At 65.9% G+C, this 110,866-nt stretch carries 110 protein-coding genes, 7 tRNA genes, 3 rRNA genes and 1 pseudogene (2 of these 121 only partly in view); 79 read left to right on the top strand and 42 right to left on the bottom strand.

Features of this window, described 5'->3' with window-relative positions:
- Both AC5WJ1_RS16320 and AC5WJ1_RS16315 read left to right on the top strand, forming a co-directional pair.
- A protein-coding gene (locus AC5WJ1_RS16320; RefSeq protein ID WP_133097788.1) for a LysR family transcriptional regulator crosses the window boundary here: on the top strand, nt 1-910 show its 3' portion. 11 nt of this gene lie to the left of the window's left edge; only the last 910 of its 921 coding nucleotides appear in the window; its start codon lies off the left edge, out of view; it ends in the stop codon at nt 908-910.
- Between the two features lie 15 nt (nt 911-925).
- On the top strand, nt 926-1,294 hold the full coding sequence (locus tag AC5WJ1_RS16315) for a DUF2784 domain-containing protein (RefSeq protein ID WP_195427166.1): 369 nt from the start codon (nt 926-928) through the stop codon (nt 1,292-1,294).
- 10 nt (nt 1,295-1,304) lie between these two features.
- Here AC5WJ1_RS16315 and AC5WJ1_RS16310 read toward each other — a convergent pair whose 3' ends face one another.
- The 5 genes from AC5WJ1_RS16310 to AC5WJ1_RS16290 form a co-directional block, all read right to left on the bottom strand.
- Nucleotides 1,305-2,138, bottom strand: coding sequence for a crotonase/enoyl-CoA hydratase family protein (locus AC5WJ1_RS16310; RefSeq protein WP_195427165.1), 834 nt, complete (start codon nt 2,136-2,138; stop codon nt 1,305-1,307).
- Nucleotides 2,139-2,202: 64 nt separating this feature from the next.
- A complete protein-coding gene (locus AC5WJ1_RS16305; RefSeq protein WP_135706112.1) occupies nt 2,203-2,988 on the bottom strand; it encodes an enoyl-CoA hydratase-related protein in 786 nt (261 codons plus the stop codon).
- 53 nt (nt 2,989-3,041) lie between these two features.
- Complete coding sequence (locus tag AC5WJ1_RS16300) at nt 3,042-3,845, bottom strand: SDR family oxidoreductase (protein WP_195427164.1); 804 nt, start codon at nt 3,843-3,845, stop codon at nt 3,042-3,044.
- 602 nt (nt 3,846-4,447) lie between these two features.
- Entirely contained in the window at nt 4,448-5,140 is a 693-nt protein-coding gene (locus tag AC5WJ1_RS16295) for a GntR family transcriptional regulator (RefSeq protein WP_133097783.1), read from the bottom strand.
- A gap of 47 nt (nt 5,141-5,187) precedes the next feature.
- Complete coding sequence (locus AC5WJ1_RS16290; RefSeq protein ID WP_133097782.1) at nt 5,188-6,594, bottom strand: C4-dicarboxylate transporter DctA; 1,407 nt, start codon at nt 6,592-6,594, stop codon at nt 5,188-5,190.
- Between the two features lie 394 nt (nt 6,595-6,988).
- Between AC5WJ1_RS16290 and AC5WJ1_RS16285 the strand changes: the two genes are divergently transcribed.
- From AC5WJ1_RS16285 to arsC, 4 genes and pseudogenes are all read left to right on the top strand, one after another.
- Nucleotides 6,989-8,254, top strand: coding sequence for an allantoate amidohydrolase (locus AC5WJ1_RS16285; RefSeq protein ID WP_133097781.1), 1,266 nt, complete (start codon nt 6,989-6,991; stop codon nt 8,252-8,254).
- A gap of 53 nt (nt 8,255-8,307) precedes the next feature.
- Entirely contained in the window at nt 8,308-9,576 is a 1,269-nt protein-coding gene (locus AC5WJ1_RS16280) for a M20/M25/M40 family metallo-hydrolase (protein ID WP_135706110.1), read from the top strand.
- 161 nt (nt 9,577-9,737) lie between these two features.
- Nucleotides 9,738-9,824: pseudogene (locus AC5WJ1_RS16275) on the top strand (GNAT family N-acetyltransferase); the annotation flags it as partial.
- Between the two features lie 154 nt (nt 9,825-9,978).
- Complete coding sequence (arsC, locus tag AC5WJ1_RS16270; protein WP_133097779.1) at nt 9,979-10,338, top strand: arsenate reductase (glutaredoxin); 360 nt, start codon at nt 9,979-9,981, stop codon at nt 10,336-10,338.
- 82 nt (nt 10,339-10,420) lie between these two features.
- Here arsC and AC5WJ1_RS16265 read toward each other — a convergent pair whose 3' ends face one another.
- From AC5WJ1_RS16265 to AC5WJ1_RS16255, 3 genes are all read right to left on the bottom strand, one after another.
- On the bottom strand, nt 10,421-10,654 hold the full coding sequence (locus tag AC5WJ1_RS16265; RefSeq protein WP_133097778.1) for a hypothetical protein: 234 nt from the start codon (nt 10,652-10,654) through the stop codon (nt 10,421-10,423).
- Nucleotides 10,655-10,860: 206 nt separating this feature from the next.
- On the bottom strand, nt 10,861-11,517 hold the full coding sequence (locus AC5WJ1_RS16260; protein ID WP_135706109.1) for an exonuclease: 657 nt from the start codon (nt 11,515-11,517) through the stop codon (nt 10,861-10,863).
- Between the two features lie 4 nt (nt 11,518-11,521).
- Nucleotides 11,522-12,172 carry an MBL fold metallo-hydrolase gene (locus AC5WJ1_RS16255; protein ID WP_135706108.1) on the bottom strand — a complete coding sequence of 217 codons (651 nt, stop codon included), beginning with the start codon at nt 12,170-12,172 and terminating at the stop codon, nt 11,522-11,524.
- Nucleotides 12,173-12,465: 293 nt separating this feature from the next.
- On the opposite strand from AC5WJ1_RS16255, the gene AC5WJ1_RS16250 reads away from it, so the two are divergent.
- Nucleotides 12,466-13,233 (top strand): septal ring lytic transglycosylase RlpA family protein, encoded by a 768-nt coding sequence (locus AC5WJ1_RS16250; protein WP_135706107.1) that lies wholly within the window; start codon nt 12,466-12,468, stop codon nt 13,231-13,233.
- Nucleotides 13,234-13,333: 100 nt separating this feature from the next.
- Here the strand turns inward: AC5WJ1_RS16250 and rsmI are convergent, their stop codons facing one another.
- Nucleotides 13,334-14,242 (bottom strand): 16S rRNA (cytidine(1402)-2'-O)-methyltransferase, encoded by a 909-nt coding sequence (rsmI, locus tag AC5WJ1_RS16245; protein ID WP_135706106.1) that lies wholly within the window; start codon nt 14,240-14,242, stop codon nt 13,334-13,336.
- A 15-nt stretch (nt 14,243-14,257) separates the two neighbouring features.
- On the opposite strand from rsmI, the gene AC5WJ1_RS16240 reads away from it, so the two are divergent.
- From AC5WJ1_RS16240 to AC5WJ1_RS16155, 18 genes are all read left to right on the top strand, one after another.
- Nucleotides 14,258-14,653, top strand: a complete 396-nt coding sequence (locus AC5WJ1_RS16240; protein WP_135706105.1) for a YraN family protein — start codon at nt 14,258-14,260, stop codon at nt 14,651-14,653.
- A 53-nt stretch (nt 14,654-14,706) separates the two neighbouring features.
- Nucleotides 14,707-15,294 carry a phosphoheptose isomerase gene (locus AC5WJ1_RS16235; protein ID WP_133097772.1) on the top strand — a complete coding sequence of 196 codons (588 nt, stop codon included), beginning with the start codon at nt 14,707-14,709 and terminating at the stop codon, nt 15,292-15,294.
- A 63-nt stretch (nt 15,295-15,357) separates the two neighbouring features.
- Nucleotides 15,358-16,197, top strand: coding sequence for a BON domain-containing protein (locus AC5WJ1_RS16230; protein ID WP_133097771.1), 840 nt, complete (start codon nt 15,358-15,360; stop codon nt 16,195-16,197).
- A gap of 171 nt (nt 16,198-16,368) precedes the next feature.
- Nucleotides 16,369-16,701 carry a c-type cytochrome gene (locus AC5WJ1_RS16225; protein ID WP_195427163.1) on the top strand — a complete coding sequence of 111 codons (333 nt, stop codon included), beginning with the start codon at nt 16,369-16,371 and terminating at the stop codon, nt 16,699-16,701.
- Between the two features lie 13 nt (nt 16,702-16,714).
- On the top strand, nt 16,715-17,980 hold the full coding sequence (locus AC5WJ1_RS16220; protein WP_135706103.1) for an NAD(P)/FAD-dependent oxidoreductase: 1,266 nt from the start codon (nt 16,715-16,717) through the stop codon (nt 17,978-17,980).
- A 131-nt stretch (nt 17,981-18,111) separates the two neighbouring features.
- The gene (locus AC5WJ1_RS16215) at nt 18,112-19,005 is read left to right on the top strand and encodes an EamA family transporter (protein WP_135706102.1); all 894 of its coding nucleotides are present in this window, start codon (nt 18,112-18,114) and stop codon (nt 19,003-19,005) included.
- Nucleotides 19,006-19,135: 130 nt separating this feature from the next.
- The gene (locus tag AC5WJ1_RS16210; RefSeq protein ID WP_133097767.1) at nt 19,136-19,552 is read left to right on the top strand and encodes an ArsR/SmtB family transcription factor; all 417 of its coding nucleotides are present in this window, start codon (nt 19,136-19,138) and stop codon (nt 19,550-19,552) included.
- Nucleotides 19,553-19,659: 107 nt separating this feature from the next.
- Nucleotides 19,660-21,009 carry a sulfite dehydrogenase gene (gene soxC / locus AC5WJ1_RS16205; protein WP_135706101.1) on the top strand — a complete coding sequence of 450 codons (1,350 nt, stop codon included), beginning with the start codon at nt 19,660-19,662 and terminating at the stop codon, nt 21,007-21,009.
- Nucleotides 20,993-22,030: a c-type cytochrome gene (locus AC5WJ1_RS16200; protein WP_135706100.1), complete on the top strand. Its 1,038-nt coding sequence runs from the start codon at nt 20,993-20,995 to the stop codon at nt 22,028-22,030. The genes soxC and AC5WJ1_RS16200 overlap by 17 nt, the downstream gene beginning before the upstream one ends.
- Before the next feature lie 120 nt (nt 22,031-22,150).
- Complete coding sequence (locus tag AC5WJ1_RS16195) at nt 22,151-22,477, top strand: c-type cytochrome (RefSeq protein WP_018006137.1); 327 nt, start codon at nt 22,151-22,153, stop codon at nt 22,475-22,477.
- Nucleotides 22,478-22,688: 211 nt separating this feature from the next.
- Nucleotides 22,689-23,144: a thiosulfate oxidation carrier protein SoxY gene (soxY, locus tag AC5WJ1_RS16190; RefSeq protein ID WP_063240926.1), complete on the top strand. Its 456-nt coding sequence runs from the start codon at nt 22,689-22,691 to the stop codon at nt 23,142-23,144.
- Between the two features lie 54 nt (nt 23,145-23,198).
- The gene (gene soxZ, locus AC5WJ1_RS16185; protein ID WP_116355082.1) at nt 23,199-23,510 is read left to right on the top strand and encodes a thiosulfate oxidation carrier complex protein SoxZ; all 312 of its coding nucleotides are present in this window, start codon (nt 23,199-23,201) and stop codon (nt 23,508-23,510) included.
- Between the two features lie 95 nt (nt 23,511-23,605).
- On the top strand, nt 23,606-24,070 hold the full coding sequence (locus AC5WJ1_RS16180; protein ID WP_133097764.1) for a DsrE family protein: 465 nt from the start codon (nt 23,606-23,608) through the stop codon (nt 24,068-24,070).
- Between the two features lie 89 nt (nt 24,071-24,159).
- A complete protein-coding gene (gene soxA / locus AC5WJ1_RS16175) occupies nt 24,160-24,987 on the top strand; it encodes a sulfur oxidation c-type cytochrome SoxA (protein ID WP_135706099.1) in 828 nt (275 codons plus the stop codon).
- Nucleotides 24,988-25,006: 19 nt separating this feature from the next.
- Nucleotides 25,007-25,669, top strand: coding sequence for a sulfur oxidation c-type cytochrome SoxX (gene soxX, locus AC5WJ1_RS16170; protein WP_133097762.1), 663 nt, complete (start codon nt 25,007-25,009; stop codon nt 25,667-25,669).
- A gap of 5 nt (nt 25,670-25,674) precedes the next feature.
- Complete coding sequence (locus AC5WJ1_RS16165; protein ID WP_133097761.1) at nt 25,675-26,169, top strand: TlpA disulfide reductase family protein; 495 nt, start codon at nt 25,675-25,677, stop codon at nt 26,167-26,169.
- A 56-nt stretch (nt 26,170-26,225) separates the two neighbouring features.
- Entirely contained in the window at nt 26,226-27,947 is a 1,722-nt protein-coding gene (gene soxB, locus AC5WJ1_RS16160) for a thiosulfohydrolase SoxB (protein ID WP_135706098.1), read from the top strand.
- A 74-nt stretch (nt 27,948-28,021) separates the two neighbouring features.
- Nucleotides 28,022-28,097: transfer RNA gene (locus tag AC5WJ1_RS16155), tRNA-Ala, on the top strand.
- 90 nt (nt 28,098-28,187) lie between these two features.
- Here AC5WJ1_RS16155 and AC5WJ1_RS16150 read toward each other — a convergent pair.
- A complete protein-coding gene (locus tag AC5WJ1_RS16150) occupies nt 28,188-28,562 on the bottom strand; it encodes a calcium-binding protein (protein WP_135706097.1) in 375 nt (124 codons plus the stop codon).
- 231 nt (nt 28,563-28,793) lie between these two features.
- A complete protein-coding gene (locus AC5WJ1_RS16145) occupies nt 28,794-29,045 on the bottom strand; it encodes a hypothetical protein (RefSeq protein WP_133097758.1) in 252 nt (83 codons plus the stop codon).
- Nucleotides 29,046-29,208: 163 nt separating this feature from the next.
- Between AC5WJ1_RS16145 and AC5WJ1_RS16140 the strand changes: the two genes are divergently transcribed.
- The gene (locus AC5WJ1_RS16140; RefSeq protein ID WP_494476215.1) at nt 29,209-30,177 is read left to right on the top strand and encodes a cation diffusion facilitator family transporter; all 969 of its coding nucleotides are present in this window, start codon (nt 29,209-29,211) and stop codon (nt 30,175-30,177) included.
- A gap of 380 nt (nt 30,178-30,557) precedes the next feature.
- Here the strand turns inward: AC5WJ1_RS16140 and AC5WJ1_RS16135 are convergent, their stop codons facing one another.
- Entirely contained in the window at nt 30,558-31,193 is a 636-nt protein-coding gene (locus tag AC5WJ1_RS16135) for a DNA-3-methyladenine glycosylase I (RefSeq protein WP_133097756.1), read from the bottom strand.
- Between the two features lie 149 nt (nt 31,194-31,342).
- Here AC5WJ1_RS16135 and AC5WJ1_RS16130 point away from each other — a divergent pair, with 149 nt between their 5' ends.
- Entirely contained in the window at nt 31,343-31,699 is a 357-nt protein-coding gene (locus AC5WJ1_RS16130; RefSeq protein WP_135706095.1) for a DUF2314 domain-containing protein, read from the top strand.
- A 22-nt stretch (nt 31,700-31,721) separates the two neighbouring features.
- Here AC5WJ1_RS16130 and AC5WJ1_RS16125 read toward each other — a convergent pair whose 3' ends face one another.
- Nucleotides 31,722-32,726, bottom strand: coding sequence for a hypothetical protein (locus tag AC5WJ1_RS16125; protein WP_243737060.1), 1,005 nt, complete (start codon nt 32,724-32,726; stop codon nt 31,722-31,724).
- 155 nt (nt 32,727-32,881) lie between these two features.
- On the bottom strand, nt 32,882-33,220 hold the full coding sequence (locus tag AC5WJ1_RS16120; protein WP_371704901.1) for a hypothetical protein: 339 nt from the start codon (nt 33,218-33,220) through the stop codon (nt 32,882-32,884).
- A gap of 281 nt (nt 33,221-33,501) precedes the next feature.
- Here AC5WJ1_RS16120 and AC5WJ1_RS16115 point away from each other — a divergent pair, with 281 nt between their 5' ends.
- Nucleotides 33,502-34,386, top strand: coding sequence for a DODA-type extradiol aromatic ring-opening family dioxygenase (locus AC5WJ1_RS16115; RefSeq protein WP_494476214.1), 885 nt, complete (start codon nt 33,502-33,504; stop codon nt 34,384-34,386).
- Between the two features lie 18 nt (nt 34,387-34,404).
- Here the strand turns inward: AC5WJ1_RS16115 and AC5WJ1_RS16110 are convergent, their stop codons facing one another.
- From AC5WJ1_RS16110 to AC5WJ1_RS16095, 4 genes are all read right to left on the bottom strand, one after another.
- Nucleotides 34,405-34,545, bottom strand: coding sequence for a hypothetical protein (locus tag AC5WJ1_RS16110; protein ID WP_165971588.1), 141 nt, complete (start codon nt 34,543-34,545; stop codon nt 34,405-34,407).
- Nucleotides 34,546-34,794: 249 nt separating this feature from the next.
- On the bottom strand, nt 34,795-36,090 hold the full coding sequence (locus AC5WJ1_RS16105) for an MFS transporter (protein WP_494476213.1): 1,296 nt from the start codon (nt 36,088-36,090) through the stop codon (nt 34,795-34,797).
- Nucleotides 36,091-36,198: 108 nt separating this feature from the next.
- A complete protein-coding gene (locus tag AC5WJ1_RS16100) occupies nt 36,199-36,618 on the bottom strand; it encodes a VOC family protein (RefSeq protein WP_494476548.1) in 420 nt (139 codons plus the stop codon).
- An 8-nt stretch (nt 36,619-36,626) separates the two neighbouring features.
- On the bottom strand, nt 36,627-36,977 hold the full coding sequence (locus tag AC5WJ1_RS16095; protein WP_195427151.1) for a GFA family protein: 351 nt from the start codon (nt 36,975-36,977) through the stop codon (nt 36,627-36,629).
- Nucleotides 36,978-37,151: 174 nt separating this feature from the next.
- Between AC5WJ1_RS16095 and AC5WJ1_RS16090 the strand changes: the two genes are divergently transcribed.
- Complete coding sequence (locus AC5WJ1_RS16090) at nt 37,152-37,763, top strand: HD domain-containing protein (RefSeq protein ID WP_195427149.1); 612 nt, start codon at nt 37,152-37,154, stop codon at nt 37,761-37,763.
- Between the two features lie 89 nt (nt 37,764-37,852).
- Here the strand turns inward: AC5WJ1_RS16090 and AC5WJ1_RS16085 are convergent, their stop codons facing one another.
- Complete coding sequence (locus tag AC5WJ1_RS16085; protein WP_135706092.1) at nt 37,853-41,446, bottom strand: indolepyruvate ferredoxin oxidoreductase family protein; 3,594 nt, start codon at nt 41,444-41,446, stop codon at nt 37,853-37,855.
- 338 nt (nt 41,447-41,784) lie between these two features.
- Here AC5WJ1_RS16085 and AC5WJ1_RS16080 point away from each other — a divergent pair, with 338 nt between their 5' ends.
- The gene (locus AC5WJ1_RS16080; protein ID WP_135706091.1) at nt 41,785-43,068 is read left to right on the top strand and encodes an NYN domain-containing protein; all 1,284 of its coding nucleotides are present in this window, start codon (nt 41,785-41,787) and stop codon (nt 43,066-43,068) included.
- A 95-nt stretch (nt 43,069-43,163) separates the two neighbouring features.
- Here AC5WJ1_RS16080 and gspF read toward each other — a convergent pair whose 3' ends face one another.
- The 11 genes from gspF to gspG all read right to left on the bottom strand — a co-directional run bounded on the left by gspF (nt 43,164) and on the right by gspG (nt 54,701).
- On the bottom strand, nt 43,164-44,381 hold the full coding sequence (gene gspF, locus AC5WJ1_RS16075) for a type II secretion system inner membrane protein GspF (RefSeq protein ID WP_133097747.1): 1,218 nt from the start codon (nt 44,379-44,381) through the stop codon (nt 43,164-43,166).
- 17 nt (nt 44,382-44,398) lie between these two features.
- The gene (gene gspE / locus AC5WJ1_RS16070; protein WP_195427147.1) at nt 44,399-45,940 is read right to left on the bottom strand and encodes a type II secretion system ATPase GspE; all 1,542 of its coding nucleotides are present in this window, start codon (nt 45,938-45,940) and stop codon (nt 44,399-44,401) included.
- 8 nt (nt 45,941-45,948) lie between these two features.
- Nucleotides 45,949-48,390, bottom strand: a complete 2,442-nt coding sequence (gspD, locus tag AC5WJ1_RS16065; RefSeq protein WP_135706325.1) for a type II secretion system secretin GspD — start codon at nt 48,388-48,390, stop codon at nt 45,949-45,951.
- Nucleotides 48,391-48,424: 34 nt separating this feature from the next.
- Nucleotides 48,425-49,279, bottom strand: coding sequence for a type II secretion system protein N (gene gspN, locus AC5WJ1_RS16060; RefSeq protein WP_434033331.1), 855 nt, complete (start codon nt 49,277-49,279; stop codon nt 48,425-48,427).
- On the bottom strand, nt 49,279-49,887 hold the full coding sequence (locus AC5WJ1_RS16055; RefSeq protein ID WP_133097744.1) for a type II secretion system protein M: 609 nt from the start codon (nt 49,885-49,887) through the stop codon (nt 49,279-49,281). The genes gspN and AC5WJ1_RS16055 overlap by 1 nt, the downstream gene beginning before the upstream one ends.
- Nucleotides 49,888-49,906: 19 nt before the next feature.
- Nucleotides 49,907-51,385, bottom strand: a complete 1,479-nt coding sequence (gene gspL, locus AC5WJ1_RS16050) for a type II secretion system protein GspL (protein WP_195427145.1) — start codon at nt 51,383-51,385, stop codon at nt 49,907-49,909.
- 209 nt (nt 51,386-51,594) lie between these two features.
- Nucleotides 51,595-52,626: a type II secretion system minor pseudopilin GspK gene (gspK, locus tag AC5WJ1_RS16045; RefSeq protein ID WP_133097742.1), complete on the bottom strand. Its 1,032-nt coding sequence runs from the start codon at nt 52,624-52,626 to the stop codon at nt 51,595-51,597.
- Complete coding sequence (locus AC5WJ1_RS16040; protein ID WP_133097741.1) at nt 52,623-53,330, bottom strand: PulJ/GspJ family protein; 708 nt, start codon at nt 53,328-53,330, stop codon at nt 52,623-52,625. The genes gspK and AC5WJ1_RS16040 overlap by 4 nt, the downstream gene beginning before the upstream one ends.
- Entirely contained in the window at nt 53,308-53,712 is a 405-nt protein-coding gene (gene gspI, locus AC5WJ1_RS16035) for a type II secretion system minor pseudopilin GspI (protein ID WP_133097740.1), read from the bottom strand. Before gspI ends, AC5WJ1_RS16040 begins: the two co-directional genes overlap by 23 nt.
- Nucleotides 53,709-54,206: a prepilin-type N-terminal cleavage/methylation domain-containing protein gene (locus tag AC5WJ1_RS16030; RefSeq protein WP_133097739.1), complete on the bottom strand. Its 498-nt coding sequence runs from the start codon at nt 54,204-54,206 to the stop codon at nt 53,709-53,711. Before AC5WJ1_RS16030 ends, gspI begins: the two co-directional genes overlap by 4 nt.
- A 27-nt stretch (nt 54,207-54,233) precedes the next feature.
- Entirely contained in the window at nt 54,234-54,701 is a 468-nt protein-coding gene (gene gspG / locus AC5WJ1_RS16025) for a type II secretion system major pseudopilin GspG (protein WP_135706088.1), read from the bottom strand.
- Nucleotides 54,702-54,907: 206 nt separating this feature from the next.
- On the opposite strand from gspG, the gene AC5WJ1_RS16020 reads away from it, so the two are divergent.
- From AC5WJ1_RS16020 to AC5WJ1_RS16000, 5 genes are all read left to right on the top strand, one after another.
- Nucleotides 54,908-55,360: an RrF2 family transcriptional regulator gene (locus AC5WJ1_RS16020; protein WP_133097737.1), complete on the top strand. Its 453-nt coding sequence runs from the start codon at nt 54,908-54,910 to the stop codon at nt 55,358-55,360.
- Nucleotides 55,361-55,454: 94 nt separating this feature from the next.
- Nucleotides 55,455-56,675: a globin domain-containing protein gene (locus tag AC5WJ1_RS16015; RefSeq protein ID WP_195427209.1), complete on the top strand. Its 1,221-nt coding sequence runs from the start codon at nt 55,455-55,457 to the stop codon at nt 56,673-56,675.
- 88 nt (nt 56,676-56,763) lie between these two features.
- A complete protein-coding gene (locus AC5WJ1_RS16010) occupies nt 56,764-57,495 on the top strand; it encodes a type II secretion system protein N (RefSeq protein ID WP_135706086.1) in 732 nt (243 codons plus the stop codon).
- Between the two features lie 154 nt (nt 57,496-57,649).
- Complete coding sequence (locus tag AC5WJ1_RS16005) at nt 57,650-58,246, top strand: EF-hand domain-containing protein (protein WP_195427143.1); 597 nt, start codon at nt 57,650-57,652, stop codon at nt 58,244-58,246.
- 418 nt (nt 58,247-58,664) lie between these two features.
- Entirely contained in the window at nt 58,665-59,159 is a 495-nt protein-coding gene (locus AC5WJ1_RS16000; protein ID WP_010813460.1) for an Lrp/AsnC family transcriptional regulator, read from the top strand.
- Between the two features lie 83 nt (nt 59,160-59,242).
- On the opposite strand, the gene AC5WJ1_RS15995 is transcribed toward AC5WJ1_RS16000, so the two are convergent.
- Complete coding sequence (locus tag AC5WJ1_RS15995) at nt 59,243-59,941, bottom strand: GNAT family N-acetyltransferase (RefSeq protein WP_133097733.1); 699 nt, start codon at nt 59,939-59,941, stop codon at nt 59,243-59,245.
- A gap of 334 nt (nt 59,942-60,275) precedes the next feature.
- Here AC5WJ1_RS15995 and kefF point away from each other — a divergent pair, with 334 nt between their 5' ends.
- Nucleotides 60,276-60,830, top strand: coding sequence for a glutathione-regulated potassium-efflux system oxidoreductase KefF (gene kefF, locus AC5WJ1_RS15990; protein ID WP_135706084.1), 555 nt, complete (start codon nt 60,276-60,278; stop codon nt 60,828-60,830).
- Nucleotides 60,827-62,641 carry a glutathione-regulated potassium-efflux system protein KefC gene (gene kefC / locus AC5WJ1_RS15985; RefSeq protein ID WP_135706083.1) on the top strand — a complete coding sequence of 605 codons (1,815 nt, stop codon included), beginning with the start codon at nt 60,827-60,829 and terminating at the stop codon, nt 62,639-62,641. The genes kefF and kefC overlap by 4 nt, the downstream gene beginning before the upstream one ends.
- A gap of 36 nt (nt 62,642-62,677) precedes the next feature.
- Here kefC and AC5WJ1_RS15980 read toward each other — a convergent pair whose 3' ends face one another.
- The 7 genes from AC5WJ1_RS15980 to paaA form a co-directional block, all read right to left on the bottom strand.
- Entirely contained in the window at nt 62,678-63,295 is a 618-nt protein-coding gene (locus tag AC5WJ1_RS15980; protein ID WP_133097731.1) for a TetR/AcrR family transcriptional regulator, read from the bottom strand.
- 11 nt (nt 63,296-63,306) lie between these two features.
- Nucleotides 63,307-64,101 carry a DUF1835 domain-containing protein gene (locus tag AC5WJ1_RS15975; RefSeq protein ID WP_133097730.1) on the bottom strand — a complete coding sequence of 265 codons (795 nt, stop codon included), beginning with the start codon at nt 64,099-64,101 and terminating at the stop codon, nt 63,307-63,309.
- A gap of 252 nt (nt 64,102-64,353) precedes the next feature.
- Nucleotides 64,354-65,442, bottom strand: coding sequence for a 1,2-phenylacetyl-CoA epoxidase subunit PaaE (gene paaE, locus AC5WJ1_RS15970; RefSeq protein ID WP_133097729.1), 1,089 nt, complete (start codon nt 65,440-65,442; stop codon nt 64,354-64,356).
- A gap of 27 nt (nt 65,443-65,469) precedes the next feature.
- Nucleotides 65,470-66,030 carry a 1,2-phenylacetyl-CoA epoxidase subunit PaaD gene (gene paaD, locus AC5WJ1_RS15965; protein ID WP_133097728.1) on the bottom strand — a complete coding sequence of 187 codons (561 nt, stop codon included), beginning with the start codon at nt 66,028-66,030 and terminating at the stop codon, nt 65,470-65,472.
- A gap of 31 nt (nt 66,031-66,061) precedes the next feature.
- Nucleotides 66,062-66,904, bottom strand: coding sequence for a 1,2-phenylacetyl-CoA epoxidase subunit PaaC (paaC, locus tag AC5WJ1_RS15960; protein ID WP_133097727.1), 843 nt, complete (start codon nt 66,902-66,904; stop codon nt 66,062-66,064).
- Between the two features lie 12 nt (nt 66,905-66,916).
- Nucleotides 66,917-67,204 carry a 1,2-phenylacetyl-CoA epoxidase subunit PaaB gene (paaB, locus tag AC5WJ1_RS15955; protein WP_022536879.1) on the bottom strand — a complete coding sequence of 96 codons (288 nt, stop codon included), beginning with the start codon at nt 67,202-67,204 and terminating at the stop codon, nt 66,917-66,919.
- Between the two features lie 52 nt (nt 67,205-67,256).
- A complete protein-coding gene (paaA, locus tag AC5WJ1_RS15950) occupies nt 67,257-68,282 on the bottom strand; it encodes a 1,2-phenylacetyl-CoA epoxidase subunit PaaA (protein ID WP_135706082.1) in 1,026 nt (341 codons plus the stop codon).
- A gap of 227 nt (nt 68,283-68,509) precedes the next feature.
- Here paaA and AC5WJ1_RS15945 point away from each other — a divergent pair, with 227 nt between their 5' ends.
- Nucleotides 68,510-68,980, top strand: coding sequence for a universal stress protein (locus tag AC5WJ1_RS15945; protein WP_133097725.1), 471 nt, complete (start codon nt 68,510-68,512; stop codon nt 68,978-68,980).
- A 66-nt stretch (nt 68,981-69,046) separates the two neighbouring features.
- Here AC5WJ1_RS15945 and AC5WJ1_RS15940 read toward each other — a convergent pair whose 3' ends face one another.
- The 3 genes from AC5WJ1_RS15940 to AC5WJ1_RS15930 form a co-directional block, all read right to left on the bottom strand.
- On the bottom strand, nt 69,047-69,325 hold the full coding sequence (locus AC5WJ1_RS15940) for a DUF1488 family protein (protein WP_029046679.1): 279 nt from the start codon (nt 69,323-69,325) through the stop codon (nt 69,047-69,049).
- Between the two features lie 471 nt (nt 69,326-69,796).
- Nucleotides 69,797-71,041 carry a nucleoside recognition domain-containing protein gene (locus tag AC5WJ1_RS15935; RefSeq protein WP_494476212.1) on the bottom strand — a complete coding sequence of 415 codons (1,245 nt, stop codon included), beginning with the start codon at nt 71,039-71,041 and terminating at the stop codon, nt 69,797-69,799.
- 55 nt (nt 71,042-71,096) lie between these two features.
- The gene (locus AC5WJ1_RS15930; protein WP_133097723.1) at nt 71,097-71,483 is read right to left on the bottom strand and encodes a DUF488 domain-containing protein; all 387 of its coding nucleotides are present in this window, start codon (nt 71,481-71,483) and stop codon (nt 71,097-71,099) included.
- Between the two features lie 632 nt (nt 71,484-72,115).
- Between AC5WJ1_RS15930 and AC5WJ1_RS15925 the strand changes: the two genes are divergently transcribed.
- The 24 genes from AC5WJ1_RS15925 (at nt 72,116) to rpsJ (ending at nt 99,225) form a co-directional block, all read left to right on the top strand.
- A 16S ribosomal RNA gene (locus AC5WJ1_RS15925) occupies nt 72,116-73,647 on the top strand.
- 62 nt (nt 73,648-73,709) lie between these two features.
- A tRNA-Ile gene (locus AC5WJ1_RS15920) sits at nt 73,710-73,785 on the top strand.
- 10 nt (nt 73,786-73,795) lie between these two features.
- Nucleotides 73,796-73,871, top strand: a tRNA-Ala gene (locus AC5WJ1_RS15915).
- A 308-nt stretch (nt 73,872-74,179) separates the two neighbouring features.
- A 23S ribosomal RNA gene (locus tag AC5WJ1_RS15910) occupies nt 74,180-77,058 on the top strand.
- A gap of 115 nt (nt 77,059-77,173) precedes the next feature.
- Nucleotides 77,174-77,287 (top strand): 5S ribosomal RNA (gene rrf, locus AC5WJ1_RS15905).
- The 16S, 23S and 5S rRNA genes sit together here with 5 tRNA genes alongside, the layout of an rRNA operon.
- Nucleotides 77,288-77,581: 294 nt before the next feature.
- A tRNA-Tyr gene (locus AC5WJ1_RS15900) sits at nt 77,582-77,667 on the top strand.
- A gap of 51 nt (nt 77,668-77,718) precedes the next feature.
- Nucleotides 77,719-77,792 (top strand) — tRNA-Gly (locus tag AC5WJ1_RS15895).
- 39 nt (nt 77,793-77,831) lie between these two features.
- A tRNA-Thr gene (locus AC5WJ1_RS15890) sits at nt 77,832-77,906 on the top strand.
- Nucleotides 77,907-77,952: 46 nt separating this feature from the next.
- Entirely contained in the window at nt 77,953-79,143 is a 1,191-nt protein-coding gene (gene tuf, locus AC5WJ1_RS15885) for an elongation factor Tu (RefSeq protein ID WP_133098639.1), read from the top strand.
- Nucleotides 79,144-79,226: 83 nt separating this feature from the next.
- A tRNA-Trp gene (locus tag AC5WJ1_RS15880) sits at nt 79,227-79,302 on the top strand.
- Nucleotides 79,303-79,361: 59 nt separating this feature from the next.
- Complete coding sequence (gene secE / locus AC5WJ1_RS15875; RefSeq protein ID WP_135706079.1) at nt 79,362-79,742, top strand: preprotein translocase subunit SecE; 381 nt, start codon at nt 79,362-79,364, stop codon at nt 79,740-79,742.
- Nucleotides 79,743-79,752: 10 nt separating this feature from the next.
- Nucleotides 79,753-80,334, top strand: a complete 582-nt coding sequence (gene nusG / locus AC5WJ1_RS15870) for a transcription termination/antitermination protein NusG (RefSeq protein WP_010810468.1) — start codon at nt 79,753-79,755, stop codon at nt 80,332-80,334.
- A 162-nt stretch (nt 80,335-80,496) separates the two neighbouring features.
- Complete coding sequence (gene rplK, locus AC5WJ1_RS15865; protein ID WP_010810467.1) at nt 80,497-80,928, top strand: 50S ribosomal protein L11; 432 nt, start codon at nt 80,497-80,499, stop codon at nt 80,926-80,928.
- Nucleotides 80,929-81,624, top strand: a complete 696-nt coding sequence (gene rplA / locus AC5WJ1_RS15860) for a 50S ribosomal protein L1 (protein ID WP_029049799.1) — start codon at nt 80,929-80,931, stop codon at nt 81,622-81,624.
- Nucleotides 81,625-82,031: 407 nt separating this feature from the next.
- Nucleotides 82,032-82,553 (top strand): 50S ribosomal protein L10, encoded by a 522-nt coding sequence (rplJ, locus tag AC5WJ1_RS15855; RefSeq protein ID WP_115660927.1) that lies wholly within the window; start codon nt 82,032-82,034, stop codon nt 82,551-82,553.
- 69 nt (nt 82,554-82,622) lie between these two features.
- On the top strand, nt 82,623-82,997 hold the full coding sequence (gene rplL / locus AC5WJ1_RS15850; RefSeq protein WP_010810464.1) for a 50S ribosomal protein L7/L12: 375 nt from the start codon (nt 82,623-82,625) through the stop codon (nt 82,995-82,997).
- A 428-nt stretch (nt 82,998-83,425) separates the two neighbouring features.
- Entirely contained in the window at nt 83,426-87,532 is a 4,107-nt protein-coding gene (rpoB, locus tag AC5WJ1_RS15845; protein WP_133098469.1) for a DNA-directed RNA polymerase subunit beta, read from the top strand.
- A 115-nt stretch (nt 87,533-87,647) separates the two neighbouring features.
- Nucleotides 87,648-91,895, top strand: a complete 4,248-nt coding sequence (gene rpoC / locus AC5WJ1_RS15840; protein WP_135706078.1) for a DNA-directed RNA polymerase subunit beta' — start codon at nt 87,648-87,650, stop codon at nt 91,893-91,895.
- 186 nt (nt 91,896-92,081) lie between these two features.
- The gene (recQ, locus tag AC5WJ1_RS15835) at nt 92,082-93,929 is read left to right on the top strand and encodes a DNA helicase RecQ (RefSeq protein ID WP_135706077.1); all 1,848 of its coding nucleotides are present in this window, start codon (nt 92,082-92,084) and stop codon (nt 93,927-93,929) included.
- A gap of 337 nt (nt 93,930-94,266) precedes the next feature.
- Nucleotides 94,267-94,644, top strand: a complete 378-nt coding sequence (gene rpsL / locus AC5WJ1_RS15830; protein WP_010810460.1) for a 30S ribosomal protein S12 — start codon at nt 94,267-94,269, stop codon at nt 94,642-94,644.
- A 228-nt stretch (nt 94,645-94,872) separates the two neighbouring features.
- Nucleotides 94,873-95,343: a 30S ribosomal protein S7 gene (gene rpsG / locus AC5WJ1_RS15825; RefSeq protein ID WP_010810459.1), complete on the top strand. Its 471-nt coding sequence runs from the start codon at nt 94,873-94,875 to the stop codon at nt 95,341-95,343.
- Between the two features lie 117 nt (nt 95,344-95,460).
- Nucleotides 95,461-97,569 (top strand): elongation factor G, encoded by a 2,109-nt coding sequence (gene fusA / locus AC5WJ1_RS15820; RefSeq protein WP_029049804.1) that lies wholly within the window; start codon nt 95,461-95,463, stop codon nt 97,567-97,569.
- A gap of 78 nt (nt 97,570-97,647) precedes the next feature.
- Nucleotides 97,648-98,838, top strand: a complete 1,191-nt coding sequence (gene tuf / locus AC5WJ1_RS15815) for an elongation factor Tu (RefSeq protein ID WP_133098639.1) — start codon at nt 97,648-97,650, stop codon at nt 98,836-98,838.
- Nucleotides 98,839-98,916: 78 nt separating this feature from the next.
- On the top strand, nt 98,917-99,225 hold the full coding sequence (gene rpsJ / locus AC5WJ1_RS15810) for a 30S ribosomal protein S10 (protein ID WP_006160488.1): 309 nt from the start codon (nt 98,917-98,919) through the stop codon (nt 99,223-99,225).
- A gap of 195 nt (nt 99,226-99,420) precedes the next feature.
- On the opposite strand, the gene AC5WJ1_RS15805 is transcribed toward rpsJ, so the two are convergent.
- Nucleotides 99,421-100,431, bottom strand: coding sequence for an AraC family transcriptional regulator (locus AC5WJ1_RS15805; protein WP_133093423.1), 1,011 nt, complete (start codon nt 100,429-100,431; stop codon nt 99,421-99,423).
- Nucleotides 100,432-100,754: 323 nt separating this feature from the next.
- Between AC5WJ1_RS15805 and AC5WJ1_RS15800 the strand changes: the two genes are divergently transcribed.
- The 17 genes from AC5WJ1_RS15800 to rplE all read left to right on the top strand — a co-directional run.
- On the top strand, nt 100,755-101,984 hold the full coding sequence (locus AC5WJ1_RS15800; protein ID WP_133093424.1) for a dienelactone hydrolase family protein: 1,230 nt from the start codon (nt 100,755-100,757) through the stop codon (nt 101,982-101,984).
- A 92-nt stretch (nt 101,985-102,076) separates the two neighbouring features.
- Nucleotides 102,077-102,865 carry an SDR family oxidoreductase gene (locus AC5WJ1_RS15795; protein WP_133093425.1) on the top strand — a complete coding sequence of 263 codons (789 nt, stop codon included), beginning with the start codon at nt 102,077-102,079 and terminating at the stop codon, nt 102,863-102,865.
- A 46-nt stretch (nt 102,866-102,911) separates the two neighbouring features.
- Nucleotides 102,912-104,153 (top strand): styrene monooxygenase/indole monooxygenase family protein, encoded by a 1,242-nt coding sequence (locus AC5WJ1_RS15790; protein WP_195431123.1) that lies wholly within the window; start codon nt 102,912-102,914, stop codon nt 104,151-104,153.
- Between the two features lies 1 nt (nt 104,154).
- Nucleotides 104,155-104,655 (top strand): flavin reductase family protein, encoded by a 501-nt coding sequence (locus AC5WJ1_RS15785; RefSeq protein ID WP_133093427.1) that lies wholly within the window; start codon nt 104,155-104,157, stop codon nt 104,653-104,655.
- Between the two features lie 289 nt (nt 104,656-104,944).
- Nucleotides 104,945-105,595: a 50S ribosomal protein L3 gene (rplC, locus tag AC5WJ1_RS15780; RefSeq protein WP_010812397.1), complete on the top strand. Its 651-nt coding sequence runs from the start codon at nt 104,945-104,947 to the stop codon at nt 105,593-105,595.
- 12 nt (nt 105,596-105,607) lie between these two features.
- Nucleotides 105,608-106,228: a 50S ribosomal protein L4 gene (gene rplD / locus AC5WJ1_RS15775; RefSeq protein ID WP_195431120.1), complete on the top strand. Its 621-nt coding sequence runs from the start codon at nt 105,608-105,610 to the stop codon at nt 106,226-106,228.
- A complete protein-coding gene (gene rplW, locus AC5WJ1_RS15770) occupies nt 106,225-106,539 on the top strand; it encodes a 50S ribosomal protein L23 (RefSeq protein ID WP_006576245.1) in 315 nt (104 codons plus the stop codon). The genes rplD and rplW overlap by 4 nt, the downstream gene beginning before the upstream one ends.
- 2 nt (nt 106,540-106,541) lie before the next feature.
- Nucleotides 106,542-107,372: a 50S ribosomal protein L2 gene (gene rplB, locus AC5WJ1_RS15765; RefSeq protein ID WP_029047584.1), complete on the top strand. Its 831-nt coding sequence runs from the start codon at nt 106,542-106,544 to the stop codon at nt 107,370-107,372.
- Between the two features lie 22 nt (nt 107,373-107,394).
- Nucleotides 107,395-107,670 carry a 30S ribosomal protein S19 gene (gene rpsS, locus AC5WJ1_RS15760; protein ID WP_029047585.1) on the top strand — a complete coding sequence of 92 codons (276 nt, stop codon included), beginning with the start codon at nt 107,395-107,397 and terminating at the stop codon, nt 107,668-107,670.
- Nucleotides 107,671-107,679: 9 nt separating this feature from the next.
- Nucleotides 107,680-108,009, top strand: a complete 330-nt coding sequence (gene rplV / locus AC5WJ1_RS15755) for a 50S ribosomal protein L22 (protein ID WP_003271370.1) — start codon at nt 107,680-107,682, stop codon at nt 108,007-108,009.
- 9 nt (nt 108,010-108,018) lie between these two features.
- A complete protein-coding gene (gene rpsC / locus AC5WJ1_RS15750; RefSeq protein WP_029047586.1) occupies nt 108,019-108,816 on the top strand; it encodes a 30S ribosomal protein S3 in 798 nt (265 codons plus the stop codon).
- 2 nt (nt 108,817-108,818) lie between these two features.
- A complete protein-coding gene (gene rplP, locus AC5WJ1_RS15745; protein WP_006576240.1) occupies nt 108,819-109,235 on the top strand; it encodes a 50S ribosomal protein L16 in 417 nt (138 codons plus the stop codon).
- An 11-nt stretch (nt 109,236-109,246) separates the two neighbouring features.
- Complete coding sequence (gene rpmC / locus AC5WJ1_RS15740) at nt 109,247-109,441, top strand: 50S ribosomal protein L29 (RefSeq protein WP_008642937.1); 195 nt, start codon at nt 109,247-109,249, stop codon at nt 109,439-109,441.
- The gene (gene rpsQ / locus AC5WJ1_RS15735; protein WP_010812389.1) at nt 109,438-109,716 is read left to right on the top strand and encodes a 30S ribosomal protein S17; all 279 of its coding nucleotides are present in this window, start codon (nt 109,438-109,440) and stop codon (nt 109,714-109,716) included. The genes rpmC and rpsQ overlap by 4 nt, the downstream gene beginning before the upstream one ends.
- Nucleotides 109,717-109,991: 275 nt before the next feature.
- Nucleotides 109,992-110,360: a 50S ribosomal protein L14 gene (gene rplN / locus AC5WJ1_RS15730; protein WP_010812388.1), complete on the top strand. Its 369-nt coding sequence runs from the start codon at nt 109,992-109,994 to the stop codon at nt 110,358-110,360.
- A 9-nt stretch (nt 110,361-110,369) separates the two neighbouring features.
- On the top strand, nt 110,370-110,678 hold the full coding sequence (gene rplX / locus AC5WJ1_RS15725; RefSeq protein WP_010812387.1) for a 50S ribosomal protein L24: 309 nt from the start codon (nt 110,370-110,372) through the stop codon (nt 110,676-110,678).
- Nucleotides 110,679-110,703: 25 nt separating this feature from the next.
- A protein-coding gene (rplE, locus tag AC5WJ1_RS15720; protein WP_010812386.1) for a 50S ribosomal protein L5 crosses the window boundary here: on the top strand, nt 110,704-110,866 show its 5' portion. 380 nt of this gene lie beyond the right edge of the window; the window shows 163 of its 543 coding nt (coding positions 1-163); it begins with the start codon at nt 110,704-110,706; the stop codon falls past the right edge of the window.

Raw genomic sequence — 110,866 nt, 5'->3', positions numbered from 1 at the left:
CAAGCAAATCGAAGCCTTTATCGCCGTGGTGGAGCACGGCAGCATGGCCGCCGCGGCGCTGACGCAGAACGTCACGCCGGTGATGATCGGCCGGCGCATCAACGCGCTGGAGGCGCGTATCGGCGTCAAGCTGCTGCACCGCTCCACGCGCCGCATCGCCGTGACCGAGCAGGGGGCGGTGTTCATGGAGCAATGCAAGAAGGCGCTCGCCGACCTGGACCGCGCCGAGATGCTGATCGCCGAAGGCAAGCACAAGGCCACCGGCCACCTGATCGTGTCGGCGCCGGCCGCGTTCGGCCGCAAGCACGTGGCGCCGCACGCGCCGGCCTTCCTGGCCGCCAACCCGGAAGTGCAGATCTCGTTCAACCTGACCGACCGCGTGGTCGACCTGGTGCGCGAGGGCTATGACGTCGGTATCCGCATCGGCGGCGCGATCGACCCCAACTTCGTCGCGATCAAGCTGGCGCAGAACAAGCGCGTGGTATGCGGCACGCCGGCGTACTTTGCCAAGTACGGCGTGCCGCAGACGCTGGACGACCTCGAGCACCACAACTGCCTGGCGTTCAACCTGCAGGGCGGCCAGCAGCGCGGCTGGTACTTCAGCCAGAACGGCAAGACCGTGACGGTGCGCGTCAACGGCAACCTCGACTGCAACGACGGCGAGCTGCTGCACCGCTGGACCGGCGAAGGGCTCGGGCTGGGCTGGCGCTCGACCTGGGAGATCCTGCCGCAGCTAGAGAGCGGCGAGCTGATCACCGTGCTCGACGAATACGCGCTGCCCGACTACGACATCCTCGCGGTGTACCCGCAGCAGCGCCCGGTGCCGGCCAAGATCCGTTTCTTTATCGAGCACCTGAAAGCCCAGTTCGCGCGCCCCGGTTACTGGATGGCCGGCGGCAACGGCGACTGAGCGCAACGGGACGAGATGCCAATATCAGCCTGGCTGGCGGATCTCGTCGTCATCGTGCACGGGCTGTTTATCGTGTTCGTGGTGGCTGGCGGCCTGCTGGTGCTGCGCTGGCCGCGGCTGGCGTGGGTCCACCTGCCCGCCGCGGCGTGGGGCGTGCTGATCGAGTGGTCCGGGTGGATCTGCCCGCTGACGCCGCTGGAGAATGCGCTGCGCAGTGCCGCGGGGGAGGCGGGCTACAGCGGCGGATTTATCGAGCGCTACCTGTTGCCGCTGATCTATCCGCCGGGCCTGACGCCCGCCGTGCAGCTGTGGCTGGGATTGGTGGTGTTGGTCGTCAACGTGGCGGTCTACGCGGTTTGGTGGCGCCGCCGGCGCCACCACTGAGCTACAGGCTTCAACGCGCCGGGTCAAACCGCGGCACGCGTTTCTCCATGTTGGCCAGCACCGCCTCACGCTGGTTGGGCGAGCCGACCAGCCGGTCCTGCTCGTCCGACTCGGCCTGCAGGATAGCGGCATTGTCGCCGCGCTCGACCACCGCCATCAGCCGCTTGGCCGCGCGGATCGCATCCGGGTTCTTCTGCGCCACCTGGCGCGCCGCTTCCAGCGCCGCGGCGCGCGGGTCGTCGGCAACGTAGGTGGCGAACCCCAGCTCGCACGCTTCGATGCCATTGAGCACGCGCGCGCTGTAGACCAGCTCGCGCAGCACGTCGGGCCGAACCAGACCGCGCGTCAGCACCATGCCGGCCATGTCGGGCACGAGGCCCCACTTCATCTCCATCACCGACAACTTCGTGTCGGGCGCGACGTAGCGCACATCGGCACCCAGCGCCACCTGCAGGCCGCCGCCGAACGCCACGCCGTGCACCGCCGCGAACACCGGCACCGGCAGCTCGCGCCACACCATGCAGGCATATTGCGGGCGATTGGAAATGCCGTTGGTGCGCTTGCCGAGCCGCCCGCCGCCGATGCTGTCGCTTTCGCTGCCGCCATCGCCGGACAGCATGCCGGCCATGCGGCCCATGTCCAGGCCCGCACAGAACGCGCGGCCTTCGCCCGACAGCACCACGGCGCGCAAGTCCTGTGTGCGCGCCAGCTGCTCGCCGGTCTCGATCAGCGCATCGAACATCTGCTGGTCGAGCGCGTTCATCTTGTCGGGACGGTTCAGGCGGACGTCGGCGACGCCGCCTTCGATGGTGACGATGATCCGTTCATTGCTGCTGGCGCTCATGCGCGGGCTCCTTGAGTTGATGTGCCGGGTGTGCCGGTTGTGCTGCAGGCGGCGAGAACGCTGCTCAGCGCCCCTTGAACTGCGGCTTGCGCTTCTCGACAAAGGCGGCGACGCCTTCCTTGCAGTCTTCGCTGCGGCTGGCACGCGACTGCAGCGTGGCCTCGACTTCCAGCTGCGCGGCCAGGTCATTGCCGAAGCTCTGGTTCAGGGCTTCCTTGATCATGCCGTAGGCCAGCGTCGGCATGCTGGCCAGGTGGCGCGCGAGCTTGCCGGCTTCGTCCTGCAGCGCGGCATCGTCATGGACCTTCCACACCAGGCCGATGCGTTGCGCTTCCTCGGCGTCGATCTTCTCGGCCAGGATGGCCAGCGCGCGGGCGCGCATCTCGCCGGCATAGCGCGGCAGGAAGTAGGTGCTGCCGGCATCGGGAATCAGGCCGATCTTGGAGAACGCCTGCAGGAAGCTGGCCGAGCGGCCCGCCAGCACCACGTCGCCGGCCAGCGCCAGGCTCATGCCCGCGCCGGCGGCCACGCCGTTGACCGCGGTAATGACCGGCTTGGGCATCTGGCGCAGCGCCAGGATGATCGGGTGATAGCGCTCGCGCAGCATCTGGCCGGAATCCTGCAGGCCATTGCCGCCGGCCTGGCGCGCGGCCAGGTCGGCGCCGGCGCAGAAGCCGCGGCCGGCGCCGGTGATCAGCACGGCGCGCACTTCGGCATCGGCCGCGGCGCGTTCCACGCCTTCGCGCAGCTCGCGCATCAGCTCGGCGTTCATCGCGTTGAGCACGTCGGGGCGGTTCAGGGTCAGCGTCGCCACGCCTGCGTCGGTTTGGTAAAGCACGGATGCTGTCATCGTTGGATCTCCATGTATCGTTGTGGTTGCTCTTGTGTTCTCCGGGTCGCGCGTCAGCGCATGGGCTTGAGCGCATCGGCCGACGCGTCGCCCAGCTTGCTGCCGCCGTCGCAGTCAAGGATGGTGCCGGTGACGAAGTGCGCGTTGTCGCTGCTCAGGTACATGGCGGCGCCGGCGATATCGTCCTTGGTGCCGTAGTCGCGCAGCGCCAGGCGGGCCTTGTAGCGCGCCTCCACCTCGGGCGTCGGCGCCAGCCGCGCCATGCCTTCGGTATCGGCGATCGGGCCCGGCGAGATGCCGTTGACGCGCACGCCGGCCGGCCCCCATTCCATTGCCAGGCACTTGATCAGCATATTGATCCCGGCCTTCGCCGCGCAGGCATGAGCCTGGAACATCATGGCGTTGACGCCTTGCGGCGCCGTGATGGCGATCAGCGATGCGCCGGGCTTGCTCAGGTGGTCGAAGCTGGCGCGGAACACATTGAAGGTGCCGAGCAGGTCGATGTCGACCACGGTCTTGAACGCATTGGCCGACATGCCGACCACCGGCGCGAGGAAATTGCCGGCGGCGCCGGAGATCACCACGTCGATCGGGCCGAGTTCCTGGCGCGTGCGCGCCAGTGCCGCTTCCACCGCCGCGTAGTCGCGCACGTCGGCCGCCATGCCGATCGCGGTGCTGCCCGCGGCGGCGATGCCATCGGCCGCGGCCTGGATGCGGTCTTCGGTGCGGCTGATCAGCGCCAGCTTCGCGCCGGCGCGGGCGAAGCCGTGCGCGATGCCGAGGTTGATGCCGGAAGAGGCGCCGGCGATGAATACGGTCTTGCCGGAGAAGGCGTCTGCGCGAAAGGCACTGGGCATGGGTAGTCCTCTTGATCGATGGTCAGGCAATGCGAGGGATGACCGCGCCCGCCAGAGGCGGGGCGCTCAGGAAACGAAAACCGGGAGAGGGTGCGAACGCAGGCCGGACGGCCGCGCGGGCACGGTGCGATCACGCATGACGGGTCTCCATGACGGTTGTTCTGATGCGCGTCCGCGGCGATGCCGCGGCGCAGGCCTCTGTGTTGGGCCCTCGCGATCCTAACCCGAAGCACGCATTCGGTTATGGCCGCTTTGCGCCGGCGACGGAAAGTGGCCGGCCCGGCAATGTGCGCCAGCCCGCACGGCCTTGCGGCGGCCGGCACATGCGCAAGTGATTGGCCGGAAAGGGAAATTGCCGCGCTGCGGCATTGCTCGCGAGGACCCGCCGGCTAACGATGCTCGGCGCGGCAAAAGCCAGCCCTCAGAAAAAAGAAAGCCCGCACACCGTTGCAGCGTGCGGGCGGCCTTCCGGCGATGATGCGCGAAAGGCAGAGTGCTCATGAAGTGCGCCCCCGCGTCTTCATGGCGAGGACAAGTGTGCCCGGGCGCGGCCCAGGCCGCTTTGACTCACGTCAAGCGCGGGTCAACGGCCAGTCCCTCTCCTACGCCAGCAGCGCCGCGACCAGGTCCTTGCCTCGTGCCACCGGCGCGGTTTCCTCGAAATGCAGCGCGCTTTCGACATGGCTGAGGTGGTCCACCATCAGCGTGACGGCGCGCTCGACATCGCCCGCGCGCGCCGCCTCGATGAATTCGCGATGCTCGTCCGACGAGCACGCCGCGTCGCGGCGGGACTGGTACAGCATGGTGATGACCGCGCTGCGCGCGGACAGCTCGCGCATCATCTCGGTCAGCACGCCATTGCCGACCACCTCGGCCAGCACGATATGGAAATCGCCGAGCAGCCGGGTGCGCACCTGCGCGTCGTTGCCGCCCAGCGACTTGCGCTCGGCGGCGAGGTGCTTGTCGATGCGCTTGTAGTCGGCCGCGGTTGCCCTGGCGACGAACTCGCGCGCCAGCGCCGCTTCCAGGATGCGCCGCACGGCGAAGACCTCGCGCGCTTCTGCCGCGCTGGGCTTGGCCACGAACGCCCCCTTGTCCGGCACGATCTGGATGACCTTGTCCTTGCTCAGCATCAGCAGCGCCGCGCGCACCTTGGTGCGGCTGACGCGGTAGACGCTGGCCAGCGCCTCCTCGCGCAGCTTGGTGCCAGGCGGCAGGCGGTGCGAGACGATCGCCGCGACGATGTCGTCGGCGATCGCTTCAGCGGTCATGTCGGGATCGATATGCTCGGGCATGGCAGCGCACTTGCGCAGGGGCTGCGCGTTGGGGAAATGCCGTGATTCTAGCGCCCCGCGACACTCCCCGGCACGGCGGCGGGCGAACCGGCCACGGCGTTGTCATCCGTCATGGCGGCGAGGCCGGCGTCCAGGTCGGTCGCTTCGATCGTGCCGTTGAGCACGCCACGCGCCCGTTCGCGGTCGATATCCTTCTCCCATGCGGCCACCACCACGGTTGCGACGCAGTTGCCGATCAGGTTGCCGAGCGCGCGCGCGATGCCGATGAACCAGTCCACCGACAGCACCAGCACCAGGCCGATCGCCGGGATTGCCGGATGCGCCGACAGCGTCGCCGCCAGGATCACGATGGCCGAGCCTGGAATGCCGTGCGCGCCCTTGGAGGTGACCAGCGCCACCGCCAGGATACCGAGCAGGTCGCCCATTGCCAGCGGCGTGTTGGTGGCCTGGGCGATGAACACCGCGGCCAGCGTCAGGTAGATCGAGAACGCATCCAGGTTGAACGAATAGCCGGTCGGGATCACCAGGCCCACCACCGACTTCTTGATGCCCATGAACTCCAGCTTCTTCATCACCTGCGGCAGCACGCTGTCGGACGAGGCCGTGCCCAGCACCACCAGCAGCTCGGCACGCAGGTAGCGGATCAGCTTGATCACCGAGAAGCCGCACACGCGCATGATGGTGCCCAGCACCACCAGCACGAACACGATCACCGCACCGTAGAACAGGAACACCAGGAAGCCCAGCTGCTTGAGCGAGCCGATGCCGTACTTGCCCACGGTGAAGGCCACCGCGCCCAGCACGCCCAGCGGCGCCAGCTTGATGATGAAGCCCATCATCTTGAACAGCGTGTGCGAGAAGGTATCGATCAGCTTGACCAGCGGCCGGCCCGGCTCGCCCACCAGCGACAGCGCGCAGCCGAACAGGATCGACACCAGCAGCACCTGCAGCACGTCGCCGTTGGCAAAGGCGCCGAACACGGTATTGGGAATCAGCTTGAGCAGGAAGTCGACCGTGCCCTGGTCCTTGACCTTGGTGGCATTGTCGATAAAGCCGGCAATGGCCGACGCGTCGAGCGAGCGCGGATCCACGTTCATGCCGACGCCGGGCTGGAACACATATGCCAGCAGGATGCCCAGCGCCAGCGCGATGGTGGTGACGATCTCGAAATACACCACTGCCTTGATGCCGACGCGTCCAACCTTCTTCAGCTCGCCGGCGCCGCAGATGCCGGCCACCACCACGCAGAACACGATCGGGCCGATCAGCATCTTGATCAGCTTGATAAAGGCATCGCCGAGCGGCTTGAGCTTGGCGGCGAATTCGGGAAAGGCGAGGCCGAGTGCCGTGCCAATCACCAGGGCGATCAGCACCTGGCCGAACAGCGAGCGGGTAAAGCGGGTGTGCAGGCGTGGGGTGCCCGGGCGGTGCTGCGAGGGAACTGCGTGCTGCATGGTTGTCTCCGTGCCGGGCCGGTCCTGCGCATGTGCGCTGGCTGGCCCATTTCGATCCAGGAATCACCGGCGGCCCCGTGCTGCTCTGACGGCTGGGTGGGCTGCCGGCCTTACGTCTCGGGCAGGGCTCCGGGTCTGGAGCGCGCCACCGCGCGGACAGCCCCCCTGTTGGGGCGGAATCCACGCAATCCGTTGTCCGGACCGGATTGTCCGCAGCGGATTGTCTGAACGTGGAACCGAATATAGTGCATATCATTTTTGTATGCAATTTTTGAATTCACTGTGCTACCATGAATCGCACAGAATAGAGCTTCGGCCATGGGCGTCCCGCCCGCACTGGCGCCCCGCCAGCCACGCCGCCGCGGCTTTCAAGCACTTCCAGCAGGAGACACGCATGGCAGCAAATCCGTCGTCGGCCACGCCGGCAGCCGCAGAGGTAGGCACGCGCATCATGGCCTGGGCCGATGCACTGGCCGTTCACACCGAGCAACCCGGCATGCTCACCCGCACCTACCTGACCGAGGCCCACCACGGCGCCGCCGCCCAGCTGACCGAATGGATGCAGCAGGCCGGCATGACGGTGCGGCGCGATGCCGCCGGCAACGTGATCGGCCGCTACGAGGGCACCACGCCCGGCGCGCCGGCGCTGCTGACCGGCTCCCACTTCGACACCGTGCGCGACGCCGGCCGCTATGACGGCAACCTCGGCGTGATCCTGCCGATCGCCTGCGTGGCCGAGTGGAACCGCCAGGGCAAGCGCTTCCCGTTCGCGCTCGAGGTGGTTGGCTTTGCCGAGGAAGAGGGCGTGCGCTTCAAGGCCACGCTGCTGGGCAGCCGCGCCATCGCCGGCACCTTCGACACCAAGGTGCTGGACAACGTCGACGACAGCGGCAAGACCATGCGCGAAGTGATGCGCGAGGCTGGCTTCGACGCGGCCGGCCTGCCTGCCGCAAAGCATGACCGCAGCAAGGTCGCCGCCTTCATCGAGGTGCATATCGAGCAGGGTCCGGTGCTGCTGAACGAGGGCCTGCCGGTCGGCGTGGTCACCGCGATCTCCGGCGCCACGCGCTTTATCGTCGAGCTGGAAGGCCTGGCCGGCCACGCCGGCACGGTGCCGATGGACATGCGCCGCGATGCCGCCATGGCCGGTGCCGAAATCGGCCTGTTCATCGAGAAGCGCTGCGGCGGCAAGCCGGGCCTGGTCGGCACCGTCGGCCAGTTCAACGTGCCCAATGGCGCCACCAACGTGGTGCCGGGCCATGCGGTGTTCTCCATCGACATTCGCTCGGGCATCGACGCCGAGCGCGAGGCCGCCGTCAACGACGTGCTGGCCGAGATCGAGCGCGTGTGCGCGCGCCGCAATGTACGCGCGCAGGTGCGCAAGACCCACGAGGCGAACAGCGTGCCGTGCGCCCCGTGGCTGCAAGAGCAATGGGCCGCCGCCATCGCCCGCCAGGGCGTGCCGGTGCGCCATCTGCCGTCCGGTGCCGGCCATGACTCCATGGCCATCGCCGCCATCGCCGATGTCGCCATGCTGTTCGTGCGCTGCGGCAACGGCGGCATCAGCCACCATCCCACCGAAACCATGACCGCCGAGGATGCAGCACTGTCCGCGCGCGTGTTCAGCGATTTCGTCGAGCATTTCCGGCTGCAGCAGTAAGCCAGCGCCCGGAAACCCACCCGAACCCTCCTGAGAAGCTACGAGAACAAGTCATGACCGCACGAGACAGTATGAATCCCATCGAAACCACGCTGACGCAGTTCATCGACCAGCACCGCCCGCAGCAGGAAGCCTTCCTGGCCGAGCTGGTCAAGGTGCCTTCGGACAACCCGGCCGGCGATTGCGATGCCCACGGCAAGCGCGCCAAGGAACTGCTGGAGGGCCTGGGCTTCACGGTGGAGGCGCACAAGGTGCCTGACGCGCAGGTGAAGGCCGCCGGCATGATCAGCGCCACCAACCTGATCGTGCGCAAGCAGTTCGGCACGGGCGGCCCGGTCATCGCCATGAACGCCCACGGCGACGTGGTGCCTCCAGGCCTGGGCTGGACCAAGGACCCGTACGGCGGCGAGATTGCCGACAGCGAGCACGGCCCGGTCATGTACGGCCGCGGCGTGGCCGTGTCCAAGTCTGACTTCGCCACCTACACCTACGCCGTGCTGGCGCTGATGGAGGCCGAGAAGCAGGGCGCCAAGATCAACGGCGCGGTCGAGCTGCAGTTCACCTATGACGAGGAAACCGGCGGCGATATCGGTCCCAAGTTCCTGCTCGACAACAACCTGAGCAAGGCCGACTACGCCATCTCTGCCGGTTTCTCGTACGGCATCACCTCGTCGCACAACGGCTGCCTGCACGTCGAAGTGACGGTCAAGGGCAAGCAGGGCCACGCCGCCATGCCGCACACCGGCGTCGACGCAATCGAGGCCGCCACCCATATCCTGCAGGCCATCTACGGCCTGCGCGCCGAACTGGCCACGCGCAAGTCGAAGGTGCCTGGCATCGACACCGCCACGCTGAACGTCGGCCTGATCAAGGGCGGCATCAACACCAACGTGGTGCCGGACCTGGTGACCTTCCGCGTCGACCGCCGCATGATCCCGGAGGAAATCGGCTTCGACGCCGAAGGCGAGATCCGTGCCGTGGTCGAGAAGGCCGCCAGGGACCGCCCGGGCATCGAAGTGAAGGTCGAGCGCATCATCCTGGCCGAGCCGCTGTCGGAACTGCCGGGCGTGGAAAAGCTGATCGGCGCGCTGAAGAGCCGTGCCGAGTCGGTGTTCGGCGTGGAAATCCCGGTGCAGGGCGTGCCGCTCTACACCGACGCCCGCCACTACACCAAGCGCGGCATCCCGACCGTGCTGTACGGTGCCGGCCCGCGTACCCTGATGGAAGCGCGCGGCCATAACTCGGACGAGAACCTGCGCCTGAACGACCTGAACCGCGCGACCAAGGTGGTGGCGCTGGCGTTGTCGGATCTGATGAAGTAAGCGGGGAAGGCATCTCCGCGCCGGTGACAGATCGGCGACAGAAACGCCACGGCTTCGGCCGTGGCGTTTTTTTTATAAGCGCTTGCGCCTACTCCGGCAGCGTATTCGCCCCCGTCCCTAACACCCGCTGCATCAATACCGTATCGATCCACTGCCCATGCGACCACCGCTGTGTTGGCGAGGCCCTGGGACAGGCGCTGCTCGCCGAGCTGGTGGCGCGATGCGAAACCGGCCCGTGGCGCCAGATGGATGGACTTAGGGCAACGCGGATGTGTGCCGGGCACTTGTTCCGTTGCACCTGCGCGCGGCCCGATGTGTTGTATATAGTGCCGTTGGATTTGCACCGCATTAGTGCCACCGCCCCGAGGCGGGGCGCACATCAACAAGAAAGGACCACCTGCCATGATCACGATCTACCACAACCCCCGCTGCTCCAAGTCGCGCGAGACGCTTGCCATGGTCGAGGAAGCCGCCGGGCGCCTGGGCGAGCCGGTGGAAATCGTCGAGTACCTGAAGAACCCGCCATCGGTGGCGACGCTGCGCCAGCTCAACACCATGCTGGGCGTGCCGGTGCGCGAGATGATCCGCGACAACGAGGCGCCGTACGCGGAGCTGGGCCTGGCCGACCCGGGCCTGACCGATGCCGAGCTGCTGGCCGCCGTGGCCGATAACCCGATCCTGCTGCAGCGCCCGGTGGTCGTTCGCAACCGCCGCGCCGCGATCGGCCGCCCGCCCGAGAACGTGGCGCCGCTGCTGGCCTGAGGCGGACGCCGGAATAAAACCGGCCCCCACGAAGGGTGGGGGCCGGCCGGTCTGCGAGACAAACAGCTTCAGGCGGGTCGTCTTAATGAACACCCAGCCAGTGCATGGCCTCCTGACCGAAAGCAATGGCCGCGAGCACGACCAGCAGTACCACCAGTGTCACCGTACTGACGTACAGGGTGGCCTTGGCGACTTCGGCGTCTTCATCCGAGGTGTGGTGATGGGTGATGGGCGTTACGCCCTTCGCGTGCGATCCATGCGGCCAGTGAATCCGGCCGGCCAGGTCTCTCAAGTGCAGGTCGGTAGGAAAACGCATGATCGACACCTCCTCGGCAGGCGCCGCGCGGCTCCGGGCACATCGGTCAGGCGGATGATGGCGGGTTGCGCAAGTGCGCCGAATAGTCAGTTGGCTCGTTTCGCCCGGTGCGCCACATCCACTTCTACTATAGGCGGTTGGCGACGGATGCGAGCCTTCGGCCTGCAAGGGGCGTGCCGCGGTTCATGCTGCCCTGCAGCAGCGGATCAGGGCTCTGGATCAGCTTGTGAGGACTCGCTTGCCTCGTTGTCCACAGCCGGCGCCAGGCTTGCCAGTGCCGCTTCCCGTTCGCGCAGCGTTGCCAGCATGTTGCAGAACAGCGCGCCTTGTTCCAGCGCATCGTCCAGCGCCACGTGGGTGTGGGGCAGCGGATCCATCCATTCCGCCGGGAACGCCGCTTTCACGGTCTTGCGATAAGGCCGCCCGGTCAGCGCAAAGCCCAGGGTCTTGATGTCCAGCGCGGCCCAGCCGAACGGCGAGCGCCCGGCAAAGCGCATCATGTACCAGAACATCCAGGTGAAATCGAAGCCGGCCGGGAAGGCCACGAAGACCGGCTTGCCCGGCAGGCTCTCGACCCACTCCACATAGCGCACCATCGCATCTTCCGGGCGCTGCAGGTCGCGCCGGCAGGCGCTCCAGGCCTCAGGCTGGGTTTGCCACCACTGCATCTGCACGGGGTGGCCGGCCGCGCCAGGGAGCGTCTCCAGGTTCGCCGAGAACGTGCCGATCACGGACTTGTCCGCCAGCATGGCCGCGGACGCGAACGACAGCATCGAATGCGGGCCCGGAATCGGGCCGTCGGCCTCGACGTCGGTGCTGACGTAGATTTCCGGCCGGGTGTCTGGCAGCTGTCGCTTGGCCATGGCCTCAGCCCACGTCGATCAGGTGGTCGGCCACGAAGGGGTTGTTGCGGCGCTCCTCGCCGAAGGTCGAAACCGGGCCGTGGCCGGGAACGAAGGTCACATCCTCGCCCAGCGGCCATAGCCGCGTGCGGATCGAGCGGATCAGGTCGGCATGGTTGCCGCGCGGGAAATCGGTGCGGCCGATCGAGCCGGCGAACAGCACGTCGCCCACCACCGCGAGCTTGTTGGCGCGCGAGAAGAACACCACGTGGCCGGGCGTGTGGCCCGGACAGTGGTAGACCTCCAGCGTTTCATTGCCGAACTGCACGGTGTCGCCGTTTTCAAGCCAGCGGTCCGGCTCGAAGCTTTCGGCATGGCCGAAGCCGAAGCGCCGCGTCTGCTCGGGCAGTTGCTCGATCCAGAAGCGTTCATCCTGCTGCGGCCCTTCGATGGGAATGCCGAATTCGCGCGCCAGCGCCGCGGCGCCGGCGCAGTGGTCGACGTGGCCGTGCGTCAGGAAGATCTTCTGCAGCGTGACCCCTTGCTCCCGGACCGCTTCGCGGACGCGTTCGAGGTCGCCGCCCGGGTCGCAGACGGCGGCTGTGCCGGTGCTTTCGTCGATCAGCAGCGAGCAGTTCTGCTGGAAAGGGGTGACCGGGATAAGGAGGACTTTCATCAGTTGATATTTGTGATCGATACGGCATTCGAAATAGGCGCCGCATCCGCCGCGACAGCGTTGGAAAACCGCGCGGCATTCATGCTTTGCATTGTAGCGCCGGGCGATAAATTGTTGCGGCGCATATCCATATGTGATTTTTAAGCCTCTCTGTTACAAATTTCCGGATCGCCCGCAATCCCTTGTCACACCGTCGATCGCGGGCAAGATCGCCCTCGTTCGTGCGAGATCGAACAGATTTCGTAACAAAATGAAAGAGATAGTCAGCAGTAGTGAATGCTAGACTCGCGCCCATGCTTAATTTGACCGCCCTCACCAAGCGCTGGCAACGGCTGGCCAAGCTCGGGACATGCACTGCATGCGCCCTGGTGCTGGCCGCTTGTGCCACGCCCCCCGGGGGCGACAATGCGGACGTCGCCGATACGTCGAACGCGGTGCCCACGCGCGGCGCGAAGAACGCCGGCAAGGCCGCCCGCAACGACGCGGACAAGAGCGCCCGCGCATCGTCCGAAGGCGGTAGCTGGAACCTGTTCGGCTACGACCGGGAAGAAGGGCGCAGCGGCAGCTCGCTCGACGGCCTGCGCGCGGACATCGGCACGTTCGAGCAGCGCGGCGTCGCTTCGTGGTACGGCAAGGGCTTCCACGGCCGCAAGACCGCCAATGGCGAGCGCTTCGACATGCGCGCCATGACCGCCGCGCATCCGTCGCTGCCGCTCGACAGCTGGGTGCTGGTGCGCAACCTGCGCAACGACAAGGTTGCGGTGCTGCGCATCAACGACCGCGGTCCGTACCACGGCAACCGCGTGCTGGACGTCTCCTACGGCGCCGCGCGCCGGCTTGGCTTCGTCGAGCGCGGCGCCGTCAACGTCGAAATCCGCCGCCTGACGCGCACCGAAGTCGCGGCGCTGGGCCCGCAGTTCGATACCGGCGGCACTGAAGCCGGCGATGGCAGTGGCGACGACGATGTCTCCGTGCCCGAACTCGCCAACTCGCTGGCGCCCGCCAAGGCGCGCAAGGCAACCAAGGCCAGCGGCAAGCCGGTCAAGCGCAAGCGCCGCTGAGACCGGCAGCGCCCGATGCATGCCACCGCGCGCTGACACCTCTCCGTTACTTTCCCCGCACCGGCCCGGCGTCGTCGCCCGGGCGTCCTCAGGGGCAACCTCAGTCCCCGCTATTGCCGGAACGTTGCGCCAGTGCCAGCTGGTAGAGCGCGTTGGTGCTCGCCCCGGTGATCGCTGCCGCCAGCTTGGCGGCGCGCTTGGCCGGCAGTTCCGCCAGCAACAGCCCCAGCACGCGCTGCGCCTCGGCATCGGGCGCCCCGTCCGCGGCCGCGTCGCCGCCGGCGCCTTCCACCACCAGCACGAATTCACCCTTGGCCCGGTTCGGGTCGGCCGCCAGCCATGCCGGTGCCTGCGCCGCCGTCACCACCGCGATGTCCTCGAACAGCTTGGTCAGCTCGCGCCCGACCAGCACCCGGCGCTCGCCCGGCAGGCCGGCGGCGAGCGCGGCCAGCGTGTCGGCAATGCGGTGCGGCGCCTCGTAGCAGATCCAGGCGTGGTCGAGCGCGGCGAGCCGTGCGATGGCCTCGCCGCGCGCCTTGGGCTTGCTCGGCAGGAAGCCGACAAAGGTGAAGCGGCCATCGCCGGTATCGAGCATGTCGCCCGCCACCGACAGCGCGGCCACCGCCGCGCTGGGGCCGGGCAGCGGCACCACCGCGTGCCCGGCGGCGCGCACCGCCTCGACCAGCCTTGCGCCCGGATCCGATATGCCCGGCGTGCCGGCGTCCGAGACATAGGCGATACGCTCGCCAGCGGCCAGCCGCGCGGCGATGCGGCCGGCAGCCTCGCGCTCGTTGTGCTCGTGCACGGCCACCAGCGGCCGCTGCAGCCCCACGCGCGACAGCAGCTGGGCGGTATTGCGGGTGTCTTCGCAGGCCACCGCGTCGGCCAGGCCGAGCACATGCAGCGCCCGCAGCGACAGGTCCGCGACATTGCCGATGGGCGTGGCCACGACATACAGCGTGCCGCCCGGGTACGACTGGCTGGCCGCCAGCGAGATCCAGTCACTCATTGAGAACTTCCGTCGATGCCATCATTCAAATCCACCACGCAGCCGAGCAGCGCGCAGGCGCGCGGTATGCGGGCGGAGGACCGGGCGCTGGCGCACCTGCGGCGCCAGGGCCTGCAGCCCGTGGTCCGCAATTATCGCTGCAAAGGCGGCGAGATCGACCTGGTGATGCGCGCGCCGGACGGCACGCTGGTGTTCGTGGAGGTGCGCCAGCGCAGCGGACGCGGTTTCGGCGGCGCCGCGGCCAGCGTCACGCCGGCCAAGCAGCGCCGCGTGCTGCTGGCCGCGGCTCACTACCTCGCCACGCTGGCGCAGCTGCCGCCGTGCCGATTCGACGTGGTGGCGCTGGAGCCAGGGCGCCTGGAGTGGCTGCAGCACGCGTTTGACCTTGACGCCGCGCCGGCTGGTTCATAATGCGCGCTGGCGCGCGACCGGGCGTGCAACTGCCAATGAAAGGCCACAGAGCCATGAGTATTGAGAGTATCCAGCAACAATTCCTAGACAGCGCCGAGACCAAGCGACAGGCCGCGGCGGCAATGGCCCCCTATATCGACGCCGCCGTGGAACGCATGGTGGGCGCGCTGACCAGCGGCAACAAGATCCTGGCGTGCGGCAACGGCGGCTCGGCGGCCGATGCGCAGCATTTCGCCGCCGAGCTGGTCGGGCGCTTCGAGCGCGAGCGCCCGGGCCTGGCGGCGATCGCACTGACCACCGACAGCTCGATCCTGACCGCGATCGGCAACGACTATGACTTCAGCAAGGTGTTTTCCAAGCAGGTCGAGGCACTCGGCGTGCCCGGCGACATCCTGCTGGCGATTTCCACCTCGGGCAACTCGGCCAATGTGATCGCCGCGATCGAGGCGGCGCGCCAGCGCGAGATGGCCGTGATTGCGCTGACCGGCAAGGGCGGCGGCGTCATCGGCGGCCTGCTCGATGAATTCGATATCCACGTGTGCGTGCCGAGCGAGCGCACCGCGCGCATCCAGGAAGTGCACCTGCTGACGCTGCATTGCCTGTGCGACGGCATCGACGAGGCATTGCTCGGGGAAGCCTGAGCTAGCCTGTCCGCTTACTCACTTCCGCCCCCATTTCCAACATCCAGCCACAGCAAGGACCGCATGACCAACCTGCCTACTACGCCTGAAACCCGGACCAGCGCCGCCGGCGCCGGCCGTATCCTTCGCGCCACGCTGACCGCGGCGGCGGTGCTGGTTTCCGCCACCCAGCTGGCCGGCTGCTTCCCCGTGATCGCCGGCGCCGTTGGCACCGGCGTGACCATGGCCACCGACCGCCGTCCGGCCGCCACCCAGACCGTCGACCGCGGCCTGCAGATGGAAGCGGAGAGCACCATCAACTCGCGCTACAGTGGCCAGGCCCGCGTCAACGTGACCGTGTTCAACCGCAAGGTGCTTCTCACCGGCGAGGCCAGCAATGACAGCGTCAAGCAGCAGGTCGAGCAGTACGTGCGCGGCCTGCAGAATGCGCGCGTGGTGATCAACGAGCTCGAGGTGGTCAACTCGCCCGGCTTCATGACGCAGAGCCAGGACGCGTACCTGACCAGCAAGGTCAAGACGCTGCTGATGACCGCCGACGGCGTGCCGTCGAACTCGATCAAGATCACCACCGAGAAGAGCGTGGTCTATATGCTCGGCGTGGTAACCCAGCAGGAAGGCGATCGCGCCACCGACGTGGCGCGCAATGCCTCCGGCGTGACCAAGGTGGTCAAGGCGTTCGACTACGTCAATGACACCGAGCGCGCGCGCCTGGATGCGGCCTCGACCTCGCAGAACCCGTCTTACGATGGCAACGTCGGCACGCCGGCGCCGGTGCAGTCGGTGCCGGGCGTGGGCGGTCCGGTCGATGCGCCGGCCAGCACGCCCAGCCAGGTCACTACCAGCCCGGTAGATTCGCCGGCTGCCTCGCCGGTCGCCCTGCCGCCGGGCCGGAACCTGCCCTGAGCCGGCTCGCTTGCCGGCTCGCTTGCCGGCACCACGGCGCCCGCACATGCGGGCGCCGTTTTTCCATCTGAGATTTTCACCGCACACTGTCCGCACCCGATGTGATACGGTTGCCGCGCCAGCAGGCATCTCGCCGATGCCTGCGCCCGGCACCCCACACGGAGCGAGACCATGACAACCATCCCCCGGCCCGCTGTGTTCGTGCGGCTGGCACTGCTGGCCCTGGCGCTTTGCGGCGCCCAGCCCGCACTGTCGGCCGACCCCACCGGCCAGTACGTGCGCATCAATGCCGCAGGCTGCACCAGTTGCCACGGCCCGTCGGGCCGCGCGCCTGAAGGCAGCACCATCCCGTCGCTGGCAGGACGCCCGCAGGCCGAACTGGTGGCGCAGATGCAGGCGTTCCGTTCCGGAACCCGCCCGGCCACGGTGATGCACCAGATCGCCAGGGGCTACACCGACGAACAGCTCGCGGCGATCGCGGCGTGGTTCGCCAACGTGCGTTGACGGGGAGAGCGCCATGCAACGACGACATTTCCTGGGCGCCGCCGGCGCCGCGGTGCTGGGCTCGATGGGCATGCACGCGGCGAGGGCCGCGGCGCCGGCCAAGGTGGTGGTGGTCGGCGGCGGCTACGGCGGCGCCACCGCCGCGCGCTACCTGCGCGAGTGGAGCGGCAACGCCATCGAAGTCACGCTGGTCGAACCCAATCCTGCGTTCATTTCCTGCCCGCTGTCCAACCTGGTGGTCGGCGGCAGCCGGCAGCTGGCCGACATCACGCTGTCGTACGACCAGCTGGTGCGCCGCCACGGCGTCAAGCTGGTGCGCGACACCGCCGCCGCCATCGATCCCGGCAAGCGCACGGTGCGGCTGGCCGGCGGCGGCACGCTGCCGTACGATCGCCTGCTGCTGTCGCCCGGCATCGAGCTGATGAGCGATGCGCTGCCCGGCCTGAAGCGGCCCGGCGGCGACCAGGTGCTGCACGCCTGGAAGGCCGGCCCGCAGACCCTGGCGCTGCGCCGCCAGCTCGAGGCGATGCCGGACGGCGGCACCTACGCCATCACCATCCCCTTGGCGCCGTACCGCTGCCCGCCCGGCCCGTATGAGCGGGCCTGCCAGGTGGCGCACTATTTCAAGCAGCACAAGCCGCGCAGCAAGGTGCTGATCCTGGACGCCAACCCGGACATCACCTCCAAGGCCGGCCTGTTCCGCAAGGTCTGGGCCGGGCAGTACGCCGGCATGGTCGAATACCGGCCGCAGTACGACACCGTCGATGTCGACCCGGCCACGCGCACGCTCAAGTTCGAGGTGCAGGACGATGTGCGCGCGGACGTGATCAACGTACTGCCGCCGCAGCGCGCGGGCGCGATCGCGGTGGCGACCGGGCTGGCCACGGCCAACACCAAGTGGTGCGATGTCGATTTCGTTACCTTTGAGTCGCGCGCGGCGCCCAACATCCATGTGATCGGAGATGCCATCCAGATCGCGCCGCTGATGCCCAAGTCCGGCCATATGGCCAACCAGCATGGCAAGGTGGCGGCCGCGGCGATCGTGGCGCTGCTGTCGGGCCGCGCGCCGGATCCGCAGCCGCTCTATAACAACACCTGCTACAGCTTCACCTCGGACCGCGAGGCGGTGCACGTGGCGAGCGTGCACCGCTACGATGCCGCACAGAAGACCATGCTGACCGTGCCGGGCTCGGGCGGGCTGTCGGACGCGCCCAATACGCTGGAGGGGGTGTACGCGCTGTCGTGGGCCAGGAGCATCTGGTCGGAAATGCTGGGATAAGGCACTGGCAATTTCGGGCGTTGCCAGGGCGCCCATAACAAAACCGCAAGAACGTGCAATGCCGCGCGCGGGGCGGCTGGTAGGCTGGGGGTTTGATCACATCGCCAGTCGCCATCCCGGCCGCCCCCGCCATGCAAGCCAGAGACCGTCTCCTCGCCCTCGCCATCGTCTGCGTCTGGGGTGTCAACTTTGTCGTCATCAAGGTAGGGCTGGCGGGCGTGCCGCCGATGCTGCTCGGCGCGCTCCGTTTCCTGCTGGTGGTCTTCCCCGCCATCTTCTTCGTGCCGCGCCCGCGCGTGCCGTGGCGCCTGCTGCTGGCGTACGGCGTGACCATCAGCCTGGGCCAGTTCGCTTTCCTGTTCTACGCGATGGCGGTCGGCATGCCGGCCGGCCTGGCATCGCTGGTGCTCCAGTCGCAGGCGTTCTTCACGCTGGCCATCGCCGCGCTGTGGCTGGGCGAGCCGGTGCGCTGGCACAACATTGCCGGCATGGCGGTGGCCGCCGCCGGGCTGGCGCTGATCGGCTCGGGCGCTGCCGCCAGCGCCGGCGGCATGAGCGTGGCCGGCTTCGTGCTGACGCTGTGCGCGGCGTTCTGCTGGGCCAGCGGCAATATCGTCAGCAAGAAGATCGGGCCGGTCGACCTGCTGGGCCTGGTGATCTGGGGCGCGCTGGTGCCGATCGTGCCATTCGCGCTGCTGTCGCTGTGGGTGGAGGGGCCGGCGCGCATCGTGGCGAGCGTCACGCATGTGTCGGCCATGGGCGTGTTCGCCGTGGCGTACCTGGCCTTTGCCGCCACCGTGTTCGGCTACACCATGTGGGGCCGGCTGCTGACGCGCTATCCCGCCAGCCAGGTGGCGCCGCTGACGCTGCTGGTGCCGGTGGTGGGGCTGCTGTCGGCGCATGTGCTGCTGGGCGAAGACCTGTCGCCGGCGCAATGGGCGGGCGCGGCCGTGGTCATGGCGGGGCTGCTGCTCAATGTGTTCGGCCAGCGGCTGTGGGCGGGCCGGGTACTGCTGCGCCGATAGGCCACCACGAGGCCACCACGTGGCCATCCTCCGGTCCACCACCGGGAGTCACCGCTGGCAAACCATGATTGGTGCCGCGCAGCCATGCCCGGCACAATCATGCTGTTCTGCATCATTGGGTAAACACTATATGCGCACTCACGCATATACGAATATATTGGACGGCATGGAAGAGCTGGATCGCGTTTTCGAGAAGGTGTCGGGCTACTTCAGCCTGCTGGCGGAGCCGACGCGGCTGAAGATCCTGCACGCCTTGTGCGATGGCGAGAAGCCGGTCACCACGGTGGTCGAGACGGTGGGTTCGTCGCAGACCAACGTGTCGCGGCATCTCAACGCGATGTACCGCTCGGGCGTGCTGTCGCGCCGCAAGGAAGCCAACCTGGTCTTCTACGCGATTGCGGACGAAAGCGTGATCGAGCTGTGCCGCACCGTGTGTGTGCAGGTGGCCAGCCGGCTGGAGGACAACGCCTTGCCCTCCGGCGCGGTCGACCGCTTCATGGCGCAGCCCGAGGCCGCGCCCGCGCGCAGGCGCCGGGCGGCAGGCTGAGCGCGATCCGGCTCTTCCGGACCATCGATCGCTGTCGCGCAAGGCGCGCGGCGGCACGAATAACAGGCGGCGCGCCCCGCAGGCGCAAGCTGCCGGAGGAGACGGCATTGCAGGAACGGAACCGGCCCGGGCGCATCGTGCCCGCGCCCGAGCACTTCGTCAGCGCATCGCTGCAGCAGGACATCGGCCGGCACGGCCTGGACGCGCCGCGGCGCGACTTCCTGCGCAAGAGCTTCCTCGGCGCCGCGGCCGGCATCGCCGCCGCCACCGCCGGCCGGCACGCGCTGGCTGCGGACGGCGATCCCGCCATCCTGGAGCCCCAGCCCTGGGCCACGTCCCTTGGCCAGCCGGTCGCGGCCCGGCCCTATGGCCAGCCCTCGGTCCATGAGAAAAACCTGATCCGGCGCGAGTCGCCGGGCCTGACGCGCGTGTCGGCGGCATCAGTCGCGTTCGCGCCGCTGCAGGGCTTCTTCGGCATCATCACCCCCAACGGCCTGCATTTCGAGCGCCACCACCAGGGCTGGCACGATATCGACCCGGCCCGCCACCGCCTGATGATCAACGGCCTGGTGCGCACGCCGCGCGTCTACACCATGGACGACCTGATGCGCCTGCCGGCGGTGTCGCGCATGCATTTCATCGAGTGCGGCGCCAATACGGGCATGGAGTGGGGCAACGTGGCCGTGCCGACGGTGCAATACACGCACGGCATGCTGTCGTGCTGCGAGTTCACCGGGGTGCCGCTGCGCGTGCTGCTGGACGACGCCGGCGCCGACCTGCGCCGCGGCCGCTACCTGCTGGCCGAGGGCGGCGACGGTTCGTCGATGACGCGCACCATCCCGATGGAGCTGGCCGACGAGATCATCGTCGCCTGGGGCATGAACGGCGAGATGCTGCGCCCCGAGAACGGCTACCCGCTGCGGCTGGTGGTGCCGGGCGTGCAGGGCGTGTCGTGGGTCAAGTGGCTGCGCCGGCTGGAACTGGGCGACCAGCCGTGGAACGCCAAGGACGAGACCATCCACTACGTGGACATGATGCCGGACGGCAAACTGCGCCAGTACAGCTCGATCCAGGAGTGCAAGTCGGTGATCACCACGCCGTCGGGCGGCCAGCAACTGGTGGGCAAGGGGTTCTACAACATCAGCGGGCTGGCGTGGTCGGGACGCGGGCGCATCACGCGGGTCGATGTCTCGGCCGACGGCGGCCGCAACTGGCGCACCGCGCGGCTGGAATCGCCGGTGCTGTCCAAGTGCCTGACGCGCTTTAACCTCGACTGGGTCTGGGACGGCAGCGCCGCGATCCTGCAAAGCCGCGCCATCGACGAGACCGGCTACGTGCAACCGAAGATGGCCCAGTTGCGCGCCGTGCGCGGCACGCGCTCGATCTATCACAACAACGCCATCCAGAGCTGGCGGGTGGCGGCAGGCGGGGAGGTGTCCAATGTCCACGCGGGCTGAACGCGGCGCCGCCATGCTGGCGCTGGCTGCGGCCTGCGTGGCGCCATCCTGGGCCGCCGGCACGGCCGATGCTCGTGCGGCAATTGGCCGCGCCGCCACCCCGGCCGAAGTGGCCGCCTGGGATATCGACGTGCGCCCGGACTTCAAGGGCCTGCCCAAAGGCAGCGGCACCGTGGCGCAGGGGCAGCAGGTGTGGGACGGCAAGTGCGCCTCGTGCCACGGCGATTTCGGCGAGTCCAACGAGGTCTTCACGCCGCTCGTGGGCGGCACCACGGCCGAGGACATCAAGCGCGGCCGGGTCGCCGCCATGACCGGCAACCAGCCGTATCGCACCACGCTGATGAAGGTAAGCACGCTCAGCACGCTGTGGGACTACATTCACCGCGCCATGCCGTGGAACGCACCCAAGAGCCTGTCCGCCGACGAGGTCTATGCCGTCACCGCCTACCTGCTGAACCTGGGCGAGATCGTGCCGGCCGACTTCACGCTGTCGGACGCCAATATCGCGGCCGTGCAGCGACGCATGCCCAACCGCGACGGCATGACCACCGACCATGGCCTGTGGCCCGGCCGCGGCCGCCCGGACACGCGCAATACCGCCTGCATGAAGGATTGCTCCGGGCAGGTTTCGATCGCTTCGGCGATGCCTGACTATGCCCGCGACGCCCACGGCGAGCTGGCGCAGCAGCAGCGCGCCTTTGGCCCGGTACGCGGCGTGGCGGCAAGCGCGGCCGCGCCTTCGAATGCCGCATCCGCCGCTTCAGCGCCCGCGCCGGCCGGCGCCAGGCTGGCCAGCCAGTACCAGTGCGTGGCCTGCCATGCAATGGACCGGAAGCTGGTCGGCCCGTCGTTCGCGGACATCGCCGGCAAGTACAAGGGCCAGGACGCGCACGCCGCGCTGGCCAAAAAGGTCAAGGCCGGCGGGCAGGGCGCGTGGGGCAGCGTGCCGATGCCGCCGCAGCCGCAGATCCCCGATTCGGACGTCCATGCCATGGTGGGGTGGATTCTTGAGGCAAAATAGCGGGCTGGCCGCCGCAGTGCCCCCGAGGCGGCGGCCGGTGTATGCCGCGAAGCAGCTTGCAGTACGTGCCGAGCGGCCCTTGCCGTCCCCACGGCTTTACAGAGCTTGGAGAGCTTAACAATGAAGCAGTTTGTCATCGCAGCGCTGATGCTGGGCGCCGCCGCATCGGCTCACGCGGTCGATGCCGCCAAGGCACAGGAGATCGCCAACAAGAACGCCTGCATGGGTTGCCACCAGGTCGACAAGAAGCTGGTCGGTCCTTCCTACAAGGAAGTCGCCGCCAAGTACAAGGGCGACAAGAACGCCCTCGCGACGCTGAGCAAGAAGGTCAAGAGCGGTGGTTCGGGCGTCTGGGGCCCGGTGCCGATGCCGGCCAACGCCGCCATCAGCGACGCCGACCTGAAGACCGTGGTCGAGTGGGTGCTCGCAGGCGCGCCCGCCAAGTAAAGCCTGACCGCCCCCAGGGGGCAGTCCGCCGATGCAACGGGCCGGACGGCGCAAGCCGACCCGACCTGCACAGATCCAGCGGCCGGCAATGTACCGGCCGCGAGCAGGACACACGTAGTACGAGCAGGGCACAAGCTGGACAGAACACCAACGAGTACCGCCAAAGCGGTCACGCGAACCGATTGGGACGGAGTAGCCGGAGAGCAAGAACATGAATTCCAAACGACGAGAAGTGCTGCGGGTCACCGCTGTCCTGTCGCTGATGGCCGCCACCGGCCTGATCAGCGAAGCGCAGGCGGCCGAGTGGAACAAGACCGCCTTTGACGGCAAGAGCGTTGCCGACGTGATCAAGGCGCTCGGCGGCAGCGGCACCGAGAAAAGCACCGCCATCACCTTCAACGCCCCCGACATCGCCGAGAACGGCGCCGTGGTGCCGGTGGCCGTGACGAGCACCATCCCGGATACCGAGCAGATCGCGATCCTGGTGGAAAAGAACCCCAATACCCTGGCCGCCGACTTCATTATCCCGGCCGGCACCGAGCCGTTCGTCTCCACGCGCGTGAAGATGGGCCAGACCTCGGTGGTGCACGCCGCGGTCAAGGCCGGCGGCAAGTGGTACGTGGCATCGAAGGAAATCAAGGTCACGCTGGGCGGTTGCGGCGGCTGACGCCGACACTCGCCCCGTTACCGAGATTCCCGCCAACTGCAACCGGAGAAACACATGGCAGACCCGATGCGCGTACGCGCCACCGAGAACGGCGGCGTGGTTGATGTAAAGATCCTGATGAAGCACGACATGGAGACCGGCCAGCGCAAGGACGCGTCCGGCAAGGTCATCCCGGCCTGGCATATCCAGACCGTGACCGCCCAGTGCAAGGGCAAGGAAGTGTTCCGCGCCCAGTTCGGGCCGGCGGTGTCCAAGGACCCGTTCCTGAACTTCAAGTTCAAGGGCGGCGCCAAGGGCGACAAGGTCGCGGTGACCTGGATCGACAACAAGGGCGACAAGCGCACCGACGAAGCGACCATCGCCTGAGGCCGACCGATGCCGGCATGTTGCCGGCACGCCGCGTCGTCCTCTGCTAAGGTTCGGGGCGGAATGCCGGGACGGACCCGGCCGGAAGGAGCATTATGCGGCGAGCATTTATTCGAGCATCGGCGGCGCTGGCAGCCATCGGCCTGGCGGCCAAGGCCTCTGCACAGTCCGGCCAGCCGGCGCAGGCCGGTGCCGGCAAGGGCGGGCGCGTGAAGGTGGTGTACCAGCTGTCGGAAGGCATCGACCAGGCGGTGCGCGCGATGGGCAACCTGCGCAACCACCTGAATGGCGCCCCCGGCACCAAGATCGTGGTGGTCGCGTTCGGCTATGGCATCGATTTTTTGGTCGAAGGTGCCAAGGATGCGCGCGGCAACAGCTTTGAGAGCCCGGTGGGCGCGCTGGCCGCCGAAGGCGTGGAGTTCCGCGTGTGCCGCAATACGCTGACCGCGCGCAGGATTACCGAATCGCAGCTGTTGATGGAAGCAAAGGTAGTACAGGCCGGCGTGGTCGAGATCGCCCGCCTGCAAGCCGAGGAAGGCTACGCCTATATCAAGCCCTGAGCCGGGCTGGCGCTGCCTGACGGCAAGACAAGAGAAGAAGCTAGAAAAAGCGGCCCGTCCCGAAAGGCGCGGCCGCGAGGAGAAGCCCCATGAAACCGATCCGAAGCCTGGCCCGGCGCGCTGCGCTGGCCCTGGCCGCCACCGCGGCGGCCGCGGGCGCTGTCGCCGTGCATGCGCAGGGCAGCACCGCCGATGAAATCGCCAAGTACCGCCAGATGCTGGCCGAAGGCAATCCCGCCGAGCTGTGGGAAGCCGCCGGCGAAGAGCTGTGGAAAAAGCCGGCCGGCCCGAAGAACGCCTCGCTCGAGCAATGCGACCTGGGCAAGGGCCCGGGCGTGACCAAGGGCGCCTACGCCGAGCTGCCGCGCTACTTCAAGGACGCCAACAAGGTGATGGACCTGGAGCAGCGTCTGGCCTGGTGCCGCGTGACGCTGCAGGGTCTCACGAAAGAAGAGGCGACCAGGAACCCGTTCTCGGCCTCGGGCAAGCCGTCCGACATCGAACGCCTGGTTGCGTATCTGACCGGCGAATCGCGCGGCGCGAAGATGAACGTGCAACTCAACCATCCGGAAGAGAAGCGCACCTACGCCCTCGGCCAGAAGATGTTCTTCTACCGCGGCGGCGCCTATGACTTTGCCTGCGCCACCTGCCACGCGGTCGACGGGCAGCGCATCCGCCTGCAGGACCTGCCCAACCTGCTCACCGACAAGGGCGCGCAGGCGGCCTACACCACGTGGCCCGCCTACCGCGTGTCGCAGGGCGAGGTTCGCTCGATGCAGCACCGCCTGTACGACTGCCTGCGCCAGCAACGCTTTCCCGAACCCGCCTATGGCTCGGACGTGATCACCGCGCTGACCATGTTCCTGGCGAAGAACGCCAACGGCGGCACCTACGATGGCCCGGCGATGAAGCGCTGACCAGTACGGGAGAGACGACATGCAACGACAATACAAGGCACTCGCCATCGCCGCGCTGGCTACCCTGGTGGCAACCGGCGCGCAGGCGCAGGACAACACCAGGGCCCGTCCCGCCAAGACAAAGCCCGCTGCCGTCAGCAGCGCCGACATGAAGCACCTGATCGAGGACTCGTTCTCCTCCAGGGGTCCCGCTACCGTGGAAGGCGTTTTGAACCAGGACGCCATGCAGCAGGCCTGCAGCCAGTACCCGGACCGCAGCAAGGTGCCTGGCAAGGTGGCGAAGAAGATCGAGGCCGCCGAACTCAAGCAGGTCAAATATCCCGCCGACAGCAACTGGCTCGGCGACTGGAAGGAAGGCGAGAAGGTCGCCCAGAACGGCCGCGGCATGCAGTTCACCGACCAGGTCGGCGGCACCAACGGCGGCAACTGCTACGCCTGCCACCAGATGACCAAGGCCGAGATCTCGTTCGGCAATATCGGCCCGTCGCTGTACCAGTACGGCAAGCTGCGCGGCAACTCGCAGGAAGTGGTCAAGTACACCTGGGGCAAGATCTGGGATTCGAACGCCTACTCCGCCTGCTCCAACATGCCGCGCTTCGGCCACAAGGGCATCCTGACCGAGGCCCAGATCCGCGACGTGATGGCGCTGCTGCTCGACCCGGCCTCGCCCGTCAACCAGTAAGCCCGATGCGCGCGCGTGCCGTCCTGCTGCGCTGGCTGCTGGCCGCTGGCCTGGCCTGCGCCGCCGGCGGCGCCGCCGCGCTGGAAGTGGGCGACACCGTGCGCCTGCCCGATGTGCAGACGCTCGACGGGCGCACGCTGCGCGCCGACACGCTGGCCGGCAAGCCGCTGGTGGTCGAATACTGGGCCTCGTGGTGCCCGTTCTGCGCGATGCAGAACCCGCGCCTGCAGAAGCTGTACGAGCGCACGCGCGGCACGCCGCTGCGGGTGCTGGCCATCAGCATCGACAAGGACCCGCGCGAGGCCGCTGAATACATGAAGAAGCGCGGCTACACCTTTCCCGCAGCGATGGATTCCGCCGCGCTGCAGGCCGTGTTCGGCAAGCGCAAGGGCCTGCCCGAGCTGTACGTGATCGACGCGCGCGGGCGCGTGGTGCAGAAGGAAGTGGGCGAGATGCTCGAAGACGACGTGGCCGCGCTGGAGCGTTACGCGAAGCCATAGCGATGCGATGCCGGACGCCACGCGCCCACCGGCACGCACTTATCCACAGGACGAACATGAACCGACGCGAGTTCCTGCAGGTGCTGGCCATTGCCGGCGCCGGCGGCATGACTTTCCCCCACCAGGACGCGCACGCCGCGCAGGCCGCCGAGTCGATGTACGACCTGCCGCGCTTCGGCAACGTCCACCTGCTGCATTTCACCGACTGCCACGCGCAACTGCGGCCGGTGTACTTCCGCGAACCCAGCGTCAACCTCGGCATCGGCGACTACGCCGGCAAGCCGCCGCACCTGGTCGGCGAGGCGCTGCTGCGCCACTACGGCATCCGCCCGGGTACGCCGCAGGCGCATGCGTTCACCTATCTCGATTTCAACGAGGCCGCGCGACGCTATGGCAAGGTCGGCGGGTTTGCGCACCTGGCGACGCTGGTCAAGCGGCTCAAGGCGGGCCGGCCGGGCGCGCTGCTGCTCGACGGCGGCGATACCTGGCAGGGCTCGGCCACGGCGCTGTGGACCAAGGGGCAGGACATGGTGGATGCGGCGCTGGCGCTCGGTGTCGACGTGATGACGCCGCACTGGGAAATGACGCTCGGCGCGGACCGCGTCAAGGAAATCGTCGACAAGGACTTCAAGGGCAAGGTCGCCTTCCTGGCACAGAACATCAAGACCAACGACTTCGGCGACCCGGTGTTCGATCCGTACGTGATCCGCGAGATCAACGGCGTGCCGGTGGCCATCATCGGCCAGGCCTTCCCGTACACGCCGATCGCCAACCCGCGCTATTTCGTGCCGGACTGGACCTTCGGCATCCAGGAAGAAAACCTGCAGCAGGTCATCGACGCGGCGCGCGGCAAGGGCGCGCAGGCCGTGGTGCTGCTGTCGCACAACGGCATGGACGTCGACCTGAAGCTGGCCTCGCGCGTACGCGGGCTCGACGCCATCCTCGGTGGCCACACCCATGACGGCGTTCCCGCGCCGGTGGCGGTGAAGAACGCGGGCGGCACCACGCTGGTGACCAATGCCGGCTCCAACGGCAAGTTCCTCGGCGTACTGGATTTCGACGTAAAGGGCGGCAAGGTAGCCGATTTCCGCTACCGGCTGCTGCCGGTGTTCGCCAACTACCTGCCGGCCGATCCGGCCATGGACGCGCTTATCAGGAAGGTACGGGCACCGTACGAACAGAAGCTCGGCGAAGTCCTCGCCGTCAACCGAGGCCTGCTGTACCGCCGCGGCAATTTCAACGGCACCTTCGACCAGCTGATCCTGGACGGCCTGATGCAGGTGCAGGGCGCGCAGATCGCGTTCTCGCCGGGTTTCCGCTGGGGCACCACGCTGCTGCCGGGCCAGGCCATCACCATGGAACACCTGATGGACCAGACCGCCATCACCTACCCATACACGACCGTGACGGCGATGAGCGGCGAGACCATCAAGACCATCCTCGAAGACGTGGCCGACAACCTGTTCAACCCCGACCCGTACTACCAGCAGGGCGGCGACATGGTGCGCGTCGGCGGCCTGCAGTACACCATCGATCCCACCGCCGGCATGGGCAAGCGCATCACCGACATGCGCCTGGCCGGCAAGCCGCTGGAGGCAGGCAAGACCTACAAGGTGGCGGGCTGGGCGCCGGTGGCGGAGGAAGCGCGGGAGGCCGGCGGGGCGCCGGTCTGGGACGCGATGGCGCAGTGGCTGCGCAGCACGAAGGAAGTCACGGCGCGGCCGCTGAACGAGCCCACGGTGCGTGGGATGAACGGCAACGCGGGCATCGCCGCCTGATGTTGTGCAGTATCCTCACGCCAGCCGGGGAGGATTGAAGGCCGCTGCCGAAGTAGGCTACAATCGTCCGCGACGGGCCGATAGCTCAGCTGGGAGAGCGCTGCGTTCGCAATGCAGAGGTCGGGAGTTCGATCCTCCTTCGGTCCACCAGGATTTCTTGTAAAAAAACGCACGGCATCTCACGATGCCGTGCGTTTTTTCTTTGGAGGTTCCCTAAAGGGGAACCCGGATCGGCCGTCTTTAGTTCAGCGAACTGGGGTCCTGAGCCGTCTTGCGCTGCTTGGCCTTGGCGACAGCGTAAGAGCCGACCTGCTTCTGCGTGACATAGCCGGTCTTCTTGCGGTCGATCTTGTCGAAGTTCTTCGCCACCTCGGGCATGCCGGCTTCGGCTTCCTGGCGGGTCAGCTTGCCGTCGTTGTCGGTATCGGCAGCCTTGAATTTTTCCGCGAACGCCGCCTTCATTTCCTGGGCGGTCATCGGCTTCTGTGGCTGCGCCGGTTGGGCCGGTTGCGCAGGTTGCGCCGGCTGTGCCTGCGGCTGTTGCTGGGCGCCTGCCTGCCCGGCGACGAACACGGCAGCCAACAAGGCGCCGGTCACCAGTACGCGTTTCGTCATCAAAGTCTCCTCGCTTGTGTCTTGGAATAGCCGGCCCGGTGGCCTGGCTTCCGGCCCGGGTGGCATGGGGCACTCTAGCAGCGGGGACTGTTCGGCAGAATTCAATCTTTTCTGCGGTCGATTGAATGGTTTGATGAGGGCGCGCCGCATGACGGGCACGCGCGGGGTGCGCCTGCTGCAGGCAATCGTGCTGAGTCGAAGCACTGAGTCGAAGCAGAGACGTCTGTCGTCCTAAGCCACCCGCGTCGGCCGCCTGGCCTTCATCGCCGAAGGCCGTACCTGTTGCAGCGCGCGCAGCGACTGCAGCGCGTCTTCCACGGCCTCGATGCCGTCGCGCAGTCGCGCGGTGGCATAGCCGAGCCGGCTTTGCGCATCGGCATCGGCAGTGGACAGTTGTTCCAGTGCATCGACTTCCGCCTGCATCTGGCCGACCAGGCGGCGCAGTTGCGACGTGCTGTGCGAAGCAAGTGACCGAATCGCCATCGTAGGGGCCCTCCTTGCATTGACCGGCATGCCGGTCAATGACTACGGTAAGGGCGTCGCCGGGACTTCGCCAGCGCTGTTACGAAATCGGCACGAAACAGGCGACGCAGGGCCGTCGGGGAATGCGGTGGGGCGCCGGCGTATCCTGGGCTATAGTCGCGCGATGGAATCGGAATCCGAAAAACGCTTTGGCTTCGGCCCCGGCCTGCCTGACGACGCCTCCGCCGCGACCGCGGCCGAAGCCGACGCCCGCCACCGCGCAGGCCGGCGCAGCACGCTTGTCAGCGTGGCGGTCAATATCGGGTTGACCGCGGCGCAGGGCGTCGCGGGCGTGGTAGCCGGCTCGCAGGCGCTGCTGGCCGACGCGGTGCATTCGCTGTCCGACCTGCTCTCCGACTTCGTGGTGCTGCTGGCGGCGTGGCAAAGCCGCAAGGATCCCGACGCGGACCACCAGTATGGCCACCTGCGCTTCGAAACCGCGGCGTCACTGGCGCTGGGCGCGCTGCTGCTGGCGGTCGGCGCGGGCATGCTGTGGGCCGCGGTGGGCAAGCTGCAGCACCCGGGCGGCGCCCAGCCGGTGCAGGCGCTGGCGCTGTGGGTGGCGCTGGCCACGCTGGTTTCCAAGGAACTGCTGTTCCGCTACATGCTGGCGGTGGCGCGGCGCGTGCGTTCCGGCATGCTGGTCGCCAATGCCTGGCATGCGCGCTCCGACGCGGCCTCGTCGCTGGTGGTGGCGCTGGGCATCGGCGGCAACCTGCTCGGCTACCACATGCTGGATCCGGTAGCGGCGATCGTGGTCGGGCTGATGGTGGCGCGCATGGGCCTGCGCTTTGGCTGGGATGCGCTCAACGACCTGATGGACCGCGCCGCGGACGAGGAAACCGTCGCGGCAATCGAGGCGACCCTGCTCGGCACGCCGGGCGTGCACGGCCTGCATGACCTGCGCACGCGCAAGATGGGCGATCAGGTGCTGGTCGACGTCCATCTGGAGATCGACGGCTCCCTGAGCGTGGCGCAAGGCCATGCGATCGCCGTCGAGGCACGGCGCCGCGCGCTCGAGCATCACCAGGTGCTCAACGTGATGACGCACGTCGATCCGGTATACGCCGCCTGGACCGCCGCCGCCGGCTAGGCTGCTGTGGACATCTGCGCCCGCGCCTGGGGATAACTCGCCGGACAAGCTGTGCCCCGCCTGGGGGTGCGCTGTGGGACGTATACGAACAACCGTCACGCGGTTGGCGTGCACGTATACGCAAGGGCCTGGCTATCCCGGTATACGGGTGCGCTGGCACCGTGGTTATCTTTCTTGCAAGTCCTTGAAGCAAAAGAGGAAAGGTGACTTATCCACGGGGCGGCGGCTGGTTTACCTACTACTACTATGTTTACATACGTAAACAATATAAAAACCATCGTCAAGACCGTTGCGGCGATCGCAGCGGTGAGGCGCCGGGACACGGGCGTATACGTGGGCGTATACCGCGCGCCGTCAGCGCCCGGGCAGGCCTGCAAACGTTAACGCGGCACCTTGAACGCCTTGCGCGCCCGTATCACCTCGGTCCGCGTCGCGCAGCCTTCCTGGTGGTCGTTGACCAGGCCCATTGCCTGCATCAGCGCGTACATGGTGGTCGGTCCGACAAAGCGCCAGCCGCGTTTCTTCAGGTCCTTGGACAGCGCCGTCGACTCGGGCGAGATCGCCATGGTGCGCAGCACCTCGGGCGTCAGCACCTTGGGCCGGCTGGCCAGGTCGGGCTCGAAGCGCCAGAAATAGGCGGCCAGCGACGATTCGGTTTCGAGCAGCTCGCGCGCCCGCTGGGCATTGTTGATGGCGGCCTCGATCTTGCCGCGGTGGCGCACGATGCCGGCATCGCCGAGCAGGCGCTGGATATCGCGCTCGCCGAAGCGCGCCACCTTGTCGATGTCAAAGTTGGCGAAGGCCTTGCGGAAGGCCTCGCGCTTGCGCAGGATGGTCAGCCAGCTCAGGCCCGACTGGAAGCCCTCCAGGCACAGCTTCTCGAACAGGCGCCGGTCATCCGCGACCGGGAAGCCCCACTCGTGGTCGTGGTAATGGCAATAGTCTTCCAGCGTGCCGCACCAGCCGCAGCGCGCCGGCGCTGCCGGGGCGGCCTGCGCTTCCTTCTTGCTTGTCATGCGTAACCTTTCTCCCTTTTGGGTGGATCCGGTGCGGTGGCCGCTCAAGGTGTCGCTCAAGCGGTCGCTCAAGTGTCGCTCAATCCGCTCGCGGCGCGCCGCATTTGCTGCGATCATGCCCGCACCTGAGACATTGCGGAAGGCTGAAAATGGACATGCGATTGACGACCCTGGATGAAGACGGCTGGGAGCTGGATGACGGCGAGTCCATTGCCGCCGCCCATCCCGACACGTTCTGGATTCCGTCCCGTGAGGAACGCGACGCGCTGGTGCCGGGCCAGCAGGTCAAGCTGATCTTCCGCATCCTGGTGGCGGACGAAGACGGCGGCGAAGAGGTCCATGTCGAGCGGATGTGGGTGATCGTGACCGGGCGCGAGGGCAGCCTCTATACCGGCGAACTGGACAACCAGCCGTATTGCACCGACGAGATGGCGCCGGGCATGCCGCTGTGCTTCGAGGCGCGGCATGTGATCAATATTTACCGGGAAGGGGCCGAGGAGAACTGAGCGATCCGCGCCGCAGCGGGCGTCAGAAGCTCGCCGCCAGGCCCAGTGAAACCCCCGACACATTGTTGCCGAACACATAGCGCACCACCGCCCGTATCCGCGTGACAAAGACCTCGTGCGCACTGGTATCCAGCTCCAGCCCGGTGCCAACCGTGGTCAGGTAATTGAAGCCGAGAATGCCTGCCTGGCTGCCGAAATAGTGCGAATGTGATAACTCAAGCACATAGCGCAGGGGCCGGTCCAGCGCGCGCAGGCCTGTCGGTGCCCGCCAGCGCGCCCACAGGTTGGCGGTCTGCGCCGTCGCCGAACCGGTCACCGCGCTTGAGGAGCCGCCGAAGCTCTGCAAATGGATGCTGGTGTAGCGCAGTTCGACGTCGACTTCATAGTTCTCGCGATAGTGCTCCCAGTCCAGCATCAGCGAGCCGCCCAGGCCGTACGCGTTCAGGCTGCCGCCATCGAGGAATTCGATCTGCCGGTCGGTGGCCTGCTCAACCGCGAACTTGCCGATCGACAGGTCGCTCGAGACATTGCCCAGAGAAAAATTGAAGATCGGCCGGATCACCAGTTCCTTGTTGGCGGTGATCGGGAAATCCCAGCCGATGCCGATGGTGCCCGAGAACGTGTTCCACCGGGTCGGGATGGAGCGCGATTCGGTGCCGTTGCTGGCAACAAAGGTGGGGTCGTAGCGGCTGTACGCGATCGCGCCTTCCAGGTAGAGCGGGAATGACTTGCTGATGGTGAAGCCGCCGCCGAGCTGCGACATGACGACGCCGGGGTCGTCGGTGCTGGCGTTGTTGATCGACAGCGAGCTGGAAGTCAGGTCGGGCACCACGGAATATGCCATCAGCGACAGCACCGCGTTTGCGTGCCGCTGCACGTTGGCACCGACCAGTTGCAGCCCGTTGCCGGCGGCCTGGCCGTGCGCGGTCCCCGCGGCCAGCAAGCCGAGCGCAGCCGCCGCGGCGCGCCAGCGGCAAGCGCGGCGCCGGCTGGCGCGAAACCGGTCAGTCGGCAGGCGTACGGACATGGGTATTTCCCCTTGCACACGGCTCACGCGGCGCCGCGTGGCGGCAGCCGTCCGACGCATTCTAGCCACGCGGGCAAGCGTGCGAACGGGGCGCAAAAGTTTTCAGATCGGTTTGCCGAGGCTTTGAATCGGGCGCGGAAGCGGCCAGGCCAGTATCAGGCCGCTGTATGGCGGCGTGGTGTCTGCTGCGCGCACGCATCGCCCGGATCGCACTTTTCTGCCGCAGCGGATGCCGCAGGCGGTGGCGGCCGGTGACGGCCCAGCCACAGCATCAGCGCGCTGCCGGCCCAGCCGGCAACAAACACCGTATCGCCCGCCTGGTTCAGCCACTCGCCGGCATCCGGCTGGCCGGCGAGCGACCACAGCCACTGCGCCGGCAGCCTGGCCGCGATCCACAGCGCGACCGCCGGTGCGCTGCCGTAGACGCCCGGCTGCCACCAATGGGTGGGAAGGGGAAGGCGCCAGCCGGGGCGGCGCAGCGGGTTCGGTACCACGATGTCTCCGGCCACCCGGCACGCTTGGCGTGCTGGCGGCGTCATGCGTTGGCCGAGGGCTTGCCCGGGTACGGCACTTGCCCTCGGCTGCATCATAGGGTGCAGTGCGCGGCGGCGTCCCGGCACGCCTGCGGCGGTGTGTGGCCCAGCCCACGTGGCGCGCGCCGGTTCAGTTTTTTTGCATGAAAGATGCGCAAAAGCGGGGCGTGCCAGGGGCCGATCTTTGCCAAACTCAATAGCAAGCACACAGATCAATGAGCAGAACAATGAGACCCGACGCCATGCTTCCCGCACTGTTTATCTCGCACGGTTCGCCCATGCTCGCCGTCGACCCCGGTCCCACCGGTGCGGCCTTCGATGCACTTGGCGAGCGCCTGCGGGCGCTGCCGCCACGCGCGGTGCTAGTGGTATCGGCGCACTGGATCTACAGCACGCTGGCGGTGAGCAGCCGCGAGCGCCAGGAAGCCTGGCACGACTTCGGCGGCTTCCCGCGCGACCTGTACGCGCTGCGCTACGATGCCCCGGGCTCGCCGGCGCTGGCCGCGCGCGTCAAGGCGCTGGTCGAGGCCGCGGCCATTCCCGGCGCCGGGTTTGTCGGCGAGGACGACGAACGGCCGCTCGACCACGGCGCCTGGATGCCGATGCGGCACTTTTTCCCGGATGCCGACGTACCGGTGGTGCAACTGGCGCTGAATCCTTACCTGCCGCCCGCCCTCCAGATCGAGATCGGCCGTGCGCTGGCGCCGCTGCGCGAGGAAGGCGTGCTGGTGCTGGCTTCGGGCAGCTTTACGCACAACCTGCAGGAAGTGTTCGGCACCGGCGGCCGCCTTGAACAGCACGGGCCGCAGGCCGAGCCCTATGTCGAGGCCTTCCGCGGCTGGATGGGCGACGCGCTGGACGAGGCGCTGGCCACCGGCGACACCGGCCGCATTGCCAACTACCGCGCCGAGGCCCCGTACGCCCGCCGCGCGCACCCGACCGACGAGCACCTGCTGCCGTTCTACGTGGCGCTGGGCGCGGCGCTGGGGCCGCGGAGCGCAGCGGCGGGTACGCCGCCGGCCAGCGTGGCCCGGGTGGCAGACGAGGTTACCTACGGCGTGCTGGCGATGGACAGCTTTGTGTTCGAGGGGATCGGCGCCGGCACGTCGCTGCGCGCGGCCGCCTGAGCTGGCTTCAGCCGCGGCTCAGCGGCCATCCTTGCGCGGCGGCAGGTAGCGCCGCGCCGAGCGCGCGCCCGCCAGCGCGATCCAGCCCATGGTGAGCGCCACCACGGCCAGCCCCATGCGCAGGTCGGCCAGGTGCGCCACGCCGCCGATCAGCACCATGCAGCGCCGACATCACCAAGCGCGGGCGGCTGGCCTCCACCGTGGCGGCTTGCGCGTTCATGGCCATGCCGAAGCCGGCATTGGCCATGCCGAACGCCACCAGCGCGGGCAGCAGCCACCAGAACGAAGGCATGGCCAGGATCGCCACCGTGGCCAGCGGATATCGTGATGCGGGGGCGCGGCCGGCGCGTCGGCCCGGCCGCAAAAGCCCCTATTGTCGTGCATCCGCGCGACCGGGGCATGGCAGCGCTACGGCGCGGCACCCGCCACGCGCAACAGGCCGCGTCGGTGCAGTGCGTAGCCGAACGCCAGCAGCGCGCCCAGCGCCAGCGCCAGCATGACCCACAGCATCAGCCAGTAGCCGCCCGCGGCCCGCCATAGCAGCGCGCCCAGCCACGGCGCGGCGGCCTGCATCAGCAGCACCGGCGTCATCATCAGGCCGTTCAGCGTGGCGTAGTGGTGGCGCGAGATCAGCTCGGGCATGGCCATCGCGCGCAGCATCGTGTTGACGCCGTTGGCGCAGCCATACAGCACCGCGGCCACCATCAGCCAGGCGCCATGGCCCAGCGCGAAGCAAAGCAGTCCAGCGCTCATCAGCAGATAGACCGGCAGCGACAGCCGCACCGGGTGGCGCACTGCCGCGCGCATCATCAGCATGCGGCCCGCAACCTGCGCCGGGCCGATCAGCGCCGCCACCACCAGTTGCTGCGACACCGGCAGGCCCTTCTCGGTCAGCATCGGGATCAGGTGCGCGCCCAGCAGCGAGGCCACCACCGCGGTCGCGGTGAAGGCCAGCACCACGGCCCAGAACACCGGCTGGCGCAGCGTGGTGCGCGCGATGCCGGTGCTGCCCGCGTCGGCGCCTGCGGTCGGCGTGCCGCTGTAGGTGGGATGCGGGGCGTAGCGCATGCGCGCGTGCAGCGGCGCGCAGACCAGCAGGTTAAGCACTGCAAAGCCGACCAGCGTGGGCCGCCAGCCGGCATGCAGCACCAGCCATTGCGCCAGCGGCACGAAGATCGTGCTGGCAAAGCCGGCCATCAGCGTGACGATCATGATCGGCTTCTGGTACTGGTCGCCATAGGCCTGGCGCAGCACCACGAAGGCCGGCTCGTACAGCGTGGTGGCCATGGCCAGCCCGATCGGCACCCACATCAGCAGGAACATCGCGGGGGAGGGCGACCACGCCCACAGCAGCAGCCCCAGGCCGGCCAGCACCGAACCGGCGCCCATCACCCTGCGCGCGGGTGCGCGGTCCAGCAGCCGGCCCACTGCGAACGAGCACATCGCCCACACCAGCAGCCCCAGCGAATAGCCGCCTGCGAGGAATGGCCTGGACCAGCCCGTGCTGCGGATCATCGGCTCGATGAAGACGGTGAAGGCAAAAAACAGCGTGCCCCAGGAGATGGTCTCGGTCAGGCCGAGGATCCAGACCAGCCGGCGTGGCGGCGTGGCCGGCTGCGCGGGGCCGGCGCGTGCCGGGCTGGCGTCTGCGGGAGAATCGGTACTGGCGGCGTCCGTGTCGGAGCTGGCTTCTAGCGATGTCATGGCGGGCCCCGGCGAGGGGTGACGCCATGGCTGGCGGCGCGCGGGACCAGCGGGAAATTGTAGCGATCCTGCGCGCACCCCGCGCATCGGCACGACCTTTGCGGCGCGTTACTGTGCGGTCACCGGCGCAGGCGGACCCTTCAGTTCCACCACGTTGCCGTCCGGGTCGCTGACATAGAGCGACGGGCCCTTGCCTTCGCCCCCGAAGCGCTGCGCGACCTCGCTGGCCTCTACGCCGTGCCCGGACAGCCACGCGCGCAGCGCGGGCTCGTCAAACGGCTCGATGCGCAGGCAGAAATGGTCGAGGTTGCGGCCCTCGGCGCCAGGGCCCGCGCCGCCGGCACGGCCCAGCGGGCCGTCCAGCGAGACCAGGTCGATCAGCGCGCTGCCCGCGCGCAGCTGCGTCAGGCCGAAGTCGGGCTGCTCGCGTTCGACGCTGCAGCCCAGCACGTCGACATAGAACCGGCGCAGCGCGTCGACATCGGCGGTGCGCAGCACCAGGTGGTCGAGATCGAGGATGCGGAACATGGCGGGCATCAGTGGTGCAGGCCGTCGTAGTCGATGACCTTCAGACTGCCCAGGTCGACATTGTCCAGGCAGCGCACGTTCACCGCCGCCATCGGCTTGCCGTCCTTGTCCTGGCCATCGGCATAAGGGCCGCAGCCGCACACCGGGCAGAAGCGGTGCGCGATCTTCATGGTGTTGAAGCGGTACGTCGACGCATTGCTCTCCGGCGTATCCAGCTTGAAGGTGGCGCGTGGCACGAACCACAACAGGTGGCCGCGCCGCCGGCAGATCGAGCAATTGCAGCGGATCACGCTCGGGATGCTTTCGGCCTCGACCTCGAAAGCAATGTTGCCGCAGTGGCAGCTTCCGTGGAACGTCATGTCGTCTCCTTGTACGTCAGTCTGTTGCTGCCGGGAACCGGTGGTGCGCCGCAATATGCCGGCACATTGTTAGCTTTTTGACAGTGTAGCGCCGCTGCGGGTGCCACAATGCCGGCACAACATGACGAGCGGATGTGCGGCCCTCGCACACCCTCCCCACAAAAGGAGACCAGCATGAGCGACACCCACGCGCCCGCGCGCGCGAGCTTCAGCCATATGGAACACGGCACCCGCGAGGACTGGGCCGCGATTTCCGCCGAGTTCATGCCGTATGCGCGGGCGCTGCCCGACCGCGTGCTGGCGCACCTGCGGCTGCTCGATGGCGATTGCGGCGGCTTCCCGGTGGACCGGCTCACGCATTCGCTGCAGACCGCGACGCTGGCGCACCGGGACGGGCAGGATGAGGAATACGTGGTCTGCGCGCTGCTCCACGATATCGGCGATACGCTCGGCAGCTTCAACCATCCCGATATCGCGGCGGCGATCCTGAAGCCCTTTGTCAGCGCAGAGAACCTGTGGATGGTGGAAAAGCATGGCGTGTTCCAGGGCTATTACTTCTTCCATCACCTCGGGCTCGACCGCAACCTGCGCGAGCAGTATCGCAACCAGCCGGAGCTGTTCGAGCGCACTGCCGAGTTCTGCCGCAAGTACGATGCGGCGGCGTTCATGACGGATTACGACACGCTGCCGTTGTCGTTCTTCGAGCCGATGGTGCGTCGGGTGTTGTCGCAGCCGAAAAACTCGATGTATGTGAAGCCGGGGGAAAAGGAGCTGGCGCGGCCGTAGGGCACATTGCGCCTCGTTGACCGATCGTATTTTCCTCTCCCCTCACGGGGAGAGGGGACGAACAGCGCGGAGATTTAAAGGCTCTTGCCTTACGCTGCCCGCTGCGCCGTTTCCGGATGCCTGAACTGCTCCAGCAGTTTTTGCCAGCGCCCACGCACCGCCTTCAGGTTGTTTTCCTTCACGTGCCCGAAGCCCCGGATATCATCCGGCAGGTTGGCCAGCGTCACCGCGGTGTCATAGTTGGCGGCATTCAGTCCCGCCACCAGCTCATCCAGCAAGGCACGGTATTCGCCGATCAGCGCGCGCTCGGTACGGCGTTCCCCGGTCTTGCCAAAGACATCGAACATGCCGCCGCGCAGGCCCTTCATCTTCGCCAGCACGCGGAACAGCGTCATCGTCGACGGACCGAATCTGCGCTTGACCAGATGACCTTTGTCGTCGCGCTTGGCCGTCGTCGGCGGCGCCAGCCAGAAGTTGAGCTGGTAGTCCTTGCCCGGTTCGCCTTCGAACTGCGCGCGCAGCTTGTCGAGGAAGACGGGATCGGTATAGAGCCGCGCCACCTCGTACTCGTCCTTGTACGCCATCAGCTTGGCCAGGTTGCGCGCCGCGGCCTCGGTCAGCGGCAGCGGCTTGCCGCCGCCTGCCAGCGCGCTTTCGGCCGCGCGCACGCGGTCGATGGCTTCGCGGTAGGTGCGCGCGTAGGCGGCGTCCTGGTAGGCCGTCAGGTGTTCCATGCGGCGCGCGACCAGCTTCTCCAGCATCGCCCCGGTCGAGCTTGGCAGCTTGACCACTTCCGCGCCTTCGGCAGTGTTCTGCAGCTTGCCGGTCAGCGACAGCACGTGCTCCGGGTCGTGCGCCATATGGCGGCCCCAGTCGAACGCGGCCTTGTTCTTCTCGACGGCCACGCCGTTGAGTTCGATCGCGCGCTCCAGTGCCTGCAGCGTCAGCGGGATCCAGCCCTTTTGCCACGCGTAGCCGAGCACCAGCGGGTTGGTGTAGATGGCATCGCCCAGCAGCGCCACGGCCAGGCCGCTGGCGTTGATGAAGTCGCACTTCTCGCCGACGGCGTTGCGCACGTCCTGTTCGGCCGACACGCCCGGGAACTGCCACTTGGGGTTCTTGATGAACTCGGCGGTGGGCGTCTGCGCGGTATTGACCACGGCGCGCGTGCGGCCTGCCTGGGTCTTGGAGATGACTTCGTCGGTGGCCGAAACGATGGCATCGCAGCCGATCACCAGGTCGGCTTCTCCCATCGCGATGCGCGTCGCGTGCAGGTCATCGGGGCGCGCGGCCAGCTGCACGTGCGATAGCACCGCGCCGCCTTTCTGCGCCAGGCCCGCCATGTCGAGCACGGTCACGCCCTTGTTTTCCAGGTGCGCCGCCATCCCCAGCAGGCCGCCGATGGTCACCACGCCGGTACCGCCCACGCCCGTCACCAGGATGCCGTAGGCACGGCGGATCGGCGGCAGCTCCGGCGCAGGCAGCGCGGGCAGGCTCTCCATCGACACGCCATGCTGCTCGGGCTTGCGCACCTGCGCGCCTTCGGCCGAGACAAAGCTCGGGCAGAAGCCGTTCAGGCACGAGAAGTCCTTGTTGCACGACGACTGGTTGATCTGGCGCTTGGTGCCGAAATCCGTCTCCAGCGGCTCCACTGACAGGCAGTTCGACTTGACCGAGCAATCGCCGCAGCCTTCGCACACCGCGTCATTGATGAAGACGCGGCGTGCCGGGTCTTCCATCGTGCCGCGCTTGCGGCGGCGGCGCTTTTCGGTGGCGCAGGTCTGGTCGTAGATCAGGATGGTGCAGCCCGGCACTTCGCGCAGCTCGCGCTGCACGCTGTCGAGCTGGTCACGGTGATGGATGTCGATGCCCTGGGGCAGCTTGATCGCCGCGTTGTACTTCTCCGGCTGGTCGCTGACGATGACGATCTTCTTCGCGCCCTCGCTGTGCACCTGCCAGGCGATGTCCTGCACCGACAGCTGGCCGTCCACCGGCTGGCCGCCGGTCATCGCCACCGCGTCGTTGTACAGGATCTTGTAGGTGATGTTGACGCCCGCGGCGATCGACGCGCGGATCGCCAGCAGCCCGGAATGGAAGTAGGTGCCGTCGCCCAGGTTGGCGAACACATGCTTGTCGCCCGCGAACGGCGCCTGGCCGATCCACGCCACGCCTTCGCCGCCCATCTGGCTGAAGGTGCTGGTATTGCGGTCCATCCACACCGTCATGTAGTGGCAGCCGATGCCGGCCAGCGCGCGCGAGCCCTCCGGCACGTTGGTGGAGGTGTTGTGCGGGCAGCCCGAGCAGAACCACGGCTTGCGTTCCGCCGTCACGCGCGGGGTAGCCAACGCCTTTTCCTTGGCCTCGATGATGGCCAGCCGCGCGGTGATGCGCGCGCGCACGTCCATCGGCAGCTCGAACTTGTCCAGCCGCGTGGCGATGGCCTTGGCGATGATCGCGGGCGACAGTTCATAGTGCGCCGGCAGCAGCCAGTTGCTTTGCGGGATCGACCATTCGCCGCCGGCGTTGTCCTTCTCGTCGAACTTGCCGTAGACCCTGGGGCGCACGTCGTCGCGCCAGTTGTACAGCTCTTCCTTGAGCGCGTACTCCATGATCTGGCGCTTTTCTTCGACCACCAGGATTTCCTGCAGGCCCTCGGCAAACGCGCGCGCGCCATGCGCTTCCAGCGGCCAGACGCAGCCGACCTTGTACAGGCGGATGCCGATCTGCGCGCAGGTGGCATCGTCCAGCCCCAGGTCGGCCAGCGCCTGGCGCGTATCCAGGTAGGCCTTGCCGCCGGTCATGATGCCGAAGCGCGCGTGCGGCGAATCGATCTCGATGCGGTCCAGCTTGTTGGCCCGCACATAGGCCAGGCCCGCGTACCACTTGTAGTCGAGCAGGCGCGCTTCCTGTTCCAGCGGCGGATCGGGCCAGCGGATATTCAGGCCGCCCGGCGGCATGATGAAGTCGTCCGGCAGCGCGATCTGCACGCGGTGCGGGTCCAGCTCCACCGAGGCCGACGATTCCACCACGTCGGTCACGCACTTCATCGCCACCCACAGGCCGGAATAGCGGCTCATGGCCCAGCCGTGCAGGCCGTAGTCGAGATATTCCTGCACGTTAGACGGATACAGCACCGGCAGGCCGCAGGCCTTGAAGATGTGCTCGGACTGGTGCGCCAGTGTCGACGACTTGGCCGAATGGTCGTCACCCGCCAGCACCAGCACGCCGCCGTGCTTCGACGAGCCGGCCGAGTTGGCGTGCTTGAACACGTCGCCGGTGCGGTCCACGCCCGGCCCCTTGCCGTACCACATGCCGAATACGCCATCGAATTTGGCGTCGGGGTACATATTGACCTGCTGCGAGCCCCACACCGAGGTCGCGGCGAGATCCTCGTTCAGCCCCGCCTGGAACACGATGTTGTGCGCGGCCAGGTGCTTCTTGGCCTTCCATAGCGACTGGTCCAGCGCGCCCAGCGGCGACCCCCGGTAGCCGGAGATAAAACCGGCGGTGTTCAGCCCGGCGGCGCGATCGCGCTCCTGCTGCAGCATGGGCAGGCGTACCAGCGCCTGCGTGCCGCTGATGTAGATGCGGCCACGCTCCAGCGTGTATTTGTCGTCGAGGGAAACATTAGCGAGCGCGCGGTGGATGGCGTCGCTGACCGGCGGGGTCAGGGGGGCATTCATAGGTGCTCCTCTATGGGGCGTGTTGTCGGGATCACCGACACCTGCAGTTGTGGGCAGTCGCCTCGCGGCCTCTTGTGGAAGCGTTGGGCGGCTGTGTCTCTGCGCGGCATGGTAGCACCGCCGTGCGGTCGGCGGTACCTTGCAGCGCAGCACGAAACGTGCCCATGGCAACGGTGATTTCCCGTATGGACGGGGCTTCGCGTGTACACTGCGTTGCATCGAGAACGCCGGCGATGCCGCCCGCGATCCTCGACGCACCACATCTGCCGCGCCAGCCTGGTGCAACCTGATTTTCGATTGCCCGTCTCATGCACGGGCAAACCAGCGAATACCCGAACATGACCAATTCCCCCCGCCAGGGCACCGCGACCCTGGCCGTGCTGATCGACGCCGACAACGCGGCGCCCGCCATCGTCGAAGGCCTGCTGGCCGAAGTCGCCAAGTACGGCGTCGCGGCCGTCAAACGCATCTACGGCGACTGGACCCGTCCCAACCTGGCCGGCTGGAAAGAGCGGCTGCTGTCGCATTCGATCCAGCCGATCCAGCAGTTCCGCTACACCGTCGGCAAGAACGCCACCGACAGCGCCATGATCATCGACGCCATGGACCTGCTGTACACCGGGCGTTTCGACGGCTTCTGCATCGTCTCCAGCGACAGCGACTTCACCCGGCTGGCCTCGCGCATCCGCGAGCAGGGGCTGATCGTCTACGGCTTCGGCGAGCGCAAGACGCCCAAGCCCTTTGTCACCGCCTGCGACAAGTTCATCTACTCCGACGTGCTGCGCGCCGAAGCCGATACCGAAGGTGCTGACGAAGCCGCCGCGCCGACGCGCAAGCGCAGCACCGGCGAACTGCGCCAGGATTCGCGCCTGGTGCGCCTGCTGCAGAGCGCGGCGCAGGCCGTGTCCGACGAGGACGGCTGGCTGACGCTGGGCAGCATGGGCAACCACATCGCCAAGCAGGCGCCGGAATTCGACTCGCGCAACTATGGCTACGGCAAGCTCTCGGAGCTGGTGGCGGCCACTGGCCTGTTCGAGGTGGAAACGCGCAACGGCGGCAACAACAAGACCATCTGGATCCGGCTGAAGAAGCGCGGCAGGGGCGGCGGCGAGCAGCAACAGCGGCCGTCGCAGCAGCAACCCGCGCCTCAGCCCGAAGCGGCGCGCCGCAATCCCATCCCGGCGCCGGTGGAAAGCCCCGAGCCGGCCCCGGAACCGGCGGCTGTCCAGCCGGCATTCCTGGCCGACGACGCGCCCCCGTTCGTTGCTGCGGATGTCGTGCAGCCCGAGCCGGAACCGGTGCCACCGCTCGAAGCCGCGCCCCAGCCCGATCCCGAGCCCAAGCCCGATGCGGAACCCAAGTCGCGCAGCCGCAAACGCCCGGCGCGCCGTCCGGAAGTGACGCTCAACGAGACGCCGTGGCCGATCGACCAGTCGGTGTTTGCGGCGCCGGGAGCGACGGTGTTGACGGCGACGGTGGGGACGGAGCCGGACGTGGCGGCGGAACAGGAAGGAGTCGTCGAAGTGGTAGCCGAGGCGGTGGCCGAAGCGGCAGCTGCACCGGCGCCGGCACGGAAGCCGCGCAAGCGGCCTAGCAAGAAGACTGCACAAGCCGCGGAGTAACTGAGCGCGGCGGTTTGCTCCCCTCTCCCGCTTCGCAGGGTAGGGGAGCCTGTGCGAGCGGCGTCAGGCAAACAGACGCCACTGCCATATCCCACTTACCGCACCAGCTGATTGATCTCGATAATCGGCATCAACACCGCCAGCACGATCAACAGCACCACCACCCCCATCGTCAGGATCAGCAGCGGCTCCAGCAGGCTGGTCAGGAACAGCGTGCGCCGTTCCAGTTCCTGCGCCTCGCCCTGCGCAGCGCGGTCCAGCATTACCGGCAGATTGCCGGTCGCCTCGCCTGACCGGATCAAATGCACCAGCACCGGCGGAAACTGGTTCTGCGCCGCCAGCGCGCGCGCCAGCGACGCCCCTTCACGCACGCGCGTATTGGCATCCTCCACATTGGCACGCAGCGCCTCGTTGGTCAGTGTCTCGCCGGCCGCCTGCAGGCTGCGCAGGATCGGCACGCCCGCCGACACCAGGATCGCCAGCGTGCCGGCAAAGCGTGCGGTGTTATAGCCGCGGATCAGCTTGCCGAACAGGGGCGCGGTCAGCAGCCACCGGTGCCATTCCAGCCGCACCGCCGGCTGCTTCAGCAGGCTGCGGATCGCCAGCGCAACCACGGCGATGAACGCCAGCGCGGCCCACCACCAGTTGCGCACGAAATCCGACAGCCACAGCATGATGATGGTGAGCGTCGGCAGCTTCTGCTTGGTGTTCGCAAACACGCTCACCACCTGCGGCACCACGTATGACAGCAGGAAGATCACGATCGCGAATGCGACCACCGTGACGATAGCCGGATAGGTGAACGCGAGCCGGATCTTCGACGTCAGCGTATTGCGCGACTCGATATATCCCGCCAGCCGTTCCAGCACCAGCCCGAGATGGCCCGAATGCTCGCCAGCCGAAACCAGCGCGCGGTAGATATCCGGAAAGTCGCGCGGATGCTGCGCCAGCGCCACCGACAGCGAGCTGCCGCCCATCACCTCGGCGCGGATGCCGGCCAGCAGTTCGTGCACATACGGCCGTTCGGCCTGGTCGGCCAGCGCGCCGAGCGCTTCGTCCAGCGGCAGGCCGGCCACGATCAGGCTGGCGAGCTGGCGCGTGAACAACGCCTGCTCCTGCGTCGACAGCTTGCGCGCGAACAGCTGGCTGCCGCTGCGCGGGGCCAGCCCGGCACCGGCCAGCGCATCGACGGTCAGCGGCGTCAGCCCGCGCGCGCGCAGTTGCGAGCGCGCCTGGCGCGGGCTGTCGGCCTCGATGACGCCGCGGTCGGTCTTGCCGGCGGCGTCGGCGGCTTCGTAGCGGAAGGCTGGCATCCGGTGTCTGCTCCGCCTCAGTCGCGCGTCACGCGCAACACTTCCTCAAGCGAGGTCGCGCCGCTGTCGATCCAGCGCTGCGCGTCGCTGCGCATGGTGTGCATGCCATGCGCCAGCGCTACCTGCTTGATCTCCGATTCCGGCGCCTGCCGGTGGATCATGGTGCGGATCTCGTCGCCGACGGTCAGCAGCTCGTAGACGCCCATGCGCCCCTGGTAACCCGACTGTCCGCACTTGTCGCAGCCGACCGGATGCCACACATGCTGCAGCGGCTTGCCCTGCGCCTGCAGCGCTTCGGCATCGGCAGCGGCTACTCCCTCGGGCAGCTCGATCACTTCCTCGCGCTTGCAGTGCGGGCACAGGCGCCGTACCAGCCGCTGCGCCAGCACGCCCAGCAGCGACGACGAGAGCAGGAACGGCTCGATCCCCATGTCGACCAGCCGCGTCACCGCCGAGGCCGAGTCGTTGGTGTGCAGCGTCGCCAGAACCAGGTGGCCGGTCAGCGAGGCCTGCACCGCGATCTGCGCGGTCTCCAGGTCGCGGATCTCGCCGATCATCACCACGTCCGGGTCCTGGCGCAGGATCGCGCGCAGGGCCTTGCCGAAGGTCATGTCGATACGCGCATTGACCTGGGTCTGGCCGATGCCGTCGAGGTCGTACTCGACCGGGTCTTCCACCGTCATGATGTTGGTGGTGCGCGCATCCAGCCGCGACAGCGCGGCATACAGCGTGGTGGTCTTGCCCGAGCCGGTCGGCCCGGTCACCAGCACGATGCCGTGCGGCTGCCGGATCAGGTGGTCGAAGCCGCGCAGCGTGTCGGGCGCCATGCCCAGCCTGGCCAGGTCGAGCCGGCCCGCTTCCTTGTCGAGCAGGCGCAGCACCGCGCGCTCGCCGTGGCCGGTGGGCAGCGTCGACACGCGCACGTCCACCGGCCGCCCGCCCACGCGCAACGTGATGCGGCCGTCCTGCGGCAGGCGCTTCTCGGCGATATCGAGCTGCGCCATGATCTTGATGCGCGAGATCAGCGCGCCGTGCAGCGCCTTCTTCGGCCGCACCACGTCGCGCAGCGTGCCGTCCACGCGGAAGCGCACCACCGACGACGACTCGAACGGCTCGATGTGGATATCCGATGCGCCTTCGCGCGCCGCCTGCGTCAGCAGCGCGTTGATCATGCGGATGATCGGCGCGTCGTCCTCGGACTCGAGCAGGTCTTCCACGGCGGGAATGTCCTGCATCAGGCGCGACAGGTCGACCTCGCCCTCGACTTCGCCCACCACCTGCGCGGCGCTGCCGTCCTGGCGGTTATAGGCATCGGACATGGCGCGCTCGAGCGCCTCGGGCTCCAGCACGCGCAGCCGCAGCGCGCCGTGCACCCGGGCGATTTCCGCCAGGGCGGTCGGGGAGGTGGCGCGGCTGACCCATACCTCCAGTCCGTCGGGGCGCTGGTGCGCGATCAGCAGCGGCGCTTCGCGCGCAAAGCCGTACGGAACCAGCCGCGCCGCCATCGGCGAGGGCGGTTCGAGCGTATCGAGGGGAGGGGTCTGGACTTCGCTCGCCATGGCAGGCCTCAGTTCTGGACAGCGCCCGGCGTGGCGGCTTCGCCGCGCTGGCTCAGCGGCTGCTGCAAGGCCGCGGGCGGCGGCACCGCTTGCGGCTGTGCCGGCACGCCGGGCTGCTGCGGATTCTGCGGCAGTGTCTGCGGCAGAGGCAGCGGCGCCGGCACCGGGCCGTTTGCGCGCGGATCGACGAACGGCGTGGTCGGCGCGTCGGCCGGCGGCAGCAGCGGCGTGTTGGTGTCGCGCACCATGATGTTAGGCGATACAAAGCCCTGCTGCTGCGCGCGCATGTAGTCGTAGCGGTCCGCGGTCAGGCGGTCGGCTGCGCCCGTCGTGCGCATCACATACGGGCGCAGGAACACCAGCAGGTTGGTCTTGGAGCGGTTCTTGTTCTCGTAGCGGAACAGCCCGCCGATCAGCGGGATGTCGCCCAGCAGCGGCACCTTCTGCACGCCGTCGCCATACGAATCCTCGATCAGGCCGCCGAGCACGATGATCTGGCCGTCGTCGACCAGCACATTGGTTTCGATCGAGCGCACATTGGTGGTCGGGCCCTGCACCTGCGTCAGCGTGCCAGCCACCACCGACGACGACTCCTGGAAGATCTGCATCTTGACCAGCCCGCCGTCGGTGATCTGCGGCTTCACGCGCAGCGTGATGCCCACGTCCTTGCGGTCGAAAGTCTGGAACGGCGTCACCGAGGCCGCGCCGCCGGTCTGCGCATACGAGCCGGTGGTGATCGGGATGTTCTGGCCGATCAGGATCTTGGCTTCCTCGTTCTCCAGCGTGATCAGGTTCGGCGTGGACAGCAGGTTGACGCTGCCATTGGTGCCGAGCGCGCGCAGCAGCGCGCCCAGCCCCATCGCCTTGTTGACGATGCCCAGGTTCAGGCCGCCCACGTCCGGCACCAGCTGCTGCGCCGCGGCGATGCCGGCGGTGCGGTTGCTGTCGAACAGCGCACCGGCCAGGGTCAGGTTCAGGATGTTCTGCCCGCCGGTACCGAAGTTGGTGCCGGCAAAGACGTTGTTGTTGCCGCTCGAGGAACTGATCAGGCCCTGCCACTGGATGCCGAGCTCGCTCGCCTGCGTCGCAGTGACCTCAACGATCATTGACTCGATGTAGACCTGCGCGCGGCGCGCGTCGAGGTCGTCGATCACCCCGCGCAGGTTGCGGTAGACCGGCTCGCTGGCGGTGATGATCAGCGAGTTGGTCGACGGATCGGCCTGGATGATGCCGCCGGTGGTCGGTTGCGTACTGGTGCCAAACGACGCGGCAAAGGCCGAGTTGCCATAAGCGCCGCCGCCCGTGCCCGACGTGCCGCCGCGCATGCCGGTCTGCGTGCCGGTGGTGCCGCCGGTGAACTGGCCGCCGGCCGGCGTCGAGACATTGGTCAGGCCGCCCCCGCCGGCGATGCCGCCCGCAGCACCGGCGCCACCGGGCTGGGTCGCGGAGGCAAAGCTGCTGTCGGCCGCGACGATGGCGCGCAGCGTGGCGGCCAGCTTGACCGCATCGGCATTGCGCAGCGGCACCACCCAGATATTGCCGGGGCGGGCGTAGGGCTGGTCGAGCTTCTCGATCAGCTGGCGCGCCTGCTGCAGCCGCGCGCGGCTGGAGGCGCGGATCATCAGCGCGTTGCTGCGCGGCTCGGCCACCACGGAGGTGCGCAGCGTGGCGTCGACGCCTGGCGCGCCGCCACCGCCGGCCGCACCCGCGGCGCCGGGGTCGAGCAGCTTCTGCAGCACCTGCGCGGTGTCGCTGGCCAGCGCATGGCGCAGCGGTACCAGTTCGACCTCGCCCGAAGCGGGCGCGTCGATCGCGGCGATGATGCGCGCCAGCCGGCGCAGGTTGTCGGCGTAGTCGGTGATGACCAGCGTGTTGTTGGCCGGATAGGCGGTGATGGTGTTGTTGGGCGCGATCATCGGCCGCAGCACCGGCACCAGGTTGTTGGCCGACTCGTAGTTGAGCCGGAACACCTGCGTCACCACCTGGTCGCCGCGGCTCGGCGCCGCGCCGATCACCGTGGGCGAGCCCTGCAGCTTGGCGTCCGCTTCGGGCACGACCTTGGTGAAGCCGTTGCTCTCGACCATCGCATAGCCCTGCATGCGCAGCACCGAGCCCAGGGTCTGCAACGCCTGCGCGCGCGACACCGGCTGCTCGGTGACCAGGTTCACCGTGCCCTTCACGCGCGGGTCGATCACGAAGTTCTTGCCGGTGGCCTGCCCGACCGCCTTGATCACCGAGTCCAGGTCGGCATTGACGAAGTTGAGCACCACCTGATCGCGGTTGGCCGGCGTGACATCGGGCGGCGCCGGCGGCGTGCCCTGGGTGCGTGCGCCCGGCGCACCGGGCTGGGCCCACAGCGGCGCGGGCACCAGCAGCGAGAGCCCGCACAGCAGGGCCACGGCGCGGGCGCAGGCGGTCTGGAAAACAGGTCGGGTGGCATGGGTTGTCATAGTCATTTCCGTACGCTCCTGGCGCTGCCTGGCATCAGAAGCGCAGCCTTGTCACGTTGTTGTCTCGTCGTCCCAGCAGGCTCAGCAAGCTGGTCAGTTGCGTTTCCGCATCGGGCTCGGCATGCGCGGTGCCCTCGAAGCGCGCCTGCCGGCCAAGCGTGCCGCTGCCCTCCAGGTACAGCGGCCCGGCGATAGTACTCAGTTGCAGCTTGCCGCCGCCGGCGCCGCTCCAGTCGATCTCGGCGCGGTAGCTGCCCAGCGGGCGCAGCCGGCTGACCGCGGACGACACCTGCTCGATGCGCAGCGTGACATGGCCGCGCATGCCATTGCCATCTCCGCTGCCATTTCCGGCGTTATTTCCGCCACCTTTCTGGCCGGAAAAGCTGCCTTGCAGCGTCGACCAGTCCGCGCGCATCAGGCCATCCGGGCGCAGCGTATTGAACGGCGCGCCGATGCCTTCCAGCAGCGATGCCGGCAGCCGCATCGCGCCGGACTGCACGGTCCAGCCGCCCGGCGTCGCGGTGATCGTCACCGGCGCGGCCATGGCTTCGGTGTGCGTCACCACCGCGCGCGCGGTGCCGGCCAGCAGCGGCCAGAAGGCCAGCGTCCACTGCAGCCTGCCCGGCAGCACCGTGGCGGTCTGGCTGCCGGCGCCGGCCGACAGCGCCAGCGTGGCGCTGCCGCGCCACAGCGAGCCGCTGGCATCGGCCAGCAGCACCCGTCCCTGCGTCTGCGTGGCCACGCGCTCGGCGATCCACGTGGCCGGCAACATCGCCACCACCGTTGCCGCGGCGCTGGCCAGTCCCAGCGCGAGCCAGCGCAGGCCCCGCCATGCACCCGGCTGGCGCAGCTTGCGGCGCGGCAGCCGCAGCGTTTCCAGCCGTACCATCAGCTGCGGCCGCCCGGACCCTGCAGGGTCGCGCTGACATTGACCAGCGCCGTGGCGCCGACATAGACGATGCGGGCGTCGATCACTTTCATGCGCTGCTGCTGGCGCACGTCCTGCAGCCAGCTGCTGAACGCGCCGAAGGGCACCTTGTCGAGCTGCACCTGGACATTGTTGTCGGCGCCGGCGGCAAGCCGGGCCGCCTTCAGGCCATGCTGGCCCAGGCTGTCCTGCAGCGCCTGCGTCAGCGCGTCGCCGCGCAGCGCCGGTGCCGGCGTGGCCTTGAGGCCGCGCGCTTCCTGCGCCAGCGTTTCCATTTCGGCCAGGTCGGCGCGCATCTGCGGCAGGTTGCGCGCCAGGCGCTGGCGGCCTTCGGCGGCCGGCTCCCACAGCAGCGTGTAGCCGATCACCAGCACCATCACCGCGGCGCCGCCGGCCAGGATGGCCTGCTCGCGCGGGTTGCGCGCCGCCCAGAACGCGTTGAAGCGATCCTGCCAGGCTTGCGGCACGCGCGGACGCAGCCGCGCCAGGCGCGCGCGCAGGGCGGTAGTGCTTGCGGACCGGGCGGGGCGGGACGTGTGGTTTCGGGCGGAGTCTTTCATGGCATCCATGCGTATCGTGCTGCCGCGCTCACAGGCCCGGCCTGACGGTCCAGCGCGAGCCCGGCGTCACCGGCGTGGCGCCGCCCGTCGCGCCGCCCGCCGCACTGCCTGGTGCGCTACCTGCGCCGCCTGCCGCGCCACCGGTCTTGTCCTCTTCCATCTGCAGGCCGGCCTGGCGCGCGGCATTGCGCAGGCCGGCAATGTCCGTGCCCGGCTTGAGCGTCACCACCAGCATGCGGCCGCGGTATTCCAGCGCCTGCAGCGCATCCGGCGGCAGCCGGTGCGCGGCCTGGGCAAAGCGGTCGGCCAGCGGCAGGAAGTCTTCCGGCGTGCTGCGGCCGCTGGCGATGCGCAGCTGCTCGACCTGGCGCCGCATCTGCAGCGGCGCGTCCAGGATGGCCTGGGTCTGCGGGAAGGCGCTGCGCAAGGTCTGCTGCTGCGCGGCTTCCACGCGCTGCTGCTCGTTGCGCAGCAGCAGCCAGTGGATGTTCATGCCCAGCACCTGCACCAGGACGATGCCGGCCAGCAGCGCCAGCGGCACCCGCCATGCAGCCAGGTTCCAGCGGTCGGCGCGGCCTTGCGCGAACTCGAACTGCGCCAGGTCCAGTGCCGGATCGCGCAGGCACGCCTGCGCGCCCTCGATCCACAGCGGCCAGCCGGCGCGGGCGGCGCCGCGCAATGCGGGAACCGGCGCCGCGGCGGCGGCATCGGCGTCGGCGTACCAGTTGCCTTCGGGCGCCAGCGCCTGCCAGGCCGCGAGGGCGTCGTCGCCCAGCAGCAGGCCGTAGCCGGCGTGTGCGCCGGTGCGCACCGTCAGCTGCCACCGGCTGGCCAGTGCAGGGCCGGGCTCGGCGCCGCCGAGGGTGGCGCTGTCGAGCAGTTCGCCGCCGTCAGCCAGAGCGCTGGCGGCTGCCTCGACCACCAGCGTGGCCGGCTCGTCCGGTGCGGTGTTCTCCGCCGGCCGCAGTGTGGGCTCGGCACCGGGCGCCTCGGCGGCGGCAACCTCCGCCGCTGCCAGCGGCACGCACAACTGCGCCGGCAACACATGGCGGCGGCGATGGCGGTGTTCGGCAAAGGCGTCGAGCACGGCCCGCAGCCAGGCGCGGTCGGCCACCATCAGCAGCCGCCGGCGTGGGCCGCGAATTGCGGCGCTGCCGTCGAGCGAGGGCCCCACGCCGATATGGCAGGGCTGGGCGTCGGTGGCGAGCGCGTCTTCGATCAGGTTGGGCAGCGCCTGCTTCAAACGCGCCGGCGGCAGCGGCGGCACGCTAGCGGTGGTCAGCAGTACGTCGCTGGCCGCCAGGATCAGCACCAGGCGTTCGGCGGCGGGCAGGTCGGCGATGCGGGTGTGGCCTTCACGCAACACTTCAAAGGCCGTGCTGCCGGCCGCGCGCCGTGCGGCGTCGGTGCCGGTGCGCACCAGCGCGAACGGCAGGGCGCCGAACTGCCAGGGTTGCGGCTGATCGTGCGGCCGGTGCGGCAGGCGGACATAGAGGGTGGTGCTCAATTTTTCCTTAACGTGGCGTCAGTGGCGCCAATGGCGGGACGTGGGGGAAAAACCCGGGAAGGCGCATTGCCGCGTGGCGCCTCGCTCGCGCCAGCGTCGCAGCATACCTTGCCTGTGTGACTAAACCGCGTCAATACCGTTCCTCCCCGGTTGCCAATGCCTGCAAGCCGCGCCGACCGTGGATGCTCGGTACGCCTTGTATCAGACATTCAGCGCAGGTCCGGCAGCCGGTCGGCGTCCTGTATCCAGACCACCCGTGTCGTATTGGTGGCACCCAGCGGCTCGCCGCGGTAGATCAGCGAGACCTGCAGCCGGCTGGCGCGTTCGTGGCGAACCAGTCCGTAGACCAGGAAATAGTGCGAGCGTACGTCGATCATATTGGCCAGGCTGGCGCTGTCGGCCTGGGGCGCGACCGCGGCCAGCTGGGTCTGCACGTTGCCGACGTTGTTGAAGTAGGCGCGGTCGCGCTGGCGTACCAGTTCGCGGGCGCGTTCCAGCGGCAGCTTGTCGATCACGGCGGCCAGCACCTCGGCCTCGGCGGTATTGGCGTTGACCAGGGTGCGCTCGGGCAGCACGGTGACGAATGGCTCCAGCACGGCGATCATTTCCGGCGTATAGCCGGGCAGGGACAGCAGCCCCTGCACGCTGTCGAGCGGGCGCGGCGCCGCGCGGCCGCCGTCGCTGCCGCCTTGCGCCGCCTGCAGCATGGCGCGCGCGGTAGACTCGGCCAGTTGCGGGTTCAGGCCCACGGTCTGCAGCAAACGGCGGTAGGCGGCCTGGGCAGCGGGATCGACCGAAGCGGCGCGCCCCTGGCCGCCGGCGGTGGCGGTCCAGATCACCAGGTTGGCGAGATTGAAGCGCGCCTGCGCATCGAGAATGCGGCCGGACAGGAACGAGGTCTCGCCGGCCACGTCGGTGCGCAGCGAGGCCCCAAGGAAATCCGACAGCCGGGTTTCGGCGATCGGCACCGCCCAGGGCTCGCCGAGCTGGTCGACGTTGGTGCGGCGCTGGTCGTCACGCAGGATCAGCCGCGCCCAGTCGACCGCGGCGCGCTCGATCCAGGTCGCCTGCGCCAGCAGCCGCTGGTTCTCGATCGCACGGATCTGCACCTGCTGGCGCCACAGCATGCCGGACACCACCACCACGGCCAGCGTCACTATCAGCAGCGCGGTGACCACGGCGGCGCCGCGGGCGCGGCGCCTAGCGAAGGCCGGGCGGGAGCGGACGGGGGCGCGCCTCATAGCCCGGTCATGCAGATCTTCTGGAACTGCCGCGGCGCATCGCCGTCGCCCATGCGCGCGAACACGGTCAGTTCGACCGCGCGCACCGCGGTGTTGGGCAGCGCCGTGCCGACGTCCGAGGCGGCCACAGCACTGGCGGCATTGCCGGAGAACAGCACGTTGCGGATGCGCCCGGTATCGGCCTGCCAGCCGGCAGGCTCCACCCAGGCGCGCACGCTCATGCCGGCGACGTCGGGCAGCACGCGCCGCACCTGCGCCGCATTGTTGCCGCCCTGGCGCAGCGACAGCAGCGCCGACTGTAGCCCGGCCCGGTCCGCCACCGGCGGCGCGGCCACCCGCACCAGCGTATTGCCGTCGATCTGGTACGACAGCACCTGCCACGCCGGCGGCTGCCCCTCGTCGCGGCGGTCGCGCACCAGCAGCAGCCGGTCCTGGCCGACCTCGACCGGGCTGCCCTGCAGCAGCGCGGGGCTGGCCAGGTGCTCGCAGTCGGCCTGGAACTGCCCGTAGAGAATCTTCAACGCATCCAGGCGCGCATCGTGGTCGGTCAGGCGCTCGCGGCTGCGCGTCAGGCTGTCGAGCGCGCGCCAGCCGATCACCGCCATCACCGCCAGCAGCGTGATCGCGACCAGCATCTCCAGCAGCGTGAAGCCGCGGGTGCGCCGGCCTGGGCGTTGACGCTCAGAGCACGTTGCGGGCTTCATTGGGAACGATGGTGACCAGCCACGCCAGCCGCACTGACTTGTCGGTGGCGGACGGGTAGACCGCGATCTCGACGCGGCGGAAAACCGGATTGGGCGTGCCCGACACCGACTGCTCGCAGTACAGCGGGGTGCCGCCTTGCGGGCAGGCATAACCGCTGACGCCGGGCTCGGGCCAGGTCTTTGAAAGGCGCAGCGCGGCCAGGTGGTTCTCGGCGCTCCATTCGGCCAGCATGCGGGTCTGCAGCGCCGCGCCGGCATCGAGCATCGAGCCCATGGCGCGCATGGCCGCGGTGAGCGCGACCGCCAGGATGGTCAGCGCGACCAGCACCTCGATCAGCGTGAAGCCGGCGCGGCGGCGGCCATGCAAGGGGATGCGGGTCATGGCGTGCTGGCGAAGTAACGGCCGCTGCCGTCGCCGGCAACGTCCACGCGGATATCGCCGCGCACCAGCACCAGCCGCTGCGGCATATCGATCAGCTCGCGCCCGAATACCAGCCGCAGCGGGCCGCCGGTGCCGGTGGGCCGGCCGCCTTCGGCAACCACTACCTGGTCCAGCGCCAGCCGCCAGCGGCCCGGCGCGAACACGTCGGTACGCATGGGGATCCAGCCGTACGGGGTCGCTTCCAGGAAGCGCCAGCCGCCGGCGTCGCCTTCCCAGGCGATCGGGCGGGCGCCGAGCTGTGCCTCTTCCTGCGCCAGCTCGAACAGCCGCGCGATGCGCTGGCCGTCATCCAGCACGCGGCCGCGCTCGTTGGGCGAGGCGTTGATCGCCACCAGCGAAATCACGATGCCGGCGATCACCATGACCACCAGCAGCTCGAGCAGGGTAAAGCCCCGGCGCCGCAAGGGCGCGCTGTGGCGCGGCGCCGTGGTCATGGTCAGGGGATGCGGGCGCGCCGGGATTTATTCCCAGTTGCCGATATCGGCGTCGTTGCCGTTGCCGCCGGCCTGGCCGTCGGCGCCGAAGCTGAACACGTCGATCTCGCCGCGCACGCCCGGGTTCAGGTACTGGTACGGATGGCCCCAGGGATCCTTGGGCAGCTTCTCCAGGTAGCCGCCCCCCTTCCAGTTGTTCGGCACCGGCTCGGTGGCGGGCTTGGTCACCAGCGCGGCCAGGCCTTGCTCGGTGGTCGGGTAGCGGCTGTTATCGAGCCGGTACAGCTTGAGCGCCTGCATGATCGACGAGATGTCCTGGCGTGCCGCGACGATGCGCGCTTCGTCCGGACGGCTCATGATCTTGGGCACTACCAGCGCCGCCAGCACGCCAAGGATCACGATCACCACCATGATTTCGATCAGGGTGAAGCCGCGCGCGCGGCGGGCGCGTGCGGGCCGGGAACGGGCGGGGCTGGCGGTAGTGAAAATGCGCATCGTCTGTGAACCTCGTTGCTGGAATGGCTGAGCCCACGGCCGGGCTGGCGGCGGGCCGGTTTCGCCAGTCAGTATAACCGGCGCCACATGACTGTTTTATGGGGGTGGCGTCGGCGCCGCTGCAATGTGTGAGGCAAAGCACAGCTGGTGCGCCAGGCCGGATTTAACTTGCATCCTGGATGCATATTTTTTAAGATGTCGCCACGATGCAACTGACCCGCTTTTCCGACTATGCACTGCGCCTGCTGATGTACGTCGCCCGTGGCGACGGCAGCCGGCCCATCACCATTGCGGAAGTGGGGCAGCAGTTCGATATCTCGCACAACCACCTGGTCAAGGTGGCGGCGCGGTTGTCGAAGCTGGGCTGGATCACCGCCACGCGCGGCCGCCACGGCGGGCTGCAGCTTGGGCCTGGTGCCGAACAGCTGACTATCGGCACGATCCTGCGCGAGCTGGAAGGCCACAAGGCCATCATCGACTGCGACAACCCGCCCTGTGCGCTGAACGGCAACTGCCGCCTGAAGCGCGCGCTGGACGTGGCCGAGCAGGCGTTCTACCGCGCGCTGGACGAGGTCACGCTGGCCGACGTCACCGGCAGCAAGACCGCCGAGTCGATCATCCAGCTGCATCGCGATTTCCTGAACCGGCGTTCGGCCTGAGTGGACGTAGTCCGCGCAGGCGCCGACGAGCGCCGGTTTTATTGTGCGATAAAACATGCATATAACATGCATGAATGAAACGGAGTGTTATTTGATGCTGTCCGCCGCTTCCCGCCCCTATATCGATGCGAGCGTCCCGGTGCTGCGCGAGCATGGCCTGGCCATCACCACCCACTTTTACCGCGAGATGTTCGCCGACCGGCCTGAACTCACGCAGATGTTCAACATGGGCAACCAGGCCAACGGCAGCCAGCAGCAATCGCTGGCGTCGGCCGTGTTCGCCTACGCCGCCAATATCGACAATGGCGCCGCGCTGGCGCCGGTGGTCGACCGCATCGTGCACAAGCATGCGGCAGTAGGCCTGACCGCCTCGCATTACCCGATCGTCGGCCGCCACCTGCTGGGCGCGATCAAGGCGGTGCTGGGCGATGCGGCCACGCCGCCGCTGATCGCCGCCTGGGACGAAGCCTACTGGCTGCTGGCCGGCGAGCTGATCGCCGCCGAGGCACGGCTGTACCAGCGCACCGGTGTCGCCGCCGGCGAGCTGAAGGCGGTGCGCGTGCTGCGCCGCGAAGCGCAGGGCGAGCAGGTGGTGTCGCTGACGCTGGCCGCTGCCGACGGCGGCCCGCTGCGCGACTTCCGTCCCGGCCAGTACATCAGCGTCGAGGCGCGCCTCGACAACGGCACGCGCCAGCTGCGCCAGTATTCGCTGTCGGGCGAGACCAGCCTGCCGACCTGGCGCATTTCGGTCAAGCGCGAAGACGGCGACCAGTCGACGCCGGCCGGCGCGGTCTCCAACTGGCTGCATGCCAACGCGCAGGAAGGCACCGAGCTGAAGGTGAGCGCGCCGTTCGGCGATTTCACCCCGGCGCTCGACGGCCATCGCCCGCTGGTGCTGCTGTCGGGCGGCATCGGCATCACGCCGATGCTGTCGGTGCTGCGCACGCTGGCCGCACAGGGTTCGCAGCGTCCGATCCTGTTCGCCCACGCCGCCCGCAACGGCCGCCACCATGCGCACCGCGCGGACCTGCAGTGGGCGCGCGAGCGGTTGCCGCAACTGGTGACGCATATCAGCTACGAAGCGCCCGAGGCCGCCGACGCCATCGGCCGCGACTACGACCATGCCGGCACCATGCCGATGGCCGAGTTGCTGGCGCGGCCGGAGCTGCAGCGCTTCATCGATGGCCGCTTCTACCTGTGCGGGCCGCTGGGCTTCATGCAGGCGCAGCGCCATGCGCTGGTCAGCGCCGGCGTGCCGGTGGCGCACATCGAGCGCGAAGTCTTCGGCCCGGACCTGCTCGACCACCTGCTCTGAGCCCGGCCAGCCGGAGGAGTGGCGACAGTGTCATGTGGCTCTGGTACGCTTGGCGCGATCGTTCATTTGCGTCAGGGGTACCGTTCCCGTGCAACTCTCCCTCCGGCCTGTCCTTCGCTTTAATGCCGCTGCGCCGTGGCTGCCGCGCCTGGCAGGCGTGGTGCTGTTTGTCGCGCTGTGCGCGCTGGCCACGTACTGGGCGCTGACCTTCAGCGCGATGCGCACCTTGCCGGTGCCGCAGAGCGCACGGGTTGCCCAGACCGAGGCGGTCGAGACCGGCGCCGTGGCGACGCTGTTCGGCGGCTCGGCCCAGGGCGGTCCGCGCGACGTGCAACTGCTCGGCGTGGTGGCCGAGGTCGATGGCGGCGCCGGCGCGGCGATCGTGTCGCTGGACGGCGGGCCGCCCAAGGCGGTGCGGTCCGGTGCTGAACTGTCGCAGCAGATCCGGCTGGTGGAGATCCGCCAGCGCTCGGTGGTGATCGAACGCAGCGGCGTGCGCCAGGAAATCGCATTGCCGGTGCAGCCGGGCGCCGCGCGCGCACCTGCCGCTGGTGCGCCGGCTCCCGCGCTGCCGACGCCGCCCGCTGGCGCCGCCGCGCCGATGGCGACGCCGATGCCGCCGCCGGCCCCACCGGCCCCGGTGACCAGCCAGCCGGCCCAACCGATCCAGCCGGCTCCGGGCCAGCCCCCGCAGGCGCAAATCCAGCCCCAGGTCCAGGCCCAACCCCAGGCCCAACCCCAGGCGCAGCCTGCCGCACCGCACCAGCCCATGATGGCGCCGCCACCCAGCCAGGACGGGATGCTGGTCCCCAAGAATTGAGCTGGCAAGGCCGCAAATATTCGCGTCCCGTTGCGTTCCCTTACGGGGCGCCAGCCTTTCTGTGAGGCGGGTAACATCGTATTAAAAGCGCCAACCCCCCTGCATCGTCTGCGTTCTAATCCGTACATGCCAACGTGATGACAAGGAGCAAGACATGCAACGCAATCACAAGCAGCAGATCCTGAAGCAATTCCTGGCCGCCTCGGCCGCCTTGCTGGTTGCCGGCGGCGCCTTCGCCCAGGCCAGCGCGCCCGCTGCACCGGCCGGCAAGGCCGGCCCCGGCCACCACCATATGGGCCATGGCGGCGGCTGGATGAAGGCGGTCGATACCGACAACGATGGTGCCATCTCGAAGGCGGAGGCCGACGCCTACTTCAACAAGCTCGACACCAACCGCGACGGCAAGATCGACAAGGCCGAGATGGACGCGCACCGCAAGGCCGTCATGGCCGAGCGCCACGCCCGTATGCAGGCCGCCTTCGATGAGAAATTCAAGGCCGCCGACAAGAACGGCGACGGCGCCCTGACCAAGGCCGAGGCCAATGCCGGCATGCCGCGGCTGGCCAAGCGCTTCGACCAGCTCGACGCCAACCGCGACGCCAAGCTGACCCGTGACGAAATCCGCGCCGGCATGGAGAAGATGGACCGCGACCACCATCGCCGTGGCCCGCAGGGCCAGGGTGCTCCGGGCGGCCAGCCTGCGCCCGCGAACCCGTCTGCACCGGGGGCCCCGTCCAGTAGCGGCGGCTGATGCCGCCGCAGGACGGCCATGGCCGTCCTGCCTGAAACCGCTGTTCAGCGCGCGTGCCTGCCGGCCGCGCGCTTTTGCTTTGGCGCGGTCCGTCATTGCGTCGGAGCGCGCGTTGACCAGGAAGTATCTGACCCCGGCGGCAAACGCCCGTAGAATGCCGCTTCCCTGTGCGGCCGGCCTTGGCACCATCCTTGCCTTCTCCCGGTCGCCGCGGGCGCGGCCGCAACCCCCGCAGCCGTGCCACCAGACAGGTTGCCCAGCCCGACCGGCTGCAGCACGAGTGACCTAAAAGGCTGTCGATTCGTCGGGAATCCGGCCTTCAGCGGGCGCAATTACACAAAAAATTGCGTATTTGTGCACGGCTTGCTAAATTTGCGCAAAAAAATTGCCAATAAACATATTGCGGAGCAACAATATCGTGAGCAAGGTGGAGTTGGACAAGATCGACCGGAAGATCCTGGAAGTGCTGCAGACCAACGGCCGGTTGACCAACCTGGAGGTGGCCGAGCGCGTCAACCTGTCGCCCAGCCCCTGCCTGCGCCGCATCCGGCGGCTGGAGGAGATCGGCGTGATCCGGCAGTACGCGGCGCTGCTGGAGCCGAACAAGATCGGGCTCGGCCTGCTGGCCTATATCAATGTCCGGCTGGAGAAGCATGGCGGCGCGCCCAAGGGCAAGGCGCCGCTGGACCTGTTCCGCGCCTCCATCGCGGTCTGGCCAGAGGTGGCGGCATGCCATGCCATGACCGGCGAGATGGACCTGCTGCTCAAGGTCTACGTCGAGGACATGGAGCATTTCGCGCGCTTCATGCAGGAGCAGCTGCTGGCCCATCCGTCGGTGATCGACGTGCGCTCCAGCTTTGCGCTGGAAAGCATCAAGGACACCACGGCGCTGCCGGTCGGCGGCGCGGCCTGAGCGGTCCGGGGGCGCATGCAAAAACGGCGCATCTTGCGATGCGCCGTGGCGGCCGTGGGCGGCGAAGCGGGCGAGCAGCCCGCTCAGGCGGTGTGTTTTTGCGGCACCATGGAGCGCCAGAAGCGCAGGCCGAAGCGGCGTGCGTCGCGCAGGTTGCGGCGCACCGCGTAGTCGAGGTCGGCCATCTGTTCGTCCAGCGCCTCGGTCAGGCGGCTGACGGTGTCCGCCGGCGGCAGTTCCAGGTAGGCGTCGGCCTCGCCATAGGCGTACTGGACCTTCATGCCGGCTTTCTTGGCGATGTGCATCATCGCGGCGTTGCGCGACAGGCAGTGCATGTACAGCGTGCGCACGCTGGTGTTGCGGCCATGCATGGCCGCACGCTCGAACAGCGCGCTGCCGATACCGCGGCCGCGGGCGCTGCGCGACACCGACACACCGAACTCGGCCACGCGGCCCTGGGCATTGTCGCGCAGGTTGGCAAAGTGGCCCACGCCGATCAGCTCGAGCTTGTCGTCGTAGACGCCGAACACGGTGTCGTGGTCGAAGTCGATGCTGTCCACGTAGGCTTCGATCACGTGGTCGCCCACCGACTGGCCGAAACGGAGCAGGCGATCGTCCTCGCCCAGGGCGAGGAAATGCTTCAGCAAGCGCGAGCGATGATGGGCGGCCAGCTCGCGCACCAGAACGGTGGCACGGTGGGCGGCCTGCGTCGCTGCAGCTGCCTTGCGCAGATCTTCGTCGGTCAGTGCGCCGACAGCCTTGCTCAGTTCGAGCGGGTTCACGTTAAATCCTTCCTGGTGCAGTAACAGATAAAAAATAGGCACTGCGGTGGTGTTTCGCCAGGCACTTTTTCCCTGGCTCGGTGCGAGATTCGGGGAAACACCATCTTGATGCAGCGTGAAAAGTATTGTAGTGGAATTGCCAGTCTGGCGTAAGCTTCCTGCGCCGCAGCAGCCGGCCGCACCGCCACATCGCTTTGAAAAATGCAATAAAATCAATAGCCTAAGAAAATGTGATGAATTGTTGCGCGACATCAACTGTGGATATGCTGCAACGCCGCAACCGGCCCATGCCCGCCACGATCCCGCCCGCCCTCGCCAAGCCGCCCCGTCTTCGATGACCGAGTCTCCCATTGCAGTGATCTACGCGCATCCCACGCCCAGCCGATCGCGCGTCAACCGGCCGCTGGCCGACGCCCTGGCCTCATTGCCGCAGGTACAGGTACGCGATCTTTACCGTTCCTATGTCGATTACGACATCGATGTCGTCGCCGAGCAGCGCGTGCTGGCGGTCGCGGACACCGTCGTGTTGCAGTTTCCGGTGCGCTGGTACAGCGTCCCCGCGTTGCTAAAGCTATGGCTGGATGAGGTGCTAGAGCACGGGTGGGCCTACGGCCCAGGCGGCACGGCACTGCGCGGCAAGTCGATGCTGGCGGTGGTCAGTACCGGCGGCAGCGCCGATGCCTACGGCCCCGACGGCAACCATGGCCATCCGATCAGTGAATTCCTGTTGCCGCTGGAGCAGACCGCGCTCCTGTGCGGCATGAACTGGCTGCCGCCGGTGGTGCTGCATGACGCCGACAACGCCGATGCGCAGGCGCTGGCCGACCATATTGCGCACGTCTGCGGGCGCCTGGGTGCCGACGCCATGCCCGCGGAGGTGCGCGCATGAACCAGCATGACTTCCTGATTGCGCTGCTGGTGTTCCTGGTTGCGGCGGTGGTGGCGGTGCCGCTGGCGCGGCGCAGCGGCCTGGGCGCCGTGCTGGGCTACCTGCTGGCGGGCGCGGCGATCGGCCCGTTTGCGCTGCGCCTGGTTACCGACGTCGAGTCGATCCTGCATTTCTCCGAGTTCGGCGTGGTGCTGATGATGTTCGTCATCGGCCTGGAACTGGAGCCGCGCAAGCTATGGGCGTTGCGGCGGAGCATCTTCGGCTACGGTGGCGCCCAGCTTGCCGCCTGCGCGCTGGTGATCGGCGGTGCGGCGGCGCTGGCGGGTGCGTCGTGGCAGGTGGCGCTGGTCGCGGGCCTGGGCCTGGCGCTGTCGTCCACCGCGATCGCGCTGGCGACGCTGACCGAGCGCAACCTGTTTGGCACGCCGGCCGGCGCCGCCAGCTTCGGCATCCTGCTGTTCCAGGATATTGCGGCCATCCCGATGATCGCGCTGTTGCCGCTGCTCGCCGTCGAGAGCGCCGAAGGCGCCGGTGCGGGCGCCGCCGGCTGGATGGCCGGCGTGAAGGCGGTGGCGGTGATCGGCGCTGTGGTGGTCGGCGGCCGCTACCTGGTGCGGCCGGCGCTGCGCTTTATCGCGCGCACCGACATGCGCGAGATGTTCACCGCGTTTGCGCTGCTGCTGGTGGTCGGCATCGCGCTGATGATGGACGCGGTCGGGCTGTCGATGGCGCTGGGCACCTTCCTCGCCGGCGTGCTGCTGGCCGATTCGGAATACCGCCATGCGCTGGAGGCCGACCTGGAGCCGTTCAAGGGGCTGCTGCTGGGCCTGTTCTTCATGGCGGTCGGGATGTCGATCGACTTTGCCGTGCTGGCACGCTCGCCGGGGCTGGTGCTCGGCCTGGTGGTTGCCTTCGTTGTGGCCAAGACCGGCGTGCTGGTGCTGCTGGCGCGCAGGTTCGCTATTGCGCGCGGCCAGCGGCTGCTGTTTGCGCTGCTGATCTCGCAGGGCGGCGAGTTCGCCTTCGTGGTGTTCGGTGTCGCCGGCGGCGCGGGCCTGCTGCCGCGCGAGACCGAGGCGTTGCTGGTGCTGGTGGTGGCGCTGTCGATGGTGGCCACGCCGTTGCTGCTGCTCGCCTATGACCAGCTGGTGGCGCCGCGGCTGGGCCGCGCCAGGGCGCGGCCGGACGAGGCCATCACGCCGCAGGACAACCCGGTGCTGATCGCCGGCTTCGGCCGGTTCGGGCAGATCATCGGGCGGCTGCTGTACAGCCAGGGCATCGGCGTCACGGTGCTCGATCACGATCCGGACCAGATCGAGTTCCTGCGCCAGTACGGCTTCAAGATCTTCTATGGCGATGCCACGCGGCTGGACCTGCTGGAAGCCGCCGGTATCGCCCGCGCGCGCATTTTGGTGGTGGCAATCGACGGCATGGACGACAGCCTGCAACTGATCGACCGTGTGCGCGAGCGCTATCCGGAGTTGCGGATCTATGCGCGGGCGCGGCATGTGTCGCATATCTACCAGCTCAAGGACCGCGGCGTGCAATTGTTCGAGCGCGAGATGTTCGAGGGTTCGCTGAGGATGGGACGGAGTGTCCTGGAAGGGCTGGGCTTCGACCCGGCCGAGGCGCGCAACGTGGCGCTGCGCTTCCGGCGGCACAATATCCAGGCGATCGACCGCTTCTACCCGCACTACACCGACCAGAAGAAGCTGGTCTCGCTGGCGCGCCAGGCCCGCGACGAGCTGGAGGAAATGTTCAGGCAAGACCGCGAGCAGCGCCGGCAGCGCGAAGAGGCAGAGTGGACCTGACGATGGCGGGGGCAGGCCGGGGCGGGTCCGCCTTCGTCAGCGGATCGCGGCGGCGCGGCCCGGCAGCCCGCCTTCGAGGAGGTCGAGCACCGTCTCGGCAAAGTCGGCGTACGAAAGCCGTCCGCCCGGCTTGAGCCAGGTGAAGGTCCAGTTGATCATGCCGAACACGGTCATGGTCAGCGCGGTCTGGTTATCGCGCGTGACACGCTCCGGGTAGGCCCGGCGCAGCAGGCGCGAGAAGGCCGCCACCACGTCGCGCTCGCGGCCGAGGATCACGTCGCGCTGGCCTTCGGCGAGGAACTTGACGTCGTTGATCAGCGCGATATGGCGGGTCTGCGAGGTTTCGTACTCGGCCAGGAAGGCGCGGATCAGGTTGGCAAACGCGTCCTTGTCGGTGCGCGCGTGGCGCTCGGCGTCGGCTTCGACCTCGGTGACCAGCAGCATCAGCCGCCGCGTGTAGCGGTCCAGCAGGTCGAACAGGATCGCTTCCTTGCTCTCGTAATAGTGGTAGAGGCGCGCCTTGGACGTGCCGCAGGCGGCGGCCAGGTCGGCCATCGAGGTGCTGGGGTAGCTGCTGTTGGCGAAGGCAGCCGCGGCCAGGTCCAGGATCTGTTCGCGCTGCGCCTCGAAATCGGGTGCCTTGGTACGGGCCATGTGTATCGGGGTTACTCGCCACTGCCGCCGGCGCGGCGGCGCAGCTCGCAGGTCTCGAGCGAATCGGAGTTGCCGCGCAGCACCATCAGGCCCGAGGCGATCAGCTCGCGGCAGCGCCAGAACACGAACCAGTCGCTGGCCAGCAGGCCTTCGATCGCGCCCATCACGCTGCCCACCACCTGCACCGCGGGGGTCCATTCCGCCGGCGCGCGATCCATGATGATGTCGTCGATGGTGTGGTAGGCGGCCGGAACCAGCGTATTGCCCTTCCACAGGCGGACGTCGGCGTTCTCCTTGACGTTCTGCTGCCACTCGTAGCCGAGCCGTCCCAGCCGAAGCACCGAAACCGGCGCGATGGTGGAGAAGCGCCGCGCCAGCCGCGCCGGTGAATACATGCCGATGGCGGCCAGGTTGCCTTGCGCGGGCATCTCCAGCTCGCGCAGGTCCATCGCGACTTCATTGATCCGTTGCGGCGCCTGATACAGGTGGAACACAACCCGGCGCAGCATCAGCTGGTCGGCCGCGCTCTGGCCGTGCCAGATGGCTATTTCCAGTTCGTCCTGGCGCAGCCGCTGTAGCTGGTCCAGCGCCTGGCGCATCTCGGCGGCGAAATCGATGTCGGTGTGCGGGGCGACCCGCTGCCAGAAGCCGGAACGGATCAGCCCGGTGCTGTCGATGTCGGCCAGAGGCCCCACTGCCAGGTCGTCGCGCAGCACCACGACAGGGTCCGGCCGCGCGGCCTGCGCCAGCGCCTGGCGCAGGGTCGTGCCTGCTACATCACCGTTGACGACGTGGATATATTGCATGGCCGTGATTGTATATGGGTGGGACGGTTCGCTGGCACCGCGCGGCGCTGGCGCGACAGTCGGCGGGCGCCGCTGTGCAAGGCTGTGCGCCACCGCTGCCTATCGCCGCCGCAGCCCACGCAATGCCCCTGCAAGCATCGCGCCAGGCCGCTGCCGGCCTGCCGCCATTGTAATCACGGCCCGGCCTGGCCAATCGCTGCGAGTGTCGGCACGCGTACGCGCCGCTGGCCGTCCCCGCGCGGCGTACCCGGATCAGCGCTCGTCGTAGCTGACCACTACCCGCGGCGTCAGCGCGCGCGCCTGGCAGGTGAGCACGAAGCCCTTTTCCATCTCCCACGGCTCGAGCGTGTAGTTCTTCTCCATCTCGACCTGGCCTTCCAGCACCTTGGCGCGGCAGGTGCAACAGACGCCGCCCTTGCAGGCGTACGGCAGGTCGAGCCCGGCGGCCAGCGCGGTATCGAGCACGTTGGCGTCTTCCATCGGCAGGCGCATGCTGTGCTGCTTGCCGTCGAGCACGACCACCAGCTCGGCGGTGCCCGCATGGTCGGCATGCGCGTGCGACGGCTTGGGCCTGGCCTGCGCGAGCGGCACGCCGAAGCGCTCGGCGTGGATACGGTGCGGATCCACGCCAGCGTCGCGCAGCGCCGCCTCGGCTTCGTCGATCATCGACGCAGGCCCGCAGATGAAGGCCGCATCGATGTCGTCCACCGGGATCAGGGTCCGCAGGAAGGCGGTGACGCGGTCGTGGTCAACCCGGCCGTGCAGCAGGTCGACCTCCTGCGGCTGGCGCGACAGCACGTGGTACAGCGTGAAGCGCGACAGGTACTGGTTTTTCAGGTCTTCCAGTGCCTCGGAAAAGATGATGCTGTCGACATTGCGGTTGCCGTAGACCAGCGTGAAGCGGCTGCGCGGCTCGGCCTGCAGCGTGGTGCGGATCAGCGACAGCACCGGCGTGATGCCGCTGCCCGCGGCAAAGGCGACATAGTGGCGCGCCGCCGCAGGATCCAGCGGCACGTTGAAGCGGCCATCTGGCGTCATCACGTCGATCACCTGGCCGGGTGCGATGGTGTCGTGGAGATGGGACGAAAACAGCCCGTCCTCGACCAGCTTCACCGCCACGCGCAGCTCGCCTTGTGCGTCATAGTCCTGCACCGCCGAGCAGATCGAATACGAGCGCCGCAAGTCCTTGCCGTCGACCGGCGCCTTCAGCGTCAGGAACTGGCCCTGGGTGAAGCGGTAGGCGTCGCGCAGCGTTTCCGGCACCTCGAACGCGATCGAGATGGTGTCGGCAGTCTCGGGGCGCACCTGCGCCACGCGCAGCGGGTGGAACTGTGGGGTCATGGCAGCCTGGCTTCGGCCCGGCGGGGCTCAGTAGGGTTTGAAATAATCGAACGGCTCGCGGCAGTCCAGGCAGCGGTACAGTGCCTTGCACGCCGTCGAGGCGAAGCGCGAGATTTCCTGCGTGTGCACGCTGCCGCAGCGCGGGCAGGCGACGCGGTCCGGGGCGCCGGCGCGCGCGGCACGCGGGACGAAGTGCAATGGTCGCGCCGTGGCTGGCGCGCCGCACTGGCCGGGCGGCGCGATGCCGAATTCGCGCAATCGCTCACGCGCGGCGGGGGTGATCCAGTCGGTGGTCCACGCCGGCGCCAGCACGGTGCGCAGGCGCCACGGTGCCAGGCCGGCGGCGTCGAGCGCATGGCCGATGTCCTCGGCGATCTGCGACATCGCCGGGCAGCCGGAGTAGGTGGGCGTGATGGTCACCTCCAGCGTGCCGTCGGCATCGGCGCTGATCCCGCGCAGGATGCCGAGGTCGCGGATCGACACCACCGGGATCTCCGGGTCGGGGACCGCTTCCAGCGCCGCCCATGCCTGCGCGACGCGCGCATCGGCGGCAGTGTTCGCCGGGCGGGGCAGGGTGGTGACGTTCATGCCAGTCATTCCTTTGCGGCGAAGCGGGCAATTACCATTGCGCGCCCGGATGGGCCCGCGCCAGCCCTTGCATCTCGCCCAGCAGGTAGCTCATGTGTTCAGAATGCACGCCGAGCTTGCCGGTGGAGACAAAGCTGCTCGCCGGCGGCAGCGCCAGCGTGGCGGCTTGCAGGGTCTCGGCGACGGTCGCGTCCCACGCAGTTCGCAGCGAGGCGGTGACGACGCCAATGCCCTGCGCAGCGGCTTCGGTTTCCACCGGGTCATCGGCAAAGCACTCATTCATATAGGGCAGCAGGTGGTCCAGGGCCCGCTGCATGCGGGCATGCGACGCTTCGGTGCCGTCGCCCAGGCGCACCACCCAGCCGGCGGCATGGTGCAGGTGGTAGCTCGCCTCCTTGACCGACTTGGCGGCGATGGCGGCGAGCTGCGCATCGCTGCTGGACTTCAGCGCTTGCCACAGCTCGACCATCAGCGCGCTGTACAGGAAGTTGCGCATGATGGTGACCGCGTAGTCGCGTTCCGCGGCGGCGGTGCCGGCCAGCGGGCCGCGGTGGGGCAGTTCCGCCAGCGTCCAGTTGCGGAAGTCGCGCTCGGCGCGCCAGTAGGCATAGTCGTCTTCATGCCGTGGCAGGCCGGTCAGCTCGCCTTCCAGTTCGCCGGCGCGCCCGTACAGCAGGCGTGCCTGGCCGATCAGGTCGAGGCTGATGTTGGCCAGCGCAATGTCTTCTTCCAGCACGGGGCCGTGGCCGCACCATTCGGCATTGCGCTGGCCGAGCACCAGCGCGTTGTCGGCCAGGCGCAGCACATAGCGCAGCGCGGCGGTGCGGGCCGGCGGCAAGTGATCCAGGGAAGCGGGTTGCGGGGACGCGGTCATCGTGCGTGGCCCTTACATATGGTTGACTTCGTCGGGCAGCTGGTAGAACGTCGGGTGCCGGTAGATCTTGTCGGCCATGGGGTCGAACAGTTCCGGCTTTTCCTCCGGCACGCTCGCCGTGATGGCGGCGGACGGCACTACCCAGATCGACACGCCTTCCTGGCGCCGCGTGTAGACATCGCGCGCCATGTGCAGCGCCTGCTGCGCGTCGGCGGCGTGCAGGCTGCCGCAGTGCTTGTGCTCCAGGCCTTGCTTGCTGCGCACGAACACCTCCCACAGCGGCCATTCCTTGCGGTTCATCGTTGTCTCCTCAGTCCTTGCGTGCTGGCTGCGGTTTGGGTTCAAGCAGGGATCAGGCAGCCGCGCGGCGCTCGCCCGCTTCGCGCTCGGCCTGCTTGGCCGCGTGGGCCAGTGCGGCTTCGCGGACCCAGGCGCCGTCCTCGTGCGCCTTGACGCGCGTGGCCAGGCGCTCCCGGTTGCAGGGGCCGTCGCCGTTGATCACGCGCCAGAACTCGTCCCAATCCAGCGGGCTGCAGTCATAGTGGGCGCGCTCGGCGTTCCATTGCAGTCCCGGGTCGGGCAGGGTCACGCCCAGTACCCGCGCCTGTTCCACCGTGGCATCGACGAACTTCTGGCGCAGGTCGTCATTCGAGATGCGCTTGATGCCCCAGGCCATGGTCTGCGCGCTGTTGGTCGAGGCCGCATCGGGCGGGCCGAACATCATCAGCACCGGGAACCACCAGCGGTTGACCGCGTCCTGCACCATCTCGCGCTGGGCGTCGGTGCCGCGCATCATCGCCAGCAGCGCGTCGAATCCCTGGCGTTGGTGAAACGACTCTTCCTTGCAGATGCGGATCATGGCGCGCGCATACGGGCCATACGAGCAGCGGCACAGCGGGATCTGGTTCATGATCGCCGCGCCGTCCACCAGCCAGCCGATCACGCCCACGTCGGCCCAGGTCAGCGTCGGGTAGTTGAAGATGGACGAGTACTTGGCCTTGCCGCTGTGCAGCGCGTCGACCAGCTCGTCGCGCGAAGCATCCAGCGTTTCGGCCGCGGAGTAGAGGTACAGGCCGTGGCCGCCTTCGTCCTGCACCTTGGCCAGCAGGATCGCCTTGCGCTTGAGTGACGGTGCGCGGCTGATCCAGTTGCCCTCGGGCAGCATGCCGACAATCTCGGAATGCGCGTGCTGGGAAATCTGCCGCACCAGTGTCTTGCGGTAGGCCGCCGGCATCCAGTCCTGCGGCTCGATCTTGCCGTCGGCGGACACGCGCGCGTCAAAAGCGGCCTGGCGGACCTCATCGTCCTGAGGGTCCTGAGGGGCAGCGATCTGGGCGGAGTCAGCTTGGCCGGGAACGTCCAGGCTTTGGGTGTACATAGCGCCTCCTCTGGCGGGGGGCCGCGGCTGGGTGGGTGACCGTTGGTGCGGCGGCTGGCCCTATTATATATAAGCCGACCGGTCGGTCAATTTAAGCCGCGCCGGGTTTGTGTTGGTCGTCGCCGGGGCAGCGACATCACGTGACGGCCGGGGCACGTGTAGTATCAGAGACGGAACGGCCTCGTGCTGTCCAACCCTTATTCCCTTTGTCTACGGAGGTAACGCAAATGGCAAGCGCGGCATACAGCAAGATCGTGGTGGCGGTGGATGGCAGCAGCACGTCCGGACTGGCACTGGCCGAAGCCATCCGCGTAGCGGCGCCGGGCGGTGCCACGGTGCTGGCGCTCTATGTCGTCGACACGGGTACGCCGATGTTCGACGTGGGCTACTACGATCCGAGCCAGCTGCAGAAGGCATTCGAGGAAAGCGGCCAACGCGCGCTGCAGGACGCCGCGCAGCAACTGTCAGCGGCCGGCGTGCCGCATGAAACCCGGCTGGTCACCGAGGCGCCGGTGCCCGGCGATATCGGTGCATCGATCAACGAAGCCGCGCGTCAGTGGGGTGCGGACCTGCTGGTAATCGGCACGCACGGGCGGCGGGGTGTGCGCCGGCTGGTGCTGGGCAGCGTGGCGGAAGCGGTGATCCGGCAGTCGACTACGCCGGTGCTGCTGGTGCGCGGCGAAGCCAAGGCCGACTAAGCATGCGAAAGACGCCGGACTGGCGCGGCGTCTCGGTTTGGACGCGGTCGTCAATCGCGACAGGGGTCATCCGGCGAAGCGGAAATGGCCGCTGCGCAGCACGATCTCGCGCGCCTGGGTCAGCTCGAACAGGCTTTCGGCGAGGCTTTCGATGCGCTGGCGATTACTGGTGAAGGCGGCAACCAGGTCTTCCTCGCGCGGCGAGCGCGCACCGAAGTGGGCCTCAAGGGCTTCCGCGGTGACGGAATACTGAGTCGGACTGCCATTGACCGTAGCGGGGCAGGACAGCGTGAGGCTGGCTGCGCAGTAGGTCGGGACGCTGCGAGGGAACGTGATCTCAGGCATGGCGTGCCTCGTGCTGGCGACGGACGTATTCAATCATTCTAGGTCACCACGGCCTGCCGTAAAGGTCCGGAAAGGACTTCGGCGCACCGATTGCCGATGCCATATGGCGCCTGGCTGGCGTCACCAATGCGTTGCCACTCTGCAACATGGATGTTGCAATGCAGCAAAGAAGGGCGAGTAACCGCGCTTCCATGCGATCCCCTGCTCGGGCGCAACAAAAGACTTCTGTGCTGCGCCATGGCCAAGGTGTAGCCCTTGCCAGGGCTTGGTGTGCAACGGGTGTTGCAATGGCCGGCATCAGGGCAAAAAAAACCCACGCAGGTTGTGCGTGGGTTGGAATCCACCGAGGTGGTGGAGGAGACAGACTTCACTATACATGGTTTGTTGCGTCGCACCAAGTGCAGTTGTGTCAATGTCTTGCGATGCGCACAATGCTGTTGTGTGGGTACAACAAAAAATCGAAATGCTGCCCTAGCGGAATAGATAAGCGGCGCCAACAGCACAAAAAATACCGGCAGCATCTGCAACCAGGGCGCAGCCCAGCGCGTGCCGCGTATTTCGCACATTGATGCTGCCGAAGTAGACCGCCAACACATAGAAAGTAGTTTCCGTCGACCCCTGAATGATGGCCGCAAGGCGACCCTGGAACGAGTCGACCCCATAAGTCGTCATCACATCGACCATCAACCCGCGCGCACCGGCGCCTGACAGGATCTTCATCAGGCCCACCGGCAGGGCCGGGACAAAATCGGTATTGATGCCGAGATGCGCAAAGCCCAGCGTCAGCCAGCCCATCAGCACGTCCATGCACCCGGTCGTCCGGAACAAGCCGATCGCAACCAGGATGGCGACAAGATAAGGAATGATCTGCACGGCCACGCCGAAGCCTTCCTTGGCGCCATCGATAAAGGCTTCGTAGACGTTGACCCGCCGCAGGGCACCGCAGGCCAGGAACAGCGTGATAAGCGACAGGATGAAGCCCGCGCCCGCCAATGCCGTCACGCTGCCGACCTGCCCGGGCGGCGCATGCTTCAGCCAGGCGAACATGCCGCCGAGCGCCGCGGCAGCCATGCCGAATGCGGCCAGCACCGCGGGCCGCAGCAGATTGAGCCGCTGTACCCAGGCGACAGCCAGCAGGCCGGCAAGGCACGAGCCACCGGTAGCCAGCAGCGTCGGCAGGAAAATATCTGCCGCATTGAAGCCCACCAGCCCCTGCTTGACGGCGATTGCCTGTCGGATCGCGATGACCGAGGTCGGGATCAAAGTCAGCCCGGCCGTATTCAGCACGATGAACATGATCTGCGCATCGGTGGCCACGTCCGGGCGACGGTTCAGCGTCTGCAGCTCGCGCATCGCATTCAGCCCGAGAGGCGTCGCGGCGTTATCCAGGCCCAGCAGGTTGGCCGACACGTTCATCATCATGGCGCCTTGCGCCGGATGGCCCTGCGGCACGCCGGGAAAGAAATGTCGCAACAACGGGTTCACCAGCCGGGCAAAGGCGTCGACGACTCCGGCGCGTTCGCCGATGCGCATGATGCCCAGCCACAGGCTCATCACGCCCGCCAGCCCTAGTGCAATTTCGAAGGCTGTGCGGGCGCTGTCGAACAGGCTCGACAGCATGGCGGGGAAGACGGCCAGGTCGCCGCTGGCGAGGCGGAAGCATGCGGCGACAAAGGAAACCAGAAAAAAACCGAGCCAGACAACGTTCAGGGCCATCGGATTGCGCAAGCAAAAAGGTCAAGGCGGAACTCTCCCGCCGGGCAGGGGCGGCTCAACCGATCTTGGCGCCGCGCTCGGCCAGCAGTTCGCGCAGCACCGACCTGTGGCAGTGCGCTTCGTCTTCGCAATAGCAGCCAAGTGAGAAATTGGTCTGGTGCGACAGCGCAGCCAGCAGGTCGAGCGTGCGGCTGCGCTCCGGCTCGGCCATTTCCTTGCGGAAATGCCGGACGAATGCTCGCCATGCCTTGTCGTCAGCCGCGCCCTGCGCCTGCGCAACCAGTTCTGGGGTAGGGGACAGGTCGGGGTACCAGACGTCGTAGTAGTCACGGCTGGCGAACTCGGACTTGGGCACGCCGCGTGGCGGCCGCCGCACAGTACCGATACGCAGTCCTTCGTCAGCTGCGCGTGGCGTTCCCAGTCTTACGATTCGGATGGTCATGGAGGATCCCGCGTTCCGGACTGCCCGCGCGACTGCGCCAGGCTGAAGCCCAGATCATGAATCAACGGGTCGTGCATGACAAACATCTGCACCTTTCTGTGACATCCCTACCCTATAAGTAGAAGAGGGCGCTGGCGCCGCCAGAAAAGAGCGGTTTGCGTTATTTTTAGGCTGGATCCGAATTATTTCCGGAAACCTCTTGCCAAGCACCTCCGGGTCCCTTAATATTCGCCCCCTCGCAACACAACGCGGCGCTGCAAGGCAGACGCAGCAAGGGTTGCGGGGTCGACCGCAAGGTTGGCGCAGCGAAGTTGGCAGCGCTGGCCGCAGCAAAAAAAGATTGCTGCAACGGTTGACGAAACGAAGAAAGCTCTGCATAATCTCGTTTCTCTGCTGCAGACAACGCAGCGCGCTGAACGGCAAAGCCGGGAAGCGAAGTTCTTTAACAAACAAACAACCGATAAGTGTGGGCGCTGGGTAGCGGACGCCGCTGTCTTCGGACAGTGTTGCTTCACAAGTTATACAGTGCTCGCACAGCAAAACGTGACTGGGTCTTCGGATCTGGTCAGTCAGTTTTCTGAGAGTGAGCGACCGCTCGAAAGAGCGAGGGTCTTCGGACCCACACAGAGATTGAACTGAAGAGTTTGATCCTGGCTCAGATTGAACGCTGGCGGCATGCCTTACACATGCAAGTCGAACGGCAGCACGGGCTTCGGCCTGGTGGCGAGTGGCGAACGGGTGAGTAATACATCGGAACGTGCCCTGTAGTGGGGGATAACTAGTCGAAAGATTAGCTAATACCGCATACGACCTGAGGGTGAAAGCGGGGGACCGGTAACGGCCTCGCGCTACAGGAGCGGCCGATGTCTGATTAGCTAGTTGGTGGGGTAAGAGCCTACCAAGGCGACGATCAGTAGCTGGTCTGAGAGGACGATCAGCCACACTGGGACTGAGACACGGCCCAGACTCCTACGGGAGGCAGCAGTGGGGAATTTTGGACAATGGGGGCAACCCTGATCCAGCAATGCCGCGTGTGTGAAGAAGGCCTTCGGGTTGTAAAGCACTTTTGTCCGGAAAGAAATCGCGCTGGTTAATACCTGGCGTGGATGACGGTACCGGAAGAATAAGCACCGGCTAACTACGTGCCAGCAGCCGCGGTAATACGTAGGGTGCGAGCGTTAATCGGAATTACTGGGCGTAAAGCGTGCGCAGGCGGTTTGATAAGACAGGCGTGAAATCCCCGAGCTCAACTTGGGAATGGCGCTTGTGACTGTCAGGCTAGAGTATGTCAGAGGGGGTAGAATTCCACGTGTAGCAGTGAAATGCGTAGAGATGTGGAGGAATACCGATGGCGAAGGCAGCCCCCTGGGACGTCACTGACGCTCATGCACGAAAGCGTGGGGAGCAAACAGGATTAGATACCCTGGTAGTCCACGCCCTAAACGATGTCAACTAGTTGTTGGGGATTCATTTCTTCAGTAACGTAGCTAACGCGTGAAGTTGACCGCCTGGGGAGTACGGTCGCAAGATTAAAACTCAAAGGAATTGACGGGACCCGCACAAGCGGTGGATGATGTGGATTAATTCGATGCAACGCGAAAAACCTTACCTACCCTTGACATGCCACTAACGAAGCAGAGATGCCTTAGGTGCCCGAAAGGGAAAGTGGACACAGGTGCTGCATGGCTGTCGTCAGCTCGTGTCGTGAGATGTTGGGTTAAGTCCCGCAACGAGCGCAACCCTTGTCTCTAGTTGCTACGCAAGAGCACTCTAGAGAGACTGCCGGTGACAAACCGGAGGAAGGTGGGGATGACGTCAAGTCCTCATGGCCCTTATGGGTAGGGCTTCACACGTCATACAATGGTGCGTACAGAGGGTTGCCAACCCGCGAGGGGGAGCTAATCCCAGAAAACGCATCGTAGTCCGGATCGTAGTCTGCAACTCGACTACGTGAAGCTGGAATCGCTAGTAATCGCGGATCAGCATGCCGCGGTGAATACGTTCCCGGGTCTTGTACACACCGCCCGTCACACCATGGGAGTGGGTTTTGCCAGAAGTAGTTAGCCTAACCGCAAGGAGGGCGATTACCACGGCAGGGTTCATGACTGGGGTGAAGTCGTAACAAGGTAGCCGTATCGGAAGGTGCGGCTGGATCACCTCCTTTCCAGAGGCTTGTGTCTCAAGCCTAGCGTTCACACTTATCGGTTTGTTTGCTGTTACAGCCAAGGGTCTGTAGCTCAGGTGGTTAGAGCACCGTCTTGATAAGGCGGGGTCGTAGGTTCAAGTCCTACCAGACCCACCAAGTTATCCGAGGGGGATTAGCTCCGCTGGGAGAGCACCTGCTTTGCAAGCAGGGGGTCGTCGGTTCGATCCCGTCATCCTCCACCACTGCCTGGTAACTTTGGTTGGCCGCCAAATGCAAGCGCTTAAGAATTGAGCGTTTGCATTTGGCATTGCCAAGCGATCGCGGGTCTGACCTGCGGATCGGCTGTTCTTTAACAATATGGGATGTAGTAAAGGTGTCGCGCGAGCGTTGATGAGACGCTGCAGTAGCAAACGCGATACCGGGTTGTGATTGTATCAACCAAAATGTATTTAAAGTGATCGAAAGATGACTTGGAATACGGCACAAATGCGAGAACTCAACCTGTAGTGAGCGGTGTCATGAGCGCAAGCTTGAGACACACTTGTTATAGGGTCAAGCGAACAAGTGCATGTGGTGGATGCCTTGGCGATCACAGGCGATGAAGGACGCGGTAGCCTGCGAAAAGCTTCGGGGAGCTGGCAAACAAGCTTTGATCCGGAGATGTCCGAATGGGGAAACCCGGCCCGTATGGGTCATCCCACACTGAATCCATAGGTGTGGGAAGCGAACGCGGCGAACTGAAACATCTAAGTAGCTGCAGGAACAGAAATCAACCGAGATTCCCAAAGTAGTGGCGAACGAAATGGGAAGAGCCTTGTACTCTTTAGCAGTGTTGTTAGCAGAACGGGATGGAAAGCCCGGCCCTAGCAGGTGATAGCCCTGTATGCGAAAACAGCGTTGTGGAACTAGGTGTACGACAAGTAGGGCGGGACACGTGAAATCCTGTCTGAAGATGGGGGGACCATCCTCCAAGGCTAAATACTCGTGATCGACCGATAGTGAACCAGTACCGTGAGGGAAAGGCGAAAAGAACCCCGGGAGGGGAGTGAAATAGATCCTGAAACCGCATGCATACAAACAGTCGGAGCCTGGAAACGGGTGACGGCGTACCTTTTGTATAATGGGTCAGCGACTTACATTCAGTGGCAAGCTTAACCGATTAGGGCAGGCGTAGCGAAAGCGAGTCCGAACAGGGCGTTGAGTCGCTGGGTGTAGACCCGAAACCAGATGATCTATCCATGGCCAGGTTGAAGGTGCGGTAACACGTACTGGAGGACCGAACCCACTAACGTTGAAAAGTTAGGGGATGAGCTGTGGATAGGGGTGAAAGGCTAAACAAATCTGGAAATAGCTGGTTCTCTCCGAAAACTATTTAGGTAGTGCCTCGTGTCTCACCTTCGGGGGTAGAGCACTGTCATGGTTGGGGGGTCTATTGCTGATTACCCCGCCATAGCAAACTCCGAATACCGAAGAGTGCAATCACGGGAGACAGACATCGGGTGCTAACGTCCGGTGTCAAGAGGGAAACAACCCAGACCGCCAGCTAAGGTCCCCAAATATAGCTAAGTGGGAAACGAAGTGGGAAGGCTAAAACAGTCAGGAGGTTGGCTTAGAAGCAGCCACCCTTTAAAGAAAGCGTAATAGCTCACTGATCGAGTCGTCCTGCGCGGAAGATGTAACGGGGCTAAGCTATATACCGAAGCTGCGGACGCACGCAAGTGCGTGGTAGGAGAGCGTTCTGTAAGCCTGTGAAGGTGTCTTGTAAAGGATGCTGGAGGTATCAGAAGTGCGAATGCTGACATGAGTAGCGATAAAGGGGGTGAAAGGCCCCCTCGCCGTAAGCCCAAGGTTTCCTACGCAACGTTCATCGGCGTAGGGTGAGTCGGCCCCTAAGGCGAGGCAGAGATGCGTAGCTGATGGGAAGCAGGTTAATATTCCTGCACCGTCGTATGATGCGATGGGGGGACGGATCGCGGAAGGTTGTCCGGGTGTTGGAAGTCCCGGTCCCTGCATTGGAGAAGGCGCTCAGGCAAATCCGGGCGCGGGATTCAAGGATGTGGGGCGAGCGGCCTAGTGCTGCGAAGCAATTGGAAGTGGTTCCAAGAAAAGCCTCTAAGCTTCAGTCATACGAGACCGTACCGCAAACCGACACAGGTGGGCGAGATGAGTATTCTAAGGCGCTTGAGAGAACTCGGGAGAAGGAACTCGGCAAATTGGTACCGTAACTTCGGGATAAGGTACGCCCTGGTAGCTTGACTGGCCTGCGCCAGAAGGGTGAAGGGGTTGCAATAAAATGGTGGCTGCGACTGTTTAATAAAAACACAGCACTCTGCAAACACGAAAGTGGACGTATAGGGTGTGACGCCTGCCCGGTGCCGGAAGATTAAATGATGGGGTGCAAGCTCTTGATTGAAGTCCCGGTAAACGGCGGCCGTAACTATAACGGTCCTAAGGTAGCGAAATTCCTTGTCGGGTAAGTTCCGACCTGCACGAATGGCGTAACGATGGCCACACTGTCTCCTCCCGAGACTCAGCGAAGTTGAAGTGTTTGTGATGATGCAATCTCCCCGCGGCTAGACGGAAAGACCCCATGAACCTTTACTGTAGCTTTGCATTGGACTTTGAACCGATCTGTGTAGGATAGGTGGGAGGCTTTGAAGCGTGGACGCCAGTTCACGTGGAGCCGTCCTTGAAATACCACCCTGGTTTGTTTGAGGTTCTAACCTTGGCCCGTGAATCCGGGTCGGGGACAGTGCATGGTAGGCAGTTTGACTGGGGCGGTCTCCTCCCAAAGTGTAACGGAGGAGTTCGAAGGTACGCTTGGTACGGTCGGACATCGTACCTAAAGTGCAATGGCAAAAGCGTGCTTAACTGCGAGACCGACAAGTCGAGCAGGTGCGAAAGCAGGACATAGTGATCCGGTGGTTCTGAATGGAAGGGCCATCGCTCAACGGATAAAAGGTACTCTGGGGATAACAGGCTGATACCGCCCAAGAGTTCATATCGACGGCGGTGTTTGGCACCTCGATGTCGGCTCATCTCATCCTGGGGCTGTAGCCGGTCCCAAGGGTATGGCTGTTCGCCATTTAAAGAGGTACGTGAGCTGGGTTTAAAACGTCGTGAGACAGTTTGGTCCCTATCTGCCGTGGGCGTTGGAATCTTGACGGGGGCTGCTCCTAGTACGAGAGGACCGGAGTGGACGTACCGCTGGTGTACCTGTTGTCTCGCCAGAGGCATCGCAGGGTAGCTATGTACGGAAGAGATAACCGCTGAAAGCATCTAAGCGGGAAACTCGCCTGAAGATGAGGATTCCCTGGAGGCTTGACCTCCTTGAAGGGTCGTTCGAGACCAGGACGTTGATAGGCTGGGTGTGGAAGCGCAGTAATGCGTTAAGCTAACCAGTACTAATTGCCCGTAAGGCTTGATCCTATAACCAGTGTGTTTCACCTGGTGTGTGTGATCGTGTCTGTGCCAGATACGCACAACCCCAACTACATCCCGATTCGTGACGCTGGCTTGAACCCCAGCGTCACAACCCCTCATGCCTGGTGACCATAGCGAGCTGGAACCACCCCTTCCCATCCCGAACAGGACCGTGAAACAGCTCCGCGCCGATGATAGTGCGGATTACCCGTGTGAAAGTAGGTCATCGCCAGGCTCTTATTGTGCAAAACCCCTCGACAGCGTGTGCTGCGAGGGGTTTTTGCTTTTCCGCTCGGCTGATTGCGTGTCGCCCCACAGCGCGACGAGGCAGCTCCAGAGCCTCCAGGAGCCGTTTTGCGAAGCCCCTATAGGGTGAGAACGTAGAAATCTAATCTACGCTTGTGGGAGCGATCAGGCGGCATCAAGCGCCACGCTGGAACGCCTTCCCTGGCCTGAAACAAGTACAGCATCCGCAACGGAAAGTGCTTGACAGGCGAGGTGAACAGCCCCATAATCGATAGTTCTCTGCGGAGAGGTGCCCGAGTGGCTAAAGGGGGCAGACTGTAAATCTGTTGGCTTACGCCTACGCTGGTTCGAATCCAGCCCTCTCCACCAGAATGCAAGACAGCAGCCGGCAATGCCGGTGAAGAAGCAGGAAAGAACCGGGCGGGTGTAGCTCAATGGTAGAGCAGAAGCCTTCCAAGCTTACGACGAGGGTTCGATTCCCTTCACCCGCTCCAGTCGCGCGGTTGTTGTCATAAAGTAGTACGTCTAGTTTCGCCCATGTGGCTCAGTGGTAGAGCACTCCCTTGGTAAGGGAGAGGTCGGCAGTTCGATCCTGCCCATGGGCACCAAACACCACCGCACTGGCATCATCGCTACCGAGACAGGAGTCGCGCAATGGCAAAGGAAAAGTTCGAGCGGACCAAGCCGCACGTGAACGTTGGTACGATTGGTCACGTTGACCATGGCAAGACCACGCTGACCGCAGCGATCGCCACGGTGCTGGCTGCCAAGTTCGGCGGTGCCGCCAAGAAGTACGACGAAATCGACGCAGCGCCGGAAGAGAAGGCACGCGGTATTACCATCAATACCGCCCACGTCGAGTACGAGACGGCCAACCGCCACTACGCGCACGTTGACTGCCCGGGCCACGCCGACTACGTGAAGAACATGATCACGGGTGCCGCCCAGATGGACGGCGCGATCCTGGTGTGCTCGGCCGCTGACGGCCCGATGCCGCAGACGCGCGAGCACATCCTGCTGGCCCGTCAGGTTGGCGTGCCGTACATCATCGTGTTCCTGAACAAGTGCGACATGGTGGACGACGCTGAACTGCTCGAGCTGGTCGAGATGGAAGTTCGCGAGCTGCTGAGCAAGTACGAGTTCCCCGGCGACGACACCCCGATCATCAAGGGTTCGGCCAAGCTGGCCCTGGAAGGCGACAAGGGCGACCTGGGCGAAGAAGCCATCATGCGCCTGGCCGACGCGCTGGACACCTACATCCCGACGCCGGAGCGTGCCGTTGACGGTACCTTCCTGATGCCGGTGGAAGACGTGTTCTCGATCTCGGGTCGCGGCACCGTGGTGACCGGCCGTATCGAGCGCGGCATCATCAAGGTCGGCGAAGAAATCGAAATCGTCGGTATCCGCCCGACCGTGAAGACCACCTGCACCGGCGTGGAAATGTTCCGCAAGCTGCTGGACCAGGGCCAGGCTGGCGACAACGTCGGTCTGCTGCTGCGCGGCACCAAGCGTGAAGACGTCGAGCGCGGCCAGGTGCTGTGCAAGCCGGGTTCGATCAAGCCGCACACGCACTTCACCGGCGAGGTGTACATCCTGTCGAAGGACGAAGGCGGCCGTCACACCCCGTTCTTCAACAACTACCGCCCGCAGTTCTACTTCCGTACGACCGACGTGACCGGCTCGATCGAGCTGCCGAAGGACAAGGAAATGGTCATGCCGGGTGACAACGTGTCGATCACCGTCAAGCTGATCGCCCCGATCGCCATGGAAGAAGGCCTGCGCTTCGCTATCCGCGAAGGTGGCCGTACCGTCGGCGCCGGCGTCGTGGCAAAGATCCTCGACTAAGTTGTTCGATTGCGAACGCGGCACCAACCGGCCGCGTTCGTTGCCAGAAAGGGTTGGCGCTAGCGTCAGCTCTCAGTAGTTTTAGGGGTATAGCTCAACTGGCAGAGCGTCGGTCTCCAAAACCGAAGGTTGGGGGTTCGATTCCCTCTGCCCCTGCCAAATCAATCAGCCGCGTCGCGAGGAGCAATCGTGACGCGGCTTAGTCTCGTTTGCGAAACATGGCCAATCCCAATGTTGAAACCGTGAACGCCAACAGCGGCAAGTGGATGCTCGGCGTCGCGGTGCTGCTGGTGGTTGCCGGCGTCATCGGTTTCTATGCACTCGCACAGCAACCGTCTTATGTACGTGGCGCTGCGCTGTTCGGCGGTATTGCACTGGGTGTCGTCGTTGCACTGGTGTCGGCACCGGGCAAGGACTTCATTGGGTTCGCCAAGGAATCGTATCGGGAAGTTCGCAAGGTCGTCTGGCCGACGCGCAAGGAAGCCGGACAGATGACGGGCCTGGTGTTTGTCTTCGTCGTAGTGATGGCACTGTTCTTGTGGTCGGCGGACAAGCTCATCGAGTGGGTTGTGTTCTCGCTCGTGCTGGGCTGGAAATAAGAGGTAGCACATGACCGATAACGCTCAGCAGGAAACCACCGCGCCGGAATCGCCTTCGTCGAAGAAGCGCTGGTATGTCGTGCATGCCTACTCCGGCATGGAGAAGAGCGTGCAGCGCGCGCTGCAGGAGCGCATCGAGCGCGCCGAGATGCAGGACAAGTTTGGCCGCATCCTGGTGCCGTCCGAAGAAGTCGTGGAAATCAAGGGCGGCCACAAGTCGGTCACCGAGCGTCGTTTCTTCCCGGGCTACGTGCTGGTGGAAATGGAAATGACCGACGAAACCTGGCACCTGGTGAAGAACACCAGCAAGGTCACTGGTTTCGTGGGCGGCGCACGCAACCGCCCGAGCCCGATTTCGCAGCGCGAAGTCGACAAGATCATGACCCAGATGCAGGAAGGGGTCGAGAAGCCGCGTCCCAAGACGCTGTTCGAAGTGGGCGAAATGGTGCGCGTCAAGGACGGCCCGTTCACCGATTTCAACGGCAACGTGGAAGAAGTGAACTACGAGAAATCGCGCCTGCGCGTCTCGGTCACCATCTTCGGACGTGCAACGCCGGTCGAACTCGAATTCGGCCAGGTCGAGAAGGTTTAAGGAATTTGCCGGTTGTCGGCCGAGAGGGCGGCAACTGGCAACGGCAGTGTCCCAGGGCGTTGCCAAAGAGGAGCGTGAGGCCGTGCCACCGGTGCGGCGACAGCGCGTTACGACTCAACAGGATCGTCTTCCCCGAGTGGAGCGATCCGGATTGGAGTAGAGATGGCCAAGAAGATCATTGGCTTTATCAAGCTGCAGATTCCGGCTGGTAAGGCAAATCCCTCCCCGCCCGTTGGTCCCGCACTGGGTCAGCGTGGTCTGAACATCATGGAGTTCTGCAAGGCGTTCAATGCCCAGACCCAAGGCATGGAGCCTGGTCTGCCGGTGCCGGTGGTGATTACCGCCTTCGCCGACAAGAGCTTCACCTTCGTGATGAAGTCGCCGCCTGCGACCGTGCTGATCAAGAAGGCAGCCGGCATCACCAAGGGTTCGCCGAAGCCCCATACCGACAAGGTTGGCAAGATCACCCGCGCCCAAGCTGAAGAAATCGCCAAGGCCAAGAACGCTGACCTGACCGCCGCCGACCTGGACGCCGCCGTGCGTACCATCGCCGGTTCGGCTCGTTCGATGGGCATCACCGTGGAGGGTCTGTAAATGGCTAAGGTTTCCAAGCGCGTCGCCGCCAACAAGGCGAAGATCGAGCGTACCAAGTTCTACCCGATCGACGAGGCCCTGGGCCTTGTGAAGGGCTGCGCCTCGGCGAAGTTCGACGAGTCGATCGACGTGGCCGTGCAACTGGGTATCGACGCCAAAAAGTCGGACCAGGTGGTTCGTGGTTCCGTGGTGCTGCCCGCCGGTACCGGCAAGTCGGTGCGCGTGGCTGTGTTCGCCCAGGGCGACAAGGCCGAGGCCGCCAAGGCCGCCGGTGCTGACATCGTTGGCATGGAAGACCTGGCCGAGCAAGTCAAGGCTGGCAACCTGAACTTCGACGTCGTGATCGCTTCGCCGGACACGATGCGTATCGTCGGTACGCTGGGCCAGATCCTGGGCCCGCGCGGCCTGATGCCGAACCCGAAGGTCGGTACCGTGACCCCCGACGTGGCCCAGGCCGTGAAGAACGCCAAGGCCGGTCAGGTCCAGTTCCGTGTCGACAAGGCCGGTATCATCCACGCCACCATCGGCCGCCGTTCGTTCGAAGACGCCGCGCTGAAGAGCAACCTGTCGGCGCTGCTGGACGCGCTGGTCAAGGCCAAGCCGGCCACCAGCAAGGGCGTGTACCTGCGCAAGATCGCTGTTTCGTCGACCATGGGCGTCGGCGTGCGTGTCGACCAGGCTACGCTGGCTGCCTGAGCTGACGGCAAATTGCTGACCGGCACCCGATAACACCGGTCGGCAAAAAGAATTGAAGACCCTGGCCAATGGCGAGGGTCGTCTCCGGACCGCAAGGGATGGAGCATGGCTTTGGGCAGCGGTGCTCGCTGGATGCGCAAGCATCGGCAGGCATCGCTGGTTATCAAAGACCGCTGGTGTCCTTGTCCGCGGCAGTGATGCGGAAAGGGCTTAATCGGTCGGAACGTGCGGCAAGGCTTCATGCCTGAGCGACGTCTTCCGGCCAGCCAGCGCAGATGGCGCACCCGAAGGGATTGAAGCAACCGGGCACTGACCCGGGTGATTCGGGCCAATCGGACGCCGTTCGTTTGTGCTGACGTGAAGGCTCCGGTATAGCCGGAGACCCAGCGTCATTTTGGAGCTTAACCGTGCCACTCAATATTGAAGATAAGAAGGCCGTCGTTGCTGAGGTCTCGGCGCAAGTCGCCAAGGCCCAGACCATCGTCGTCGCCGAATATCGCGGCATTGCGGTTGGCGATCTGACCAAGCTGCGTGCTGCCGCTCGCCAGCAAGGCGTGTACCTGCGTGTTCTGAAGAACACGCTGGCTCGCCGTGCCGTCGAAGGTACGCCGTTTGCAGGCCTCGCAGAGCAGATGACCGGTCCGCTGATCTACGGTATTTCCGAAGATGCAGTGGCCTCGGCCAAGGTTCTGAACGACTTCGCCAAGACCAACGACAAGCTGGTCCTGCGCGCCGGGTCGTATGACGGCAAGGTTCTCGACGCTGCCGCCGTGAAGGCGCTGGCCTCGATCCCGACCCGCGACGAACTGATTGCTCAGCTGCTGGGCGTGATGCAGGCACCGGTGTCGGGCTTCGCCCGTCTGCTGGCTGCCCTGGCCGCCAAGAAGGAAGAAGGCGCTCCCGCGGAAGCGGAAGCCGCCGGCGCCTAAGGCAATCCAGGCCGCGCATCGAAAGATCGCATTACCGATACCGAATCAAATCTAGTAGGAGTATTTCAAATGGCAATCACCAAAGACGACATCCTGGAAGCCGTTGGCGCGATGTCCGTGATGGAACTGAACGACCTGGTCAAGGCGTTCGAAGAGAAGTTTGGCGTGTCGGCTGCTGCCATGGCCGTGGCTGCTGCTCCGGGCGCTGGCGGTGCCGCCGCTGCTGAAGAGCAGACCGAGTTCAACGTGATCCTGGCCGAAGTCGGCGCCAACAAGGTTGGCGTGATCAAGGCCGTTCGCGAAATCACCGGTCTGGGCCTGAAGGAAGCCAAGGACCTGGTCGATGGCGCACCGAAGCCCGTCAAGGAAGGCGTGGACAAGGCCGCTGCTGCCGAAGCCAAGAAGAAGCTGGAAGACGCCGGCGCCAAGGTCGACGTCAAGTAATGTTGTACTCGCGTGCCCTTGCGGCACGCGAATGGGGCTGGCAAAGGGAAATTCCCGGCGCCAGCCTTTTTGCGCTTGTGCGATTGTGTTTTAGTCACCACTCGGCACAGCGGCAAAGTTACAAAATGTGATGTTTGCGGGTCCCGGCACCACTTCATTTGCCGGCAACTCAGCAGAGGCCAAACATCAGTGGCACACTAAGTGGTTGCTGCTGATGTTTGTCTTCTGAACCGACTGCAGAAGACAAGTTTGGTCGGGTGTCCCCCGGGCGAGTGCAGGCGTTGCGCTGATGCGACGACCACACCGCCCGCAGCGTGCGGACACCGTCAGCCAGAGGTTGGTAGCGGCCAACCGCCAAATCCCCTCCCAGTCGCTGAACACCTCAGGCGCGGCCAGGTCCAGCCGTCCTGCGATGATTCGGAGATCCCATGGCGTACAGCTTCACCGAAAAGAAGCGCATTCGCAAAAGTTTTGCGAAGCGCGCGACGGTACATCAGGTTCCATTCCTGCTTGCCACTCAGATTGAATCCTACACCCAGTTCTTGCAAGCGGAAACGCCGACCGCGCGTCGCAAGAGCGAAGGCCTCCAGGCCGCATTCAACGCAATCTTCCCGATCTCTTCGCATAACGGGCTCGCCCGTATGGAGTTCGTCTCGTATCACCTGTCCAACCCGCCGTTCGACGTCAAGGAATGTCAGCAGCGTGGCCTGACCTTCCACTCGGCCCTGCGCGCCAAGGTTCGCCTGATCATCAACGATCGCGAGAACCCGGGCAAGGTCAAGGAAGTGAAGGAGCAGGAAGTCTACATGGGTGAGATCCCCCTGATGACTTCCACCGGTTCGTTCGTGATCAACGGCACCGAGCGTGTCATCGTCTCGCAGCTGCACCGCTCGCCGGGCGTGTTCTTCGAGCACGACAAGGGCAAGACCCACAGCTCGGGCAAGCTGCTGTTCTCGGCCCGTATCATCCCCTACCGCGGTTCGTGGCTGGACTTCGAGTTCGACCCGAAGGACATCCTGTACTTCCGCGTCGACCGCCGCCGCAAGATGCCGGTGACGATCCTGCTGAAGTCGATCGGCCTGACCCCGGAACAGATCCTCGCGCACTTCTTCGTGTTCGACAACTTCACGCTGCAGTCGGAAGGCGCGCAGCTGGAGTTCGTGCCCGAGCGCCTGCGCGGTGAAGTCGCGCGCTTCGACATCGCCGACAAGAACGGCCGCGTGGTGGTCGAGAAGGACAAGCGGATCAACGCCAAGCATATCCGCGACCTGGACTCAGCCGGCACCAAGCTGATCAGCGTGCCGGAAGACTACCTGCTGGGCCGCGTGCTGGCCAAGAACATCATCGACCCGGATACCGGCGAGGTGATTGCCAACGCCAACGACGAGCTGACCGAAACGCTGCTGGAAAACCTGCGCGAAGCCGGTGTCAAGCAGATCCAGACCCTGTACACCAACGATCTGGACCAGGGCCCGTACATGTCGCAGACCCTGCGCGTGGACGAGACCGCCGACCAGACCGCTGCGCGTATCGCGATCTACCGCATGATGCGCCCGGGCGAGCCGCCGACCGAAGAAGCCGTGGAAGCGCTGTTCCAGCGCCTGTTCTACAGCGAAGAGTCGTACGACCTGTCGCGCGTTGGCCGCATGAAGGTCAACAGCCGCCTGGGCCGCCCCAGCGGTGAAGGCGCCATGGTGCTGCAGGACGAGGACATCCTCGAGACCATCAAGATCCTGGTCAACCTGCGCAACGGCAAGGGCGAGGTCGATGACATCGACCACCTGGGCAACCGTCGCGTGCGTTGCGTCGGCGAACTGGCCGAAAACCAGTTCCGCGCCGGCCTGTCGCGTGTGGAGCGCGCCGTCAAGGAACGTCTGGGCCAGGCCGAGACCGAGAACCTGATGCCGCACGACCTGATCAACTCGAAGCCGATCTCGTCGGCGATCCGCGAGTTCTTCGGTTCGTCGCAGCTGTCACAGTTCATGGACCAGACCAACCCGCTGTCCGAGATCACGCACAAGCGCCGTGTCTCCGCACTGGGCCCGGGCGGTCTGACCCGCGAGCGCGCAGGCTTTGAAGTCCGCGACGTGCACCCGACCCACTACGGCCGCGTGTGCCCGATCGAAACGCCGGAAGGTCCGAACATTGGCCTGATCAACTCGCTGGCACTTTACGCGCGCCTGAACGAGTATGGCTTCCTGGAAACCCCGTACCGCAAGGTCGAGAACAGCAAGCTGACCGACCAGGTCGACTACCTGTCCGCGATCGAGGAAGGCAAGTACGTGGTGGCGCAGGCCAACGCGACCGTCGACGCCGACGGCAACCTGACCGACGAACTGGTGTCGGCGCGCGAAGGCTCCGAGCGTGAGACCCGTATGGTGACGCCGGACCGCGTGCAGTACATCGACGTGGCGCCGTCGCAGATCGTGTCGGCCGCAGCCTCGCTGGTGCCGTTCCTGGAACACGATGACGCGAACCGTGCACTGATGGGCGCGAACATGCAGCGTCAGGCCGTGCCTTGCCTGCGTCCGGACAAGCCGCTGGTCGGCACCGGCATCGAGCGCACCGTTGCGGTCGACTCGGGTACGGCCGTGCAGGCGATGCGTGGCGGCGTGGTCGACTACGTCGACGCGATGCGTATCGTGATCCGCGTGAACGACGACGAAGCCGTGGCCGGTGAAGTCGGCGTGGACATCTACAACCTGATCAAGTACACGCGCTCGAACCAGAACACCAACATCAACCAGCGTCCGATGGTGAAGGTCGGCGACCACGTTGCCCGCGGCGACGTGATTGCCGACGGCGCCTCGACCGACCTGGGCGAGCTGGCACTGGGCCAGAACATGCTGGTGGCGTTCATGCCGTGGAACGGCTACAACTTCGAGGATTCGATCCTGATCTCGGAGCGTGTGGTGGCCGAAGACCGCTATACCTCGATCCACATCGAGGAACTGTCGGTGGTTGCCCGCGACACCAAGCTGGGACCCGAGGAAATCACGCGCGATATCTCGAACCTGGCCGAAGCCCAGCTGGCTCGCCTGGACGAGTCGGGCATCACCTACATCGGCGCCGAGGTTGAAGCCGGCGACGTGCTGGTGGGCAAGGTCACGCCGAAGGGCGAGACCCAGCTGACTCCGGAAGAGAAGCTGCTGCGCGCGATCTTCGGCGAGAAGGCATCGGACGTGAAGGACACCTCGCTGCGCGTGCCGTCGGGCATGAGCGGCATCGTGATCGACGTCCAGGTCTTCACCCGCGAAGGCGTGACCCGCGACAAGCGCGCCCAGTCGATCATCGACGACGAGCTGAAGCGCTACCGCCTGGACCTGAACGACCAGCTGCGTATCGTGGAAGGCGATGCCTTCCAGCGTCTGGAGCGCCTGCTGATCGACAAGACCGTCAACGGCGGTCCGAAGAAGCTGGCCAAGGGCGCCAAGATCACCAAGGAATACCTGGCTGACGTCGACAAGTACCACTGGTTCGACATCCGTCCGGCCGACGAGGAACTGGCTGCCCAGCTGGAAGCCGTCAAGGAAGCCATCGAGCAGAAGCGCCACGAGTTCGACCTGGCCTTCGAAGAGAAGCGCAAGAAGCTGACGCAGGGCGACGAACTGCCGCCGGGCGTGATCAAGATGGTCAAGGTCTACCTGGCCGTCAAGCGCCGCCTGCAGCCTGGCGACAAGATGGCAGGCCGTCACGGTAACAAGGGTGTGGTGTCGAAGATCGTCCCGATCGAAGACATGCCGTACATGGCGGACGGTACCCCGGCCGACATCGTGCTGAACCCGCTGGGCGTGCCGTCGCGGATGAACGTGGGCCAGATCCTGGAAACCCACCTGGGCTGGGCCGCGCGCGGCCTGGGCCAGCGCATCGGCGACATGCTCAAGGCCTCGGCCAAGGCGCAGGAACTGCGCACGCTGCTCTCGCAGATCTACAACGAGAGCGGCAAGCCGGAAGACCTGGACAGCCTGAGCGACGCCGAAGTGCTGGAACTGGCGCACAACCTGAAGAAGGGCGTGCCGTTCGCGACGCCGGTGTTCGACGGTGCGCACGAGAAGGAAATCAAGCGCATGCTCGACCTGGCCTACCCGGACGAGATCGCCGCCGAGAAGGGCCTGACGGCTTCCAAGCAGCAGGTCACGCTGCACGACGGCCGCACCGGCGAAGCGTTCGAGCGTCCGGTCACGCTGGGTGTGATGCACATGCTGAAGCTGCACCACCTGGTCGACGACAAGATGCACGCACGTTCCACCGGCCCGTACTCGCTGGTGACGCAGCAGCCGCTGGGCGGTAAGGCCCAGTTCGGTGGCCAGCGTTTCGGTGAGATGGAAGTGTGGGCACTGGAAGCCTACGGCGCGTCCTACGTGCTGCAGGAAATGCTGACGGTCAAGTCCGATGACGTGAACGGCCGTACCAAGGTGTACGAGAACATCGTCAAGGGCGAGCACTCGATCGATGCCGGCATGCCGGAATCGTTCAACGTGCTGGTGAAGGAAATTCGCTCGCTGGGTATCGACATCGACCTCGATCGCTACTGATCGAGACGATGCGGGTGCCAGCCACGGCGGGCACCCACCAGCGCAGGATTTCCCACAGGATTGAATGCCGCGGCACCGGACAGACTCCGGAGCGGCGGCGAAACAAGGAGTTGCAATGAAAGCATTGCTCGATCTCTTTAAGCAGGTACAGCAGGAAGAGCAGTTCGACGCGATCAAGATCGGCCTGGCCTCGCCCGAGAAGATCCGTTCGTGGTCGTACGGCGAAGTGAAGAAGCCGGAAACGATCAACTACCGTACGTTCAAGCCGGAACGCGACGGCCTGTTCTGCGCCAAGATCTTTGGCCCGATCAAGGACTACGAGTGCCTGTGCGGCAAGTACAAGCGCCTGAAGCACCGCGGCGTGATCTGCGAGAAGTGCGGCGTTGAAGTGACGCTGGCCAAGGTGCGCCGCGAGCGCATGGGCCACATCGAACTGGCCGCGCCGACCGCGCACATCTGGTTCCTGAAGTCGCTGCCGTCGCGCCTGGGCATGGTCCTGGACATGACGCTGCGCGACATCGAGCGCGTACTGTACTTCGAAGCATTCGTGGTGCTCGAGCCCGGCATGACCCCGCTCAAGAAGAGCCAGATCATGTCGGAAGACGACTACCTGGCGAAGTGCGACGAGTACGGCGAGGGCGAGTTCGTCGCCATGATGGGTGCCGAGGGCATCCGTGAACTGCTGCGCGGCATCGACATCGAGAAGCAGATCGAACAGATCCGCGCCGAGCTGCAGGCCACCGGTTCCGAAGCCAAGATCAAGAAATTCGCCAAGCGCCTGAAGGTGCTCGAGGCCTTCCAGCGTTCGGGCATCAAGCCCGAGTGGATGATCCTCGAAGTGCTGCCGGTGCTGCCGCCCGAGCTGCGTCCGCTGGTGCCGCTGGACGGCGGCCGCTTCGCGACCTCGGACCTGAACGACCTGTATCGCCGCGTCATCAACCGTAACAACCGCCTGAAGCGCCTGCTGGAGCTGAAGGCGCCTGAGATCATCGTGCGCAACGAAAAGCGCATGCTGCAGGAAGCGGTTGACTCGCTGCTGGACAACGGCCGTCGCGGCAAGGCGATGACCGGCGCCAACAAGCGTCCGCTGAAGTCCCTGGCCGAAATGATCAAGGGCAAGGGCGGCCGTTTCCGTCAGAACCTGCTGGGCAAGCGCGTCGACTACTCGGGCCGTTCGGTCATCGTGGTGGGCCCGACGCTCAAGCTGCACCAGTGCGGCCTGCCCAAGCTGATGGCGCTCGAGCTGTTCAAGCCCTTCATCTTCCACAAGCTGGAAACGATGGGCATCGCCACCACCATCAAGGCGGCGAAGAAGGAAGTCGAAAGCCAGACCCCGGTGGTGTGGGACATCCTCGAAGAGGTGATCCGCGAGCACCCGGTGATGCTGAACCGTGCGCCGACGCTGCACCGCCTGGGTATCCAGGCGTTCGAGCCGGTGCTGATCGAAGGCAAGGCCATCCAGCTGCACCCGCTGGTCTGCGCGGCGTTCAACGCTGACTTCGACGGTGACCAGATGGCTGTCCACGTCCCGCTGTCGCTGGAAGCGCAGATGGAAGCCCGCACCCTGATGCTGGCCTCCAACAACGTGCTGTTCCCGGCCAACGGCGACCCGTCGATCGTGCCGTCGCAAGACGTGGTGCTGGGTCTGTACTACACGACCCGCGACAAGATCAACGGCCGCGGCGAGGGCATGACCTTTGCCGACATCAGCGAAGTGATCCGCGCCTACGAGAACAAGGAAGTCGAGCTGGCTTCCCGCGTGAACGTGCGTATCACCGAGTATGAGCTTGTCGACAAGGACGCCGAAGGCGACGCCCGTTTCGCACCCAAGATCACGCTGCAGGCCACCACGGTCGGCCGCGCGATCCTGTCCGAGATCCTGCCGAAGGGCCTGCCGTTCTCGGTGCTGAACAAGCCGCTCAAGAAGAAGGAAATCTCGCGCCTGATCAACACGGCGTTCCGCAAGTGCGGCCTGCGCGAGACCGTGATCTTCGCCGACAAGCTGCTGCAGTCGGGCTTCCGCCTGGCAACCCGCGCCGGTATCTCGATCGCGATCGACGACATGCTGGTGCCGCCCGCCAAGGAGAAGATCATCGCCGAGGCCTCGGCCAAGGTGAAGGAATACGACAAGCAGTACATGTCGGGTCTGGTGACCGACCAGGAACGCTACAACAACGTCGTGGACATCTGGGGCGCCGCCGGCGACCAGGTGGGCAAGGCGATGATGGAGCAGCTCCAGCACGAAGACGTGGTCGACCGCGATGGCAAGACCGTGAAGCAAGAGTCGTTCAACTCCATCTACATGATGGCCGACTCGGGCGCACGGGGTTCCGCGGCGCAGATCCGCCAGCTGGCCGGTATGCGTGGCCTGATGGCCAAGCCGGATGGCTCGATCATTGAAACGCCGATTACGGCGAACTTCCGTGAAGGCCTGAACGTTCTGCAGTACTTCATCTCGACCCACGGTGCCCGTAAGGGTCTGGCGGATACGGCACTGAAGACCGCGAACTCGGGTTACCTGACCCGTCGTCTGGTCGACGTGACCCAGGATCTGGTCGTGGTGGAAGACGATTGCGGCACCTCCAACGGCGTGGCCATGAAGGCCCTGGTCGAAGGCGGTGAAGTGATCGAAGCCCTGCGCGACCGTATCCTCGGCCGTGTGACCGTGGCCGACGTGGTGAACCCGGAAACCCAGGAAACCGCGATCGAATCCGGCACGCTGCTGGACGAAGACCTGGTCGAGCTGATCGACAACATCGGCGTGGACGAAGTCAAGGTCCGCACCCCGCTGTCGTGCGACACGCGCTACGGCCTGTGCGCCAAGTGCTACGGCCGCGACCTCGGCCGCGGCGTGATGGTGAACTCCGGCGAAGCGGTTGGCGTGATTGCCGCCCAGTCGATCGGTGAGCCGGGCACCCAGCTGACCATGCGTACGTTCCACATCGGTGGTGCGGCATCGCGTGCGGCGGTGGCATCGAGCGTGGAAGCGAAGGCAACCGGTACCGTGCGTTTCACGGCGACCATGCGCTACGTCACCAATGCGAAGGGCGAACTGATCGTCATCTCGCGTTCGGGCGAGGCGCTGATCACCGACGACCACGGCCGCGAGCGCGAGCGCCACAAGATCCCGTACGGCGCCACGCTGCTGGTGCAGGACGGCCAGGCCATCAAGGCTGGCACGCAGCTGGCCACGTGGGATGCACTGACTCGCCCGATCGTCTCGGAATACACCGGTACGACGAAGTTCGAGAACGTCGAAGAAGGCGTGACCGTCGCCAAGCAGATGGACGAAGTGACCGGCCTGTCGACCCTGGTGGTGATCGACGCCAAGCGCCGCACGGCTGCAACCAAGGGCATCCGCCCGCAGGTGAAGCTGCTCGACGCCAACGGCCAGGAAGTGAAGATCCCGGGCACGGACCACTCCGTGACCATCGGCTTCCAGGTCGGCGCGCTGATTACCGTGAAGGACGGCCAGCAGGTGCACGTGGGTGAAGTGCTCGCACGTATCCCGACCGAATCGCAGAAGACCCGCGACATTACCGGTGGTCTGCCGCGTGTGGCCGAGCTGTTCGAAGCGCGTTCGCCGAAGGACGCCGCCGTGCTGGCGGAAGTCACGGGCACGACCTCGTTCGGCAAGGACACCAAGGGCAAGCAGCGCCTGGTCATCACTGACCTGGACGGCAATGCCCACGAGTTCCTGATCGCTAAGGAAAAGCAGGTGCTGGTGCACGACGGCCAGGTGGTGAACAAGGGCGAAATGATCGTGGAAGGTCCGGCGGACCCGCACGACATCCTGCGCCTGAAGGGCATCGAAGAGCTGGCGCACTACATCGTGGACGAAGTGCAGGACGTGTACCGTCTGCAGGGCGTGAAGATCAACGACAAGCACATCGAGGTGATCGTTCGCCAGATGCTGCGTCGTGTGCAGATCGCCGATGTGGGCGACACCAAGTTCATCCCGGGTGAACAGGTGGAGCGCTCGGAACTGCTCGACGAGAACGACCGCGTGATCGCCGAAGGCAAGCGTCCGGCAACCTACGAGAACCTGCTGCTGGGTATTACCAAGGCGTCGCTGTCGACCGACAGCTTCATCTCGGCGGCATCGTTCCAGGAAACCACGCGCGTGCTGACCGAAGCCGCGATCATGGGCAAGACCGATGACCTGCGTGGTCTGAAGGAAAACGTGATCGTGGGTCGTCTGATCCCGGCCGGTACCGGCCTGGCCTACCACCGTGCCCGCAAGGCGCGCGAGGCCTCCGAGCGCGAACGCGCCCAGGCGATCGCCGAAGAAGAGCAGTCGCTCTTCATCGAGCCGCCGCCGGTGGTGCAGGCGACGACCGAGGGTGAAGGCGACAACGCCTGATCTCGCAGTAGTGAATGCCCGCCGCAAGGCGGTCAAAAAGCCCGGCTGATCCAGCCGGGCTTTTTTTTATCCGCGCGTGGCGTGACCTTTCGTGAGAATCGTCGGAGAGTTTGCCCGCGAGGCGCGGTAGCCGGGTCCCTTAGTGGTAAGGTTACGGCTTTTCCGGCTTCAGCAATTCCGCAGTCCATGTCGCAAGCACTGGCGATCCTCAAGGATGTCTTCGGCTACCACGCCTTCCGCGGGCGCCAGGCCGAGATCATCGACCACGTTGCCGAAGGCGGCGACAGCCTGGTGCTGATGCCGACCGGCGGCGGCAAGTCGCTGTGCTACCAGATTCCGGCACTGCTGCGCCAGCGCTCAGGGCAGGGCGTCGGCATCGTGGTATCGCCGCTGATCGCGCTGATGCAGGACCAGGTCGCGGCGCTGACCGAAGCCGGCGTGCGCGCCGCGGTACTGAATTCGACGCTGACCGGTTCGGAAGCGTCCGCCGTCGAGCGCGACCTGCTCGCCGGCAGGGTGGAGATCCTCTACGTCGCACCCGAGCGGCTGATGACGCCGCGCTTCCTCGACCTGCTCGAGCGTACCCGCGTCGGGCTGTTCGCCATCGACGAGGCGCATTGCGTATCGCAGTGGGGCCACGATTTCCGGCCGGAGTACATCCAGCTGTCGGTGCTGCACGAACGCTTCCCGTACGTGCCGCGCATCGCGCTGACCGCGACCGCCGACGCGCTGACGCGCAACGAGATCATCGAGCGGCTGGCGCTGGACGACGCCCGCGTTTTCATCTCCAGCTTCGACCGGCCGAATATCCGCTACCGCATCGTCGAGAAGGACAATGCGCGCCAGCAGTTGCTGGCCTTTATCAAGGCCGAGCACACCGCCGCCGACGGCACACATGACAGCGGCATCGTCTACTGCCTGTCACGCAAGAAGGTGGAAGACACCGCGGCGTGGCTGGAAGGGCAGGGCATCAACGCGCTGCCTTACCATGCCGGCATGGACCCCGGCACGCGCCAGCGCCACCAGGCACGCTTCCGCGAAGAAGAAGGGCTGGTGATGGTGGCCACCATTGCCTTCGGCATGGGGATCGACAAGCCGGACGTCCGCTTCGTCGCTCACCTTGACCTGCCCAAGAGCATGGAAGGCTACTACCAGGAGACGGGACGCGCCGGGCGCGACGGATTGCCCGCCAATGCCTGGATGGCCTACGGCCTGGGCGACGTGGTGCAGCAGAAGCGCATGATCGACGAGTCGGAGGCGGACGAGGCGTTCAAGCGCGTGTCGTCGGCCAAGCTCGATGCGCTGCTGGGTTTGTGCGAAACCGCCGGCTGCCGGCGCCAGCGCATCCTCGCGTACTTCGACGAAGCCAGCGAGCCCTGTGGCAACTGCGACACCTGCCTGGAGCCGCCGGCCACCTGGGATGGCACGCGCGAGGCGCAGATGGCGCTGTCTTGCGTGTACCGCACCGCGCAGGCAAGCCGCATCCACTTTGGTGCGACCCACCTGGTCGACGTGCTGCGCGGCAATGCCTCGGAAAAGATCAAGCAGTGGGGCCATGACAAGGTATCGACCTTCGGCATCGGCAAGGACCGATCGGTGCATGAATGGCACACGGTCTTCCGCCAGCTGATCGCCCAGGGTCTGCTGATGATCGACCATGGCGGTCACGGCGCGCTGCTGCTGGGCGAACGCGCGCGCGAGGTGCTCAGGGGCGAGCGCCAGATCATCCTGCGACGCCAGGCTGCCAAGCCGGCCAAGTCCGGCGAGCGCGCGGCGCGCGGCAACCGCATCGACCATACCGCGGACATGGACGCCGATACGCTGGCCAACTGGGAGGCGCTGCGCCGCTGGCGCACCGAGGCCGCGCGCGAGCACGGCGTGCCGGCCTACGTGATTTTCCACGACGCCACGCTGGCCGAACTGGCGCGCACGGCGCCGGACTCGCTGTCGGCGATGCAGGGCATTCCCGGGATTGGTGCATCCAAGCTGGAGCGCTACGGGCAGGGCATCCTCGACACCCTGCGCGGGGTCTAGCCGGCGCTGCTTGTCAGCCGGGTATACGGCTTGACGGTATACGATTCCCCTGCTAGAGTGCCAGATTCGAGTTTTTGGCTTTGGATTTCGCTCGCCCGTCGGATATGTGGCTTTCATGCCGCTGCCGGCAAGCCTTCCGGACCGGTTTTGATGGACCGGTGGCGGCAGATGCGGGATCCGGATGCCGGCTCGCGCTCTTTGGCATGCTGTTACCGCACAGTCCCGTCTCCAGAGCGCGTCCGCTCATCTCTCCCGCCCAAAAACTTGTAGTTGCCTCTCCATCCTGGTTCATGCCGGTGCGAGGGGCGTTTTTCGTAAAACCAAGCTGGATTGAACAATGCCAACTATCAACCAACTGGTTCGCAAGCCGCGCGTCTCTGAAGTCGTCAAGAGCAAGAGCCCGGCGCTTGAGAACTGCCCCCAGCGCCGTGGTGTGTGCACCCGCGTGTACACCACGACGCCGAAGAAGCCGAACTCGGCACTGCGTAAGGTCGCCAAGGTGCGCCTGACCAACGGTTTCGAAGTCATTTCGTACATCGGCGGTGAAGGCCACAACCTGCAGGAACACTCGGTCGTGCTGATCCGCGGCGGCCGTGTGAAGGATCTGCCGGGTGTGCGTTACCACATCGTCCGTGGCTCGCTGGACCTGCAAGGCGTGAAGGACCGCAAGCAGGCCCGTTCGAAGTACGGCGCGAAGCGTCCGAAGGCGGCCTAAGCTTAGGGTGCCTGGGTCCGAAAGACCCACAGCAGCAACAACCGATAGCCTGTGGCGCAAGTCATGGTGCTGTCACCAGGCGGCGGTACAACGGAGCGCCTTTTTGGCAACCGTGCCGTCGAGTAAGTGGTCACCCGGCGAATTTGCTGTCTATTGCATGCAAGCTAGTTGGTGGCCGGAGAGCGGAAACAACTGACCGCGCTCTCAACTGAATCTAAAGGAAAGAAGATGCCACGTCGTCGTGAAGTCCCCAAGCGGGATGTTCTGCCTGATCCGAAGTTCGGCAACGTTGAAGTTGCCAAGTTTATGAACGTGCTGATGCTGGACGGCAAGAAGTCGGTTGCCGAACGTATCGTCTATGGCGCGTTCGACCAGATCGAAAAGAAGGCAGGCAAGGCCCCCATCGAAGTGTTCTCCGTTGCCATCAACAACGTGAAGCCGGTGGTGGAAGTGAAGAGCCGTCGCGTGGGCGGCGCCAACTATCAGGTTCCGGTCGAAGTCCGTCCGTCGCGTCGTCTGGCATTGGCGATGCGTTGGCTGCGCGAGGCCGCGAAGAAACGCAGCGAGAAGTCGATGGCGCTGCGCCTGGCAGGTGAGCTGCTGGAAGCATCGGAAGGCCGTGGCGGCGCGATGAAGAAGCGCGACGAAGTGCACCGCATGGCCGAAGCCAACAAGGCGTTCTCGCACTTCCGCTTCTAAAGCGCGCGAAAACACTGTTGGTTGCCGGGCGGGCTGTGTTTTCACACATCTCGCCCGTTTGTGTTAAGGGCGCAGGTCATGAGATCTCTGCGCCTCATGGACGAATAGAGGATTAAAGTGGCTCGTAAGACTCCTATTGAGCGCTACCGTAACATCGGTATTTCGGCTCACATTGACGCGGGTAAAACCACCACGACCGAGCGGATCCTGTTCTACACCGGTGTGAACCACAAGATCGGTGAAGTGCATGATGGCGCGGCCACCATGGACTGGATGGAGCAGGAGCAGGAGCGCGGCATCACCATCACGTCTGCTGCGACCACCGCCTTCTGGAAGGGCATGGGCGGCAACTACCCCGAGCACCGCTTCAACATCATCGACACCCCGGGCCACGTGGACTTCACCATCGAGGTGGAGCGTTCCATGCGCGTGCTGGACGGCGCCTGCATGGTCTACTGCGCAGTGGGTGGCGTGCAGCCGCAGTCGGAAACCGTCTGGCGTCAGGCCAACAAGTACAAGGTGCCGCGTCTGGCGTTCGTCAACAAGATGGACCGTACCGGCGCGAACTTCTTCAAGGTCTACGACCAGCTGAAGACCCGCCTGAAGGCCAACCCGGTGCCCGTCGTGGTACCGATCGGCGCTGAAGACGGCTTCCAGGGCGTCGTCGATCTGCTGGAAATGAAGGCGATCGTTTGGGACGAAGCCAGCCAGGGCGTGAAGTTCGAATACCAGGACATCCCGGCCGAGCTGCAAGCCACCGCTGACGAATGGCGCGAGAAGATGGTCGAATCCGCCGCCGAAGCCAGCGAAGAGCTGATGGAAAAGTACCTGGGCGGCGAAGAGCTGACCCGCGCCGAGATCGTCAAGGCGCTGCGTGACCGTACCATCGCCTGCGAAATCCAGCCGATGCTGTGCGGCACCGCGTTCAAGAACAAGGGCGTGCAGCGCATGCTCGACGCCGTGATCGACTTCCTGCCGTCGCCGGTCGACATTCCGCCGGTTACGGGCACGGACGAGGACGACAGCGAGAAGAAGCTCGAGCGCAAGGCTGACGACAACGAAAAGTTCTCGGCACTGGCGTTCAAGATCATGACCGACCCGTTCGTTGGCCAGCTGATCTTCTTCCGCGTCTACTCGGGCAAGATCAATTCGGGCGACACCGTGTACAACCCGGTCAAGAGCAAGAAGGAACGCCTCGGCCGTATTCTGCAGATGCATGCCAACCAGCGCGAAGAAATCAAGGAAGTGCTGGCCGGCGACATCGCCGCTGCAGTGGGTCTGAAGGACGCCACCACGGGCGACACGCTGTGCGATCCGGCTGCACCGATCGTGCTCGAGCGCATGGTGTTCCCGGAGCCGGTGATCTCGCAGGCCGTCGAGCCGAAGACCAAGGCTGACCAGGAAAAGATGGGCATCGCCCTGAACCGCCTGGCCGCCGAAGATCCGTCGTTCCGCGTGCGTACCGATGAAGAATCGGGCCAGACCATCATTTCGGGCATGGGCGAGCTCCACCTCGAAATTCTGGTCGACCGCATGAAGCGCGAATTCGGCGTGGAAGCCAACATCGGCGCGCCGCAGGTGGCCTACCGCGAAACCATTCGCAAGACGGCCGAAGGCGTCGAGGGCAAGTTCGTCAAGCAGTCGGGCGGCCGCGGCCAGTACGGTCACGCCGTGATCACGCTGGAACCGCAAGAGCCGGGCAAGGGCTTCGAGTTCATCGACGCCATCAAGGGCGGTGTGATTCCTCGTGAATACATCCCGGCGGTCGAGAAGGGTATCGTCGACACGCTGCCGAACGGTATCCTGGCTGGCTTCCCGGTGGTGGACGTGAAGGTGACGCTGACGTTCGGTTCGTACCACGACGTGGACTCGAACGAAAACGCGTTCCGCATGGCCGGCTCGATGGCTTTCAAGGAAGCCATGCGCAAGGCCAGCCCGGTCCTGCTCGAGCCGATGATGGCCGTGGAAGTGGAAACGCCGGAAGACTACACGGGTACCGTGATGGGCGACCTGTCGTCCCGCCGCGGCATCGTGCAGGGCATGGACGACATGGTGGGTGGCGGCAAGATCATCAAGGCCGAAGTCCCGCTGTCGGAAATGTTTGGTTATTCCACGTCGCTGCGCTCGGCCACGCAAGGCCGCGCCACGTACACCATGGAATTCAAGCACTACGCTGAGGCACCGAAGAACATCGCCGAAGCCGTGATGACGGCCAAGGGCAAGTAATTCGAAGTTTGCCGCCGCGCCTGCCGGTGCGGCGGCGCGATGAAACAACAAGACTGCATTCCTATCAGGAGCTAAGAAATGGCAAAGGAAAAGTTCGAGCGGACCAAGCCGCACGTGAACGTTGGTACGATTGGTCACGTTGACCATGGCAAGACCACGCTGACCGCAGCGATCGCCACGGTGCTGGCTGCCAAGTTCGGCGGTGCCGCCAAGAAGTACGACGAAATCGACGCAGCGCCGGAAGAGAAGGCACGCGGTATTACCATCAATACCGCCCACGTCGAGTACGAGACGGCCAACCGCCACTACGCGCACGTTGACTGCCCGGGCCACGCCGACTACGTGAAGAACATGATCACGGGTGCCGCCCAGATGGACGGCGCGATCCTGGTGTGCTCGGCCGCTGACGGCCCGATGCCGCAGACGCGCGAGCACATCCTGCTGGCCCGTCAGGTTGGCGTGCCGTACATCATCGTGTTCCTGAACAAGTGCGACATGGTGGACGACGCTGAACTGCTCGAGCTGGTCGAGATGGAAGTTCGCGAGCTGCTGAGCAAGTACGAGTTCCCCGGCGACGACACCCCGATCATCAAGGGTTCGGCCAAGCTGGCCCTGGAAGGCGACAAGGGCGACCTGGGCGAAGAAGCCATCATGCGCCTGGCCGACGCGCTGGACACCTACATCCCGACGCCGGAGCGTGCCGTTGACGGTACCTTCCTGATGCCGGTGGAAGACGTGTTCTCGATCTCGGGTCGCGGCACCGTGGTGACCGGCCGTATCGAGCGCGGCATCATCAAGGTCGGCGAAGAAATCGAAATCGTCGGTATCCGCCCGACCGTGAAGACCACCTGCACCGGCGTGGAAATGTTCCGCAAGCTGCTGGACCAGGGCCAGGCTGGCGACAACGTCGGTCTGCTGCTGCGCGGCACCAAGCGTGAAGACGTCGAGCGCGGCCAGGTGCTGTGCAAGCCGGGTTCGATCAAGCCGCACACGCACTTCACCGGCGAGGTGTACATCCTGTCGAAGGACGAAGGCGGCCGTCACACCCCGTTCTTCAACAACTACCGCCCGCAGTTCTACTTCCGTACGACCGACGTGACCGGCTCGATCGAGCTGCCGAAGGACAAGGAAATGGTCATGCCGGGTGACAACGTGTCGATCACCGTCAAGCTGATCGCCCCGATCGCCATGGAAGAAGGCCTGCGCTTCGCTATCCGCGAAGGTGGCCGTACCGTCGGCGCCGGCGTCGTGGCAAAGATCCTCGACTAAGCACTTCCTGGGACATGCCTGCGGGCATGTCCCCATTTAACTGGGCACCTTGCCCAATCGCTCTTTTAAGGAAATATCATGCAGAACCAGAAGATCCGTATCCGCCTGAAGGCTTTCGACTATCGCCTGATCGACCAGTCGGCTGCCGAAATCGTGGATACCGCCAAGCGTACCGGCGCAATCGTCAAGGGCCCGGTGCCCCTGCCGACCCGCATCCAGCGCTTCGACATCCTGCGTTCGCCGCACGTCAACAAGACCAGCCGCGATCAGTTCGAGATCCGCACTCACCAGCGCCTGATGGACATCGTCGATCCGACCGACAAGACGGTTGACGCGCTGATGAAGCTCGACCTGCCGGCCGGCGTGGACGTCGAGATCAAGGTGTAAAGATGCTTTGGGCCGCGTTGGTGGCCTGATGCAGCAAAAACGGCGAACCGCAGGGTTCGCCGTTTTTGTTGGCTGACAAGTTTGAATCGCCGATTGTTTGCTCCCCTCTCCCACTTCGCGGGAGAGGGGAGCCTCTACCAGGGGCGTTGGCTTGCGTTCAGCGCGTGGTGCACGTATGCCGGTACAGATCGGACGTCAACCCGCCCCACGCCGCCGCAGCGTCTGCGCCGGACATTCACCGAATGCCCGCCGATATTCGGCGCTGAAGCGCCCCAGATGCGCAAAACCCCAGCGCAATGCCGCGGCGCTGACCGATGCCACCGATGCATCGTTCAGCAGGTCGTGCCGCACCCGCTCAAGCCGCACGGTGCGCAGGTAGGCCATCGGCCCAGTACCGCGATGCTCGCGAAAGCCGGCAAACAGGCTGCGCACACTGACGCCGGCCACCTCCGCCAGCAAGGCCGGGTTCAACGCCGCATCAGCGTTGGCATGAATGTACTCCTCCACCACCTTGACATGGCGCGGCGCCAGCGGCTTGCCGTGCTCGCGCAGCGCGTCCGACAGGCTGTGCGGCTGTGCGGTCAGCAGCGTACCGATCACCAGTTGCTCGAGCTGGCAGGCGGTGAGGGGATGCCGGGCCGATTCCGGGGCCGTCTCGAGCATCGCGGCGAGGTAGCGCATCAGCTCGTACCAGGCGCCGGTGCGCCACGCCATGCCGAGCGCAAAGCGCAGCGCGCGCTCGGGACGCCGGCCCAGGTGGGCGGCGCAGATCCGGTCGAGCGCACTGCGCTCGATGCGCACGATCAGCTGGTCGCTGTCCGCGCTCCAGCGCATCGCGAGCGCGTCGGCCGGCGTCAGCACCGAGGCGCTGTCCGGCGTGGACAGGATGTGCTGGTCGCCACAGCGGATATCGGCCTGGCCCGACAGCGGCATCTGCACCAGCAGGAAGTCGCCCAGCGGACCGGGATCGATGGTGACGTCGGCGCCGTACGCCAACCGGTTGAACGACACCGCGCCCAGCGGGGCATGGTGCATGCGCGCCTGCAGCCGGGTACCACGCACTTCCAGCCGATGCGGCTTGAACACGCGGCCGACGGCGGCGCGCGTCTCGGCTACGTCGGTCGAGGCAAACACGCACCGCGCGGGGTCGCCGAGCAGGGCGCGCGCCAACGGTCCGGCGGCCGTGGCGGCGGGGGGCAGCTGCATTGTCTCGCTCCTCTGGCGTGGACCGCGGTGCTGCCGGGCAGGCTGGGCCTGGCGCCGTGCGCGCCGCATGGTCAGGGACCGGGCCGGCGGTCGAAGTCCGCCCGGCAAACGGTTTCCCACGCGATCCACTATAGCGGATGGGCCCCGGCCGCCGTGTGCCGCCGGCGCCACAGCGTTGACCGGGTCGGCAGTTTCCTGCACTAATCGGATAGCCGCTGCGCCCAGCGGCTAGTTTGCTGCGGTGCGGAGCCACCATGATGGATTCCAGCACGGCAGCCGCCCACCAGAGTACCGTAAAGCGAAAACGACAAGGAGAGCAGGCCATGGGCCAGACCATCCAGATCCAGACCCCAGAAGGCAGTTTCAGCGGTTATCTCGCCGTCCCGGCGGCAGGCAAGGGCCCGGGCATCGTGCTGTGCCAGGAGATTTTCGGCGTCAACGCCACCATGCGCCAGGTTGCCGACTACTACGCCGAAGAGGGCTACACGGTGCTGGTGCCCGACCTGTTCTGGCGCATCGCCCCGGGCATCGAGCTGATTGATCGCGGCGAAGACTTCCAGCGCGCGCTCGGCCTGTACCAGCAGTTCGACGAGGCCAGGGGCGTGCAGGATGTGGGCGCGGCCCTGGACGCGCTGCGCGCCCGCCCGGAATGCGCCGGCCAGACCGGCGTGCTGGGCTTCTGCCTGGGCGGCAAGCTGGCCTACCTGGCGGCTTGCCGGCTGCCGGACGTGGCTTGCGCAGTGGCCTACTATGGCGTCGGCATCGAGCATGCGCTGGCCGAGGCCGCCAATGTGCGCGGCCGCCTGGTGCTGCATATCGCGGAGAAGGACGGCTTCTGCCCGCCGAAGGCACAGGCCGCGATCCGCGAAGCGCTGGCCGGGCGCGACCACATCGAGGTCTATGTCTACCCGGGCGTCGACCACGCCTTCGCGCGCGTGGGCGGCGAGCATTTCGACAAGCCCTCCGCGCTGATGGCGCACCAGCGCGCGATTGCCGCGCTGCGCCGCGAGATGGGGCCGCACTACGATTTCTCCACGCTGTGGGACAAGCACTGCGAATATGAATTCGCCACGCGCGACGTGGATGCCACCATGGCGACGATGGTGCCGCAGCCCTACGTGAACCATATCCCGACCATGACCGGCGGCGTCGGCTACGCGCAGCTGCGGCGCTTCTACCAGAACCACTTTGTCCACAGCAATCCACCGGATACCACGCTGATTCCGCTGTCGCGAACGATCGGCACCACGCAGATCGTCGATGAACTGCTGTTCTGCTTCACGCATACCTGCGAGATCGACTGGATGCTGCCGGGCGTGCCGCCCACCGGCAAGCGCGTGGAGATCCCGCTGGTCGCCATCGTCAAGTTCCGCGGCGACAAGCTCTATCACGAGCATATCTACTGGGACCAGGCCAGCGTGCTGGTGCAGATCGGCAAGCTCGACCCGGCGGGTCTGCCGGTGGCGGGCGTGGAGACCGCGCGCAAGCTGCTGGATGAAACCTTGCCGTCGAACACGCTGATGGCGCGCTGGCAGGAGAGCGAGGGTAAGTAGCGAGCGCAAGTAGCGAGCACAACAACGATCCGGAGCGGGCCCGCAGAGGCCTGCCCGGAACACGGACACGGATGGCAAACAAGGAGACAACCATGAAGGGATTGCAGGACAAGGTGGCCATCGTCACCGGCGGCGCCACTCTGATCGGCGCTGGCGTGGCGCGGGCCTTCGTCGAGGCTGGTGCGCGCGTGGCGATCTTTGATATCGACGCCGCCAACGGTGAGCGCGTTGCCGCGGAGCTGGGCAAGGACGCGCTTTTTATCGCGGCCGATATCACGCAGGACGAACAGGTCCGCGATGCCGTGGGCCAGGTCGCGCAGCGCTTCGGCGGCGTGGACTTCCTGGTCAACCTGGCCTGCACCTATCTCGACGACGGCTTCCGCTCCAGCCGTGCCGACTGGCTGGCGGCGCTCGACGTCAACGTCGTGTCCGGCGTGATGCTGGCGCAGGCGGTGGCGCCGCTGATGCGCGCGCGCGGCGGTGGCGCCATCGTCAATTTCACCAGCATCTCGGCCAATGTCGCGCAGACCGGGCGCTGGCTATATCCGGTATCCAAGGCGGCCATCGCGCAGCTGACGCGCAATATGGCGATGGATCTGGCGCCCGACCGCATCCGCGTGAATTCGGTGTCGCCGGGCTGGACCTGGTGCCGGCTGATGGACGAGGTCAGCGGCGGCAACCGCGCCCGTACCGATGCCGTCGCCGCGCCATTCCACCTGCTGGGCCGCGTGGGCGAGCCCGACGAGGTCGCGCAGGTGGTGCTGTTCCTGTGCTCTGACCATGCCAGCTTCGTCACCGGCGCGGATTACGCCGTCGACGGTGGCTACAGTGCGATGGGCCCGGAGCAGAACGTCCCGGCAATCGGCAAGCTGGCCGGCTGACGCCATCGCCGCACACGCCATCCCCATCCAATCAGGAGACCACATCATGCGCCAACGCATCGCCATCGTAGGGGCCGGGCAATCCGGCCTGCAAATGGCCCTCGGGCTGCAGGCGGCCGGCTACCAGGTCACGCTGCTGTCCAATCGCACGCCGGAGCAAGTCCGCACCGGCAAGGTCATGTCGAGCCAGTGCATGTTCGACCGCGCCTTGCAGACCGAGCGCGACCTCGGCCTCAACTGGTGGGACGACAACTGCCCGCCGGTCGAAGGCATCGGCCTGGCCGTGCCGCATCCCGAACTACCCGGCGCGAAAGCCATCGATTGGGCCGCGCCGCTGGACCGGCCGGCACAGGCGGTCGACCAGCGGCTGAAGATGCCGGCGTGGATGGAAGCCTTCGCCGCGCGCGGCGGCGACCTGCGCATCGTCGATGTTGGCGTGGACGAACTGGAAGCGCTGACCGGCGAGCACGACCTGGTGCTGCTGGCCGCCGGCAAGGGCGAGATCGTCAGCCGCTTCGAGCGCGACGCGCAGCGCAGCCCGTTCGACAAGCCGCAACGCGCGCTGGCGCTGACCTATGTCACCGGCATGGTACCGCGCGAGCCGTTCTCGCGGGTTTGCTTCAACCTGATCCCGGGTGTCGGCGAATACTTCGTCTTCCCCGCGCTGACGCTGTCGGGGCCGTGCGAGATCATGGTGTTCGAGGGCATCCCCGGCGGCCCGATGGATCGCTGGGCCGAGGCACGCACGCCCGACCAGCACCTCGCAGAGAGCCTGCGCATCCTGCGCACCTATGCGCCGTGGGAGGCCGAGCGCTGCGAGCGGGTGGCGCTGACCGACGACAACGGCATCCTGTCGGGCCGCTTCGCGCCGACGGTGCGCAAGCCGGTGCTGACGCTGCCTTCGGGCCGGCTGGTATTCGGCATGGCCGATGCCGTGGTGGTCAACGACCCGATCACCGGGCAGGGTTCCAACAATGCCGCCAAATGCTGCAAGGTCTACCTCGACGCCATCCTCGCCCATGGCGAGCGGCCGTTCGACCGTGACTGGATGGAGCAGACCTTCGCCCGCTACTGGCAATACGCCGGCGATGTCGTGGCCTGGACCAACTCGCTGCTGACCCCGCCGCCGCCGCATATCCTGGCGCTGCTGGGCGTGGCAGGGCAGGCGCCCGCGCTGGCGGCGCGCATCGCCAACGGCTTCGACAATCCACCGGACTATTTCCCGTGGTGGATGGACGAGCAGGCTTGCCACCAGCTGATCGACCACCACCTGCCGCAGGCTGCCTGACATGGACACCACCAATCATGCCGCGCCCCTGCTCGATCCGCGCGAGTTGCGGCGGGTTTGCGGCCGCTACGCGACCGGCGTGGCGGTCATCGGTGCCTGTACCGCGCAGCTGCGGCCGGTCGGCATCACCGTCAACTCGTTCGCGTCGCTGTCGCTGGCGCCGCCGCTGATCCTGTGGAGCCTGGCGTCGCACTCGCCCAACGCCGGGTTGTTCGAGCCAGGCCGGCCGTTCGGTGTCAGCATCCTGCGCGCCGGGCACGGCGACCTGGCGCGCCGCTTCGCGACGCCGGCTGTAGACAAGTTCGCCGGCGTGCGCCATACGCGCTGCGCCCAGGGCGTGCCTTACCTTGACGAGGCGCTCGCCACGCTCGCGTGCCGCGTCGAGCGTGCCGATCCCGTGGGCGATCACCTGCTGATCGTCGGCGCGGTGGAGTCCATCTCGGCGGAAGAGGGCGAGCCGCTGGTCTTCTATAGTGGCGGCTTCGTGCGCGTCGCCGCCTGAGCCGCATGCCGGCGAGCGGCGTCTGCTGCCCGCCGCGCCGCCTTCGTGCCAGCTTTTGTGCACATCTGCTTGAATCCTGCCTACAACACCCATCGGCAAATCACAATTGCTTATTGCCCTTTCCTCGGGGAAGGGTTATAGTGTAAGGCTACCCGTGTCTCCGGGTAGTGGGTTGGCCGTTTTGGCCAGGCGCAGTCCTCTTTAGCGCAGCCCATCCGCGCACAAGCGCAAACACAGTTTTCGTGTATCAATCAGCCCCGGCCAATCGCAGCTGGGAATGGAGCAAACCATGAGCCTTGGCCTTGTAGGTCGCAAGGTTGGCATGACCCGTATTTTCACGGACGACGGTGAAGCGATTCCCGTGACCGTGGTCGAGGTCGGCGACAACCGCGTGACGCAAATCAAGACGGACGAGACCGACGGTTATACCGCGGTTCAAGTCACCTTCGGCGCACGACGCGCAAGCCGCGTCACCAAGCCGCTGGCGGGTCACCTCGCCAAAGCCGGCGTGGAAGCCGGCGAAATCATCCGCGAATTCCGTATCGATGCAGCCAAGGCTGCCGAACTGCAAGCTGGCGGTTCGCTGTCGGTCGACCTGTTCGAAGTCGGTCAGAAGATCGACGTGCAGGGCGTGACCATCGGTAAGGGCTACGCCGGTACCATCAAGCGCTATCACTTCGCCTCCGGCCGTGCCACCCACGGTAACTCGCGCTCGCACAACGTGCCGGGCTCGATCGGTATGGCGCAGGATCCGGGCCGCGTGTTCCCGGGCAAGCGCATGACCGGTCACCTGGGCGATGTCACCCGCACCGTGCAGAACCTGGAGATCGCCAAGATCGACGCAGAGCGCAAGCTGCTGCTGGTCAAGGGCGCCATCCCTGGCTCCAAGAACGGCAAGGTCATCGTTACCCCGGCCGTCAAGGCCAAAGCCAAAGCTTAAGGAGCGCATGTAATGGAACTCAAGCTCCTCCAGGACAATGGCCAGATCGGCGCGGGCGTTGCCGCTTCGCCCGAAGTGTTCGGCCGTGACTACAACGAAGCCCTCGTTCACCAGATCGTCGTCGCTTACCAGGCCAACGCGCGCAGCGGTAACCGCAAGCAGAAGGATCGTGAAGAGGTCAAGCACACGACCAAGAAGCCGTGGCGCCAGAAGGGTACGGGCCGTGCTCGTGCCGGTATGTCTTCCTCGCCGCTGTGGCGCGGGGGCGGCCGTATCTTCCCGAATTCGCCGGAAGAGAACTTCAGCCAGAAGGTCAACAAGAAGATGTTCCGTGCCGGCATGCGCTCGATTTACTCGCAGCTCGCACGTGAAGGTCGTATCAATGTGGTGGACGGTTTCACCGTCGAAGCGCCCAAGACCAAGCTCTTGGCCGACAAGTTCAAGGCCATGGGCCTGGACTCGGTGCTGATCATCACCGACAGCCTCGACGAAAACCTCTACCTGGCTTCGCGCAACCTGCCGCACGTGGCAGTTGTCGAGCCGCGCCAGGCTGATCCGCTGTCGCTCGTGCACTACAAGAAGGTGCTGGTGACCAAGGCAGCCGTCGCGCAGATCGAGGAGTTGCTGAAATGACGCAAGTAGCCAAGAACGATCATCGTTTGATGCAGGTGCTGCTCGCGCCGGTGGTTTCCGAAAAGGCAACCCTGGTCGCCGACAAGAATGAACAAGTCGTGTTCGAAGTGGCCCGCGATGCCAACAAGGCAGAAGTGAAGGCCGCCGTCGAACTGCTGTTCAAGGTCGAGGTGCAGTCCGTTCAGATCCTGAACCAGAAGGGCAAGCAGAAGCGCTTCGGCCGTTTCATGGGCCGTCGCAACCACGTGAAGAAAGCTTACGTGTCGCTGAAGCCGGGTCAGGAAATCAATTTTGAAGCGGAGGCCAAGTAATCATGGCACTCGTCAAGACCAAGCCGACTTCCCCGGGTCGTCGCTCGATGGTGAAGGTCGTCAACAAGGACCTTCACAAGGGCGCCCCGCACGCTCCGCTGCTGGAAAAGCAATTCCAGAAGTCGGGTCGTAACAACAATGGTCATATCACCACCCGCCACAAGGGCGGTGGTCATAAGCACCACTACCGCGTGGTCGACTTCAAGCGCAACGACAAGGACGGCATCCCCGCCAAGGTCGAGCGCCTGGAATACGATCCGAACCGCAGCGCCAACATCGCGCTGGTCGTGTTCGCCGACGGCGAGCGCCGCTACATCATCGCCACCAAGGGCATGGTTGCCGGCCAATCGCTGCTGAATGGCTCGGAAGCGCCGATCAAGGCTGGTAACAACCTGCCGATCCGCAACATTCCGGTCGGTACCACGATCAACAACGTGGAAATGCTGCCGGGCAAGGGCGCCCAGATCGCCCGCGCTGCAGGCGGCTCCGCCGTGCTGCTGGCCCGTGAAGGCCTGTACGCCCAGGTTCGCCTGCGCTCCGGCGAAGTGCGCCGCGTGCACATCGAGTGCCGCGCCACCGTCGGTGAAGTTGGCAACGAAGAGCACAGCCTGCGCGTCATCGGCAAGGCCGGTGCGACCCGTTGGCGCGGTATCCGCCCGACGGTCCGCGGCGTTGTGATGAACCCGGTCGACCACCCGCACGGTGGTGGCGAGGGCAAGACCGCTGCTGGCCGCGATCCGGTGTCGCCGTGGGGTACCCCGACCAAGGGCTACCGCACCCGCAGCAACAAGCGCACGGACAGCATGATCGTCCAGAAGCGCCACAAGCGTTAATCGGTAGGTAGGAGCTAAAGATATGACTCGTTCCGCTAAAAAGGGTCCGTTCTGCGACGCCCACCTGCTGAAGAAGGTGGAAGTTGCAGTCAGCGGCAAGGACAAGAAGCCCATCAAGACTTGGTCGCGCCGCTCGACCATTCTGCCGGAGTTCATTGGCCTGACGATCGCCGTGCACAACGGCCGTCAACACGTGCCGGTGTACGTGACGGAAAACATGGTTGGCCACAAGCTCGGCGAATTTGCGATCACCCGCACGTTCAAGGGCCACGCGGCTGACAAGAAAGCGAAGAGGTAAGGTGCCATCATGGAAGTGAAAGCGATTCATCGCGGTGCCCGCATCTCCGCCCAGAAGACGCGCCTGGTCGCTGACCAGATCCGTGGTCTGCCGATCGAGCGCGCGCTCAATGTCCTGACGTTCAGCCCGAAAAAGGCTGCCGGGATTGTGAAGAAGGTGGTCGAATCGGCCATCGCCAACGCTGAGCACAACGAAGGCGCCGACATCGACGAACTCAAGGTCAAATCGATCTACGTCGACAAGGCGACCTCGCTCAAGCGCTTCACCGCACGGGCGAAGGGCCGCGGCAACCGCATCGAGAAACAAACCTGTCACATCACTGTGACGCTCGGCAACTAAGGAGTCACGATGGGACAGAAGATTCATCCGACTGGCTTCCGTCTGGCTGTCAGCCGTAACTGGGCTTCGCGCTGGTACGCCAGCAACACGAAGTTCGCCGGCATGCTGAAGGAAGACATCGAAGTTCGCGACTTCCTGAAGAAGAAGCTGAAGAACGCATCGGTTGGCCGCGTCGTCATCGAGCGCCCCGCCCGCAATGCCCGCATCACCATTTACAGCTCGCGTCCGGGCGTGGTGATCGGCAAGAAGGGTGAGGACATCGAACTGCTGAAGGCCGAACTGCAGCGTCGCATGGGCGTGCCCGTGCACGTGAACATCGAGGAAATCCGCAAGCCGGAAACCGATGCTCAGCTGATCGCCGACTCGATCACCCAGCAGCTCGAGCGCCGCATCATGTTCCGCCGCGCCATGAAGCGCGCCATGCAGAACGCGATGCGCCTGGGTGCCCAGGGCATCAAGATCATGAGCGCCGGCCGTCTGAACGGTATCGAAATCGCACGTACCGAGTGGTACCGCGAAGGCCGTGTGCCCCTGCACACCCTGCGCGCCGACATCGACTACGGCTTCTCCGAAGCAGAAACCACCTACGGCATCATCGGTGTCAAGGTGTGGGTCTACAAGGGTGATCACCTCGGCCGCAATGAAGCGCCGGTGGTGGAAGAGCCGCAAGACGACCGTCGTCGTCGCCCGGGTCGTCCGGAAGGCCGCCGCCGTGAAGGCGAAGGCCGTCCGGGTGGCAACCGCCGTGGCGGTGCCGGTGCCGGTCGTCGCGCTGCGCCTGGCGCAGATGGGAAGAGTGGAGAATAACGATGCTGCAACCTAAGCGCAGAAAATACCGCAAGGAGCAGAAAGGCCGCAACACGGGTAAGGCTACCCGTGGCAACGCCGTGTCTTTCGGCGAATTCGGCCTGAAGGCCATGGGCCGTGGCCGTCTGACGGCTCGCCAGATCGAGTCGGCACGTCGTGCGATGACCCGTCACATCAAGCGTGGCGGCCGCATCTGGATCCGGATCTTCCCGGACAAGCCGATCTCGAAGAAGCCCGCTGAAGTCCGTATGGGTAACGGTAAGGGCAATCCGGAGTACTACGTGGCTGAAATCCAGCCGGGCAAGATGCTGTACGAAATGGATGGCGTGAGCGAAGAGCTGGCGCGTGAGGCGTTCCGCCTCGCAGCGGCCAAGCTGCCGATCGCCACCAATTTCGTGGTGCGCCAGGTCGGGACGTAAGGAGAGCAGGGATGAAAGCATCCGAACTTCGCGGCAAGGACGCCGCAGGCCTGAACCAGGAGCTCTCCGAGCTGCTGAAGGCCCAATTTAGCCTGCGCATGCAAAAGGCAACCCAACAGCTGCAGAACACCAGCCAGCTGAAGAAGGTTCGCAAGGACATCGCGCGCGTGCAAACCGTGCTGACTGAAAAGGCGAACGCGAAATGACTGAAGCTGCACAAACGGAAAAGTCGCTTCGCCGTACCCTGGTCGGCCGTGTCGTGAGCGACAAGATGGACAAGACCGTTACGGTCTTGGTGGAAAACCGCGTCAAGCATCCCCTGTACGGCAAGTACGTGCTGCGTTCCAAGAAGTACCACGCACACGACGAAGCCAACCAGTACAAGGAAGGCGACAAGGTCGAAATCCAGGAAGGCCGTCCGCTGTCGCGGACCAAGTCCTGGGTGGTTTCCCGGCTGGTAGAGGCTGCACGCGTCATCTAAGAACAACACGTTCTTAGCTTGACTTGCAAGTCCAGGATTATGTAGCTATAATCCTGGACTTCCGCTTTATTGCGTTCGCCTTAGCAGTACCACCCGGGCGGGCCTGTTGAGCGAGCCAGGGCCAAGCGATTCGACATCAGTCAAGTTGCCAGGCTCCTACCGACTTCAAAGTTGATCAACCCATACGGTGCTGGCGCAAGGCCGGAACCGACGGGACCAAGACTGACCGACGGGCGCTATGGCACCTGGCGGATTAAGTTGGGAAGACAAACACCATGATTCAGACAGAAAGCCGGCTCGAAGTGGCCGATAACACTGGTGCGCGCGAAGTGCTGTGCATCAAGGTGCTGGGTGGCTCCAAGCGCCGCTACGCAAGCGTTGGCGACATCATCAAGGTGACCGTCAAGGACGCAGCGCCGCGCGGTCGCGTGAAGAAGGGCGACATCTACAACGCCGTCGTCGTGCGTACCGCCAAGGGCGTGCGCCGCGCTGACGGTTCGCTGATCAAGTTCGACGGCAATGCCGCCGTCCTGCTGAACAACAAGCTCGAGCCGATCGGCACCCGTATTTTCGGGCCGGTGACTCGTGAACTCCGTACCGAGCGCTTCATGAAGATCGTGTCGCTCGCTCCGGAAGTGCTGTAAGGAGCCGACATGAACAAGATTCGCAAAGGCGATGAAGTCATCGTCCTGACCGGCAAGGACAAGGGCAAGCGCGGTACCGTGCAGGCCGTGCTCGGTGACAAGGTTGCGGTGCAGGGCGTGAACATCGCCAAGAAGCATGCGCGCCCGAACCCGATGCTGGGCACCACCGGTGGCGTGGTTGACAAGGTCATGCCGCTGCATATTTCCAACGTTGCGCTCGTGGATGCCAATGGCAAGCCGTCGCGCGTCGGCATCAAGGTGGAAGACGGCAAGCGCGTGCGCGTGCTGAAGACCACCGGCGCCGTCGTGGCAGCTTGATTCTGGGCACGTTTAGGAGTTGAGCATGGCAGCACGTCTGCAAGAGTTTTACAAAGAACAGGTTGTGCCGAAGCTGATCGAACAGTTCGGCTACAAGTCGGTCATGGAAGTGCCGCGCATCACCAAGATCACCCTGAACATGGGCCTTGGCGAAGCGATCAATGACAAGAAGATCATTGAAAACGCCG

It is taken from the genome of Cupriavidus sp. MEYA8 (genome assembly GCF_059278825.1).
This window is presented reverse-complemented; position numbering and strand designations above follow the sequence as displayed.

Coding starts and splice junctions, on each gene's coding strand:
- rplA (WP_029049799.1), top strand. CDS start 80,929: ATGGCTAAGGTTTCCAAGCGCGTCGCCGCCAACAAGGCGAAGATCGAG.
- AC5WJ1_RS16240 (WP_135706105.1), top strand. CDS start 14,258: ATGCCATCATTCAAATCCACCACGCAGCCGAGCAGCGCGCAGGCGCGC.
- AC5WJ1_RS16215 (WP_135706102.1), top strand. CDS start 18,112: ATGCAAGCCAGAGACCGTCTCCTCGCCCTCGCCATCGTCTGCGTCTGG.
- AC5WJ1_RS16125 (WP_243737060.1), bottom strand. CDS start 32,726: ATGTCCGTACGCCTGCCGACTGACCGGTTTCGCGCCAGCCGGCGCCGC.
- AC5WJ1_RS15805 (WP_133093423.1), bottom strand. CDS start 100,431: ATGCAGCTGCCCCCCGCCGCCACGGCCGCCGGACCGTTGGCGCGCGCC.
- rpsL (WP_010810460.1), top strand. CDS start 94,267: ATGCCAACTATCAACCAACTGGTTCGCAAGCCGCGCGTCTCTGAAGTC.
- rpoB (WP_133098469.1), top strand. CDS start 83,426: ATGGCGTACAGCTTCACCGAAAAGAAGCGCATTCGCAAAAGTTTTGCG.
- AC5WJ1_RS16150 (WP_135706097.1), bottom strand. CDS start 28,562: ATGACGAAACGCGTACTGGTGACCGGCGCCTTGTTGGCTGCCGTGTTC.
- rplP (WP_006576240.1), top strand. CDS start 108,819: ATGCTGCAACCTAAGCGCAGAAAATACCGCAAGGAGCAGAAAGGCCGC.
- rpsS (WP_029047585.1), top strand. CDS start 107,395: ATGACTCGTTCCGCTAAAAAGGGTCCGTTCTGCGACGCCCACCTGCTG.
- AC5WJ1_RS15795 (WP_133093425.1), top strand. CDS start 102,077: ATGAAGGGATTGCAGGACAAGGTGGCCATCGTCACCGGCGGCGCCACT.
- AC5WJ1_RS16305 (WP_135706112.1), bottom strand. CDS start 2,988: ATGACAGCATCCGTGCTTTACCAAACCGACGCAGGCGTGGCGACGCTG.
- AC5WJ1_RS15785 (WP_133093427.1), top strand. CDS start 104,155: ATGGACACCACCAATCATGCCGCGCCCCTGCTCGATCCGCGCGAGTTG.
- soxX (WP_133097762.1), top strand. CDS start 25,007: ATGCAACGACAATACAAGGCACTCGCCATCGCCGCGCTGGCTACCCTG.
- AC5WJ1_RS16020 (WP_133097737.1), top strand. CDS start 54,908: ATGCAACTGACCCGCTTTTCCGACTATGCACTGCGCCTGCTGATGTAC.
- AC5WJ1_RS16235 (WP_133097772.1), top strand. CDS start 14,707: ATGAGTATTGAGAGTATCCAGCAACAATTCCTAGACAGCGCCGAGACC.
- gspN (WP_434033331.1), bottom strand. CDS start 49,279: ATGGTACGGCTGGAAACGCTGCGGCTGCCGCGCCGCAAGCTGCGCCAG.
- paaE (WP_133097729.1), bottom strand. CDS start 65,442: ATGACCCCACAGTTCCACCCGCTGCGCGTGGCGCAGGTGCGCCCCGAG.
- AC5WJ1_RS15930 (WP_133097723.1), bottom strand. CDS start 71,483: ATGACCATCCGAATCGTAAGACTGGGAACGCCACGCGCAGCTGACGAA.
- secE (WP_135706079.1), top strand. CDS start 79,362: ATGGCCAATCCCAATGTTGAAACCGTGAACGCCAACAGCGGCAAGTGG.
- AC5WJ1_RS16295 (WP_133097783.1), bottom strand. CDS start 5,140: ATGCCCGAGCATATCGATCCCGACATGACCGCTGAAGCGATCGCCGAC.
- AC5WJ1_RS16195 (WP_018006137.1), top strand. CDS start 22,151: ATGAAGCAGTTTGTCATCGCAGCGCTGATGCTGGGCGCCGCCGCATCG.
- paaD (WP_133097728.1), bottom strand. CDS start 66,030: ATGAACGTCACCACCCTGCCCCGCCCGGCGAACACTGCCGCCGATGCG.
- AC5WJ1_RS16145 (WP_133097758.1), bottom strand. CDS start 29,045: ATGGCGATTCGGTCACTTGCTTCGCACAGCACGTCGCAACTGCGCCGC.
- AC5WJ1_RS15935 (WP_494476212.1), bottom strand. CDS start 71,041: ATGGCCCTGAACGTTGTCTGGCTCGGTTTTTTTCTGGTTTCCTTTGTC.
- AC5WJ1_RS16015 (WP_195427209.1), top strand. CDS start 55,455: ATGCTGTCCGCCGCTTCCCGCCCCTATATCGATGCGAGCGTCCCGGTG.
- AC5WJ1_RS16140 (WP_494476215.1), top strand. CDS start 29,209: ATGGAATCGGAATCCGAAAAACGCTTTGGCTTCGGCCCCGGCCTGCCT.
- rplL (WP_010810464.1), top strand. CDS start 82,623: ATGGCAATCACCAAAGACGACATCCTGGAAGCCGTTGGCGCGATGTCC.
- paaC (WP_133097727.1), bottom strand. CDS start 66,904: ATGACCGCGTCCCCGCAACCCGCTTCCCTGGATCACTTGCCGCCGGCC.
- kefC (WP_135706083.1), top strand. CDS start 60,827: ATGAACCAGCATGACTTCCTGATTGCGCTGCTGGTGTTCCTGGTTGCG.
- AC5WJ1_RS16210 (WP_133097767.1), top strand. CDS start 19,136: ATGCGCACTCACGCATATACGAATATATTGGACGGCATGGAAGAGCTG.
- AC5WJ1_RS15975 (WP_133097730.1), bottom strand. CDS start 64,101: ATGCAATATATCCACGTCGTCAACGGTGATGTAGCAGGCACGACCCTG.
- AC5WJ1_RS16265 (WP_133097778.1), bottom strand. CDS start 10,654: ATGCGTTTTCCTACCGACCTGCACTTGAGAGACCTGGCCGGCCGGATT.
- rplC (WP_010812397.1), top strand. CDS start 104,945: ATGAGCCTTGGCCTTGTAGGTCGCAAGGTTGGCATGACCCGTATTTTC.
- AC5WJ1_RS15980 (WP_133097731.1), bottom strand. CDS start 63,295: ATGGCCCGTACCAAGGCACCCGATTTCGAGGCGCAGCGCGAACAGATC.
- AC5WJ1_RS16080 (WP_135706091.1), top strand. CDS start 41,785: ATGACCAATTCCCCCCGCCAGGGCACCGCGACCCTGGCCGTGCTGATC.
- rpmC (WP_008642937.1), top strand. CDS start 109,247: ATGAAAGCATCCGAACTTCGCGGCAAGGACGCCGCAGGCCTGAACCAG.
- AC5WJ1_RS16130 (WP_135706095.1), top strand. CDS start 31,343: ATGGACATGCGATTGACGACCCTGGATGAAGACGGCTGGGAGCTGGAT.
- rpsJ (WP_006160488.1), top strand. CDS start 98,917: ATGCAGAACCAGAAGATCCGTATCCGCCTGAAGGCTTTCGACTATCGC.
- AC5WJ1_RS16030 (WP_133097739.1), bottom strand. CDS start 54,206: ATGACCACGGCGCCGCGCCACAGCGCGCCCTTGCGGCGCCGGGGCTTT.
- AC5WJ1_RS15945 (WP_133097725.1), top strand. CDS start 68,510: ATGGCAAGCGCGGCATACAGCAAGATCGTGGTGGCGGTGGATGGCAGC.
- AC5WJ1_RS16090 (WP_195427149.1), top strand. CDS start 37,152: ATGAGCGACACCCACGCGCCCGCGCGCGCGAGCTTCAGCCATATGGAA.
- arsC (WP_133097779.1), top strand. CDS start 9,979: ATGATCACGATCTACCACAACCCCCGCTGCTCCAAGTCGCGCGAGACG.
- rplW (WP_006576245.1), top strand. CDS start 106,225: ATGACGCAAGTAGCCAAGAACGATCATCGTTTGATGCAGGTGCTGCTC.
- rplX (WP_010812387.1), top strand. CDS start 110,370: ATGAACAAGATTCGCAAAGGCGATGAAGTCATCGTCCTGACCGGCAAG.
- rpsQ (WP_010812389.1), top strand. CDS start 109,438: ATGACTGAAGCTGCACAAACGGAAAAGTCGCTTCGCCGTACCCTGGTC.
- soxY (WP_063240926.1), top strand. CDS start 22,689: ATGAATTCCAAACGACGAGAAGTGCTGCGGGTCACCGCTGTCCTGTCG.
- AC5WJ1_RS16180 (WP_133097764.1), top strand. CDS start 23,606: ATGCGGCGAGCATTTATTCGAGCATCGGCGGCGCTGGCAGCCATCGGC.
- rpsG (WP_010810459.1), top strand. CDS start 94,873: ATGCCACGTCGTCGTGAAGTCCCCAAGCGGGATGTTCTGCCTGATCCG.
- AC5WJ1_RS16055 (WP_133097744.1), bottom strand. CDS start 49,887: ATGGATGCCATGAAAGACTCCGCCCGAAACCACACGTCCCGCCCCGCC.
- soxB (WP_135706098.1), top strand. CDS start 26,226: ATGAACCGACGCGAGTTCCTGCAGGTGCTGGCCATTGCCGGCGCCGGC.
- AC5WJ1_RS16290 (WP_133097782.1), bottom strand. CDS start 6,594: ATGCAGCACGCAGTTCCCTCGCAGCACCGCCCGGGCACCCCACGCCTG.
- AC5WJ1_RS16165 (WP_133097761.1), top strand. CDS start 25,675: ATGCGCGCGCGTGCCGTCCTGCTGCGCTGGCTGCTGGCCGCTGGCCTG.
- gspF (WP_133097747.1), bottom strand. CDS start 44,381: ATGCCAGCCTTCCGCTACGAAGCCGCCGACGCCGCCGGCAAGACCGAC.
- AC5WJ1_RS16110 (WP_165971588.1), bottom strand. CDS start 34,545: ATGGTGCTGATCGGCGGCGTGGCGCACCTGGCCGACCTGCGCATGGGG.
- rplD (WP_195431120.1), top strand. CDS start 105,608: ATGGAACTCAAGCTCCTCCAGGACAATGGCCAGATCGGCGCGGGCGTT.
- paaB (WP_022536879.1), bottom strand. CDS start 67,204: ATGAACCGCAAGGAATGGCCGCTGTGGGAGGTGTTCGTGCGCAGCAAG.
- AC5WJ1_RS16310 (WP_195427165.1), bottom strand. CDS start 2,138: ATGAGCGCCAGCAGCAATGAACGGATCATCGTCACCATCGAAGGCGGC.
- AC5WJ1_RS16300 (WP_195427164.1), bottom strand. CDS start 3,845: ATGCCCAGTGCCTTTCGCGCAGACGCCTTCTCCGGCAAGACCGTATTC.
- AC5WJ1_RS15800 (WP_133093424.1), top strand. CDS start 100,755: ATGGGCCAGACCATCCAGATCCAGACCCCAGAAGGCAGTTTCAGCGGT.
- rpoC (WP_135706078.1), top strand. CDS start 87,648: ATGAAAGCATTGCTCGATCTCTTTAAGCAGGTACAGCAGGAAGAGCAG.
- AC5WJ1_RS16255 (WP_135706108.1), bottom strand. CDS start 12,172: ATGAAAGTCCTCCTTATCCCGGTCACCCCTTTCCAGCAGAACTGCTCG.
- AC5WJ1_RS16095 (WP_195427151.1), bottom strand. CDS start 36,977: ATGACGTTCCACGGAAGCTGCCACTGCGGCAACATTGCTTTCGAGGTC.
- AC5WJ1_RS16225 (WP_195427163.1), top strand. CDS start 16,369: ATGACAACCATCCCCCGGCCCGCTGTGTTCGTGCGGCTGGCACTGCTG.
- tuf (WP_133098639.1), top strand. CDS start 77,953: ATGGCAAAGGAAAAGTTCGAGCGGACCAAGCCGCACGTGAACGTTGGT.
- paaA (WP_135706082.1), bottom strand. CDS start 68,282: ATGTACACCCAAAGCCTGGACGTTCCCGGCCAAGCTGACTCCGCCCAG.
- recQ (WP_135706077.1), top strand. CDS start 92,082: ATGTCGCAAGCACTGGCGATCCTCAAGGATGTCTTCGGCTACCACGCC.
- AC5WJ1_RS16220 (WP_135706103.1), top strand. CDS start 16,715: ATGCAACGACGACATTTCCTGGGCGCCGCCGGCGCCGCGGTGCTGGGC.
- AC5WJ1_RS16100 (WP_494476548.1), bottom strand. CDS start 36,618: ATGTTCCGCATCCTCGATCTCGACCACCTGGTGCTGCGCACCGCCGAT.
- AC5WJ1_RS16285 (WP_133097781.1), top strand. CDS start 6,989: ATGGCAGCAAATCCGTCGTCGGCCACGCCGGCAGCCGCAGAGGTAGGC.
- rplN (WP_010812388.1), top strand. CDS start 109,992: ATGATTCAGACAGAAAGCCGGCTCGAAGTGGCCGATAACACTGGTGCG.
- rplV (WP_003271370.1), top strand. CDS start 107,680: ATGGAAGTGAAAGCGATTCATCGCGGTGCCCGCATCTCCGCCCAGAAG.
- AC5WJ1_RS16230 (WP_133097771.1), top strand. CDS start 15,358: ATGACCAACCTGCCTACTACGCCTGAAACCCGGACCAGCGCCGCCGGC.
- rsmI (WP_135706106.1), bottom strand. CDS start 14,242: ATGAGTGACTGGATCTCGCTGGCGGCCAGCCAGTCGTACCCGGGCGGC.
- AC5WJ1_RS16280 (WP_135706110.1), top strand. CDS start 8,308: ATGACCGCACGAGACAGTATGAATCCCATCGAAACCACGCTGACGCAG.
- gspK (WP_133097742.1), bottom strand. CDS start 52,626: ATGAGGCGCGCCCCCGTCCGCTCCCGCCCGGCCTTCGCTAGGCGCCGC.
- AC5WJ1_RS16250 (WP_135706107.1), top strand. CDS start 12,466: ATGCTTAATTTGACCGCCCTCACCAAGCGCTGGCAACGGCTGGCCAAG.
- soxZ (WP_116355082.1), top strand. CDS start 23,199: ATGGCAGACCCGATGCGCGTACGCGCCACCGAGAACGGCGGCGTGGTT.
- AC5WJ1_RS16105 (WP_494476213.1), bottom strand. CDS start 36,090: ATGACATCGCTAGAAGCCAGCTCCGACACGGACGCCGCCAGTACCGAT.
- AC5WJ1_RS16005 (WP_195427143.1), top strand. CDS start 57,650: ATGCAACGCAATCACAAGCAGCAGATCCTGAAGCAATTCCTGGCCGCC.
- rplB (WP_029047584.1), top strand. CDS start 106,542: ATGGCACTCGTCAAGACCAAGCCGACTTCCCCGGGTCGTCGCTCGATG.
- AC5WJ1_RS15790 (WP_195431123.1), top strand. CDS start 102,912: ATGCGCCAACGCATCGCCATCGTAGGGGCCGGGCAATCCGGCCTGCAA.
- AC5WJ1_RS16135 (WP_133097756.1), bottom strand. CDS start 31,193: ATGACAAGCAAGAAGGAAGCGCAGGCCGCCCCGGCAGCGCCGGCGCGC.
- gspE (WP_195427147.1), bottom strand. CDS start 45,940: ATGGCGAGCGAAGTCCAGACCCCTCCCCTCGATACGCTCGAACCGCCC.
- kefF (WP_135706084.1), top strand. CDS start 60,276: ATGACCGAGTCTCCCATTGCAGTGATCTACGCGCATCCCACGCCCAGC.
- AC5WJ1_RS15940 (WP_029046679.1), bottom strand. CDS start 69,325: ATGCCTGAGATCACGTTCCCTCGCAGCGTCCCGACCTACTGCGCAGCC.
- AC5WJ1_RS16040 (WP_133097741.1), bottom strand. CDS start 53,330: ATGAAGCCCGCAACGTGCTCTGAGCGTCAACGCCCAGGCCGGCGCACC.
- soxA (WP_135706099.1), top strand. CDS start 24,160: ATGAAACCGATCCGAAGCCTGGCCCGGCGCGCTGCGCTGGCCCTGGCC.
- AC5WJ1_RS16115 (WP_494476214.1), top strand. CDS start 33,502: ATGCTTCCCGCACTGTTTATCTCGCACGGTTCGCCCATGCTCGCCGTC.
- gspG (WP_135706088.1), bottom strand. CDS start 54,701: ATGCGCATTTTCACTACCGCCAGCCCCGCCCGTTCCCGGCCCGCACGC.
- gspI (WP_133097740.1), bottom strand. CDS start 53,712: ATGACCCGCATCCCCTTGCATGGCCGCCGCCGCGCCGGCTTCACGCTG.
- AC5WJ1_RS16085 (WP_135706092.1), bottom strand. CDS start 41,446: ATGAATGCCCCCCTGACCCCGCCGGTCAGCGACGCCATCCACCGCGCG.
- rpsC (WP_029047586.1), top strand. CDS start 108,019: ATGGGACAGAAGATTCATCCGACTGGCTTCCGTCTGGCTGTCAGCCGT.
- gspD (WP_135706325.1), bottom strand. CDS start 48,390: ATGACAACCCATGCCACCCGACCTGTTTTCCAGACCGCCTGCGCCCGC.
- AC5WJ1_RS16200 (WP_135706100.1), top strand. CDS start 20,993: ATGTCCACGCGGGCTGAACGCGGCGCCGCCATGCTGGCGCTGGCTGCG.
- nusG (WP_010810468.1), top strand. CDS start 79,753: ATGACCGATAACGCTCAGCAGGAAACCACCGCGCCGGAATCGCCTTCG.
- AC5WJ1_RS16260 (WP_135706109.1), bottom strand. CDS start 11,517: ATGGCCAAGCGACAGCTGCCAGACACCCGGCCGGAAATCTACGTCAGC.
- rplK (WP_010810467.1), top strand. CDS start 80,497: ATGGCCAAGAAGATCATTGGCTTTATCAAGCTGCAGATTCCGGCTGGT.
- tuf (WP_133098639.1), top strand. CDS start 97,648: ATGGCAAAGGAAAAGTTCGAGCGGACCAAGCCGCACGTGAACGTTGGT.
- AC5WJ1_RS16315 (WP_195427166.1), top strand. CDS start 926: ATGCCAATATCAGCCTGGCTGGCGGATCTCGTCGTCATCGTGCACGGG.